The organism is Herbaspirillum rhizosphaerae (assembly GCF_001189965.1).
Taxonomy (GTDB): Bacteria; Pseudomonadota; Gammaproteobacteria; order Burkholderiales; family Burkholderiaceae_D; genus Herbaspirillum; species Herbaspirillum rhizosphaerae.
In genome coordinates, this window is sequence record NZ_LFLU01000019.1 from 1 (window position 1) to 99,338 (window position 99,338).

The window sequence follows — 99,338 nt, forward strand, 5'->3', positions numbered from 1 at the left end:
TGCATGGCCTTGCGAACCGTAGCCGATGATGGTCACGTTCTTGTTCTTGATCAGGGACAGGTCTGCGTCTTTGTCGTAAAAAACTTTCATAATCTTCCTAAATCTTCCTCAATGTCGGAGCGGAGCTCTTCTGTTTTGTAATGGGTATGCCGTCGCTCTGCGTTTCCGCGTCAAGCGACAGCGACTATATGTGCAGCACGGATTTCAATCAAGCGGCAAATCGCGTCGCAGATCAGGCCACGGCGTATGCAGGCATCGCCTGATCGCGCACGTGCGGAATATCCAGCTGACGCAATTTTCGATACAGCGAGGCGCGGCACATTCCCAGTTGCCGCGAGGCGGCGGAAATGTTCCAGCGGCTGCCGACCAGCGCATCGATAACGCGCGTACGCTCGTCCCCGAGCGGGCCGCCGGGTTGGCGAGGAAGGATATCGGCAGCACCGGCTTGTGGCACGATGCTGCGAATGTTGGATCCTGAGTTAGATACTGAGTTGGAGGCTGAAACAGCATTCAGCCCCGCAAAATGAGGGGATGCGGGAAGCGATGTGGAAAACGACTCCATCAGCTCTTCCGGCAAATCGGCGACTTCAATCCGGTCGCCGTTCATGACGGCGCAGCAGTAGCGGACCACGGCGTGCATCTGGCGCAGATTGCCCGGCCACGGATAAGCCAGCATCTGCTGCAAGGCCTGCGGCGCAAGGATGCGCTCGTCAACGTAGTTGCCATCGTCTCGCCCCGGCATTTCGTCGGCGATCATCTGCATGATCAGCTCGCGCCTGTCGGCGCGTGTACGCAGCGACGGCAAGCGCAACACGCCGCCGGCGATGCGGTAATACAAATCTTCGCGGAAGCGGCCCTGCGCCACCAGCGTCTTCAGGTCCTGATGCGTGGCGCAGATCAGATGCACGTCGACCGGCACCGGATGCGCCGCGCCCAGCGGAATCACTTCGCGCTCCGACAGCACGCGCAGCAAACGCGTCTGCAACGAAAACGGCATGTCGCCGATCTCATCGAGGAACAGCGTACCGCCGTCGGCCTGCTGCACCTTGCCTTTCATGCCGCCCGGCAGCGCGCCCGAAAACGCGCCTTTGCAGTAGCCGAACAATTCGCTCTCGGCCAGGCTCTCCGGAATCGATGCGCAGTTCACCGCCACCCAGTTGGCGGCGCGGCGTGCGCTGTAAGCATGCAGCGCGCGCGACAAATATTCCTTCCCGGTGCCGGTTTCGCCGAGGATCAAGATGGGAATGTTCTTGTCGATCAGGCGCTTGCCGCGCGCGACCAGGTCTTGCATCTGCGGATCGCTGCCACAGAGTTCATCGAGTGAGCGATAGCGTGCGCTATTGACATATCTGCGCGCCGTAGCGAGGTCTACCGTGGATGTCGGCATGATTTGTCTCCTGTCTATGAACTGCTTTTTCTTATGTGGCGTCTATCTCGGTTCGTGGCCGGTCGCGCCTTTGAAATTCTCTTCGCCGCGGTCGAGGCGACACAAAATTTCTATGAGCCAGTCGCAAGTAAGCTGACTCTGCGGCAAAGAATAGCCAGCTTATCTGATAACTTCCAATACAATATAGACATACAATTAATACCTTAAAGGTATCAGATGATCGAACTGCGCCACCTCACCTATTTCCGCACCGTAGCAGAAACCCTGCATTTCGGACGCGCCGCCGAGCTGTTGCATATCTCGCAACCGCCCCTCACACGGCAGATTGCGGCGCTGGAGAAGAAGCTCGGCGTGCAATTGTTCGATCGCAGCAAACGCAGCGTGCAGCTGACCGAAGCGGGCAAACATTTCTACCGGGACACTGCTGAAATTTTTCATGCACTGGAGCGCGCCAGGCGCAATGCCGTCAGCACCGGCGCAGGCAAGAGCGGCGCGCTGCTGGTCGGCTTCATGATGTCGACGGCGTATAACATCCTGCCGTCGGTCACGCGCCATTATTCGGCCAATTATCCGGAGGTCGACATGCGCCTGACCGAGCATGTGCCCAACCTGCTGGCGGTGGATATCAAGGAAGGAAAGCGCGACGTCGGCATCATGTATCGCCCCGAGGATTGCAGCGGACTGGACAGCCGCACCATCTTTTCCGAGCCGCTGGTGGCGGTGCTGCCGAAGAATCACCGGCTGGCTTCACGTGAAAAGATTTCAGCCAGAGATCTGGCCGACGATCCCTTCGTCAGCATCCCGCGCGCGATTGCGCCGGTGGTGTACGACCTGATCGTCAATTGCTGCCTGGCCGCCGGCTTCCGCCCGCGCATCAAGCTGGAAGCCAACCTGCAGCAAACCATCGTCAACCTGGTCGGCGAAGGCCTGGGCGTGGCGATGGTGCCGAACTCGATGCAGGCCATGCATCTGGAAACCACGGTCTTCAAACCGCTGACCGATGCGCCGGTAGTGGAAGTCGCGGTGATCTGGAACAAGGACAACCGCAATCCCTGCATCCAGACTTTCGTGGAGACGGCGGAAGAAGTGTGGAGCAATCTGCGGCAGGCCCAGCACAATGCAGCGACGCCTGCCGTCGCTGCAAGAAAACGCAAGATCAGCCGCCCTTGAGCGAACTGAGCACCAGCCGCAGACGTGCAGAATTGCCTAGCCGGCGCGCCAGTTCGGCGCAGGCCGGATCATAGGCGGCAGCCAGCTCCATCAGCGGCAAGGCGTTTTTCGGATCATAGTCGGCGCCAATCTCATGTCCCTTTTCATGATTGTCGGAACGCGCCTTGTCGAACGGCACCCGGCTGCCGGCGAACTCGGCATGCGTCTTCTCTCCGCGGACATACGGCAGCAACCACGCAACGCTGTTGGCGACCGAGGCGCCGTTGGGCGCTTGGCAATGATAGAAATCCTCGCCGTCTTCAGCGAACGCCAGCGCCAGACTCACCAGCGGACGCAGGTCGTAGACGTGATACGACAAGGCATCGCGCTCGATGAAATCGATGCTTTCGCCGCCGGGACGCAGGTTATCGCCGATCTGCGCGCGAAACCCCTGTTTGGCGTAGCCGATCAATTTGGCATCGCCCAAGGCGTAACCGATCAGGCCGACCAGTTTCAGACGATGGCTATGCCAGTTGTTGGTGGCAGTCGGCTTGCCCATGACACGCGACGCGATCTCGGCATTTGCAATGCTGTGCATCCAGACATCAATACGGTCGCGCGTGGCCGCAGGTAAATCGGCGCGAACGATGCGATACCCGAAAATCGCCGGTTCCAGCCCGGTCTCATCGATAGGCTGACCGCTGGGCCGATTGCGTCCGGCCCAGGCGTCGAGGAATTCGCCTGCACGCCCGGCATAGCGGGCGTCGCCGCTCACCTTGTAGGTCACGGCGAGGGCCTGAATCTTGTCCATGTCCTTCAGGCCGGCAGAAGTTTTTTCCTTGATCGCGTCGCCTTGCAGGCGACCGCCGGTGGACAAGGTCGCCACCGGCTGCGGCGGCGCAGCCAAGGCTTCGTCAGCGATGCGCCGTTGTGCTGCCATGGCCTGCCGCACGACGGGATCGCTTTGCATGCCCGAGCGCAATCGCTCCCACTGCGCACTTGTCGGCCACAACGTTTGGGCGGACGCAAACGGCGCCATCAACACGAACAACAAAGCAGATGCAAACAGAGAAAAACGACGGGAGCGGTAGCCAGGCATGCAATCACCAGTCAAAGGAAACGTGACCGGATATTACAACCCGTTCCCTTTGACCGCGCACGGCAAGTTACCTTTCGTCACACCTGCTTCGCGACCGGCGTTTCATCGGGTGAAGCGCTCAAACGCATTTGAGGCTCAGACCGCCGTCGACGATCAGATCCACGCCGGTGACATAACGCGCCGCATCCGAGGCCAGGAACAAGGCCGCATGCGCCACATCCCAGGCATCGCCCATGTGCCCCATCGGGCATTGCTCATGACGCTTGCGGCGCATCTCTTCGATGTCGCCGCCGTAAGAGGCTTTCAACGGCTCGCGGATCATCGGCGTGTCCATCAAGCCCGGCAGCACGCAGTTGGCGCGAATGCCGAGCGGCGCGTATTGCATGGCGATGTTCTTGGTCAGCGCCAGCATCGCCGCCTTGGACGCCGAATAGGCGACGTAAGGAAAGCCCACCCAGCGGATCGCCGCCAGCGACGAGATATTGACGATGGCGCCCTTCTTTTGCTTCTCCATCACCGGCAAGACGTGCTTGCAGGTCATGAAGACGCTGGTCTGGTTGATGGCGATGACGCGGTTCCAGCTCTCTTCGCTGGCTTCGACCGGACCGCCGGTTTCGGCGATGCCTACGTTGTTGTGCAAGACGTCGATGCGGCCGAAATGATCGAGCGCGGCTTGCACCATGGCTTCGATGTCGGATGTTTTGGAAACGTCGGCGGCGACCACTTCGCAGATCCCGCCTTCGCTGCGGATCAGGTCTGCAGTGACCTGCGCCGCTTCCAGATTGCGGTCGACGGCCAGCACGCGCGCACCTTCGCGCGCATACAGCACGGCGGCGGCCTTGCCGTTACCCCAGCCTTCGCCGACCGAACCTGCGCCGCTGACGATGACGGACTTGTCTTCCATTGCGCGTGTCATGGCGATGCTCCGTTCAGATGTCGAGGATGCCGGCGGCCACGAAGCCGCCATCCACCGGCACCACGTGCCCGGTGATGTAAGAAGAATCGTCGGCGGCCAGGAAAGACACGGCAGCAGCGATTTCGTCGGTGCTGCCGTAGCGATGCATGGGCACACCGTCGGTGAAGCTCTTGCGCGTTTCCGGTGAATGCACGGCTTGCGTCAGCGGCGTGTCGACCGGACCCGGCGCGACGCTATTGACGGTGACGCCGGATCCGGCGAGTTCAATCGCCATCTGCTTGGTCAGGCCGATGACCGCTGCTTTCGACGTGCCGTAAGCGGTGCGGCCGGTGCCGGCGCGGATGCCGGAAACGGAAGAGATATTGACGATGCGGCCCCATTTCCTGCGCACCATCATGCGCGCAGCATGCTGGCCGCACAGCATGACGCCGGTGACGTTGATGTTCATCGTCAGCAGCCAGTTGTCGAGCGGGTAGTCGAGGAAGGGAAAGGTCTTGGCGACGCCGGCATTGTTGACCAGCACGTCGCAGCGGCCATAATCTTTTTCGACGTTGGAGAAAGCGGCGGCGATCGACTCCGCCTTGCTGACATCCATCGCCAGCGGCGCAGCCTTGCCGCCGTCGGCGTTGATCTTGTCGGCAGTGGCCTTGGCCGCCTCCAGATTGATGTCCGAGACCAGTACGGTGTAGCCGTCGCGCGCCAGGCGCTGGCAAATTGCGGCGCCGATGCCCATGGCTCCGCCCGTCACGAGCGCCACGCGGGCGCCGCTATCATTTTGGTTCATGTTGTCTCCGTGAGGATGGCGGCTTGCGGAGGAAAGGTGCAAGCCGCCGTTTTTAGATTTTGTTTTTGTTAATCAGTGTTCCAGGAAACCGATGGAAATCCACGGCACCGCAGCCACCACCAGCAGCGCCACCACCAGCGCCGCCAGATAACTCCAGACGCGATTGAAGACCTTGTCCGGCGACACCTTGCCGATCGCGCAGGCGGCATAGAAGCCGACGCCGAACGGCGGTGCAAACAGGCCGATGCCCATCGCCAGGATCACCACCATGGCGTAATGCACGTCATGGATACCGAGTGAACGGGCAACCGGGAACAGCAGCGGCCCGAACAGCACGATTGCCGGAATGCCTTCCAGGATGCTGCCCAGCACGATGAAGATGACAATCGTGATCAGCAGGAAACCCATGCCGCCGCCGGGCACGCCTTGCATCAGCGCCACCAGCTTGGCCGAGAAGCCCGACTGCGTCAGCGCCCACGCCATCGAGGTGGCCATGCCGATGATCAGCAGAATGGCGCCCGACAAGGTCGCCGCTTCCACCAGCATCGGATAGATGCGCTTGAAGTCGAGGTGCTTCATGAAGGCGTGCATGATCAGGCCGACAATGATCGTATAGGCCACGCCGATGGTCGCCACCTCCGTTGCCGTCGCCACACCTTCGATCACCGCCACGCGGATCAGCATCGGCAGGGCCAGTGCGGGAATCGCGGCAATGAAGGTCTTGCCGATCACGCCGATGGTGGCGCGCTTCACATCCGGCATCGGTTCGCGACGCGCGCGGAACCAGCAGATGACGCCGATCGCAATCGTGGCGATCACCGCCGGCATCAGGCCGCCGATGAACAAGGCGGTGATCGATACGCTGCACACCGCGCCGATGGTGATCAGCACCAGGCTGGGCGGAATCGTTTCGGTCATGGCGCCCGAGGACGACAGCAAGGCCACCAGCTCTTCCGGCTTGGAGCCGCGTTTCTTCATTTCCGGGAACAGCGCCGGGGCAATCGCGGCCATGTCGGCGGCTTTGGAACCGGAGATACCCGACACCAGGAACATCGCGCCCAGCAGCACGTATTGCAAGCCGCCGCGTACATGGCCCAGCAGCGCCGCCATGAAGTCGATCAGGGTTCGGGCAAGGCCGCTGATTTCCAGCAGCGAACCGAGCAAGACGAACAAGGGCACCGACAGCAGGATCAGGCTGGACATGCCTTCGTCCATGCGGCTGACCACAATCATCATCGGCGCGCCGGTGGCGATCGTCAGATACGCCATCGTGGCCGTACCGAAGGCAAACGCAATCGGAATCCCGCCTGCCACGCAGACACCGATCAGCAGCACGAAGAACACGATCAGGTTGTAGTTGCCCATCGCCAGCAAGGCCGGCTTGGCGATCCACAGCACAGCGCCGATGACCGCCACGACAGCAACCGCGGACAGCACCTGCTTGATGCTGGAACGGCTGGCCATGCGCGCAATCGCCGCCAGGAACATCAGGATCGCGCCGACCGGCAAGGCCGCCGCACGCAAGCCGTCGGGGATTTCCAATGCAGGCGTGGTGATCGCCATCTGCTCGGACGCATGGTCGACGGCAGGATGGATGATCATCAGCACAAAGATGCAAACGATCAATGCCGCCACGGTTTCCAGCCAGATGCGCCACTTGTCAGAGAGCCGGTTGACGATGGCGGTCAGGCGCATGTGTTCGCCCCGGTCCAGCGCCAGCACCGCACCCAGCATCGACAGCCAGATGAACAGCGTCGAGGCCAGTTCGTCGGACCAGATCAACGGATCGTGCAGCGCGTAGCGGTAGATCACGCCGGCCAGCAGCACCGCGGTTTCCACCACTACCAGTGCGGCCGCAACGGCGGCGACAACGTGCATCACGCCGCGATTGACGCCCGCCAGCAGTCGCGCCAGCGGGTTGCTCGGCGCCGATGCAGAAGGCATTCTCACTTCGGTCATCGCCGCGTCCATTTACGCCAACTTTCCGGTGTATTTCTCCAACAGCGCCCAAGGTTCATCGCCGAACTTCTTGTGCCACTCGGCGTAGAAACCGGCGCTGCGCAGCTTGGCGCGGAAGGCTTCGTTGTCGGTGTCGTTGAAGGCCAGACCCTTGCCCTTCATTTCGGTCGCCAGCGAATCGTTGAGCGCCTTGACGTCGGCGCGCTGCTTCATGCCGGCTTCGTTGACGTTGCGGGTAACGATTTCCTGCAGGTCTTTCGGCAGACGCTCGAAGGACTTCTTGTTGGCGAGGAACCAGAAACCGTCCCACATGTGATTGGTCATCGAGCAGAATTTCTGCACTTCGTACAGCTTGGCGGTCGAGATGATCGCCATCGGGTTTTCCTGGCCTTCGACGATCTTGGTCTGCAGCGCGGAATACACTTCAGCGAAGTTGATGCTGGCCGGCGCCGAATCGAAAGCGCGGAACATCGAGGTCCACAGCGGGCTCGGCGGCACGCGCAGCTTCATGCCCTTGAGGTCTTCCGGCTTGTTGATCGGACGGGTGCTGTTGGTGATCTGGCGGTAGCCGTTGTCCCAGATTTTTTCAAAGGCGAAGACGGTCGACTTGGCGTCGATCTGCTTGCGCACGTGCGCGCCCAGCTCGCCGTCCATCGCGGCCCAGACCTGGTTGTAATCCTTGAAGGCGAAACCGACGCCACTGATCTGCGCAGCCGGCACCAGCGTGCCCAGGATCAACGGCGACAGTGTGAAGAAGTCGACCGCACCCGAGCGCACCTGGCCCAGCGTGTCGGTATCGTTGCCGAGCTGATTGTTCGGATAGACCTGGAAGTCGATACGGCCCTTGGATTCGGTCGCGATCTTGGCGGCCATTTCTTTGGCGCGCAGGTTCATCGGATGGGTCGCCGGCAGGTTGTTGGCGTACTTCAGTGTGAACTCGGCAGCGGCAAATGCCTGGGTCGACATCATGCCGGTGGCAGCGGCGGCCGAGGCAACGGAAACAGTCTTCAAAAAACGACGGCGAGTGATGCTGGCAGTTGGGTTACCCATCTGTTTGTCTCCTGATTTTAGTTTTGGTTAATTTATGTTGCCGATTTATGTTGTCGATACTAGTAACGACTAATTCAGCACTGCTTATGCGTACCAGAGCAATTTGGATGCCAAGTCGTCGATTGTCTCCGCAGACTTGCGCGCCCCTCCCTGAAGTCGGCATTGCAAGCACATTCTCTGCGATAAACGCCTGCTTCGACAAGGGATGTAAGTGCGATATATGGTGTTTATTTTCCTGCGACACCTGTCGCATGCCTTATACAGTTGCCATACACTTGTCATCGGCTCATATGGCAAATTCATCCCGCAGCGCAGCAAATTCAAAGCCGTCCGCGACGTGCTATGTTTACCGCCATCACGGCCCGCAAACCGCGTCATTGCGGGCCAGCCACGCCCGGCCGACACCATAAAAATCAACGCTAGCGAGACAGCGGCGGGCTGAAAAAATCGTGGCATCGTTTTTGCATATTGCTGTTCCAACACACTCTTTTCAGGAACCCAAATGACCGCACCTTCACCCTGCATCACCGGCTGGAACCACTCCCAATTCGGCAAACTCGACGGCATCGATCCGGAGGCGCTGATCGGCCAGGTCGCCAAGGCCGCCATCGAACACGCCGGCCTGACGCCGGAAGACATCGGCTCCATCCATATCGGCACCTTCAACGGCGGCTTCCTGTATCAGGACTTCCCGTCCTCGCTCGTCGTCAACACCCTGCCTGCGCTGCGCTTCAAGCCGGCCGTGCGCGTCGAAAACGCCTGCGCCACCGGTTCCGCGGCCATCCACTCGGGCATGCAATCGATCCTGTCCGGCCAGGCCAAGCATGCGCTGGTGATCGGCTTTGAAAAAATGACCGAGCTGGCCACGCCGCAAGTCGGTGAAGTGCTGCTCAAGTGCTGCTACGCCAAGGAAGAAGCCGGCATCCCCGGCGGCTTTGCCGGCGTGTTCGGCAAGATCGCGCAAGCCTATTTCGAGCGCTACGGCGATCAGTCGGACGCGCTGGCCGCCATTGCCGCCAAGAATCACAAGAACGGCATGAGCAATCCTTACGCCCACATGCGCAAGGATTTCGGCTTCGACTTTTGCCGCAATGTGTCGGAGAAGAATCCTTTCGTCGCCGGTCCGTTGAAGCGCACCGACTGCTCGCTGATCTCGGACGGCGCCGCCGCAATAGTGCTGAGCGCCGCCGATGTCGCCAATACCATGCAACGCGCCGTGACCTTCCGCGCCGCGGTGCACGTCAACGATTTCCTGCCGCTGTCGCGCCGCGACCCGACCCGTTTCGAAGCCGGCACGCTGGCATGGCAACAGGCCTTGAAACAAGCCGACCTGAAACTGCTGGATCTGTCCCTGGTGGAAACCCATGACTGCTTCACGATTGCAGAGTTGCTGGAATACGAAGCCATGGGCCTGGCCGAACCGGGCCAGGGCGCGCGCGCCATCCTCGACGGCGTGACCGCCAAGAACGGCCGCCTGCCGATCAATCCATCCGGCGGACTGAAATCCAAGGGCCATCCGGTCGGCGCCACCGGCGTGTCGATGCACGTGATGGCGGCGATGCAGGCCAGCCATGATGCGGGCGACATGCAGATTCCGAATGCGCGCTATGCGGGCGTGTTCAACATGGGCGGCGCTGCGGTGGCGAATTACGTGAGCATTCTGGAACGCGTGCATTGATCAATCACGTTCCAAAGTATTCATGTCATTCCAGCGAGGGCTGGAATCCGGTGTCGTGACAAACGCAGATGACGATACTGGGTCCCAGCGTTCGCTGGGACGACAGCAATAGATGCAGCAAGCAATACCAGTAGTACAGACCCACATAAAAAATACACACGAGCGAGACGATGTTAACCAAAGTAATGAACCTGGGGCGCCTGCTATCCGACGTCGCCCGCCGCTTTCCCGACGAACCCGGCCTGATCATCGGCGACGGCACGCCGGACGGCAAAGGCGACAAAATCGCCACCTGGAAACAGATCAACGACCGCGTCGACACCCTCGCGCACTCCCTGCAAAAGCTGGGCGTGAGCAAAGGCGACAAGATGCTGGTCCATTCGCGCAACAACCTGCAGATTTTTGAAAGCGCCTGGGCGGCCTTCAAGCTGGGCATGGTCTGGGTGCCGACCAATGTGCGCATCACGCCGCCGGAAGCTGCGTATCTCGGCCAGTCGAGCGGCGCCAGCGTGATGCTGTACGACCGCGGTTTCGCCAACTACGTCGACGCGGTCAAGGAAGTCTCGCCAGCGCTGAAACATATCATCGCGCTGCAAGACCCACGCGCCGGCGAACTCGATTTCGAGACGCTCGCCACTGCGACCGGCGCCCATCAGCCTTTCGATGAAGTCGAGGTCGATTACGACGACCCGCTGTGGTTCTTCTACACCTCCGGCACCACCGGCCATCCCAAAGCCGGCATGCTGTCGCACGGCCAGATGGCTTTCGTCGTGACCAATCACCTCGCCGACCTGCTGCCCGGCCTGACGCACCAGTCGCGCTCGCTGGTGGTGGCGCCGCTGTCGCACGGCGCCGGCATCCACGCCGTGGTCAACACCGCGCGCGGCGCCGCCAGCATCCTGCTGTCGACCGAACGCCTGGTGCCGGAAGAAGCCTGGCAACTGGTGCAGCGCCACCGCGTCGACAACATGTTCACCGTGCCGACCATCGTCAAGATACTGACCGAAGACGAATCGGTCGACCGCTACGACCACAGCTCGCTGAAGCACGTCATCTACGCCGGCGCGCCGATGTACCGCGCCGATCAGGTGTATGCCCTGAAGAAACTCGGCAAGGTGCTGGTGCAGTATTACGGTCTCGGCGAAGTCACCGGCAACATTACCTTCCTGCCGCCGTACATGCACGAAGCGGACGACGCCCATCCGAAAGCGCGCGTCGGCTCCTGCGGCATGCCGCGCACCGGCATGGAAATCGCCATCCTCGACGACAGCTGCAAAAAACTCAAAGCCTTCGAAACCGGCGAAATCTGCGTACGCGGCCCGGCCGTGTTCATGGGCTATCACAACAATCCGGACGCCAACGCCAAAGCCTTCAAGGGCGACTGGTTCCACACCGGTGACCTCGGCCACGTCGACGAAGACGGCTTCCTCTACATCACCGGCCGCTCGTCCGACATGTACATCTCGGGCGGCTCCAACGTCTATCCGCGCGAGATCGAAGAAGCGCTGCTGACGCATCCGTCGGTGTCCGAAGTCGCCGTGCTCGGCGTGCCGGATCCCAAGTGGGGCGAAAGCGGCATCGCCGTCATCGTCGCCAAATCCGGCCAGCAGGCCGACGGCGATGCACTGCTGTCGCATCTGGAGAGTCGCATCGCCAAATACAAATGGCCGCGCCGCTTCGTGTTCTGGGAGACCATGCCAAAATCCGGTTATGGAAAGATTGTCAAAAAGCAGATCAAAAGTTTGCTTGAGGAGAAAGGTGACTATCGCTTATGAAAATTTCCAACAAGTCCGCCGACGGCCATCCGGGCTTTGTCGAGGTACGCAAGTTTCTTCACGCCGGCCAGCAGAGCTACCCGCGCACGCTGGACCTGGAAGCCAATCCGGCGGAAGAATTACGCATCACGCTGCAGCCCGGCACCAAAGTCGGCGAGGCCTTGCGTGAGGTGCTAAAACGCTACGGCCAGCGCGGCGGCGTCGGCCGCATGTGCGGCGGCACTGCGCGCAAGCTGCATTACCATCGCATCGAAAACACCCGCGACGCCAACCGCCCGTATGACTACGGTCCGCCGCATGTACTGGAAGGCGTGATCACCTTCGTCACCGGCGCGATCACGGTCGGCCAGAATCAGGAAGGAAAAATATTATTGCACTGCCACGCCGGTTTTCTCGACGGCGATGGAACGATACACGGCGGGCATTTATTGCTCGACACGGTGGAAGTGGGCGACGATCCGCTCATCATCCGCCTGTGCTTGTTTTCCCAGGGCGCTTTCGTCGTCAACAGCGATGAAGAGACGCTATTCAGTCTATTGCATCCGACACCCATGGAATCATGATGACGACATCGACACTGACAAAAAACACAGAGACACTTACACACGACAACGATATTCAGGTAGAAGAAGGCACACTGGGAAAACTGGTGATGGCCCGCCTCAAACCCAACCAGGACCTCACCGAAAGCGTGGAAGCGCTATGCCGACAATACGGCATGCAAACCGCCATCGTGCGCGGCGCCATCGGCAGCCTCATTGATGCGCATCTGGAATACGCGACGCCGACCGGCTGGCGGGAGATGGAGATCAACGGGCCGGGGGTGGAGATTCTCAATGTCTTTGGCGAGATCGGTTTTGGTGACGGCAAGCCGCATGCGAATCCCTTGCAGGGGGTGGTGGCGGATGTGGAGGGGAAGATTTTTGCGGGGCGTTTTGTGAGGGGGAGCAATCTTTCGTTTATTACGATTGAGATTACTTTGCAGGAGTGGATTCCTAAGCAGGTGCAGCGGGTGATGCATGCTTGAGGTTTGGGGTTGATTCGCTCTGGTGGATCGGTTGGATGGAAGCGGCTCTTTGGGGTCGCTTTTTTATTGGGGCATTTTTTCAATCATCTTTTTTGTGTAGCTTCGATGTTTCTCTCTTCGGACAACCGTGCCGGGGGTAGCCCGGCAGCTACTCACTTTTCTTGCTCCGCCAAGAAAAGTAAGCAAAAGAAGGCGGCCGCGGTTCGTAGCCCCCTTCGGGGGTTCCCGGCGCCAGCAGGCGAAAATCGGGAAGGGAAAACAACTCGCTTCGCTCAGACATTTTTCCCTTCTTTTTCCGATTTTCACCTGCTGACACCGGCTACTCTCAAGCGGACTTCCAGACTAGCTCGCTGCGCATCGCCAGGGGACAGGGGTGTTTTTTACTTCTCCGGCCTCTTTAGCTTTGTCGTTCCAACGAAAGTTGGAACCCAGTGTCGTGACTGAGTTTGAAGATGCGCTGACGCCACTGGGTCCCAGCGTTCGCTGGGACGACGCATTAAAAAGAGAGATGAAGTTTGGACGCCCAAGGAATCTGAAACACGATGCCGCAGGCGAGTACCCCCCTGGCGAGGCGAAGCGAGCCAGTCCGGCAGTTCCGCTTATGAGCTGCCGTTGGTGACATGCACAAATCGGAAAAAGAAGGGAAAAATGTCTGAGCGCAGCGAGTTGTTTTCCCTTCCCGATTTGTGCTTGGCACCAACGGGGACCCCGAAGGGGCTGCGAATCGCGGTCGCCTTTCTTTGCTTACTTTCTTTGGCGAAGCAAAGAAAGTGAGCGGCTGCCGGGCCGCCCCCGGCAACCCAAGGTTGATCGAAGAAAGAAAAGAATCACTGATCCACAGCAAGCAAGTCGGAACAAAACACCAGAAATAAAAAAGCCCCGCAATTGCAGGGCCTTCATTCAATCATCATGCAACCTCAAGCCCTAGCCAACGCCGCATCCAACAACTCAATCCAATGCCTCACCGGCGTATCCGTCCCCGACTGCAAATGCGTCAGACACCCGATATTCCCCGACACAATCATGTCAGGCTGAGTAGCCTGCAAATTATCCAGCTTGTTGTCCCGCAAACGATAAGACAGCTCCGGCTGCAACACCGAATACGTCCCCGCAGACCCGCAGCACAGATGACTGTCGGCACACAGCTTGACGTCGACGCCGGCGCTGCCGAGAATCTGCTCCACCTTCCCGCGTATCTTCTGCCCATGCTGCAAAGTGCAAGGCGGATGATAAGCAACCCGCTTGCCGATCTTGCCCTTGAGCTTGCCAGCCAACTCAGCCTCGAAGTCCGGCAAAATCTCGCTGATATCGCGCGTCAGTTGCGCAATCCGATGCGCCTTGGCAGCATACGCAGCGTCGTGCTGCAGCAAATGACCGTACTCTTTAACGGTGGCGCCGCAACCGGAAGCATTCATCACAATCGCTTCCACCGTAAATCCAGCCGAGCCGTCGACATACGGCCACCACGCATCGACGTTGCGGCGCATGTCGTCGAGACCGCCGTCCTGGTCGTTCAGGTGATAGCGGATCGCGCCGCAGCAACCCGCTTTCGGCGGCACGATCAGTTCGACGCCGAGCGCATCGAGCACGCGCGCGGTGGAACTGTTGATGTTGGGCGACATGGCCGGTTGCACGCAACCGTCGAGCATCAGCATCTTGCGTGCGTGCGTGCGCGTCGGCCATTGTCCGGCCTCCTGTTTCGGCGGCACCTTATTTTGCAGCTTTTGCGGCAACAACGGACGCACCAGCTGGCCTGCCTTCATCGCCGGGTTGAACAACCACTTGTTCGGCAACAACGTCTTCAAAGTCGTACGCACCAAACGTTGCGCGAATGGACGCGGAACCTGATCTTCGACCACCTTGCGGCCGATATCGACCAGGCGGCCGTATTGCACACCGGACGGGCAAGTCGATTCGCAATTGCGGCAGGTCAGGCAACGATCCAGGTGCGATTGAGTGGCGGCAGTGGCCTGCTTGCCTTCCAGCACTTGCTTGATCAGGTAGATGCGGCCGCGCGGGCCGTCGAGTTCGTCGCCCAGCAATTGGTAAGTCGGGCAGGTCGCAGTACAGAATCCGCAGTGCACACAGGAACGCAGGATGGCGTCGGCCTCTTTGCCTTCAGGGGTGTCGCGGATGAAATCGGCCAGATTGGTTTGCATAGGATTTAGAATTCCGGATACATGCGACCGGGATTGAAGATACCGGATGGATCGAAGGAGGCTTTCAGGTTGCGATGAATCTTGGCGACTGCGGGTGCGAGCGGATGAAACACGCCGACGCTCTTGTCGCCGCCGCGATACAGGCTGGCGTGACCGCCTGCTGCAACGGCCGTAGCGCGGATGCTTTCCGCGCTGTTTTCTGCGTTTGTATCGCCGCGATACCAGCGCTGTGCACCGCCCCACTCGATGAGCTGCGTACCGCTGAGCGCCAGAGGCTGGGCCACCGATGGCAAGGAGATGCGCCACAACGGCGCCGCCGTATCAGCAAAGAATGCGTGACTCTGCTCGCGCAGATCGCACCAGAAATCGTCGCCGTTGCTCAGCTCCGTCCCACCCAGTTTTTTCTGCGCAGCGTCGACGGCCGCCTGCGCACCCGACAGACGTATCGTCAACACGCCGTTGACCCAGGCGCTGGCCGACACCGGCAACGGCTGGCCGCCCCATTCGTTGAGCAGACGGATCGCGTTGGCCTCGTCGACTTCGAACACGCGCGTGCTACTGGCAAACGGCTGTGGCAATACCTTGAGCGAAACTTGCAGGATCAGGCCCAGCGTGCCGAGCGAACCGGTCAGCAGGCGCGAGACGTCATAGCCGGCCACGTTCTTCATGACCTGTCCGCCGAAGTGCAGGACTTGTCCTTGCGCATCCATCAAATCGGCGCCCAATACGAAGTCGCGCACAGATCCGCTGAACTGGCGGCCCGGTCCCGACAAACCCGCCGCAACCATGCCGCCGACGGTCGAGGCGCCGCCGAAGCGCGGCGGCTCAAATGCCAGCACTTGATTATTAGCTGCCAGCGCAGCATCGATCTCCGACAGCGGCGTGCCGCAGCGCGCAGTGATCACCAGTTCGGTCGGCTCGTAGTCGATGATGCCGCTGTAGGGGCGCGTGTCGAGCACTTCGCCGCGCAGCGCCTGGCCGTACCAATCCTTGGTGCCGCCGCCGCGGATCTGCAGCGGCGTGGCGCTTGCCGTGGCCGCGACGATGCGTTCTTTGAATGCTTGCAGTGTCTGTTCCATGCGTTAAAACCTTGGCAAATCTGGGAATTTGATCTGACCGCGCTGCACGTGCATCTTGCCGTACTCGGCGCAACGGTGCAGCGACGGGATCGCCTTGTCGGGGTTGAGCAGAAACGCCGGATCGAAGGCGCGCTTGACCTTGAAGAAGGCTTCGCGCTCTTCCGGCGAAAACTGCACGCACATGGAGTTGATCTTTTCGATGCCCACTCCGTGCTCGCCGGTGATGGTGCCGCCGACTTCGACGCACAGTTCCAGGATCTCGGCACCGAACAATTCGGCGCGGTGGAATTCATCCGCCAGATTGGCGTCGAACAGAATCAGCGGATGCAGATTGCCGTCGCCCGCATGGAACACATTGGCGCAGCGCAGGCCGTACTTGCCTTCCATTTTGGCGATACCGAGCAAGACTTCCGCCAGCTTCTTGCGCGGAATGGTGCCGTCCATGCAGTAGTAATCCGGCGAAATACGGCCCGCCGCCGGAAAGGCGTTCTTGCGGCCCGACCAGAAGCGCAGGCGCTCGGCTTCGGATTGCGACACGGCGATGGCGGTGGCGCCGCTGGCGTTGAGCACTTCGCTCATGCGACCGATTTCTTCTTCGACTTCTTCCGTAGTGCCGTCCGATTCGCACAGCAGGATCGCCTCGGCGTCGATGTCGTAGCCGGCCTTGACGAAAGGTTCGACCATGCGCGAGCTGGTCTTGTCCATCATCTCCAGCCCGGCCGGAATGATGCCTGCCGCGATCACATTGGCGACGGCGTTGCCGCCCTTCACCACGTCGTCGAACGAGGCCATGATCACGCGCGCCTGCTGCGGCTTGGGCACCAGCTTGACGGTAACTTCGGTGACGATGCCGAGCATGCCTTCGGAACCGATGAACACCGCCAGCAGATCGAGGCCAGGGGCATCGAGACCGGCATTGCCGAGTTCGACCACGTCGCCTTCGATGGTGACCACGCGCACGCGCAAGACGTTGTGTACGGTCAGGCCGTATTTGAGACAGTGCACGCCGCCGGAGTTTTCGGCGACGTTGCCGCCGATGGAACAGGCGATCTGCGAAGAAGGATCGGGGGCGTAGTACAAACCGTAAGGCGCGGCCGCTTCCGAGATGGCCAGATTGCGCACGCCGGGCTGGACCACCGCGGTCCGCGAATACTTGTCCATGCTGACGATCTTGTTGAACTTGGCGGTCGACACCACCACGCCGTCGGCGATCGGCATCGCGCCGCCCGACAAACCGGTGCCGGCGCCGCGCGGGACGATCTGGACTTTCAGGTCATGACAAGCCTTGAGAATGGCGACAACCTGCGCTTCGTTCTCGGGCAGCACGACCACCATCGGCAACTGGCGATAGGCGGCAAGGCCGTCGCACTCGTAAGGACGGGTGTCTTCTTCGTCGAACAGCACGCAATGCGGCGGCACCGCCGCTTTCAGCGCGGCAACCACCTCGCGCTGGCGGGCAGGAGAAAATAAGGGAGCAACTGGGGCGTTCATGCGTGACCTCGTTTGGCTTTGGGCTGGGACGCGGCGATGACGGGTAGTTTTAGTGTCGGCTTATGGTCGCCGATATTGAATGCTTGTCTCGCTATTGTCTTCGCAATGCCTGAAGTGTAGCGAATTTCGACACCGGATAGCGAAAAGCGTGGTCAGGGCGCACTGAAAAGAATTCACGGCGCTGAATGAATAACTTTCAGGAGGCTCTTCCTTTACCATCGCCACAGCATATATCGCCTCAATTCATGCGTCGATCCCATTTCCGTAGTACCGCCAAGACAACAACAATAAGCGGGTCGATATACATCAGCGCTTTAACATTTCTACAGATATCCCTGACTATCGATCGACGCTCCTGAAAACTCGCGCCAGAAGCCTGGCGGTAAAAAATATACGATTATTTTTTCTTTGGCGTTTAATCTTTTCTGACTTCCTTCTTTTTTCGACTATTCCTGTAGCCACCCTGCCAGCGGCTTTCTACACTGTCGCTCGCCATCGAAAAAAGGGAATAGTTCATGCAAAGCAACGCACCACGCTTGCTCAGCAGCGTCGTCACGCTGCTGATAGCCGGATCCGTCCAGGCACAAACCACAGGCGCCGACATTGCCGCCAGTCAAGAGCAATTACAGCAGGAACGCGATCGTCTGCTGCGTCAGCAACAGGAGCAGACACCCGATGTGCGCTTGCCGGCACCGAGGAAAACGGATGCGTCAGCCCCCTTTCCTGTAGAAGAGTCGCCTTGCTTTCCTATCACTCGCATCAACCTGACGGGTGAAGCCACCGAACGATTCGAGTTTATATTGAGCAGCGTCACAGGAAAAGACGGGGCGCTTGGTCGCTGCCTGGGAACGGAAGGCATCAATACCGTTATCGCTCGCCTGCAGAATTCGCTCATCCTGCACGGCTATACCACTACGCAGGTGCGCGCTGCACCACAAGACCTCAAGACCGGCGAACTGGTTCTGACCATCCTTCCCGGCCACGTGCGCCATATTCGTTTTGCTGCCGACGCCGACCCGCGCGGCACAGCCTGGAATGCCCTGCCGATCAACGAGGGAGAGATCTTCAATTTGCGTGATATCGAACAAGGTTTGGAGAATTTCAAACGCGTACCGACAGCGGAAGCCGACATCCGGATTGCCCCTTCTGAAACGGCGGGTCAACCCGGCGACAGCGATCTGATCATCCACTACCGACAGAATTTTCCATTTCGCCTGAATATCTCGCTGGACGATGGCGGCTCCAAGGCTACCGGAAAATATCAGGCCGGCGGCACGCTGTCTTACGATAACTGGTGGACCCTCAACGATTTGTTTTACGCCAACTGGAATCGCAGCCTCGGGCAGTATGGCAATCAGGGAGTCCACAGTTACACGGTTCATTACTCGATACCCGCCGGCTACTGGACACTAGGCGGCACCCTGTCCGGCAGCCGCTATCACCAGCAAGTCGCCGGTGCCAATCCGGAAAATGCTGTTATTTACAGCGGACAAAGCGAGAATGCAGAACTAAAATTGTCCCGACTGATTTACCGCGACGCCGTCCGCAAGACCACACTTTCTATCAAAGGACTGTTGCGCAGCTCTCGCAATTTCATCGACGACACCGAGGTCGGGCCACAACGTCGCCAGTCCAGCGCCGTGGAAGCAGCCATCAACCATCGCGAATTCATCGGCAACGCCACCGTCGATGCCAGTCTCGCTTATCGACGCACATTTGATAAACAAGGAAAAGAACCAGAATTCATGGTCGACCTGCCGCAACTGGCGACACGCTACGGCCTGTTCCTGGCCGACGCCAATATCAATGCACCGTTCCAACTCTCGGATCAGCGCCTGCGCTATAACGGCACCGTGCGTGCGCAATGGAATCGTGGAGCATTACCGTCCCAAGACCAGTTCGCCATCGGCAGCCGCTACACTGTACGAGGCTTCGACGGCGAACTGATTTTGCAAGCAGAGCGCGGCTGGGTGATGCGCAATGAATTGGCGCTGGCATTGGGCCAGAGTAACCAGGAACTGTATGCTGCCATTGACGCCGGACAGGTCAGCGGCCCCTCGGCGCAGTACTTGATCGGCGAACGCCTGGCAGGTGCAGCGATCGGCTTGCGTGGCGCACTTTGGAAATCTGGCTATGAAGTTTTTATTGCCACTCCGATCAGGAAGCCCGAGGGATTCCGGACGGCAGCGGTTACAGGCGGTTTCAGCATCAATCTTTCATTCTGAAGTCGTTGCCCCCCTTCATTTCCGACACAGTTGCACTATGCGAGTACCGCTGCGAAAAACACCGGAAGACCTGGTCCCTATCAGCGTATTAATGAAGTGATTTTAAAAACTGTCTGATTTCCTGCAGAATCCAGCTTCTTTTGCTGGAACATTTTTGTATGAATTATCAGAAAGAATTTCCATCAGTTCGACAGAACAACCTCGACCGATTTCAATCAATACCGCCTCATAGCTTTTTTCGCTCCCCGGAAGAAACGTAATGGATTTCTGGCATGTGTATCTGCTCATCCCGGATGCATATCCATGGCCAAGCATATGCAACGTAAAGGGTTTATTTGCCGGTATGTATAGTTCGGACGAAACCAGTTTCGCATCGGCAGGAATAGTGTATTCGCGTGAATTGACCGGCATGTTCAAACTTTGATTATTAAGATTGGCAAAGCCTTTTTGCGGCACCACCATGACGCCTGAGCCAGGCTTTCTCCAATCGATACAATCGGATTCTGGTACGGCACGCACCATGCTGGTGGATACAACGCGAATTTTTGCGCGCTCACCCTGCGTTGGCGGTTGATAGGCTCTCGAGAACGAACGCATGTTGGCCATGTTTCCGCATCCTGATAGTGCGATAACAGAGACGAAAATAAAAGGAAGCGAACTGTGATGGAGGAAATTGTTCATAGTAGTAATCTTTAAGAAAAAGTATGTCGTGCTTTTTGATGCTGCTGAATGGAATTATTTTCGTTCACTTAACTTTTCCAACTGGCTTTAGTTGCGGGTAACCTAAATCAACATTTCGACAAACCAAATCATCGGCGCTGGTACATGGGCGCCCCTCGCATGCAGGAATGGAAGGCCAACCTTTTTGTTCACAAATAATTGGGCCAAGCAGATATCGGAATCCTTTTTTCTTCATACACAGACTCCCCTTGGCGTTGGTGTTAAGGGGGACTTTTTCACTGAATCCTGTGTAAGGGTTTTCATAGCCACAATCAAGCAGCGACTTCTTTATCTCATCATCGGAAGAGTCGCGTTTTTCCCAATTTTCGAACATCGGCGGTAAGGGCTGAAATGCTGCCCTGAGATTGCAGCCAAAAAGGAAAATACTCAGCACCGCAACGCAAAAAATATTTACTCTTCTCATGATTTCTTAACCTAATCTAAAACTAAAAATAAAGCTTGATATGTCCCTCCAACAGATCATTTCCAATGATTAACACAAGCATTTTCAATAGAACGTCCATAACAATTATGTGTAGTATTTTTTTGTCCTGTCGCAGCCTTAAACATCTCCATCAGAGTATTGCTCCCCGCTCGGACAATTCCGCCCGTTCCCGGATTGTTCCCGATAAGCCGCCCCACTGGATCGGCCAGATGATTCTGCATCTGCAATCGCATGACGGCCTGCTGTTCGTGCGACATCACTTGACGATTCTGTAAATTGCTCAACAACGCATCTGCCTTGGCGGCGTTGTAGGCAGGGCCATAGAAGTTGATCGTCGTATTGCTCAGACTGCCTTTAGCGTTGTCTTTTCTCGAAAAGGATTCCAGTGCATTGCCAGTTGTCATCGCACCTCGGCTATGGCCGTCAACTTGCAAACCACTCTGACCGTACTGCTGCATCGCATTTAGCGTCTCCTTTGTCGCGTTGGTCAGGCCGGCGAAGTCGTTTTCCAGAAACTTCTGATAGCCGGACACCAGCAATTCAGAAATGAGATTGCTTGCTTGAGGAAAGTGAATCAGGTATTGCGGTCCATTTGCTGTACTGTGCTGATCGGCATATTTCAACGCAGCGTCTTTGTCATTGAAAATACCGTTATTGGCTATATGCACCTTGCCGTCAGCGCCAGGCTTTAGATTCCTCTTTTCTGCCTCGCTCAGTTCCCGCGCCATAGGAAGACCTGTTTTCTCATCAACAATCGTCTTTCCATTTTCATCCTTCAAGACCTCGTACATCCTGGCCTGTGCGATGAACATGGTTCGATACGATTCATCGGTGAACTTGACCGCCTGTTGATACACCGCCTGTTTGATCGCCTGCTCCGCTTGCACCGTGTTCTCCATGGCATGCACGTCCTGTTTCTGTGCGGCCGCATGGGCATTGCCTGTGTCACGGTTGAGACTGGCAACGGTCTGCTCTACACTCTTCCCCGTAACAGCTTGTTGCCTGTCCTGGTCGGTCAGAACTACCGTTCCCTGGCTGACCGCGCTCTTTGTTTTTCCAGAGGAAGAGCCCGAGGCTTCACCGCTATTGAGCAGATTACTGACGATGCCTTTAGCTACACCATATTTGCCTTGAGTAGCCATATCTGAAGACAAGTTAAGACCGCTACTACTGACGTTGGCGTCTGCGTTGTTCCGTATATCCGAAGTCGTCAGTGTTTGCGTGACCAGACTGTTCTTGCCGAGGGAGCTGGCTACGCTGTTGCCTGCAAGGACGGCTCCTTTCAGATCCGTATTGCCATGTACGCGAATATCGAAACCCCCATCCCCTGCCTGAATGCCCGATTGCTCAGTGACGCTGGCGTAGCTGCTGTTGGTGTTGGATCGATTACTATTGAAGCTGCCCGTTGATGCTGCGCCATAGCAGAACGGAGGGATGCACAGAGAAACGCCTGCGCTCATGTTCTCCTGCTTTCCTTCGTAAGTACTCGTATCTTGTAGGCTTTCGATACTGAGGTTACCTTTGCCATTGGCGCCTGCTTCGGCAATTACTTGTTTACCGCGGACAATGGCCCCTTTGATATTGGTATCGCCGCCTGATCGAAGCGTCAATTGATTTGCAGCGTCAATGCCAGTGTTCGTGTAATCAACATCCCGGCCATCTGCACGACCGCGCCCTCCCGAGACCCCGGCATTGATGGTGAATCCGTTTTGCGTGCCGCCCAGCGACAGGCCAATGCCGATACTGGCGCTTGAAGCGCTATTGGTACTGTGCTGTTCTACCGTATTTTTTGCGGCAAGCAGATTGATCGCATGGTCTGCGACGAGTGCGATGTTGCCTCTTGCCTTGACCTGGCTTCCCTGTATGATCAAGTCGCTATTCTCGCCGTCTCCGATGGCGGCAATTTCGATATTTCCTCCGGCATTCACAATAGATTTTTTTGCCGTAACGGCATATCGTTCGCTACGGTTTGCGCTTTGGCTGGTTCCAAGGGAAATAGCAATGCTAATGCCGGCGGCGGAGGCTGGATTTCTGGATACGGCATCAGCTGCATCTGTCGCCGCGAGCGCTGTCGCTCCGGCAGCCAAGGCTTTCATGCGTTTGTCTTTGGTCTTTCCGGCCGCCTGTCGCAGATGCTGAGCGGTTTGCATGGCGGACACCACCGGATTGGTGATTTGCACCGTGACGCCCTGCTGCTTGAATTTGGTTTCCTGCGTGCTCTGCTCAGTGTCAACGCCGGCGCCAATATCGACCTGCTTACCGCTGATGCTGATGTCGCCTTGCGGTGCAATGACGGTGCTGGCGGTCTGGGTGTAATGCTGGCCGGCAGCCAGCGTGACGTTGCCGCTGGTGGCGCCGACGGTCGAGCCTGATGCAGTGGTGGTGGTCCGGGTCTGGTCGGTGCTTTGCATCTTGCTGCCGACGGTGACACCGAGGCCGCCGCCGCTGAACATGCCGGAGGTGGTTTCTTTCTTGTAATGGCTTTCGCTGCTGGTGTCGGTGGCGGCGATGATCTTAACGTCATTGATGGCCGTGACCTGCGTGCCCATGGTCGAGACGACATCGCTGCCGGTGATGGTGGCGTTGTTGCCGGCGGTCAGCACCGTAGTATTGCCGCTGAAGGTGCTGCCGTTTTGTCGGCGATAGCTGCTGGCGTCGTCCGTCTGCGTGGTCTTGCCGCTAAAGATGCCGCTAGAGCTCTTCTGGTGCTCGTCGCGGGCACTGGCCGATTCATTGGCGATGCCGATGTTGAGGTTGTTGCCAGCGAAAGCTGCCAGCGCGGCGGCTGCGATAACTTGCGTGCCTTGGGTACTAAGGTCACGGCCGGCGTTGATGCTGATGTTGTTGCCATTGATTTGGGTGGCAACCTCCTGACTAGTGCTGAACGTAGCGCGATTGACGCCCACTTCTTTGGTGCCGTGTGCGCCATTGGCGTCATCAACGACATTGGGGCCGGTAAGGACTTCAACCAGGTTGGAGGAACCTTTGTCGTCAGCCCAGCGTATTTTCTCGGTGTAGCCTTGCGTCACCGTGCCCAACTTGACATCGCGCACTGCGGAGAGGTTGGCGTTGCCGGTGGCGTTGATCACGGCGGCGTTGGCGATGAAATCGCGTCCGGCGGCCATGGTGAGCGTGTTGCCGATGACGCTGGCCACGCTATCGATGTTGGTCCCGGTGGTGGTGGTGTTGGCCGTCGCCACGCTGGTGCTGTTGTTGTTGATGTCGCGGTTGGCGAGCAAGGTCGCGCTGTTGCTGCCGTCAATCTTGCCACCCAGATTGTTGAGGTCGGTCTGCGCCTGCAATACCGTATCGGTACCGGACACGCGCCCGCCGAAATTGTTGATGTTGTTGCCGGCCAGCACAGCGCTGTTCCTGGCGGCAATCGTGCCGTTGTTGAGGATGTCGCCGGCGGTCTGGTAATTGACGTTGTTGCCGGCAATGAGGGTGCCTTCGCCGGTCACTTGCAGGCGGTTGGCGCGCAGGTAGACCTGCGGCACCAGCACGTCTTGAGTGCTGCCGTCGGCCAGCGTCACGGTTTGTTTGACCAGCCAGACGATGTCGGAAGTAAGCATGGCCATCTGCGTAGCTGTGAGCGCCACACCGAGCTGGTAATGAAAGGTCTGCGCCATTTGCACGCCGGCGTTCATTAGCGCCTGGTATTGCGCTTCGTTGCTGGTGTAGTTGCCTGCGTAGCGTTGGCCGATGGCTTTCTGGATTTGCTGCTGTACCAAGAGCTGCTCGTAGAAGCCGTCGCCGATGCGCTTCATGACTAGATTGGGATTCTGGCTCAGTTGCGTGAGCATGAAGTCGGAGCTGAGCCAGCTACGATAATTGGCAAACTGTGGGTCGGTGGCGATCAGGTAGCGGTTGTTGCCAGGCACGAACAGCGCGCTATTCGGCAAGCTGATGTCGGGATTGCTGGTGCGAACGACTAGGCTGGCGCTGCCAGGAACCGTACTGGGCGTGTTCTTGAGGGTCTTGTCTTGCTGGGCGCCGCTGCCGTTGATGGGCGTGATGTCAAGCACGAAGCTGGTTTGTATCGATTGGCCTTCATACGGGCGGTCGTCGTAGCGGCGGTCGTCGGCACTGAAGCGGTGACTCTTGATGTAGGTGTATTTAGCATCGCCCGTGGTGGTGACAACTTGCGTGCCAGCCATGCCGTTGTTGGTGGGCTTGGTGCCGAGGACGTTGTTGCCGGTATTGTCGCCGCCGGCGATGATCTGGCTGTTGCGGTTGTTGACGGTCTGACTGTTAAAACGCAGGTTGCCGCCGGTAGTGATCATGGCGGGGTCGCTCTTGGTGACTTTGGTGCGTGCGATCTGTTCGGTGCCGTCGTAAATCGTCCATTCGCTGACCATCTGTCCCGAAGGGAGTTGCAGACGGTAGTTGTCTTCGTCACCCATGTCTTTCCAGTCGGTCACTACCTGGCCGCTGTCTTTATTGATCAGTTTGACGCTGTCGGCATCGAGCTTTTCGGTCGCACCGTTCAGGCGATATTGGACGATGCGACGGCCGGTGCTATTCTCGACCGTTGTTTCCAGATGGGCGTTGTTGTTGTTGACGATGTTGTGGCTGATCGTGGCATTGCCGTCGGCGGCAATGGTGGCACTGCTGTTGTTGATAGTGTCGCCCATGCCAACGGCTTGATGGTTGGCATCGAGCGAATTTCCTGTGACCAGATCGCCGACGGAATAGATCAGGGCGTGGTCGCTATTATTGATGGTGGGAACACCCAGGTCCATGCGCGTGCGCGCCGCGATGACCGGTGCCAAGGTGACGCCGTTGACGGTTTCGGGGAGATTGTTGAGCGTGTCGCCGGACAGTGCTACGTGGTCGCCGTAGATACGGCCGGTGCCGATATTGGTGATTGTAGGGCTGTCGATGAAGGTGTCGCTACCGTCGATCAGGCCGCGATTGGTGAAGGTGTGACTGTCAGTGGCACGCAGCAGATTGGTCTGCGCAATAACTTGACCGCCAGTCTGGTTGTCGATCGATTTTGCAGTAGCGGCGAGCGTCTTTCCGGCTAGCAGTTTACCGCTATTGGTGAGTTTGCCGGCAGTGGCGATGGTGGCGTTGCCATCGGCATGGACGATGCCGTTGTTGTTGTAATCGCTATCCAGCTTGATCGACAAATCGCCCAGACTGAGTGCTTTGCCGTCGCCGCTCATGGCGGCACTATCCACGAACAATTGCTTGCCGGCGATGAGTGTGCCACCGGTATTGACGATGGTTTGTGTTTTAGGAGCCGCGGCGGCATGCGCGTCATGCACATCCAGCGTTTGACCAGCGGACAGCGAGCCATTGGTGTTGTCGATGATGCCTGCACCGGCCACCGTCAGATCGGTGTTGGCCCGCACTGCGCCTGCGATGTTATTCACGCTGGCGGCGGAAATCGTTATTGCCTGGCCTTGTATGCCTAGATCAGCGCCGGTCGTGTTGCTGTTGTTGACGCTGGCGGCCGTGACCGTGGTGGCTATTGTCGAGCGAATCAGACCGCCGCTATTGTCGAGTTGACCGGCGCCGAGGACCAGTGCCGTGCTGCCGTCAGCCTGAAACTGGCCGCCCTGATTACTCATGCCGGTGGCCGTCGCGGCAATATGTTTTGTGGCGGTGATGCTGCCCTTGTTTTGCAGCAGGCCATCTACAGTAACCATGACATCGCCTGCACCGACGCCGATGACGCCGGCGTTGTTCATGCCGACACCGTGCTCGGTGCCGACCAGAACAATCATCCCCGAATACATCCCTGCCAGTTTTGCCACGTCAATGGAAAATCGCCCGGGCGCGGCACCCGTGGCGCCAGTGGTCGACGTCACGACGCTATGATCGGCAGAAATCGTATTGACGCCGGTGCTGACCTTGAGCTTGTTGGACCAGATGTTGGCGTTGACTTGCACGGCGCGCGCCATGATGTCGGTGTAGTCAGTCGATCTGGCGTCGAGGCCATTGCCGTCGATGGTGACCATACCGCCGGTGACGCGGTAGGAGTCGAGATTGCCGCCGACGATGCCTGGAAGACCCGTGGTCAGTGTCGCTCTTGATGCATTGATGAAACCGGCATTCCCGACATACAGACCCGCAGGATTGGCAATAATGACTTGTGCGCGATCGCCGGCGACTTCGACATAGCCGCGCAGATAGCTGGGATTGCTGGAGTTGATTTCGTTGACAATGATCTTCGCGGTGCCGACAGCCAACCAGGGATTGCCTTGCACCCAGCCACCTAATTGCGTCAGCGCATTGTTGCGGGCATTGTTGAGGATGACGCCTTTGCTGTCGACGTCGAACTGGCTGTAGACGTTGCGCGAGACGCCTTGGGCGCTCGGTGTCTGGATATTGACCAGCGGCACGCCGTTGCCGGTTTGCAGGACGGTTGGTCGCTGATTGCCCGGGGCATTGCGGTAGGCCACGACCTGGGCATCGACCACGGCGGCGCTGCCAAAAAGTGTGGCGATGCCGACGGTCAGACGGGTAAAGCGCAGCGAGAAGCAGCCCATAAGTGCGGAGGACACCGCAATGAACAAGGCCGCGCCGCCAGAAGAACTATCTTTGCCACGTGTGCCGGCAGTTTCAGCAACGGCGGTATAGTCGTCGGTTTTTTGATTGAAAACGACTCGATAGACCTTCCTATTCATGTCCCCACGCCCGCCAGTAATGGTCAAGCGGGAGACTATAGAAAATCGATCTTACGAAAGATATGGGCTTTTATCGAAAACCAAAATGATCGGAAATAATTTTTCCAAAAATCGGAAGGAATTCTATTTTGTAGAAAAAAGAGGTTTCATGCATTTTATTAATTCTAATTTCATAACTAATACTTATCGTATTTACATTGCTCCTGCTTGAACTGTGCAGCGATGGACTTTTTTCCCAGCAATAGATCTGCCGCGACATCCTTAAATATCGAATGGTATTGGAAGGATGCCGGGCCATCGAAAAGAAACTGCTTTCTTTTCTCTATGAAATGGAGGGTATCGCCGAGTACGGTGAAAGTTCAGATGTTCCTGAATGCGTTCTGCAGCCAATCGATGAATGCATCCACCTCCGGCCGCTCGCGAATCTGCTTCTCGTACACCACGTAATAGGCATGCGGCGGCGTGCGCAGACGGATATCGAACAATTCGACGATTTCGCCGCGGGCCAGCAGTTCTTCGGCGAAATGCTGGCGCGTGAGGCCAACGCCGTAGCCGTGGCGCACCGATTCCAGCAGCAGGCCGAGGTCGTCGACGCGCAGGCCGGTGGACGGCTCCGGCCAGTCTTTCAGGCCGGCGGCTTCGAACCATGGCTGCCAGGGTTCCAGCGCGGAACGCAGCAGGTTGGCATGCTGCAGGTCTTGCGGCGTCTTCAGTGGAGCGATGGTCTTGAGGTAGGCCGGGCTGGCGACGGCGAAGGCCGGTTCTTCAAACAGTTTTTCGGTGACGAAATTGGGATAGTTGCCGGCGCCGAAACGGATCTCGACATCGCTTTCGGACAGGCTCAGGTCGTACAGCGGCACCGACAGATACATCTCGACCGTGATGTCGGGAAAGCGCTGCGTGAACTCGGCAATACGCGGCACCAGCAGGTGGCGGGCGAAGGTCGGCGGCAGCATGATCTTGACCTTGGGCTGCACCGTGGCGTTGCGATGCGGCATCGGGAAATCGGTCAGCGTGCGCAGCGCAGAACGCACCACATCGAGATAGCGGCGACCGAATTCCGACAGGCCGATGGAACGGCCGTCGCGATAAAACAGGCGCTCGCCGACGAAGTCTTCCAGCAGGCGAATCCGGTGCGACAGCGCCGAGGGCGTGATGCAGAGTTCTTCGGCCGCGACGGCGAAGGAGTTGTGACGCGCCGCAGCTTCGAATGCTGAAAGGGCATGGACGGGAGGGAGGCGTGTTGCCATGTCTTGTTTTACCTGCTGTTGTGCTGTTGCGCTGTTGTAATGCGGGACCGCCGTCATGTTCGATGCGCGTCCCGGTGTCCTGCCTGACGATGTTTAAACGACGATACGTCTGATTACCAGCGCACGATCTTGCCGGGGTTCATGATGTTCTTCGGATCGAGCGCGTGCTTGATGGCGCGCATGACATCGATGGCGCCCTCGCCGTGCTCCTGCACGAGGAAGTCCATCTTGTGCAGGCCGACGCCATGCTCGCCGGTGCAAGTGCCGTCCATTTCCAGCGCGCGTGCCACCATGCGTGCGTTGACGCCTTCGGCGCGGGCGATGTCGGCCGGATCGTTGGGATCGACCATCATCTGCACATGGAAATTGCCGTCGCCGACGTGGCCGATGATGGCGTGGATCAGGCCCTGCGATTCGCAATCGGCCTTGGTCTCCAGCACACATTCGGCCAGGCGTGAAATCGGCACGCAGCAGTCGGTGGAAATCGCGCGTGCGCCCGGGCGCAGTTGCAGCAGCGCAAAGTAGGCGTTATGACGTGCGGTCCACAAACGCGTGCGATCTTCCGGACGCGTAGCCCATTCGAAGCCGGTCGCGTTGTTGTCGTTGGCGAGTTCTTGCACCATCTCGGCCTGCTCTTTGACGCCGTTCTCGCTGCCATGGAATTCAAACAGCAGCAAGGGATTCTCGGGCAAGCTCATCTTGTCGTGGGCATTGATGGCCTTGACGCCGTTTTCGTCGAGCAGCTCGACGCGCGCCAGCGGCACGCCGACCTGGATCGCCTGGATCACGGTGTTGACGGCATCGGCCACGCTGGGGAAAGAACAGATGGCGGCGGAGACGGCTTCCGGTTGCGGATAGAGGCGCACGGTGACTTCCGTGATGATGCCGAGCGTGCCTTCGCTGCCGACATAGACGCGGGTCAGATCGTAGCCTGCGGACGATTTCTTGGCGCGGGTGCCGGTCTTGATGATGTTGCCGTCGGCGGTGACCACCGTCAGCGCCAGCGTGTTTTCGCGCATGGTGCCGTAGCGCACGGCGTTGGTGCCGGAAGCGCGGGTCGATGCCATGCCGCCGATGGAAGCGTCGGCGCCCGGATCGATCGGGAAGAACAGACCGCTGTCCTTGATTTCCTGATTCAGCTGTTTGCGCGTGACGCCGGCCTGTACGGTAGCGGTCAGGTCTTCGCCGTTGACGGCCAGCACCTGATTCATCTGCGACAGGTCGATGGTGATGCCGCCTTGCAGCGCCAGCACGTGGCCTTCCAGCGAAGTGCCGGTACCGTACGGGATCACTGGGATTTCATAGCTGCTGCACAGCTTGATGAAGGCGGCGACTTCCTCGGTGGTGTGCGCGAACACGACGGCGTCGGGCAGCATCGGATCGTAGGAGGATTCATCGCGGCCGTGATGCTCGCGCATGGCCTGCGTAGTGGAGAAGCGATTGCCGAACAAGGCCTGCAAGGATGTCAGCAGCGCCTCGGGAACGGGCTTGCGCAGTTTCTGCGCATCAACGATATGGTTCATTGCTTGTCTCTCTGTCTGTTGGAATAGTGACGCAAGGGAATATCCTTCTATGCCGGATTGCAGCAAAACATGCACTAAAACTCCGGCGCAGCGGCCTTCTCTCTCGTCAAAACCTCTATGGGATTTTACTCTCTTGCTGCAGACATATTTTATATTTGTCTGACAACTTGAGCTTTAAACGCCAATTTTTGGCCTATCCTTGAGATTTTTGTTTGCAGAGAAAAGCATGGGCAATCGACTTTCCAAAATCGCGACGCGCACCGGCGACGACGGCAGCACCGGACTCGGCGACGGCAGCCGCACGGCGAAAGATCATCCGCGCATTCACGCACTGGGCGAGGTGGACGAACTCAATTCGCATCTCGGCCTGCTGCTGTGCGAAGACTTGCCGGCGAGCTTGCGCGAGGAATTGCTGGTGATCCAGCATGACTTGTTCGACCTGGGCGGCGAGCTGTGCATTCCCGGTTACAGTCTGATCGCGGACGCCCAGGTTGCGCGGCTGGATGCGCTGCTGGAGAAGTACAACGCCGACCTGCCGCCGCTGAAAGAATTCATCCTGCCCGGCGGCTCACGCGCGGCGGCGCAGATGCACGTGTGCCGCACCGTCTGCCGCCGCGCCGAACGGGCGGTAGTGACGCTGGCGCAAGCAGATGCGGTGAATCCGCAGCCGCGGCAATATCTGAATCGCTTGTCGGATCTGTGCTTCGTGCTGTCGCGTGTGCTCAATCGCTACGCGGGCGGCAGCGACGTACTGTGGCAAAAGGGTCGTACTGAAGACGAAAAGCAGTAATGATATAAATCAAATAAAAAAAGCGGCTGAAGCCGTTTTTTTTACACCGTCATTCAGGTTTCAACCTACTCAGCCGTTGTTGACCACCAGACGCGGCTCATCCTTGCCGAAGCGCTGCACGATCGAAGCAGCAATGCCCGCACTATCCAGGCCGCAAGCAGCCAGCAGTTGCGCGGCGTCGCCGTGATCGATGAAGCGATCCGGCAAACCCAGGTGCAGGATAGGCTTGACGATGCCGGCTTCGGCCAGCGCTTCTGCCACGGCAGCGCCGGCGCCACCCATGATGCAGCCTTCTTCCACCGTCACCAGCGCATCGTGGCCGGCAGCCAGTTGCTTGACCAGTTCGATGTCGAGCGGTTTGATGAAACGCATGTTGGCGACGGTGGCGTTGAGCTTGTCGCCCGCAGCCAGCGCCGGTGCGACCATGGTGCCGAAGGCCAGGATCGCGATCCCCTTGCCTTCGCGGCGCACTTCGCCTTTGCCCAGCGGGATCGTGGTCAAGGTCTTCTCGACCGCGACGCCGGTGCCGGATCCGCGCGGATAACGCACCGAGGCAGGGCCTTTGTAGGCGAAGGCGGTCGACAGCATCTGGCGGCATTCGTTTTCATCCGAGGCAGCCATGACGACCATGTTCGGGATGCAGCGCAGGAAGGCAAGGTCGTAGTTGCCCGCGTGCGTGGCGCCGTCGGCGCCGACCAGGCCGGCGCGGTCCAGCGCAAAGGTGACGTCGAGGTTTTGCAGCGCGACGTCGTGGATCAGTTGATCGTAGGCGCGTTGCAGGAAGGTCGAGTAAATCGCCACCACCGGCTTCAAACCTTCGCAGGCCATACCGGCGGCAAAGGTGACGGCGTGCTGTTCGGCGATGCCGACGTCGTAATAGCGATCAGGGAATTTCTGTTCGAACTTGACCATGCCCGAGCCTTCGCGCATGGCCGGCGTGATGCCGACCAGGGTCTTGTCTTGCGCGGCCATGTCGCACAGCCATTCGCCGAAGACCTGCGTATAGGTCAGCTTGCTGGCCGCGGCAGGCTTGATGCCTTCGGCCGGGTTGAACTTGCCGGGGCCGTGATACAGCACCGGATCGGCTTCGGCCAGCTTGTAACCCTGGCCTTTTTTGGTGACCACGTGCAGGAATTGCGGTCCCTTGAGGTTCTTCAGGTTTTGCAGCGTCGGGATCAGCGAATCGAGGTCGTGGCCGTCGATCGGGCCGATGTAGTTGAAGCCGAATTCCTCGAACATGGTGGCCGGGACGATCATGCCCTTGGCGTGTTCTTCCAGGCGCTTGGCCAGCTCCAGCATCGGCGCCGGCAGCATGGACTTGCCGACGTTCTTGGCCTTGGCGTAGAACTGTCCGGACATCAGGCGCGCCAGGTAGCGATTGAGCGCACCGACCGGCGGCGAAATCGACATGTCGTTGTCGTTGAGGATCACCAGCAGGTTGACGTCTTCGCAGATGCCGGCGTTGTTCATCGCTTCGAAGGCCATGCCGGCGGTCATCGCACCGTCGCCGATGACGGCGATGGCGTGGCGGTCTTCACCCTTGGTCTTGGCGGCCAGCGCCATGCCGAGCGCGGCGGAAATCGAGGTCGAGGAATGCGCCGTGCCGAAGGTGTCGTATTCGCTCTCGGCGCGGCGCGGGAAACCCGAAATGCCGTCGAACTGGCGCAGCGTCGACATCTGGTCGCGGCGGCCGGTGAGGATCTTGTGCGGATAGGTCTGGTGGCCGACATCCCAGACGATGCGGTCTTCCGGCGTGTTGAAGACGTAATGCAGGGCAATCGTCAATTCCACCGTGCCGAGATTGGACGAGAGATGTCCGCCGGTCTTCGACACCGAGTCAAGCACGAAGGCGCGCAGCTCGTCAGCCAATGGCTTCAACTGGGTGCGCGGGAGTTGCCGCAGATCGGCTGGACTGTTTATCGTATTAAGCATGCTGGGTTGATCACCGTTAATTTGCTACTGCGAAGATGGCGTGGACCGGTCATGTTATTTTGCTGCGGTCACTGCTTTCTTCGTACTCTTTGTTCTCTTCTCTTCGCTATCTTTTATGCCTTGCGCTGCACGATCAGGTCGGCCAACTCGTGCAGGCGGCGCGCCTTGTCGCCGAACTGCTCCAGCGCCCGGTGCGCATCGCCGCGCAGCTTTTCCGCCAGCGCCTGCGATTCGTTCAGACCGAGGATCGATACATAGGTCGGCTTGTTGTCGGCGGCATCCTTGCCGGCGGTCTTGCCGAGCGTGGCGGAATCCGCCGTCGCATCGAGAATATCGTCCACCACCTGGAACGCCAGGCCGATGGCGCCGGCGTAGGCCTCCAGCGCAGCCGCTTCCGCCGCCGACAGCAACTTGCCGCTGTAGGCGCCGAGCAAGATCGATGCACGCAACAACGCTCCTGTTTTGAGCCTGTGCATCTGTTCCAGTTCCGCCAGCGACAAGGTCATGCCGACGCTGGCCAGATCGATGGCCTGGCCGCCGCACATACCCGCCGAACCTGCAGCCACGGCCAGCAGATGCACCATCTTCAGCTGACGCGCGGCCTGCTGTTCATCAACCATCTCCGCCAGCACGGCAAACGCCTGCGCCTGCAAGGCGTCGCCCACCAGCAAGGCGGTCGCTTCGTCGTATTTGACGTGGACGGTGGGCTTGCCGCGGCGCAAGGCGTCGTCGTCCATGCAGGGCATGTCGTCATGCACCAGCGAATAGACGTGGATCATTTCGACCGCAGCGGCGGAGCGCGCCAGCAATTGCTCCGGAGCATCGAACAGTTCTCCGGCCGCGTAGACCAGCAGCGGACGCACGCGCTTGCCGCCGTCCAGTGCGGTGTAACGCATGGCCTGGTGCAGGCGGGCCGGCATGTGGGCTTCCGGCGGCAGGTAGGTGTCGAGCGTGGTTTCCATGTCGGCCTGGATATACTGCATCCAGTCTAGGAAGGACGAAGTGGCACCGACTCTGGCGTTCATTCGCGCTCCTCATCGTCGGAGGAGCCGGCCGCCAGCGGCTTGAGCATGTCGCCTTCGAGCACCTTGACCTGGCTGTCGACCTTGTCCAGCTGGGCGGCGCAGAACTTGACCAGTTCGGCGCCGCGCTTGTATGCCGCCACGGATGCTTCCAGCGGCAGTTCGCCCGCTTCCATCTGGACGACCAGTTGCTCCAGCTCTTCCATGGCTTCTTCAAACGAGGCGGGCGAGCTGGCTTTGACAGGATTCTTTGGCATAGTGGCTGATTTCGAATATAGCCCGTTATTTTAGTTCAAACCGCCACAGATAGGCGTCCGAACGCGAACTTGATCGTCATTTACGCGGTCGAACGCCCCAGATAACCCGGTTTTATGGTACTATCCGCGGTTCTGTCCAAAATTTCCTCTTCATATTATTTGAACCCAGGTTTTTGCGGATTCTTTCTCTCTTAGGTTGGTGCAAATTAATTTGGGGGCGGGGATGTCCGATCTTGCTACTTTTGCCAAACTGGCGCGCTCAAACGCGCAATTGCCAGTAGACGTCTATTTTGACGCGGCGCTTTTCAAGCGCGAAATTCACCAATTGTTTCAGAAGGGCCCGCGTTACGCCGGCCATGAATTGATGGTGCCCAATGTCGGCGACTATGCAACGCTGCCATGGGAAAACGAAGGTCGCATGCTGGTGCGCAACGCGCAAGGCATCGATCTGCTTTCCAACGTCTGTCGCCACCGTCAAGCCAAAATGCTGGACGGCCGCGGCAATGCGCGCAATATCGTCTGCCCGCTGCATCGTTGGACCTACGATCTCAAGGGCGACCTGATCGGCGCGCCGCATTTCGGCGAAACGCCGTGCCTGAACCTGTCCAAAACGCCTTTGCAAAACTGGAACGGCCTGCTGTTCGAGAACAACGGCAAGGACGGCGTCGATGTCGCCAAACAACTCCAGCAACTGGGCGTGAGCAAGGACCTGGATTTTTCCGGCTATCTGTTCGATCACGTCGAAGTCCACGAATGCGATTACAACTGGAAGACTTTCATCGAAGTCTATCTGGAGGATTATCACGTCGAGCCTTTCCATCCCGGTCTCGGCAGCTTCGTCAGCTGCGACGACCTGAAATGGGAATTCGGCAAGAACTACAGCGTGCAGACCGTGGGCGTCAATCACGGCCTGGCCAAGTCCGGTTCGCCGACTTACAAGAAGTGGCAGGAGCAGGTGCTGCGCTTCGGCAACGGCCAACCGCCGAAGTATGGCGCGATCTGGCTGACGCTGTATCCGAACATCATGGTCGAGTGGTATCCGCATGTGCTGGTGGTATCGACGCTGTGGCCAAGCGGCCCGCAAAAGACCACCAACGTGGTCGAGTTCTACTATCCGGAAGAAATCGCCCTGTTCGAACGCGAGATGGTCGAAGCCGAACGCGCCGCCTACATGGAGACCTGCGTCGAGGACGACGAGATCGCCCTGCGCATGGATGCCGGTCGGCGTATACTGATGGATCGCGGCACCAGTGAAGTCGGTCCGTACCAGTCGCCGATGGAAGACGGCATGCAGCACTTCCACGAATGGTACCGGTCGCAGATAGCGGTGCAAGAGAACTGAATCCCCTGGAGCAAACATGCAGAAAGCACCGAAGATGCGATGGTCACGATGTAGTCTCACAACATCCGTAACATTGACGACATCGGCAGCTTCAACCGAATTCTGCATCACCTCCGACTAACGCAATATCCGAAGGCAGCGCCGGCACCAGCTCGCGCTGCCTGTTTTTTTGTCATCGTTTTTGAATAGAGTACCGTCATGCAATCCCTCTGGATGCTTGTTGCCTCCTTCCTGTTTTCCATCATGGGCGTCTGCGTCAAGCTGGCCGGCGATCATTACACCACCGCTGAAATCGTGCTCTGCCGCGGCATCGTCGGGGTCTCCTTCATTTACGGCCTGATCAGCATCAAGGGCGGCACGCTGAAGACCCCTTATCCGCGCGACCACATCATCCGCGGCGGCGTCGGCGTGATCTCGCTGTGGCTGTGGTTCTACTCCTTCAGCCTGCTGCCGGTGGCCACCGCCACCACGCTGAACTACATGTCCTCGATCTGGATCGCCGCGATGCTGTTCGGCGTGGCCTGGTGGCAGGGCAAGAAGCGCTTCGAATGGGGCCTGGCCGGCACAGTGCTGCTGAGCTTCATCGGCGTGGCGCTGCTGCTGCGTCCGTCGATCAATCCGGACGAACTGTTCGGCGGCGTAATCGCCTTGTTCTCCGGCGTGCTGTCGGCGCTGGTCTACCTGCAGGTGCGCAAGCTCGGCCTGCTGGGCGAGCCGGAATATCGCGTCGTCTTCTATTTTTCTTTCACCGGCCTGCTGGCCGGGATCGCCGGCAGCATCGCCACCGGCCGCGTGCCGTTCTGGCATGCGCACAGCCTCAAGGGCGTGGCGCTGATCCTGACCATCGGCCTGACTGCCACCATTGCGCAAATCGCCATGACGCGCGCCTATCGTCTCGGCAATACCCTGGTCACGGCCAACCTGCAATACACCGGCATCGTGTTTGCCAGCATCTGGGGTATGCTGATCTGGAAAGACGCGCCGGGCTGGCTGGGTTTTGCCGGCATCGCCATCATTTTGATGAGCGGCATCGTCTCCACGTTCTACAATCAACGCTCGCAACAACCGTCCAAGAATCTGCCGGCGATCGATCCGATCGCCACTGAAGTTTAGGAAAAACCATGACCTACGCTACCCTCATTTCCGCTGCCGAACTCGCCGCCCATGCAGGCGACGACAACCTGCTGATCGTCGACTGCCGCCACGACCTGGCCAATCCCGATGCCGGCCTCGACGCCTATCGCGCCGGCCACATCCCGAACGCGCGCTTTGTCCATCTGGACCAGGTCATGTCCGGCGCCAAGACCGGCAGCGACGGCAAATTCAAAGGCCGCCATCCGCTGCCGGAACGCCAGGATTTCATCGACGCCATGCGCGTCATCGGCGTCAACGCCAACACGCAAGTAGTTGCCTACGATGCACAAGGCGGCATGTATGCGGCGCGCCTGTGGTGGCTGCTGCGCTGGGTCGGCCATGTGCAAGTTGCCGTGCTGGACGGCGGCCTGCCGGCCTGGCAGGCGCAAGGCGGCGCGATCACGACAGATATGCCGGCAGCCACGCGCGGCGACTTGCAGGAACAGTCTTCACTGGTCACCGCCATCGACGTCGCCGGCGTGCTGGACAATCTCAGCAGCAAAGCCATGACCGTGGTGGACGCCCGCGCAGCAGATCGCTATCGCGGCGAGAACGAAACGCTGGACGCCGTCGGCGGCCATATCCCGGGTGCGAAAAACCGTTTCTTCAAGGACAACCTCGCCGCCGACGGCCGCTTCAAGTCGCCGGAAACACTGCGCGCCGAATGGAATGCTGTGATCGACAACCCGCAAACCGCCATCATGCAATGCGGCTCGGGCGTCACCGCCTGCCACAATCTGCTGGCATTGGAAGTCGCCGGCTTGCCGGGGGCGAAACTGTATCCTGGGTCGTGGAGCGAATGGAGTTCGGATTCTTCTCGTCCGGTCGCCACCGGTCCGCAGCCCTGACGGCAACGCAACAATCTACGTCGGCGTCGCTGCCTTTGGCGATGCCGGCAGCCCGGCAACCGGCGCAAGCGCGGCGATAAAAGCCTGCACAAACTGATCGACCATCACCGAAGCGCCGCGCCGATGCATCAGCACCACCGCGGATTGAAAGTCCTCTTCCTTCAGATCGATGAAATGCACGCCGGAGACGGCGATGGCGCGCATGCTGTCTGGCACGATAGCGATGCCGAAGTTGGCGTTGACCAGACTCAGCAGCGAGGCCTTGCGTGAAGTGGCGCGCGCCGGCTTGGGAAAGAAGCCATGCGCAATGCAACGCTCCGCCACCAGATAACTCAGGCCGCCGCGATCGCGATGCGGCGTCGACACGAACAGCTCGTCGCGCAAGGCGGCGATGTCGATGACGCTGTGCTGCGCCAGCGGATGCTGCAAGGACACCGCGACCACCAGCTTTTCCTGAAACAGGGTGACGGTTTCCAGATGCGGATGCTTGCGCAGGATGGGGACGCGGGCCAGGCCGAGATCGGCGCGCCCTTCTTCGATTTCCAGCGCCTGATGTTCCGACGAAGCTTGCGAGATCTCCAGCGTGACGCCGGGAAAACCTTCCAATACCGTATTCAGACACGGCCCCAGCGGCGGCGACAGCGGCACCGAGCTGGAGTGCAGCAGGCGAATCGCGCCGCGCTCGCCCTTGTCGATGTAGCGCGCCTGCGAAATGGCGTGCTCCAGGTCTTCCAGGATCTTGCGGGCCTTGTCGTAGAACTCCTGCCCGGCCGACGTCAGTTCAACCTGCTTGGCGTCGCGCCGCAGCAGCACGACGTCCATGTCCGATTCCAGCTCCTTGATCTGCCGGCTCAGCGCAGACTGGGCAATGTACAGGCGCTCGGAAGCGCGCGTGTAACTGCCGGCGGCGACTATCTCGACAAAATACCTGAGCTGTTTGAATGAAATCATCGTGCCCGCATTGTGAACCGATCCCGCGCCTGCCGCTATGCCGTTTTGAGATAACAGCCGGGCACATTTGATATTGGCGTAGCCGCCGCCGGCGGGACTACAGTAACGGCACGCCATCCCGGCAAGAGCTTAGGAAAAAGACAAGAAAGGGACTATCGTGTTTGAAACATTGCTTGTTACGCTCGGCTTCTTCGGCCTGGTCATCAGCGTGGTCGTCAAGCTGATGTGCCGCCCTGTCAAACCCCGCTCCGGCCACACGGCGAAGCGCTGACCATCGGTAATCAATGTGCGTGCGCGTGGCTGGTCAACACCAGCACGATCGCTACGCCAAGTGCAATCAGGATGACCTGCGGAATGGTTTCGCGCAGCGTCGCGCGGCGTTGCATTTGTGGCATCAGATCGCTGACGGCGATGTAGATGAAACCCGATGAGGCGAACACCAGCACATAAGGAATCCATTCCATGCCGCGCTCCAGCGTGAAGTAGCCCAGCACGCCGCCCAGCACTGCCATCAGGCTGCAGATCAGGTTGTAGACATAGGCGCGGGTGCGCGAGAAGCCGGCATTGAGCAGCACGATGAAGTCGCCGATTTCCTGCGGAATTTCGTGCGCGATGATGGCCAGGCCGGTCACCAGCCCGAGATGCGGATCGGCCAGGAAAGCTGCCGCGATCAGGATGCCGTCGGTGAAATTATGCAGGCCGTCGCCGACCAGGATCATCCAGCCGGCCTTGCCTGCTTCGTGCTTGTCGTGACCGTGATGATGGCCGTGGCCGTCTTCTTCGTGATGATGCGAGTGCCGCAGGATGGACAGTTTTTCCAGCAGGAAAAACGCCAGCAGGCCGCCCAGCAGCACCGCGAACAGCTTGTGCGGCTCGGCCGAGGATTCAAAGGCTTCCGGCAAGGCGTGCAGCAGCGAGGTCGACAGCATGATGCCGACCGACAGGCTGACCAGGCGTTCGACCATCTTCGACAACAGCGCAAACGAGAAAATCGCCGCAGCCGTGATGCTGAACACGCCGGCAATCGTCGTGGCAAGCAGGATGGAAATCAGAGTGGAATTAATTTGATGCCCCAATCGTCAGAGATGGCTGCAGCCTTTGTGGCAGAAGGTGACAGGAAGTGGCAGATTAGACCATAGCTGTTTTTTTTCGGCAAATCGCTCACGCTCCGGGAGCGTCCGCCTGCGGCAGCGCCGCGCCGTCGGGCGGCGACGGAAACAGCAGCTCGGCGATTCCGTCCCCCGATTGTTCGCCTTCGTCGCCGATCAGTTGCCGGATCATTTTCAGCAAGACCTCGTCCTGGTAAGGCTTGCCCAGATATTCGTTGACGCCCAGCTCCATCGCACGCTCGCGGTGCTTGGCAGCGGTCCGCGAGGTGATCATGATGATGGGCAGCGTGGCGGTGCTGTCCATATCGCGGATATTGCGCGTCAGATCGAAACCGTCCATGCGCGGCATTTCAATATCGATCAGCGCGATATCGGGGCGCATGTCTTGCAGTTGGTGCAAGGCGTCGACACCATCGGTCGCCAGCACGACATGGTAGCCCTCGCGCGTGAGAAGGCGCTGCATGACGCGCCTGACCGTCAGGGAATCGTCGACCACCAGGATGGTCTTTTTGCTGCTGTCCCGGTCCGTCGCGGCCGGTTCAAGCTGACGCAGCACTTTTTGATAGCCATGGCGCTGCGCCAGCTGGATCGGATTGAGGATCAGCGCGATGTTGCCGCTGCCCAGCACGGTAGCGCCGACCACGCCGACCATGTGCGCCAGTTGCGGACCGATGTTCTTGGTCACCACTTCGCGGTTGCCGATGATGCGATCCACCAGAATGGCAAGAAAGTCGTGACCGCTCTTGACCACCAGGATCGGCAAAGTCTGCTGCGCCGGCACACCCTTGTCTTCGCCCAGCAAAGCAGGCAGGTAGTGCATGGGCAACTTGCGGCCCTGCCAGTCCAGCGTGCCCTCGCGAAACAGCTCGGCCTGATCGGCCGCTTTCAACTGCAAAACCTGTTCGACCAGCAGCGAGGGAATGCCGTAAGTCTGCGCTCCCAACTCCAGCAGCACCACCTGCGTGACGGCCAGCGACAGAGGCAAGTGAATGATGAAGGTCGCGCCTTTGCCGGCGACGGTATCGATACTGATGCGACCGCCCAGTGAGGCAATCTCGGAACGCACCACGTCCATGCCGACGCCGCGCCCTGCGATCGCCGTCACGTCGGCGCTGGTGGTAAATCCCGGCTGAAAAATGAGACCAGTCAGTTCCGCATCCGACAGTTGCTGAGCGGGATCAATCAGACCGAGGCGCACTGCCTTTTCCTGGATGCGCGCCAGATTGAGTCCCTGGCCGTCGTCGGACAGGCGAATCATGACTTCGTAGCCTTCTTGCCGGACCTCCAGCGACAGATGTCCGACCGCCGGCTTGCCGCTTTGGCGCCGCTGCGCGGCAGTTTCAATGCCGTGCACCGCAGCGTTTCTCAGCAGGTGTTCGAACGGCCCGACCATTTTTTCCAGGATGCTGCGATCCAGCTCGACGGCACTTCCGACAATCTCCAGCTCAAGCTCCTTGCCGGTTTCCTTCGCCATCTGACGCACCAGCCGGTGCAGCCGCTCTTCCACGCCGCGAAACTGCACCATGCGCGCCTGCATCAGTTCCTGCTGCATTTCGCGCGTCAGCCTGGCTTGCTGCGTCAGGCTGTTCTGCGTGTGATCGACGGTCTCCAGCAGGTTCTTTTGCAGAGAAGCGACGTCGTTGACGCTCTCGGCCAGCATCCGCGTCATTTCCTGCAGATGGGTAAAGCGGTCGAACTCCAGCGGGTCGAAATGCTGATTCTGCGGCTGCCGCTGATTGGAAGCGGCAATCTGGATCTCGGCCTGAATTTCCACCTCGCGCAACTGCGTCGTCAGGCGCGCGACGTTGCTGCCCAGGTCGGCCAGATGTTGCCGCAGGACGTTGACTTCCGATTCCAGCCCCGAGCGCGAAATGGAAATCTCACCGGCCTGATTGAGCAGGCTGTCGAGAATGCCGGCGCGAATACGCACCAGCGGCGCAGCGATGATGTTTTTACCGGCATCGGTGTCGGCCGGCGCGGCGGACTCGACGCCCGGTGCGACGATCTGAGGTCCCGGCTTTGCATTGGCATGACTGGATTGCTCGTTCGCCACGGGAGCCGGCGACGGCGGCAACGCTTGCGGCACGGATAGCGGCGCCGGTGTCGGCGCTGTCTCCAGCGCTTCAAACAGGAGCAAGCCGTGATCGTAACGCGCCAGCAAATCGTCGATTTGCGCAGCGGACGGCATTCCTTCGCGCACCATATCGTCGATGCAGGTTTCGAGTTCGTGCATATGCTGTCCGAGACGCATTGCACCCGCCATGCGCGCGCTGCCCTTGATCGTATGCAAGGGACGCAGGAGATATTGAATAATCCCGCGATCGTCCGGCGACTTTTGCAGCTTGTACAAACTTTCGCCGATCTGAGGCAGGAGATCGCGCCCCTCTTCCAGAAAGATTTCCAGCAACTCCTCATCGATCAGATCGATACATGTCTCGGAGCCGCCATCTTCCCGTACTTCAGATTTTCCGGACGTCGCGGATTCCTGGTTCCCTGCCGATGGCGGAGCAACAAGAGCAGCATCCTGATGTTGTCGTCCAGGCGCCGGCGCATCCGTGCTCTGCAACTTCAGGCTGTCCAGCATAGCCTGCAGTTGTTGCTGCAAATCTTCCCGCGCCGGCGGCATCCTGCCGGATGCGAACGCCTGCTGCATGGTTTGCAATTGCCGCACAAGCTGCAGCAGGCTGGCGCACACATCCGCATCAAGCAACCCTGGGAAGCGCTCCAGAAACTGCATCACATCGTCCAACGCCTGCGCCAACACCTGAAGTACCGCAAAGCGTACCGACGCCGAGCTGCTCTTGAGTGAATGCGTCGCCCGCAGCATTTCCGGAGCAATCACGCCGGGCAGGGTACGCTCCCATTGTGCGAGATGCGAATACATCGTGTCCAGCAAGGCCGCCGATTCGTCGCAATAAATCTGGTGCAGGCGGAGCGGGATTTCGACATCGCCCAGACGAATGGTCGGGACGGATAGCAGCGCATCCTGCGCACTCTGCCTGGCGCTCTCCACTGCAGAGACGATCGCATCGGGACGCCGCCCGGATTTGCCTTTCTCGCGAATCTCGTCAACCCACACTGCGACTTCATGCTTCGCATAGTCAAGCAAGGCATAGTCGGCGTCGGTTCCCGGCGCTGCCGCCGTCAACCAGTCGTTCAAGAAACTTTCCATCGCCATGGCGCCATCGCTCATGGCGTTCAATCCGACCATACGGCAACTGCCTTTGAGCGTATGGAACCCGCGCCGCAGGACAATAATATGCGCCATGTCATTGCGCGCATGGCGTGATGCATCCAGGGTCTTGCCCAGCGTGTTCAGGATGTCGTCGGCTTCGGTCAGAAAGATATCGAGCAATTCGAGGTCAAGATCTTCTTCGGCCGGTTCCAGTACAGCGACACTTTCAACGGCGGCCGGCGATATCTGCTCGACCGGCTTCAATTGCATGGCCGGCGCCAGAACGTCGCTATCACTGCCCGGATCATCTTCGTGCCTGGCGCGATATGGCATCACGGAAGTATGCCGCATCAGCGGCAAGGACAGGCTTAACGCGGCAAGGTTACGGATGGCGCGGCTGATCGCTGGAGATTGCCGGGGCGCCGTCTCATCTTCATCTGCGCCGGGGATTTTTTCGATCCGCTGCATATCGGCGCGCAGCAATTCCGCCAGCCCATCCAATTTCACCCGATCGGCAGTGGCGGCAAGGTCGCGAATGATGTCGGCGATATCTGCGTGACGGCGCTCGCCGTTGAAACTGCTCTCGATCAGCGCCTCGGCACGCGTCAACGCGGTCGCCAATTCCGTCAGCGCCGTTTCACGAGGATCCGGAGCAGACGGGGTCATACGCCCGGTGTCAGGCGTGGCGTCACGCCCATGCTGATAGTCCGCCTGCCGCAAATCAGGCAAGGCGTTGGCATGCTTGATGGCCTGTACAACGACGTTCGACACTGGCGCCAGCGCAACAAAGAAGACGCCTTCGCGCAACAAGCGTGCATCGCCTTCGAAGGCGCCGCTCACGAGACGCCGCAATTGCAGGTTGATTTGTCCGAGGAATTTTTTTGCGTATTGATCGACATGGATCTCGCCGTTGGCGAAGAGCGCAACAGCCGCGCTGACGATGCGCCAGAAACCGGAGTGAGATGAAACCGCGGAAGCATTGCTCACTTTGCCCACGATACCGGCCATGTCGCGCAAAAGTCGCGCACCGTCGCCCGCGTCCGATGTGCGCAGGTAGCTCAGCAAGGCCTTCTCAAACCCGGTCCGGCAAGCCGCCAGATCGACTTGCGCCGCAGATGCCGCCTCATCGGCAAACGGAAACCTGAGCTCGCTCTCGCTGACGGCCTGCGGAAAAGCCAGATCGACCGGATGGATTCTTTCCTGCCCTGCGGCCGTCAGCAGCGCTTTGTAGGCGCCGAACAAGCACAGGGGATGCGGCGCCAGGCCGTCATCCAGATCCCTCAGATAGTGCAGCAAGGCTTGACAGGCGTCTCTTGCAGCGCTTCTTGCAACACCTCTTGCAACATCTGCCGCTACCCTTCCCGGACCGCCTTCATGTTGATTATCGAGCACCCGATCGATGGCATTGACGAAAGCGGCCAGCGGCGACTCTCCGGCAAAGATCAAGGCTTTGTAAATTTTTTGCATGACGGCACGCACCCGCCCGACATCTGCCTCCGTCTTTGCATCGTCCAATGCACTGCATGCATCAGCGATCGCTGCAGTCAACCCCGGCGCAAGCAGAATCAGGTTGCCGGGCTCACCATCTGTATCTACAGCGGTCCCCTCCCGACTGCGGGAGTCGGGAGGGATAGCGCCAGGGGACATCGTTACGTTTGGCATTGCGGCGGCGACGTCAGGAAATCGTTACCCGGAAGCGGGACACCGAGTTCTTGAGCAATTCGGCGAGATCATGCAATTCGTTGAACAACGACACCACTTCGTCGCGGCGTTGCTCGATGCTTTCATTCTCACTGAGGATGTTTTGAATGTTCTGCGCCAGACTGTTGACCGATGTCGCCTGATTTCCCGTTGACGAAGAAATATCCTGAATCAGCTCCGCCAGTTGGTTGGACACGCGCCGGATATCCGACAGCGAAGCGCCGGCGGCATCGGACAGCTTGGCGCCTTCGACCACGCCGGCGGTCGATTTTTCCATCGCGGCGACGGCATCGTGCGTGTCGGTCTGAATCATGCGCACCAGCGCGCCGATCTGACGGGTCGCGGCGCTGGAACGTTCCGCCAGGCGCTGCACTTCCTCCGCCACCACTGAAAAGCCGCGTCCCGCCTCCCCTGCGGAAGCTGCCTGGATTGCCGCATTCAGCGCGAGCACATTGGTCTGCTCGGTAATGTCGGAGATCAGTTCCGTGATTTCGCCGATCTCCTGGGAGGATTCCCCCAGGCGTTTGATCCGTTTCGATGTTTCCTGAATCTGTTCGCGGATTTCGTTCATGCCCTTGACGGCATCTTCCACCGCCTTGGCGCCGCGTTCGGCCACCACCACGGAATGCCGCGCGACGTCGGCAGATTTGTTTGCCGATGTCGAGACGTCGGTAATCTGGATCGACATTTCGAGCATGGACTGACCGGTTTCGAGGATTCTGCGCGCCTGGGTCTGGCCTGCGGCGGTCAGTTCCTCGGCATTGCTCCGGACCTGATTGGATGCCGCCGCCACCTGCGAAGCCGTGCGCGTTACCTGGCCGACCAGACCGCGCAAAGCCTCGACGGTGTAGTTGACGGAGTCGGCAATCGCGCCGGTGATGTCTTCCGACACGGTGGTATGCACCGTCAGGTCGCCATCGGCCACTTTTTGCAATTCGTTCATCAGACGCAAGATGGCGACCTGATTGATGGCGTTGGTGCGCATGGCGCGCTCTTCCTGCTGTTGCGCATGCAGCCGTTGCGCTTCCGCTTCCTGGCGCCGCAGCTCGGCTTCTTCGGCATTGCGCCGGCTGCTTTGCAACTGCACCCAGGCAATGCCGATGCCGCAAATCAGCGCAGTCGCCATGGACAACAGCATGATCCAGAACGTCCAGGAACGCGTCTCCTGCGCCAGCCGGTAGTCGTTTTGCAAAACGGTGAGATGCTGTTTCAGCGTCTCGTTCTCGAGGAACACCAACTGTTCGGATTGTTTGGCGGCGATGAAGTTTTGCAGATTGCCGAGAATATTGGCGACCAGCGGCTGATATTCGCCGAATACCTTGCCCAGTTCGTTCAGCTTGTCGCGCACGTCTTTGTCGCGCACCGCGGTCAGGCCGAGAATTTCGCTGCCGTTCAGGAAGCCGTCGATGATGTCGCGAAAGGTGTTGACGTCTTTGCCGAGCAGGAAGGCGGTTTCGGGGTTGACGCCTTCGGAGGTAAGAAATTCGTTGGCGCTGCGCCCCAGCCGCAGCGTCAGCAGCACCAGTTGGCCGGCAGCGGCCACCTCGCGCGGAGAATTGCCGCCTTGCGACTGCAGCATGGAAATCTGTTCGCTCAGATCCAGCAGATTGGGGGAAAGCAAACGCAAGCGCGCCAGCGTGACGCCGAATCCTGTGAGTTCAGGCTGCAGCTTGAGTACGGTAGCGGCCGCTTTGTCGGTGTGGCTCCAGATCTTCTGGACATCGGCCAGCACCACCCGCATGTCCGGCTCGGGCTTGCGGATGGTGTACCCCTGATACTCGCCGCCCAGCATCAGTACGTTCATGCCCTGGTTGAATTCCCGGCGGCTTTCGCTCAACTGAGTGAAGGCTTCCCGATTGCCTTGAATGGCGTTGGGCACCGCCTTGCCTATGCGTTGCGAATGCATGACCAGATCGCTGGTGATATGCGCCTGAAGACTGGCGTGAATGTAGTGTTTGGATCCCAGCCAAAGGAAGAAAAACGTCGAAATCAGCGCGAGAATCAGCAACAGCAGCAAGATACGCGTCTGCGCACGCAAAGAGTGCCTGCCGATAAAAGGCAGGCGCGTGTGCTGATAGCGTTGCATGTATTTTTCTGCCCTGGAACTGACAGTTGTTGTCACACTCGCCCGTTTCTCCGCAGGCGCAGCCGTTTTGTTTTTTGACAACCGCGGCAGCTTGAATGCCATAACTCAGACTCCTGATGACCCGCTCGCCAGCGCCAGCGGGATAGAACTTCACGTTACAGACCGACCTGCAAAAACCGCGCATCGTTGATGACTGCGGCGAGGCTGATCTCTACCCACTCCTGCCGGCTGCGATCGAGATAGCGCTTTCCTTTGATGATTTCCGACACGTCACCGCCATCTTCGTCTTCCTGCGGGCTCATTTCCTGAAGATGGCGCAAACCGAGCACACGCGACACCACGAATCCGGCGGTGCCGGACAATGCCGCAGAGACGACGATCACGCGATTGTCCTTGCTGCGCGCCTGCAGTTCGCCGCCAAAGAAGCGATCCAGATCGACCACGCCGATCAGGTTGCCGCGCACATTGGCAAGACCCAGGTACCAATCTTTGGTCAGCGGCACTTTGGTCACCGGCATGGGATTGACGATTTCGCTTGCTTCACGCAGGTCAAGCAGATAATGGCGCTCTCCGACGACGACGCCGAGCCGGCTGTCGCGCATGCCGATGCCGTCTCGTGCTTCCCCAATACGGTCCAGCAGGCGCGCCTGGAATTCACGCAGGCGACTGCTCTTCCATTGCGCCGGGAGTGAGTTCGCTGCCTCTTCTTGCATCATCGATCCTCTTCTTCCATCTTGCCGGCGACCGCAAGAGCGCTCATTGCACAACGGCTGCGATTTTTACCAGCAGCTCGTCGGCGTCCACCGGTTTGACGATATAGTCGCTCGCGCCCTGGCTCAACGCCCAGATGCGATCCGTCTCCTGCCCCTTGATGCTGCACATGATCACCGGAATGTGTTTCAGATCAGGATCGCGCGCAATCTGCCGCGTAATCTGGAAACCGTTTTTCCCCGGCATGACGATATCCATGAAAATCAACTGCGGCTCGAACAGGCGCATCTTGTTCAGCGCGACATCGCCGTCATCCGCAGTCTCGACTTCGAATCCCTGTTTAATGAGGATATCCGCCAGCAGGTAACGGTCTGTTGGCGAATCGTCGACGACAAGTATTTTCTTTATTTTCATTGAGCCCTTGCTCCATGCTTGAAAAATACGCTGATCAGGACGCAATGGCTGGGCGACGCCCTTTCGCATGGGTATTGACAGCCTCCAGCAGGCCCGCCTGCGAAAATGGCTTGGTCATGAATGCGGTCGCGCCGACCACTGCGGCGCGTGCCCGATCAAACAGACCGTCCTTGGACGACAGCATAATGACCGGAGTTGCATGAAATCTTGCATTTTTTTTAATTAATGCACAAGTCCGGTAACCATCGAGCCTGGGCATCAGAATGTCGCAGAAAATCAGATCCGGGCTATTTTCGGTGATTGCTGCAAGCGCATCGAAGCCGTCCGCAACCAGCATGACATGGTGGCCGGCCTGACGCAAAAACAGATCGGCGGAACGTCGTATGGTGTCGCTGTCGTCGATGACCAGGATAGTGAGAGGGGCTGGCGGTGCAATATCGGGCATTGATGTCCCTCCGGGATAGCACCTGATCAGGGCTGGTTAGCCGACTATAGCAAAATGTACACAAGCTATAAAACGGAACAGGCCTGCCTTCCCCCCTCATTTGGCGGAAAAGCAGGCCTGTCGAAGCAGCAAAAGTCTGCTGCGGATGGATTGCAGGTTTAGAGGGCGACCATCTCGAAATCTTCCTTGCGGGCGCCGCATTCCGGGCAGGTCCAGTTGATCGGCACGTCTTCCCAGCGCGTGCCGGGAGCAATGCCTTCGTCCGGCAGGCCGGCTTCTTCGTCGTAGATCCAACCACAGATCAGGCACATCCAGGTCTTAAATTCTGTTTTGCTATCGCTCACGGCTGACTATCCCTCAAATCAATCAAGTAAAATGGTAAACCAGATATCTTAATCTACTCGTCGTGCAAAACCAAACTTCTCCCTTGATATTAACTTTTGGCGCAGCCGACCCGGTCGGGGCGACGGGCATCCAGGCCGACCTGGCAACCTTCGCCGCCATGGGCTGCCACGGCCTGTCCATCATTACCTCGCTGCTGGTCAGCGATACGGCGCGTATCGAGGACATCCAGATCATCGACGTCGACTGGATGGCCGATCAGGCCCGCGTCATTCTCGAAGACATGCCGGTAGCGGCATTCAAGGTCGGCGCGGTCGGCAGCATCGAGAACATTTCGGCCATCGCCGAGATCGTCTCCGATTATCCCGACATTCCGCTGATTCTGGATCCTTTCATCACCGCCATGCCCGCACAGGACGGCGATGACGACGACAATCTGATCGCCATTCGCGAGCTGCTGATCCCTCAGACCACGCTGCTGCTGGCCTCTGCGGTGGAACTGAACCGCCTGGCGGAAACCTGGCGCGAACCGGTGCCGGGCGACGCCTTGCAGCTGGACGCCACGCGCATCGTAGAAATGGGCTGCGAATATCTCTTCGTCACCGGCATGCCGGGCGAGATTCACGAAGTCGTCAATGCGCTGTTCGACAACACCGGCATCATCCGCCGCGACAGCTGGCAGCGCCTGCCGGGCTCGTTTACCGGCGCCGGCACCACCTTGTCCGCAGCCATCTGCGCCATGCTGGCCAATGGCCTGGAAATTCCCGAGGCGGTCTCCGAAGCCCAGGAATTCACCCTTGCCGCTCTTGCCCATGCGCAACGCCTGGGCATGGGCAAACTGATTCCCGACCGCTACTTCTGGGCGCGCGAATCGGACGAAACCAACTGAACCGACTACTTCACCCACCTTCTCGTATGAACCAGAAAAGCTCCGGCACTACCAACGAATCCCTGTTCGCCCGCGCTCAGCAAACTACACCCGGCGGCGTCAACTCGCCGGTGCGCGCCTTCCGCTCGGTCGGCGGCACGCCGCGCTTCATCACCAAAGCGCAAGGTCCGTATTTCTGGGATGCCGAAGACCGCCGCTATATCGACTACATCGGCTCCTGGGGGCCGGCAATTGTCGGCCACGCCCATCCCAGGGTCGTGCAAGCGGTGCAGGAAGCCGCCGCGCGCGGACTGAGTTTCGGCGCACCGACCGAAGGCGAAATCGAGATGGCGGAGGAAATCTGCAAGCTGGTGCCGTCGATCGAGCAGGTGCGCCTGGTGTCCAGCGGCACCGAAGCCACCATGAGCGCCCTGCGCCTGGCGCGCGGCGCCACCAAACGCGACAAGATCGTCAAATTCGAGGGCTGCTACCACGGTCATGCCGATTCCTTGCTGGTCAAGGCCGGCAGCGGCTTGCTGACGTTCGGCAATCCGACCTCCTCCGGCGTGCCGGAAGATTTCGTCAAGCACACGCTGGTGCTGGATTACAACAACACACAGCAGCTGGAAGACGCGTTCAAGGCCGCCGGCAATGAAATCGCCTGCGTGATCGTCGAGCCGATCGCCGGCAACATGAACTTGGTGCGTGCAACACCGGAATTCCTGCACACCATGCGCCGCCTCTGCACCGAGTACGGCGCCATTCTGATTTTCGACGAAGTCATGTCTGGCTTCCGCGTGGCACTGGGCGGCGCTCAGTCGCTATTTGGCATCACGCCGGATCTGACCGCGCTGGGCAAGGTCATCGGCGGCGGTTTGCCGGTTGCGGCCTTTGGCGGTCGCGCCGACATCATGAAGCACCTGGCGCCGCTGGGCGGCGTGTATCAGGCCGGCACCCTGTCCGGCAACCCGGTGACCGTCGCGGCAGGCCTGACAACGCTGCAGATCGTCCAGGAAGCCGATTTCTACACCAAGCTGAGCACACAGACGCGCAAGCTCGCCGATGGCCTCTGCGAGGCTGCCAGGGCCGCCAACGTGACATTCTCGGCCGATACCGTGGGCGGCATGTTCGGCCTGTACTTCGCACCGGCCGTCCCCGCCAGCTATGCTGAAGTCATGCAGGGCAACAAGGACAAGTTCAACGTGTTCTTCCACGCCATGCTGGATGCGGGCGTCTATCTGGCGCCGTCGGCGTTCGAAGCGGGATTCGTGTCGGCCCAGCATGACGATGCCGTGATTGACGCGACCATCGCCGCTGCGCGCACTGCTTTCGCAACGATCAAATAACGTCGGCAAGTAACGCAGGAAATAAAAAAGGACGCTTAAGCGTCCTTTTTTACGTGAGGAAAAACTGCTGAAACTGTTGTTTCCCGATCAGATGTCCTGGCGAATCAAGCCGAGAACGACGAACCGCAACCGCAAGTGGTCGTTGCGTTCGGGTTCTTGATCACGAATTGCGCGCCTTCCAGATCGTCCTTGTAGTCGATCTCTGCGCCGACCAGGTACTGATAGCTCATCGAGTCGATCAGCAACTGAACGCCGTTCTTGGTCATGGTGGTGTCGTCTTCGTTGACGATTTCATCGAAGGTGAAACCGTACTGGAAGCCCGAGCAACCGCCGCCTTGCACGAATACGCGCAGCTTCAGGTCGGGGTTGCCTTCTTCTTCGATCAATTGCGCAACCTTGGCGGCGGCGCTATCGGAAAAGACCATGGGGGCGGGAAACGAGGTTTCTGTAATTTCTGCAACGGCATTCATATTAAGCTCCTGCTAATCAGCGGACAATGGAGTGATTATAAGGCCTGTGGAGAATTCATGCATCGCCGCCGGCCGAAGCCGCCAGTTTGAGCACCGGCGCCTCTTCGGTCTGACCGTGGCTGAGCTTGCCGGACACCAGCGCGCCGCCGTGCATTTCCAGAGCCTTGTAATAGACATCTCCAGTTATGCGGGCTTTCGGCTGCAATTCAAGTAGCTCGACCGAATGGACGTCGCCGATGATTTCGCCGTTGACGATCAGATGCACGGCGCGAATCTCGCCGACGATCTTGGCGTGCTCGGAAATGACCAGCACGCTTGGCTGCCCTGCTTCGGCGTTGATATTGCCCTTGATATGGCCGTCAATGCGCAGGCCGCCCTTGAAATGGACGTCGCCATGGATACTGGTCGAAATGCCGATCAGGCTGTCGATGGTGCTTTTGGATTTACGTCCCAACATGATTCACCTCACAAATTCACGGATTGCTGAGCTCGCATCTGGCCTCTTTCGAGAACGCGAGCCTGAATCGCCTTGATGGTTGCACCTTCGGGAAGCGTTAACACTCCGTCAACCCGTTGATAATACTTGAATGCGAGCTTATAGCGCGCGAGATCCGTGGCATTTTGCTCGGGGAAGTTGATAGTAACACTTTTGCCGCTCTGCAACACCGTTACGCTGAACTGCAAATTCCCCACGAACTGACGGCCTTTTTCGCCCTGAATGGCGAGCAACTGATACCGCACCTGGTTCGGCGCGACAATCTCGGCTTTCAATCTCTGGATGGTGACGCCATCGGCGCCAACGTTGGTCGGGAGCAAGCTTTGGAAGAAAGAGAGATCTTCCTTCAGCTTAGCATTTTCCGCCTCCAGTGTCTTGATCTGCCCCGCCAGCTGCGCCTGCGCCGAACGCTCGATATTGAGCTGGCTTTCGGCCGCATTGGCCGTCGTCGAAAACTGATCGCGCTCGGCATTGAGCTTCTTGACCTGCTCCGACAGCACCTCCACGTGGTCGCGCATGCCGTCCGGGTTCAAACCCGAAAAATTATTGCGCCCGAGGTCGTAAGCCCACATCGCCATCGCACCGCCGACGGCGATTACCACCACCAGGATCAGCGCGCGCAGCGGCCACGGCATGTGGCGCTTGATGGTCATCTTCGGCGCAGAAATCGACATGCGCCGCACCCATAACTTATATTTCACGGCAAAACCGGGACGTGCATCAGACCGGTGGTTTCTTCCAGTCCGAACATCAGGTTCATGCATTGCACCGCCTGGCCGGACGCACCCTTGACCAGGTTGTCCTGCACCACCAGCACGACCACGGTGTCGCCGTTGTCCGGACGATGCAAGGCAATGCGCAGCATGTTGGAAGCGCGCGTGGTGCGTGTTTCCGGATGCGAACCGAACGGCATGACGTCAACGAAAGGCTCGTTCTTGTAGGCGTCTTCGAACAAGGCCTGCAATGCGGCGTTGTCGATGTCCTTGATCAGGCGCGCATACAGCGTGGAATGCATGCCGCGGATCATCGGCACCAGATGCGGCGTGAACAGCAGACCGACCTTGTCGTCGGTCAGCTTGCCCAACTGCTCCAGCGTTTCCGGCGAATGGCGGTGGCCCGAGACGCCGTAGGCTTTGAAATTGTCCGATGCTTCCGAAAACAGGGTGGCGATCTCGGCCTTGCGGCCGGCGCCCGACACGCCCGATTTGCAGTCGGCGATGAGATGCGATGCATCGATCACGCCGGCCTTCAGCAGCGGCGCATAACCCAGCTGCATGGTGGTCGGATAGCAACCGGGGTTGCCGATCAGGCGCGCCTTCCTGATATTTTCACGATTCAGTTCCGGCAGGCCGTAAGCCGCTTCTTTCAGCAGCTCAGGGCAGCTGTGCGGCATCTTGTACCACTTCTCGAACGCGGCGATGTCTTGCAGGCGGAAGTCCGCCGCCAGATCGATCACCTTGACGCCGGCGGCCAGCAACTCCGGCGCCTGCGCCATGGCAACGCCGTGCGGCGTGGCGAAGAAAACCACGTCGCACTCGGTCAGCCGGGCGTTGTCAGGCGAGGAAAACGCGATATCCACGCGACCGCGCAGCGATGGGTACATGTCAGCGACCGGCATGCCATCTTCTTTGCGCGATGTCACTGCCTGCAATTGCACTTGCGGGTGGGTGGCGAATATGCGCAGCAACTCCACGCCTGTGTATCCTGTGCCGCCGACGATACCTACCTTGATCATGTTTTTTCCTTGCTGAAAGAGCGTGCCCGAGAGCGTTTTATTTTAACAGGAGAATATTTCTGTCACATTACCCCAAACTGCACCGATTCAAAGCGCGAATAAGGCGGAAAAATGACTTTGATACCGAAATGCAACCCGGTCGCATGACCGCGGCAACGAACTGCGACGCGCGATAGCATCTCAGATATCCGTACAAAACAGGCCACAAAATGCAAAAAGCCGCCAGGCTTGTCGCCGGCGGCTTTTCGATGTGCTGAAAAACAGCACGCGTCGTGATTAACGCTTCGAGAATTGCTTTGCGCGACGTGCTTTGCGCAGACCAACCTTCTTACGTTCGACTTCACGTGCATCACGAGTAACGAAACCTGCCTTGGACAGTTCCGGCTTCAGTGTTGCATCGTAGTCGATCAGAGCGCGGGTGATGCCGTGACGAACAGCACCAGCCTGGCCGGATTCACCGCCGCCGTGGACGTTGACCATGATGTCGAAACGTTCGACGTTGTTGGTCAGTTCCAGAGGTTGACGAATCACCATCAGACCGGTTTCGCGCGAAAAATATTCATTCGCTGGCTTGCCGTTGACGACGATCTTGCCCGAGCCGGACTTGATGAAAACGCGAGCCACTGCACTCTTGCGACGGCCGGTTCCGTAATTGTAGTTACCGATCATGTCTATTCCTTAGAGTTCGAGTGCTTTAGGTTGCTGAGCAGCGTGCGGATGGTTGCCATCTGCATAAACCTTCAGCTTCTTGATCATCGCGTAGCCGAGCGGGCCCTTAGGCAGCATGCCCTTGACCGCTTTTTCCAGCGCGCGACCTGGAAAACGCTGTTGCATTTTCAGGAAATTGGTTTCGTAGATGCCGCCTGGGTAGCCGCTGTGACGGTAGTACGTCTTTTCAGTTGCTTTGGTGCCAGTGACACGCAGTTTGCCGGCATTGATCACGACGATGAAATCGCCCGTGTCGACGTGCGGAGTAAATTCTGGTTTGTGCTTGCCGCGCAGTCGGAGTGCCACTTCGCTGGCAACACGTCCGAGGACTTTGTCCGTCGCGTCAATCACGAACCACTCGCGCTTTACCTCATGGGCTTTAGCGGAAAAGGTTTTCATGATGACTTCCTAATGTAATTAAATAAACGCTCAATTTGGCGGTTCTGCGGCTACCGAAACGATACTTTGTGTCGTCATACCGACGCAGACTCTTCCTTGTTGTCTTTCCAGAGCGCACGGAAAGCCGAGAATTATAGCCTTTTCAAGGACTTAGCGTCAAACCCTTTCTTCGCCGCGCCGCGCGCCGCGGGCTTTTCCGCACATTCGTCTATGAAAATATCCGCAAAGGGCAGGATTGCTACGGACAAAAAAAACCCGAAACGATGGTTTCGGGTTTAAATCCACACCAAAGGAGGAGGGTGGAGGAGACTCGGTTTGATTGCGTCGGAAACGTCAATCAGTGAATTCAATATAGCAAACGGAATTGTGCAGCGCAAGATTTAATTTCTCCTATGTGACGCAATTAAAAGTTAAAGGAAAGTAAGTATTTTTGTTGCTGTGCAATATGCATTTTTTTGCCTATTTCATCTCTGCCAATCCCAACGCGATGCCAACCACATTTCCCGAAAAAGCTACAATAGCCGCCTCCCTCTAATTACCCTGCGAGAACGCACATGGAATGCACAGTACGCTGGACCGGTCTTTCCGGCATGACCTTCTTGGCTGAAACCGGCTCGGGCCACGTGGTGGCGATGGATGGCGCCCCGGACGGCGGCGGCCGCAACCTGGCGCCGCGCCCGATGGAAATGGTGCTGCTCGGCACCGGCGGCTGCACGGCTTATGATGTGGTGGTGATTTTGCGCAAAAGCGGCCAGGATATTCGCGGCTGCGAAGTGACACTGAAGTCGGAACGTGCGGAACAGGATCCCAAGGTCTTTACCAAGATCCATTTCCACTTCACGGTGCGCGGCCGCAACCTGAAGACCAACGTTGTCGAACGCGCCATCAAGTTGTCGCATGACAAATATTGTTCGGCATCGATCATGCTGGAGAAAACTGCGGAAATGACACACTCGTTCGAGATCGTGGACGATCTGAGCGATGAAGTGCAGGTTCAGGCGCAACAATAAGCAGCGCCCCTCCCCTTTTCCCTTCTTCGCCACCATCGGCGAAATCGGGGACGCACAGCAAAACAGGGCTTCGCGCCCTGTTCTTTATATCCGGTAAGCCACCGTGGTCATGACTTTGGACATCATTTTCATGACCCCGCGAATCGGCGCCGGCATCTCTGCCGCCCCCAATGCTTTGGCCGCCTCGCCGTGCTCGACTTCGTCCTTGCGCATCTGATCGACAATGGCGCGCGATTTGGCGTCTTGCGGCGGCAATTTTTCCAGATGGCTGATCAGATGCAATTCGACCTGGCGCTCGGTCTCGGCGACAAAGCCGAGATTGCGCGCATCGCCCACGCGCGCGGCAATCGTGCCCAGCACGTAAGAGCCGGCGTACCACAGGGGATTGAGCAGGCTGATGTGTGAGCCGAGCTCACGCAGGCGCTCGGCGGTCCACGCCAGGTGATCTTCTTCTTCGATGCCCGCATGCGCAAACTGCTGCTTCAGCGCCTGCGCCTGGGCAAAGCGGCCCTGGGCATCGTACAAAGCCTGTGCGCACACTTCGCCGACATGATTGACGCGCATCAGGCCCGCGCTGTGCAGCTTTTCGACGTCGCTCATGGCAGCCTCGCCAATCTGCGACGCCGGGTTCGGACGCGATGACGCCACCACGCCGCTGACGACGCGCAAGGCCTTGTCCAGATCAGTGATCAGTCGATCGACGAATTGCATGGATACGGATTCCAGTAAAAATGAATGCCAGGTAAACGCTGAAACAGGCGATACCGCTCAGGCCATTTTCCAATTGATTGTTTCGCCGCCATTCAGCGGCACAACCGTCGCGTCGCCCATCGGCAACTCGGCGGGAATGGTCCAGTTCTCGCGGCGCAAGGTCACCGTACCTTCGTTGCGCGGCAAGTCGTAAAAGGCCGGGCCGTTGAAGCTGGCGAAGGCTTCGAGCTTGTCCAGCGCACCGGCCTGGTCGAAAGCTTGCGCATACAGCTCCAGCGCGTGCAGCGCGGTGTAGCAGCCGGCGCAACCGCAGGCGTGCTCTTTCAAGCCCTTGGCGTGCGGCGCGGAATCCGTACCGAGGAAGAACTTGTCGCTGCCGGAAATCGCTGCGGCCACCAGCGCCTGGCGATGGGTCTCGCGCTTCAGGACAGGCAGGCAGTAGTAATGCGGACGAATACCGCCCTTGAAGATTTCGTTGCGGTTGTACAGCAGGTGATGCGCAGTGATCGTCGCCGCAGTCGGGCCTTCTGAAGCCATGACATAGTCGGCGGCGTCTTTGGTGGTGATGTGTTCGAAGACGACCTTCAGCTCCGGCATATCCTTGCGCAGCGGCGTCATGACGCGGTCGATGAAGACGGCTTCGCGATCGAAGATATCGATCGCCGGATCGGTGACTTCGCCGTGCACCAGGAAAGGCATGCCGACTTCCTGCAAGACTTCCAGCGTCTTGTAGCACTTGCGCAGATCGGTGACGCCGGCATCGGAATTGGTGGTGGCGCCGGCCGGATACAGCTTGACGGCCTTCACGAAGCCGCTCGCCTTGGCCTTGCGGATTTCTTCCGGCGGCGTGTTGTCGGTCAGGTAGAGCACCATCAGCGGCTCGAACTGCACGCCGGCCGGCAGCGCCGCCAGGATGCGGTCGCGGTAGGCGCCGGCCTGCTCGGTGGTTGTGACCGGCGGCTTCAGATTCGGCATGATGATCGCGCGCGCGAATTGATGAGCGGTATGCGGCAATACGCTTGCCAGGGTCGCGCCGTCGCGCAAATGCAAATGCCAGTCGTCCGGACGGGTAATGGTCACTACGTCGCTCATCGCTCTTCTCTTCCTCTGAATTAGTGCTCGTGCCAAGCGCACGAAATCCCGCTATTTTACCGCAAGGGCTGCCGCACCCGAATTGCGGCACCTCAAACACCCGTCTTCAAACGCCATCCAAAAAACAAAAACCGCCGCGGCCTGAACCGGGCGGTTTTCGTTGAACGACTGAGCTTGCCAGAGCAAAATCCGGAGCGCAGACAAGGCGCTCCGCCTCCGGCGGCTTCAGCGTCTTAGTGCGTAATGATCTTGGCCAGGAAGTCGCGCGCGCGTTCCGAGCGTGGCGAACCGAAGAAGTCTTCCTTCTTGCAGTCTTCCACCACCAGACCTTTGTCCATGAAGATGACGCGGTTGGCAACCTTGCGCGCAAAGCCCATTTCGTGGGTCACGACCATCATGGTCATGCCTTCTTGCGCCAGGCCGACCATGACGTCCAGCACTTCATTGATCATTTCAGGGTCGAGCGCCGATGTCGGTTCGTCGAACAGCATCGCGATCGGGTCCATCGACAGCGCGCGGGCAATCGCCACACGTTGCTGCTGGCCGCCGGACAATTGGCCCGGGAATTTGTCTTTTTGTGCGATCAGGCCGACGCGGTCCAGATACTTCAAGCCCTTTTCGGTCGCTTCGTCCACGCTGCGGCCCAGCACCTTGACCTGGCCGATGGTCAGGTTTTCGCGGATCGACAGATGCGGGAACAGTTCAAAGTTCTGGAACACCATGCCGATGCGCGCGCGCAGTTTCGACAGGTTGGTCTTCGGATCGCCGACGGACACGCCGTCAACGGTGATCGTGCCCTTCTGGAACGGCTCCAGGCCGTTGACGGTCTTGATCAGCGTCGACTTGCCCGAACCCGACGGACCGCAGACCACGACCACATCGCCCTTGGCGACGCTGGTGGTGCAATCGGTCAGAACCTGGAAGCTGCCGTACCACTTGCTGACGTTATTGAGTTCAATCATTTATTTCTCCTAATTCCTGAATACGGTATCAGCCGGCCACGCATCTGATAAGCGCTGGCCGGCGGGTGTCGGTTAGCGAATGATGGCGATCTTGTGCTGGAAGCGCTTCACGGTTTGCGACAGCACGAAGCTGAGCACAAAGTAGACCACGGCGACGAACAGGTACATTTCCACCAGACGGCCGTCACGCTGAGCGATCTTGGAGGCGCTGGTCACGAAGTCCGGCACCGAACCCAGCACGTACACCAGCGACACGTCCTGGAACAGCACGATGGTTTGGGTCAGCAGGATCGGCGTCACGTTGCGGAAAGCCTGCGGCAGCACCACGTTGCCCATCATCTGCCAGTAGTTCATGCCGATGGCGTAGCCTGCAAACACCTGGCCGCGCGGGATCGACTGAATGCCTGAACGCATGATTTCGCAGTAGTACGCCGCCTCAAACAAGATGAAGGTAATCAGCGCCGACTGGAACGCGCCGACCTGGATCGGTTCGTTGGCGCCGATCACCCAGGCGCCGATGAACGGCACCAGGAAGTAGAACCAGAAAATCACCAGCACCAGCGGCACCGAGCGGATCAGGTTGACGTAGGTGGTTGCCACGAAAGACAGCGGCTTGTTGCTGGACAAGCGCATCATCGCCAGCAAGGTGCCGAGGATGATGCCGCCGACCATCGCAGTGATGGTCAGCACCAGCGTGAACTTCAGGCCGGTCGTAATCAGGTAGAACCACGAACGCTGAATGATATCGAAGTCGAAATTGGAAAACATAGTTTAATGACCTCCCGTACTGGAGCTGCCGGTCGTGATGTAACCTGGCACGGCGGTAACTTTTTCCAGGATGCGCGCCAGCAGCAGCGCAATAACGGAAATGATGATGTAGATGACGGTGGCGCCGGTGAGCGATTCAAACGTCTGGAACGTGAATTCGCGCATCGAGTAAGTCGCCGCCGTCAGCTCCACCAGGCCGATGGTCAGGGCCACCGAGCTGTTCTTGATGATCGCGGCAAACTCGTTGGTCAGGGCCGGGATGATGATGCGAAAAGCCATCGGCAACAGCACGTAGCGGTAAGTCTGCACAGGCGTCAGGCCCAGTGCGGCGCCGGCCATGCGTTGGCCGCGCGGCAAGGCGTTGATACCGGTGCTCACCTGCACGGCAACCCGCGACGAGGTAAAGAAACCCAGCGCCAGGAAAGCGGTGACGAACGATGCTTCCGGCAAGCTCTTGAGCCAGTCGCCCACGGCGGCAGGCACCAGTTCCGGCATCACGAAGTACCAGAGAAACATCTGGACCAGCAGCGGAATATTGCGGAACAGCTCAACGTAGCCGTTGGCGATGCGGACGGCCCAGGGTTTCTGGGTCGTGCGGATGGTGCCGACGATCGTGCCGAGAACCAGCGCCATGATCCAGGCCAGTACGGCCGTGGCGATGGTCCATTTCAGGCCGATCAGTAATGTATCGATGTAGGGGATGCCATCGGGAGACTGCTCCCAGAATATGCCCCAGTTCCAGTTGTAATGCATAGATGCCCTCGTCTTCTCGTCTCGACTCGTTTGCGATCAGGAATGCCGCATTGCCACGGCACTCCCAGGCGGCCTGCGCCGGTTTACACAGAGGTAAAACACGGTTTTCTGAGCAGGTCTTGCTTTCTTCGCCAACTTAAACAAAACGGGGGACAACTCCCCCGTTTCGTTTTTCATGCTGTACAGCAATCAAATGCTGTACTTCTGACTCACTTCTGAAGCTTATTTCTTCTTCGAAGATTGCTTTTGCGCTTCCGGCACAGCTGCGTAAGCAGATGGTTCGCCGGAATCGGTAGGCTTGGCAAAGACGGCTTGCAGTTGCGGGCTCATCGGCACGTTCAGGTTGACACCCTTTGGCGGGATAGGCGATTGGAACCACTTGGCGTAGATCTTCTTGATGTCGTCGCCCTTGTAGACGTTGATCATCGCATCGTCGACAACCTTCTTGAACGCGGTGTCGCCCAATGGCAGGATCAGGCCGTACGGCTCAACCGACAGCGCTTCGCTGGAAACCACGTAGTCGCCGGGCGCCTTGGAGTTGGCTGCCAGCGAGGACAACAGAATATCGTCCATCACGAACGCGACTGCACGGCCGGTTTCAACCATCAGGAAAGCTTCGGCGTGGTCCTTGGCGGCCAGGATGTTCATACCCAGGTTGCGCTCGGTGTTCAGCGTAGTGATTTGCTTCAGGTTGGAAGTACCGGAGGTCGACACGATGGTCTTGCCCTTCAGGTCGTCCAGCGTCTTCAGGTTGGCGGCTTTCTTCGACAGGAAGCGGTTGGCTGTCACGAACTCGGTCACGGCGAAAGCAACTTGCTTCTGACGTTCCATGTTGTTGGTAGCCGAATCGCAAGAGATGTCGGTTGTGCCGTTGGCGATCAGCGGGATACGGGTTGCCGAAGTCACAGGAACCATCTTCACGTTCAGCGAAGTCAGACCCAGCTTCTTCTGGATCGCTGTTGCCGCCTTCAGGCACAGGTCGATCGAGTAACCTTGGTACGATTGCTTGTCATCGAGGTAGGAGAACGGGATCGAGGCATCGCGCACACCCAGTGTCAGCGTACCGGTTTCTTTGATTTTCTTCAGACGACCGGTGAACTCTTCAGCATGGACCGAGCCCATCAAAACACTTGCCCCAACCAATACCCCTGCTAGCTTTAATAACTTCATGTGACCTCCTGGAAAAATTTTTACGTAGTGTACCAAAAGCCATTCTTCAAAAATAGTCTTCATTCCTGAAAAGAGGCTATTTTGCCTTTAAATTACCTTAGTTTCCTAAAACTTTCCTGCATCGCAGAATGCAGCTCAAAAACCGTTATTTCATGCGGAAATTCCGCCAAATTCATTCATCCGCGACTTTATCCGTCGGGTAGCGCAGCGTATCACGCAGCAGATACCCCATCGGCATATTCATCGCCGGGATCGTGGCGCTGATGGGCTGCATGAACCAGCGGTCATACAGCTTGAAAATTTCGCCCGACCGGACAATCTTCACCATCTGCAAATCCACGTAACGCTTGAACTCCGGATCGCCCTTGCGCATCATGATGCCGTAGGGCTCCAGCGAAAGCGACTCGCCGACCATCGTGTAACGCTCCGGATGCGGCACCGACAGCAGATAGCGCCGCAACAGCACATCTTCCATCACGAAGGCATCCGCCTTGCCCTTTTCCACGCTGTCGAAGGCCTCCTCGTTAAAGGCCACTTCCACGACTTTGATGTCGAGAGAGCGGATTTTGCTGCGCTCTTCAATCTGCTTCACCATCGGCGTGTTGCGCGGCACCACCACCGTCTTGCCACGCAGGTCTTCCCAGCTGTGAATTCCCGAATTGGCCTTCACCAGCATGCGCACTGAAGCGAAGAAATGCGGCACGGTAAAATTGACAATCTTCCGGCGCTCCGCATTGTTCGTCGACGTGCTGCATTCCAGATCCGCCTTGCCCTGATCCAGCGCAATAAAGCGCGTCACCGTATCCACTTCCATGAACTGCACCTGCATCTGCGGCAATTTGAAATCCTTCCGGATTCCTTCTGCGATCCTGCGGCACAGATCGATGGCATAACCCGTCACCTGCTTGTCGTCGCCTACAAACGCAAACGGCATCGTACCGTTCAGGTAAGCGATCACAAATGTGTTGGTGCGCCTGACTTTATCGAACATCCCTTCCGCATGCACCGGTAACGACATGCCGATGCTCAACGCCAGGACCGCCCCCCAACCACACCAGATTTGCCTGACCGATTTCTTCGTCATCTGCGACTCGCATCCCAGCCCTGCGACTGGAGAAATTCATTGAGCAAGTATCATGCCAGAAAATCAAGCAAACAATCCCGCAATCAACGGCATAATTCGCGCCCTGTCCGCTCTTTCGCGCCTTGACGGGACGCGTGTAAGAGCCTGGCTGCCATAGCCGGCGTGCGATTTAAAAAGGGAAGTTTTTGCCGCCATCAGGAAACACTGCAACCGGCGCTGCGCGATTGCATGCGCAGGACAGTCCGCAGCAAGCGCACACGCGCTCGCGCCGACAACGTCTGGTCGTCGGCATGTTTCGAATGTTGGGCGTAGACGTCTCCTCCTTACGCACAAATCAAACGGTCACGGCATGCGCAAAAAATGCGAGGAAAACGCACGCGCGCTTTTCGCATTTTTCGTCAGACCGACGCAGGCAAGCCTGCACCGCCATTTACTTTTTTTCTATTGTCGACGGCAGGGAATATTGATTTTATTTTTCTTCCCTGCCGCCGGTTATTTCAACTGCATATTTCTATCTGCTTGCCGCCGGCCGCATCAAGGATACAAACCGCGCATTTCGCGCGCTTGCAACACGCGTGTACACGCCACGATGAATGCCGCCGTGCGCAAGGACACCTTCTTCTCTTCCGCCAGTTGCCAGACGGCTGCGAAGGCTTCGCGCATGATGCGTGTGAGACGCAGGTTGATCTCGTCTTCGGTCCAGAAGAAGCTTGAGAAATCCTGCACCCATTCAAAGTAGCTGACGGTCACGCCGCCGGCATTGGCGATCACGTCAGGCACGATCAGCACGCCTTTGTCGGTCAGAATATCGTCGGCCGCCGGTGAGGTCGGACCATTCGCGCCTTCGAGAATGATCTTGGCGCGAATCGATGGCGCATTGTTGACCGTGATTTGCTGTTCGAGTGCAGCAGGCACCAGAATGTCGCAATCGGTTGCCCAAAACTGGGCGCGGTCTTTGACTTCATCAGCGCCCGGGAAGCCGGCAACGCTGCCGTGTTGCGCCACATAGGCTTGCAGCGCAGGCACATCGAGACCGCTGTCGCGCACGACTGTCGAGATGTGATCCTGCACCGCGACGACCTTGGCGCCGGCTTCAGCAAACAGACGCGCAGCGATGCCGCCGACGTTGCCGAAACCCTGCACCGCGATGCGTGCATTCTTGATGTCGAGATTGCGTTTTGCAGCGGCTTCGCAACCGACCACAAACACGCCGCGACCGGTCGCTTCGTGGCGGCCGAGACTGCCACCCAGCGAGATCGGCTTGCCGGTGACAACGCCGGAAGCGGTGCTGCCCTGATTCATGGAATAGGTATCCATCATCCAGGCCATGATCTGCGAATCGGTGTTGACGTCCGGCGCCGGAATATCTTTGTTCGGTCCGATGATGATGCCGATTTCGCTGGTGTAGCGGCGTGTCATGCGCTGCAGTTCACCGCGCGACAATGTCTTCGGATCAACCCGGATGCCGCCTTTGGCGCCGCCGTACGGCACGTTCACCGCCGCGTTCTTGACCGTCATCCAGGCCGACAACGCCATCACTTCGGACAGCGTCACATCCTGGTGGAAACGCACGCCGCCCTTGCCGGGACCGCGCGAGGTATTGTGCTGCACGCGATAGCCTTCGAAGTGGGCGATCGTGCCGTCATCGCGCTCAATAGGCACGTCGACGATCAGCATGCGCTTCGGGCGCTTCAGGGTTTCCACCCAGCGCGCCAGCGAGCCGAGGTAGGGGGTAACGCGGTCGATTTGTTCGAGATAATCTCCCCATGGGCCGATGCCATGCGGAGTAAGGTAGGAAGGGACTTCGTGCTGCTTGACTGGTTCGTTCGACATGATGCAATCGCTCCTTGATGTTGCCACGCTTTAGCCATGCTGGCCGAGACTGCTGCAAAATTAATCAAACCGCGAAACTCAGGCTTACGCCATCCTACTCCTTCCGGAGTCGGTGTTGTCGCGCGATATTGCTTAATTTTTCAGCCGCCGGCGAGGAGAAAGCCTCGCCAGGCGTGTGGACGCATCTGCACAGGAAAACCGTGCAAACCAAGAATCCAGGGCACGCCATCGACAGCGACGCCATCGTAGGGCAATGCCATGCACCAACGCTAATGCTTTGTGCGCATGCAACTATGCAATCCATGCATAACCTTGAAAGAGCCCTTGTACTACGCGCCTTTCGGAGGTTTTTTCGCCCGCGCGGCCGCATTCTTGCGGTTCTCTTCCTGTTCCTGGAGGTAATCCCACAGGCGCGCGACCACGACTTTTCCGCTGCGTTGCGGCGTCGGCCGTTCGCGGTACAAACGGATTTCCATTTCGACTTCCCACTCCCCGTGGGCGCCGTCGGCACGCGCCAGTTGCTTGTTGCGCACTTCGCGCGTCACCGAGGATTCCGGCAGGAAAGCGACGCCATGCCCTTCCAACGCCATCATCTTGAGGCTTTCCGACATGTCGGTCTCGTAGTGCTTCTCCAGATGCAGCGGCTTTTTGGCGTCGCCCATGATCAGCTCGACCATGCGACCCAGATAGGCGTTCGGCGTATAGGACAGGAAAGGCAGCGGCGACTTGGAACTGCCGGGCAGTACATAGTCCGGCTTGCCGCCGCGATCGCAACGCGAATACGGGCGCACGCTTTCGCGCCCCATGGTCAGCATGTCGTAACGGCTGGAGTCCAGCTGCACCGGCTGGCGCGGATGGTGATAGCACAGCAGCAGATCGCAGCCGCCTTCGACGATGGTCATCACCGCATCATGGACGTTGAGCGCAATCAGGCGCGTATTGAGCGCGCCGAATCCCGACTCCAGCGAACTCAGCCATTTGGGGAAATACGTCAGCGACAGGGTATGCGGCACCGCGAAGTCGACCGTGGTCTGCTGCGCCGGCCGTTTGCCGCGCAGCATGGCGCGCGTGTTGTTGATCTGGCCGAGCATCTCCACCGCCTGCTCGTAGAACACCTCGCCCGCCGCCGTCAGCCGCGTCGGATACGAGGTGCGGTCGATCAGATCGGAGCCCAGCCAGGCTTCCAGCGACTGGATGCGCCGCGAAAAAGCCGGTTGCGTCACGTGCCGCAATTCGGCAGAGCGACTGAAACTGCGCGTCTCAGCCAGGGAAATAAAATCTTCCAGCCACTTGGTTTCCATTCTTCCTACTCCGCCTCAGGAGAGCATGATGCCGACCATGCTTCGTATAGTTTCAGCTTAAGCCAGTTGCAGCGATGGCGACGGTTCCGATGCGCCTTCGTCCTCGTCGTCATCCTTGGCCTGCTGCCTCGCCCACATCTGCGCATACGCGCCGCCCGACGCCAGCAGCTGCGTGTGCGTGCCGCGCTCGATGATATGACCATGCTCCAGCACCAGAATCTGATGCGCATCGACGATGGTCGACAAGCGATGCGCGATGACCAGCGTGGTGCGATTCTGCGCGATCTCGCTCAGTTGCTCCTGGATCGCCTGTTCCGATTTGGAATCGAGCGCGGAAGTTGCTTCATCGAAAATCAGCACCGCGGGATTCTTCAGCAAGGTGCGCGCAATCGCCACACGCTGCTTTTCGCCGCCGGACAATTTCAGGCCGCGCTCGCCCACCGTCGTCGCATAACCGTCCGGCAGCGACTCGATGAAATCGTGCACGTAGGCGGCCTTGGCGGCGGCGATGATTTCATCCTTGCTGCTGCCGGGCTTGCCGTAGGCGATGTTGTATTCGATGGTGTCGTTGAACAGCACCGTATCCTGCGGCACGATGCCGATGGCCTGGCGCAGCGACCCTTGCGTGACCTTGCGCAGATCCTGACCGTCGATGGTGATGCTGCCGGCGTCGACGTCATAGAAGCGATACAGCAAACGCGACAACGTCGACTTGCCCGATCCGCTATGGCCGACCACCGCCGTCGTGGTGCCGGCGGCAATCTCAAAATCGACGCCGAACAGAATCTGGCGCTTGCTTTCGTAGCTGAAATCGATGTTGGCGAAACGCACTGCCGCACCGGCGGTGACGAGCGGCCTAGCATCGGAGGTATCGGCGATTTCCTTGTTCTGTTCCAGCAGCGAGAACAGGCGCTCCATGTCAGCCAGGCTCTGCTTGATTTCGCGATAGATCACACCGAGGAAATTCAGCGGAATATACAGTTGGATCATGAAGGCATTCACCAGCACCAGATCGCCCAGGCTCATTGTGCCGTTGATCACGCCCTGCGTGGCGCGCCACAGAATCAGCGTGACCGCGATGGCGATGATGGCCGATTGTCCCGAGTTCAGCAAGGACAGCGAGGACTGCGATTTGATCGCCGCCGTTTCATAGCGTTGCAGGCCTTCGTCGTAACGGCGCGCTTCGAAATCTTCATTGCTGAAATACTTGACCGTCTCATAGTTGAGCAACGAATCGATCGCCTTGGAATTGGCGCGCGAATCGAGATCGTTCATCGTGCGGCGGAAGTGCGTGCGCCACTCGGTCACGGTGATCGTGAAGATGATGTACAGCACCAGCGCGCCGCCCGTGATGACGGTGAACCAGATCTCGTAATGCAGCACCAGATACACCATCACCAGCGCGATCTCGATCAGCGTCGGCAAGATGCTGAACAGCGCATACGACACCAGCGTCGACACGCCGCGCGTACCGCGCTCGATGTCGCGCGTCATGCCGCCGGTCTGGCGGTTCAGGTGGAAGCGCAACGACAGCGAATGCAGATGGCGGAATACTTGCAAGGCAATCGTACGCACCGCGCGCTGCGTCACCTTCGCGAACACGAACTCGCGCAGCTCGGTGAAGACCGTGGTCGCCAGTCGCAGCGCGCCGTAAGCCACCAGCAGCGACAGCGGCAACACCAGCAAGGCCTGAGGATTGTTCGGCCCGATCGTCATGCGATCGACCAGTTGCTTGAGCAGCAACGGCACGCCGATATTGGTCAGCTTGGCGCCGACCAGGAAACCCAGCGCCAGCAGCACGCGCCATTTGTAAGTCCAGAGATAAGGCAACAGCGTGCCCAGCGTTTGCCAGTCGCTGTGCGCAGGAACAGAAGCGCCGCGCTCAGCTTGCGGCGCGGAAGAAGGCGGATATCGACGCATGAAAGAATTGACCGAAAAAATTTGTGCTTTTGTTTTACGGGGGAGCCGACGCAGAGGCGACGACTCCTATAAACTAGGGGATTAGGGTCTGTAACAGCCTGCAGGGCTTTACCCTCCCGAACTTCCGCATTATAAGAGTCCGCAGGACTTCACGCTTTTAAAAGGAAAAGTATGACAAGCCAGCATAACACCTCGCTGCCGGTAGGAAAGATGCCGCAACTGCGCGTCATGCCGATGCCGGCGGATGCCAACGTCTACGGCGACGTCTTCGGCGGATGGATCATGGCGCAGGTCGACATCGCCGGCTCCCTGCCCGCCACCAAGCGTGCCAACGGCCGCGTCGCCACCATCGCAGTCAACTCGTTCTTATTCAAACAACCCGTCTTCGTCGGCGATCTGCTGTCGTTTTACGCCGATATCGTCAAAGTCGGCAATACCTCGATTACCGTCAACGTCGAGGTTTACGCCGAGCGCAACCGCCTCCAGACCGAGATCGTCAAGGTGACCGAAGCGACGCTGACCTACGTCGCCACCGACGAACAACGCCAACCGCGCGCCTTGCCGCCGCTGGCGCCGGGCGATAGCGTCTCGATCACCAGCGGCTTGCAGGACCTGGGCGGCGGCTGGTCGGCAGCCTGATGCTGCCATGACATTTTTCTGATTTTTCCGGGACAGGCCTGCCTGCTGCGACCTGTCTTTTCATCCACTGCCAAGACATTTCCATGACCTCCACTTCCGCACGTCCCGATGTCCTCATCGCCGCCAGCCTTCCCCCGCACCTGAGCCAACGCCTGCATGCGCATTTCAATTGCCATGACATCAACACCCTGAGCGAAGCCGAGCTGGCCGCCATTGCGCCGTCCATCCGCGCCATTTCGTCCAAGGGCGAAACCAAGGTAACACGCGACTTCATCGCCCGTTTTCCGGCGCTGGAAGTCATTTCCGTCTTCGGCGTCGGCTATGACGGCGTCGATGCCGTTGCCGCACGCGAACGCGGCATCGAAGTCACCAATACGCCCGACGTGCTGACCGACGACGTCGCCGATTTCGCCATGACGCTGCTGCTGTCCACCGCGCGCCAGGTGGTCCACGCCGACCGCTTCGCCCGCAGCGGCGAATGGAAAAAAGGTCCGCATGCGCTGACCACCAAGGTCACCGGCTCGCGCCTGGGCATCGTCGGCCTGGGTCGCATAGGCAAGGCCATCGCCAAACGCGCAGAAGCCTTCGACATGAGCATCGCGTATCACAACCGCTCGCCGCAAAGCGACGTCGGCTACCGCTATGTTGCCGATCTGAAGACGCTGGCGTCGGAAGTCGATTTCCTCGTGCTGTCGATGCCGGGCGGCGCCGGTACGCGCGCACTGATCAATGCAGACATCCTCGAAGCGCTCGGCCCCAAGGGTTTCCTGATCAACGTCGCGCGCGGCTCGGTGGTCGATGAAGCAGCGCTGATCAAGGCGCTGCAGGAAGGCAAGATCGCCGGCGCCGGTCTCGACGTGTTCGAGAACGAACCGAATGTGCCGGAAGCGCTCGCCAAACTCGACAACGTCACGCTGACGCCGCACATGGCCAGCGGCACCGTGATCACGCGCACCGCGATGGCAGATCTGGCTTTCGACAACCTGCAGGCGCACTTCAGCGGCAAGCCCTTGCTGACGCCGGTGCCGCGTTAAAGAGAATGAGGTCATGAGCACAACCCGACTGATCGCGCTCGACTGGGGCACAACGTCACTGCGCGCCTATCGCCTTGGCGACAACGGCGCCGTGCTCGACAAGCGCGGACTGCCGTGGGGCATCATGAACTTGCCGTCAGTGGATGCAAGCGATGGCGACGGCAGCCGCCACGCCGGTTTCGTCAAGGCATTCGACGAAGCCTGCGGCGACTGGCTGCGCGATACTTCGGGGACGCCCGTCATCGCCGCCGGCATGGTCGGCAGCGCCCAGGGCTGGCGCGAAGCGGCTTATGTCGACATGCCGCTGGCGGTCGCCGAAGTCGGCAAGCAACTGACGCGCGTCGACGTCAGCGGCGGACTGGTATTGCACATCGTTCCCGGCCTGCTGCAACGCGGACATTTGCCCAATGTCATCCGCGGTGAGGAAACACAGGTCGTCGGCATTCTGGAATCGCTGCAAGGCGACGCCGAAGTCCTGATCGGCCTGCCCGGCACACACTCGAAATGGGTACGCGTGCAAGAGCGGCGCATGACGCATTTCGACACCTTCATGACCGGCGAGGTCTACGCCGTACTAAGCCAGCACACCATCCTCGGCCGCACCATGGACCGTGACGGCGAGCCCGACCACGCCGCCTTCGAACGCGGCCTGCGCGTGGCGCAAACGGAGGAAGGACGCGCCGGCGTGTTGTCGACTATCTTCAGCAGCCGCACGCTCGGCCTGGTCGGCGAACTGGGGCCGCGCAGCCAGCCCGATTATCTGTCCGGCCTGCTGATCGGCCACGAAATCGCGGCGCTGAAATCCACGCGGGAAGCCGCCGGCTGCGCGCCCTCCCCGCATATCATCCTGATCGGCGACGACAAGCTATGCGCCCGCTATCAGACCGCCCTGAATCTGTACGGCCTGCATCTGAATGGTATCGACATCGCGGCGCAAGCCACCGAAACCGGCTTGTGGAAAATCGCCCTGCAAGCCGGCCTGCTGAGCTAGATATCAGCATCACTGGAGAAACACCATGTTGAAAGAAGCGCTGAAACAATGCGGGCTGATCGCGATCCTGCGCGGCATCCGTCCCGACGAAGTCGAAAGCATAGGCAAGGTCTTGCATGACGCGGGATTTCGCATCATCGAAGTGCCACTCAACTCACCCGAGCCGTTTGAAAGCATTCGCGTGCTGCGCAATGCCCTGCCCGCCAATTGCATGGTCGGCGCCGGCACCGTGCTGTCGCCGGCGCAAGTGCTTCAGGTCAAGGATGCGGAAGGACAGCTGATCGTCATGCCGCACAGCGATCCCGAAGTGATCCGGGCCGCGACCGCCGCCGGCCTGGCCAGCGCGCCTGGTGTGGCCACGGTGACCGAGGCATTTGCCGCGCTGGCGGCCGGCGCCGACATCCTCAAGATGTTCCCGGCCGAGCAGCTTGGTCCCGCCGTCGTCAAGGCCTGGCGCGCGGTGATTCCGGCCAGCGTCATGCTGGCGCCGGTCGGCGGCATCACGCCTGCCAGCCTCAAGGAATTTGTGGCGGCCGGCGCATCGGCATTCGGTTTGGGCTCGGCGCTGTACAAACCCGGCATGAGCGCAGAACAGGTGAAGCAGAACGCAGAAGCCTTCGTCAGCGCGTGGAAGCAAACCCAGGCCTGATTCGATTGCATCTGACCAGCTTCACGGCCATAAAAAAACGCGACCGGCAAGGTCGCGTTTTTTGTTTGTACTGCTGAAGACACTCAAGCTGAAAATCAGGCTGCCTTCTTTTCCTCTTTTTTCTCGTCACGCAATTCGCGGCGCAAAATCTTTCCGACATTGGTCTTCGGCAGCTCATCGCGAAACTCGATGTACTTGGGTTTCTTGTAGCCGGTGAACTGTTCTTTGCAGTAGGCCATCAACTGCTCGGCCGTCAGCGACTTGTCCTTGCGCACCACGAACAACTTGACCGCTTCGCCGGTATGCTCGTCCGGCACGCCGACGCAGGCGCATTCCAGCACGCCAGCGTGCGCCGCCACCACGCCTTCGATTTCATTCGGATAGACGTTGAAGCCGGACACCAGGATCATGTCCTTCTTGCGGTCGACGATACGAGTGTAACCGCGCTCATCCATGATGCCGATGTCGCCCGACTTGAAGAAGCCGTCCGGCGTCATGACCTTCTCGGTTTCGTCGGGACGGTTCCAGTAACCCTGCATGACCTGCGGGCCGCGGATGGCGATTTCACCTGGCTGGCCGAGCGCGACCGGCTTGCCGTCGTCGTCCAGAATCGCGATGTCGGTCGACGGCAGCGGCAGGCCGATGGTGCCGGTGTATTCGTCGATGGTGCAAGGATTGGCGCTGGCGATCGGCGAGGTTTCGGACAAGCCGTAACCTTCGATGATCGGGCAGCCGGTGATCTTCTTCCACTTGTCCGCCACCGATTTCTGCACCGCCATGCCGCCGCCGACGCAGCAGCGATAGCCGGAGAAATCCAGCTTGGCGAAATCGGGATGATTCAACAGCGCGTTGTACAGCGTATTGACCGCCGGGAAGGTGTTGACCTTGTACTTGCCCAGTTCCTTGATGAAGCCCGGGATGTCGCGTGGATTCGGAATCAGCACATTGAGCGCGCCTTCACGCGTGCCCAGCATATTGCAGACCGTCAGCGCGAAGATGTGATACAGCGGCAGCGCGCAGATGAAGACCAGCTGGTCGAGTTTGGCGCCCTGATTCAGCGCCGGCATCAGCCATTCTTCGGCCTGCAGCACATTGGCCACCAGGTTGCGATGCGTCAGCACCGCACCCTTGGCGACGCCGGTGGTGCCGCCGGTGTATTGCAGGAAAGCGATGTCGTCATGGCCGACATCGACCGGCGCCGGCTTCTTGCCTTCGCCCAGCGCCAGCGCTTTCTTGAAGGTGATCGACTGCGGCAGCGAGAACGGCGGCACCAGCTTCTTGACATGGCGCACCACCAGATTGACGATCGCGCCCTTGAGGCCGCCCAGCAGCTCGCCCATGCTGGCGACGACGACGTGCTTGACGGCGGTATTGGAGATCACCTTGGCCAGCGTGCAGGCGAAGTTTTCCAGCACGAAGATGGCTTCGGCGCCGGAGTCTTTCAACTGATGCTCAAGCTCGCGCGGCGTGTACAGCGGATTGACGTTGACCACGGTATAGCCGGCGCGCAGGATGGCGGCGATGGCGATCGGATATTGCAGCACGTTCGGCATCATGATCGCCACGCGCGCCCCCTTTTTCAGGCCGGTGCTTTGCAGCCATGCGGTCAGCGTGGCGGACAGTTTGTCCAGTTCGCCGTAGGTCAGGTACTTGCCCATGCAGGCATAGGCGTTGCGGTCTGCGTATTTAACAAAGGCCTCGTCGATCAGCTGGACCAGCGAGCGGTAGCGGCTTGGGTCGATGTCGGCTGGGACGCCTGCGGGGTACGATGCAAGCCAGAATTTATCCATATTGTTCCTTTTGTCTCCGATTCAGAGCGGCAGCCCGGCTGTATTCTCAGGACCTGGTTGGATGCCGCAAAAAAAAGCACGGTTGTGTTTTTATTTATTGCAGATGCTATCCACCAATCTCATTAAGGGCAAGTATTTTGAGAAAATTTAAGAAAATTTTCTTGTTTCCCCTGCCAACCGGCCCCATCGGCTGACACCTTGCGCCATCTTTTCCAAACTGGCAACTTTTTCTGCCGATTCATGGCGATTTTCAAAATTAGTCAATTCGGCAATGAAATTCTCGCTGCGCTCTCTGCCCTGCACTGTAGCACCGGAGCAGCATTATTTCGCACCCGCCTGAGCAGATTGCTGTGGCGGCTGCCCTGCCTGCAAACGATCCAGCTGTTCGTCGCGCTGCGGCTTGTCCAGCTTTGCCAGCGTTTTTACCCGTTCGAAGAAATCGGCGAAATCGCGGCTCTGGCGGAACAAGGCCCGAAACGCCGGCACGCGGTCATGATAGGTGCCAACCAGCGCCAGATGCGCGTTCGACAGCGGCATGGCGAACCAGCGGTCGTAGCCGCTGAATCCGCCCCAGCGCACTTTGAGCTGCTGGTACTCGGCGCGCAAGGCATCGAAGATCGCCGCCTTGCGCTGCAGCTTGTCGGCGTCGCCGGCATCGCTTTGGTAGTCAGCGTCCAACTGAGACCGGTATTTCAGCAGGAGTTCCAGAAAGTCTTCCTTGCGCGCAGCGAAGACGCGATAGGCCTGCGCCAGCTTGTCGTCGTGGCGCGCCTGCAACCAGCGGTCGAGGCCAAGCTCTTCCACCGTGGTGGCATAGGATTCATTGAATTGCGAATCGCCTTTGACATAGACCACCTGATGGCCCAGCTCATGGAAGATCAGGCGCGCCAGTTCGCCGTCGGGATAATTGATGAAGGTCGACATGACCGGATCGTTGAACCAGCCCAGCGTCGAATACGCCGGCACGCCCAGCACCTGCACGTCATAACCTTGCTTGACCAACCCGTCGGCATAATCCTGCGCGTCCTGCTGGCTGTAATAGCCGCGATAGTCGACGCAACCGGCAATCGGGAAGCACCACTGCTTCGCCTGCAGGGACAAGGCCGGCGCCGCCACCACGTTCCAGACGACGAAGGGTCGCTGCAGCTGCGCATAATTCTTGTAGCTGCCGTTGTCGGGCAAGGACAATTGCTCCACCGCGAAGCGGCGGATCTCGCGCACGGTCTGCAACTTGGCGCGCAAACGTTCGGAGGTAGCCGGATCGGCCAGCCAGTCGTCGATAGGCTTGGCCTGCGCCAGCAGCGAGAACTGCCCATGCGCCGCCTGTGCGTAATACCCCAGCGAGGAGCAGCCCGCCGCCAGCAGACACGCTGCCGCAGCGCCGGCCATCAAGACGATTTTTGCTACGCGCTTCCTGCGCATGCTTCCACCTGCACCAGCACGTCGTAGAAGGTCGGCGCATTGCCCATGTCGGTCAGGCGCTGGCTGGTCACTTCGTTGGCATTCTTGCCGTCGGCGGAAAATTTCTTCCACCAGATCGACAATCCCACCACCAGGCCGGGACGTGCTTTCGGCGTCACCCGCACCTTGGCCAGCATGCTGCCGCGATCGTTGAAAATGCGCACTGCGCCGCCGTGCACGATGCCGCGCGCGGCAGCGTCGTCGGGATGCATGTCCAGATGCGGCTCGCCCTCGGTGTCGCGCAGACTCTGCACGTTGACGAACGACGAGTTGAGGAAATTGCGCGCCGGCGGCGAGATCATCGCCAGCGGATATTTTTCGGCCAGCGCCGCGTTGCTGGCCACCGATTCATAGGGCGGGATATACGTCGGCAAGGGATCCAGGCCATCGGCCAGCATGCGCGCCGAATAAAACTCGCACTTGCCCGAAGGCGTCGCAAAACCGCCGTCGGCAAACGGCGCGGCCGGCATGTTCAGGCGTTGCCAGCCCTTCTCTTTCAGACGTTCCCAATCGAAATCCGCAGCGCGTTCGTTGCTGCGGTCAAATGCCTGCGCCGCAATCGCATCGTCGCTGTCCTTGAAGCAATCCTCGTCGAAGCCCATGCGTGCCGCCAACAGGCGGAAGATCTCGGTATTCGGCTTGGCTTCACCCAGCGGCGCAATGGCGGCGTTGTTCGCCATCATGTAAATGTGGCCGTAGGTGGCGTGTACGTCGACGTGTTCCAGCTGTGTCGTAGCGGGCAAGAGAATATCGGCGTAATCGGCGGTGTCGGTCTGGAAATGCTCCAGCACGACGGTAAACAAGTCTTCGCGCGCAAACCCCTCCACGACCCTGGCGGACTCAGGGGCGACCGCAACCGGATTGGCGTTATACACGATCACGGCTTCCACGCGTGGCCCGAAATCGGGAGAACTCTCGCGCAGCAAATCGTCGCCGATGGTGCTCATGTTGATGGTGCGCGATGGAACGCCGTGCTGCAGCAGCAAGTCGGGACGCTTCAGGAAGGCGCCGTTCTGCGGAAACGAATCCGAGGTCGATACCTGCAACCCGCCGCCTGCGTGCCGCCATGCGCCTACCAGGGCGGGCAGGCAAGCCACATTGCGCACCGCCATCCCGCCGCCGCGCACGCGCTGCAAGCCATAGTTGGCACGGATCAGCGTGTTCTCGCCGCGCTGTGCGGCGCTGCCGTATTCGCGCGCCAGCTGAAGCACTTCATCGACGCTGATGCCGCAGACTTCCGCGACGCGTTGCGGCGGCCATTCCTGCACGCGCTGTTTGAGCTGATCGAAACCCAGCGTGTGCTGTGCGATGTAATCGGTGTCGAGCATGTTCTCGTTGATCAGCACATGCATCATGCCCAGCGCCAGCGCCGCATCGGTGCCCGGCAACAGCGCGATGTGCTGATGGCATTTGTCGGCGCTCAGCGAACGATAAGGATCGATGGCAATGATCCTGGCGCCGCGGCGCTTGGCTTCTTGCACACGCATCCAGAAATGCAGGTTGGAGGCAATCGGGTTGCCGCCCCAGATGATGATCAGCTTTGCATCTTGCACGTGTTCGGTGTCGGCGCCCATGCGTGCGCCAACCGTATAGCGGTAACCGGTACTTCCGGCGGAAGAACAGATGGTGCGCTCCAGCAGCGAAGCGCCGATGCGATGGAAAAAGCGCATCGACATCGATTCGCTCTGCACCAGGCCCATGGTGCCGGCATAGCTGTACGGCAAAATGGCTTGCGGGTCGCGCGCGGCGACTTGCTTCAGGCGGGCTGCGATGGTGTCGAGCGCTTCGTCCCAGCTGATGCGCTCGAACTTGCCTTCGCCCTTCTTGCCGACGCGTTTCATCGGATGCAGCAGGCGTTCCTTGTGATAGGTGCGTTCGGTATAACGCGACACCTTGGTGCACAGCACGCCGGCCGTGGTCGGATGATCCGGATCGCCGCGCACTTCGGTGGCGATGCCGTCCTTCACGGTCACCAGCAAGGCGCAGGTGTCAGGACAGTCATGCGGGCAGGCGCCGCGGACGATGATGGGATCGGCGCTTGAGGAAGCTGGATTCGGAGCGGAATTCATGACAATTAGGAAACTGAAGGCGGATTGGACGGCAAGATGCTTACTTTATCTTAAAATGCCCCATCTCTTTCAGAAGCTTTCATCATGCAGGCTGCCCAATCCCTTGTTCAGGAAGCTGCTCCCGCCGTCGAGTTCTGGCGCGATCCGGCCTTGCCCTTCTTCGAAGGCCGGCGCGCCGTCGGCAGCGTCAGTTGCTACACGCCGCACACGCATCCGACCTTCTCCATCGGCATCGTCGACGCCGGGACCAGCGTATTCTCGCTGGCGGACCGCGAAACGCCCATCCGGCCGGGCGACGTGGTGTTGATTGCCGCCAACGATGTGCACTCCTGCAATCCGGTGCAGCGGGAAAGCTGGAGCTATCGCATGTTCCACCTCGATCAACAATGGCTGTGCACGCTGCTCGACGAAGCCGGCCTGTCGTCGCGGACGACGCTGGTTTCGCAGGTATTGCGTTCGCCGCGCGCCCGGGTCCTGATGGATGACATCAGCGACGCCATGCGCGATAGCGAAGATGTTTTGCAAAAAGAGAGCGTGCTGGTTGCTGCACTGTGCGAATTGTTTGCCTCGTTTTGCGCGTCCTCATCGGATGCAATGAGCGATGCCGATACGGCAGTGGAAGCTTCCGACCTGCAACCGGCGCACGACCACCTGCAGCACCATTGCTGCGACAAGATAGCGCTCGACACGCTGGCGCAACTGGCCGGCACCGGACGCTATCAGTTGATCCGCCAGTTCCGCCGCCGCTACGGCATGACCCCGCATGCGCTGCAACTCGACATGCGCATCAACCTGGCGCGCGATTTCCTGCGCCGCGGCGAATCTCTGGCCGATGTCGCTTACCGCACCGGCTTTGCCGACCAGAGCCATTTCCATCGCGCCTTCAAGGCGCGCGTCGCCGCCACGCCGGCGCAATACCGGCTCGGCGGCTAGGCGAACAGCGTCGCGGCCACTATCGCCAGCGCAGCGATCAGCAGCAGCACGCCCGCCAGCCATTCGGCGCGCGAGAAATAACGCACAATCCGGGCAGCGACGCGCTCGCTGGATACCGCCAGCACCAGCGCGGCATCCCAGACAAAGACCGCCGCAAACATCCACGCGCCGTATAGCATCTTGATCTCCATCCCGGTTGCGGCGCCGACCATGAGCGTGAACAATCCCAGGTAGAACAAGCCGTTCTTCGGATTCAACCCGCCGGACAGGAAGCCGGCCGCAAAACCTTGGAAGAAGCCGTGATGCGCTTCCATCCCGCGATCGGCATGTTGCCACGCCAACGGCTGCGGGCTGCGGCTGGCGCGGATGAAGGCCCAGCCGATATAGGCCAGGTAGCCGCCGGCCAGCAATTTCATCGCCAGCAACAAGGCCGGACTATGCTGCAGCACACTGAAGCCGGCCAGCGCCATTACGATATACACGCCGTTGGCGCAGGCAATGCCGAGACTGGTGCCGATGCCGTTGCGCCGGCCGTGACGCAAGGCATTGCGCAACAGCAGGAGAAAATCGGGACCGGGACTGACCAGCGCCAGCCAGTGCGCTGTCGCCAGCAGGAGAAATTCATGCAAGACCATGTTGCCGCCGTCCAGGGTTGATCAGAGACGGCGATGCTAGGCGCGATGGCACGATCCGTATTGAACAAAATTGCGCCCTCCCCTCTGTACGCGCGGCGACTTGTTGCGTTACTCTTCATTTCCTCACCGCAACATCAATCCATAACGAAGGAGACGCTTCCCATGACATTTCGCTTCCCCGCCTTGCGCCATATCGCCTGTGCCGCGGCGCTCGCAACCTGCGGCGGCGCCTTTGCCCAGACGCAAACCCTGACGCCGCAGCAGCAGCGTTTCCACGAGATCTACAAAGAACTGGTCGAAATCAACACCACCCATTCGGTCGGCAGCACAACGCAGGCGGCGCAGGCCATGCAGGCGGTGTTGCTCAAGGCCGGGTTCAGCAAGGACGAGATGCAGATCATCGAACCCTTCCCGCGCAAGGGCAACCTGGTGCTGCGCTGGAAAGGCAGCGGCGCGAAACAACAAAAGCAGCCGATGCTGCTGATGGCGCACATCGACGTGGTGGAAGCCAAGCGCGAGGACTGGAAGACCGATCCCTTCAAGCTGCAGGAAAGCGACGGCTATTTCACTGCGCGCGGCTCAATCGACGACAAGGCGATGGCCTCTTCCTTCGTCTCCGTGCTGGCGCAATTAAAACAGGAAGGTTTCCAGCCGACGCGCGACATCATCATGGCGCTGACCGCCGATGAAGAACGCGGCGACGTTGAAAGCAACGGCGCCATGTGGCTGCTGAAGAACAAACCGGAACTGTTGAAAGCCGAGTTCGGCATCAACGAAGGCGGCGGCGGTGAACTGCGCGACGGCAAACCGAATCTGCACCGCGTGCAGATTGCCGAAAAACTCTACACCACTTACGAATTCGAATTGCGCGACGTCGGCGGCCACAGCTCGCTGCCGACCGCCACCAATCCGATCTACGGCATGTCGGAAGCACTGGCGCGCCTCGGCGCTTATCGCTTCCCGGTAATGCTGGCCGACGTCACCAAGACCTATTTCAGCCGCACCGCGCCGTTGATGTCGGGCCAACTGGCGGAAGACATGCGCGCGGTCGGCAACGGCAGCACCGATGCCGCCGTCATCGAGCGCCTGTCGAAGACGCCGCTGTACAACGCGCAGCTGCGCACCACCTGTACCGCCACCATGGTCAACGCCGGCCACGCCGAAAACGCCCTGCCGCAATCGGCCAAGGCCGTGGTCAATTGCCGCATGCTGCCGTTTGACGATCCGGACAACGTCGAGAAACAACTCAAGCAGGTGATCACCAATAACGGCGCCAATGACAAGATCACCATGCGCCAGTTCGCCAAGCCGACGCGCAGCCCGGTGTCGCCGCTGCAGGGAGAGATGTTCTCCACCATTGAGACGCTGACCAAGGAAATGTGGCCCGGCGTGCCGGTGATACCGTTCATGAGCACCGGCGCCACCGACAGCCGCTTTGCGCGCAATGCGGGGATTCCGATGTATGGCGTTTCCGGCCTGTTCTTCGATCCGGCCGATTTGCGTACGCACGGACTGGATGAGCGCGTGGAGATTCCGCGTCTGTACGACAGCCGCGAGTTCATACTGAAACTGGTGAAGAAACTGGCGTCGTGATGTGCTGAAGCATGAAAAAACGCCGGCCTGAGCGCCGGCGTTTTTTATTGCGCGTCGTTGAGATGGCAGGCCGACATATGACCCGGTGCGATCTCTCTGAGCAGCGGTTTCTCTACCGAGCAGCGCGGCATCGCATGCGGACAGCGCGGATGAAAATGGCAACCCGACGGCGGATTGAGCGGCGACGGGATCTCGCCCTTGACCGCAAAGTAGGTCGCCTTGCCCACTTCCAATTTGGGCGCCGACGCCAGCAAAGCCTGCGTGTAGGGATGATTGGCGCCCGCGAAGACGGCATCGGTCGGCGCCGACTCGACGATGCGGCCGAGATACATGATCAGCACGCGATCGGAAATATGCCGCACCACGCCGAGGTCGTGACTGATGAACAGATAGGTCAGGTCAAGCTCATCGCGCAGCTTCATGAACAGATTCAAGACCTGCGCCTGAATCGACACATCAAGCGCCGCCACGGCTTCGTCGCAGACCAGGAATTTCGGCTTCACCGCCAGGGCGCGCGCAATGCCGACCCGCGCTCGCTGCCCGCCGGAAAACTGATGCGGGAAACGGCGCAGCATGTCGCCGCTTAGCCCCACGCGCTGCAAGAGTTCCGCCACATATTCCTGCTGCTGGCGCTTGCCGATGATGCCGTGCACCACCGGCGCTTCGCCGACGATGTCGACCACGCGCAGGCGCGGATTCAGCGACGCATACGGATCCTGAAAGATCATCTGGATGGCCAGCTGCCGCTCGCGCTTTTGCTGCGGCGACAGCTTGTCGAGATCTTCGCCCTGCCACAGCCGCACACCCTCCGTCAGGCTGTGCAAACCGACCACCATGCGTCCCAGCGTCGACTTGCCGCAGCCGGATTCGCCGACCAGGCCGACCACTTCGCCGGCGTTGATGTGCAGGCTGACATCGTCGACAGCGTGTACGACTTCTTCCTTCAAGACGCGGCCGAAGGCTTGCGTAAACAGGTTGGCTGTTTTCGCCGCGCTGTCGAGCGGTTTGACGAAACGTTTGACCACATGCTGTAGTTCCAGCAAGGGCTGCTTATCCGTGTCTGTATGCACGCTTTGTTCTTTCAATGCGTTCAATGTCATGACGCCGCCTCCAGCGGCGCATCCGCCATCGGGTGGAAGCAGCGCAAGGCGCGGCCGTCGACCATGCGCGTCTCCGGCGTCTGCGTGCATTCCGCAGTGGCGTGCGTGCAGCGGTCGCGGAAAGCGCAGCCGGACGGCAGGTTCAGCAGCGACGGCGTGCTGCCGGGAATCTGGCGCAGCGCCTGACCGCGCGGATTGCGCGACGGCGCCGAAGCGATCAGGCCGTAGGTGTAGGGATGGCGCGGCCGGGCCAGCACTTGCGCCACGGCGCCGCTTTCGACGATGCGTCCGGCGTACATGACGCTGACGGTATCGGCCAGTCCGGCGACAACGGACAGGTCATGCGTGATCCAGATCAGCGCCGTGCCGGACTCGCGGCACAGCTTCTGCATCTCGAACAGGATCTGTCCCTGAATGGTGACGTCCAATGCCGTGGTCGGCTCGTCGCAGATGATCAGGTCCGGCTTGTTGAGCAAGGCAATGGCAATCGCCACGCGCTGCCGCATGCCGCCGGAAAACTGATGCGGATAGGCATGCAGGCGCTCATCCGGCGCGGCAATGCCGACCCGCACCAGCGCGTCGCGCGCCAGCGCCAGGGCGGCGTCCTTGCCGATGTCCTGATGCGCCAGCACGGCTTCGATCATTTGCGTATCGATGCGCAGCACCGGGTTCAGGGTCATCATCGGATCCTGGAAAATCATCGCAATGCGATTGCCGCGGATTTCGCGTATCCGGCTTGCCGGCATGGCCCGCAGATCCTCGCCGTTGAGCAGGATGCGACCGCCGACCACTTTTCCCGGCTCATCGATCAGACCCATGATGGAATAACCGGTCATCGACTTGCCCGAACCGGATTCGCCGACCAGGCCCATCACTTGGCCCGGTTCCACGGTGAAAGAAACATCATCGACTGCGCGCGCAATGCCGCCGCGCGAGAAGAAATGCGTCTGCAGGTTTTCTACTTGCAAGGTGGCGGTCATCGTCATTGCCCCTGCAAGCGTGGATTGAGCACGTCGCGCAACTGATCGGCGACCAGATTGATCGCCACCACCGCCGCCAGCAAGGCCACGCCGGGGAAGAAGCTGATCCAGTATTTACCCGACAGCAGGTATTGGAAACCATTGGAAATCAGCAAACCCAGCGACGGCTCCGTCACCGGCAAACCCAGTCCGAGGAAAGACAAGGTCGCCTCCAGCGAAATCGCCGACGCCACCTGCAAGGCGGCAATCACGATCAGCGGCGGCAAACAATTGGGCAGCAGATGGCGAAACATGATGCGCAGCGGAGAGAGGCCGAGCAGGCTGGCGGCTTCGATGTATTCCTTCTTGCGTTCGACCAGCGCCGTGCTTCTGGTGGTGCGCGCGTAGTAGGCCCACTGCACCGTGACCAGCGCGATGATGATCTTGTCGACGCCGCGCCCCGTCAGCGCCAGCAGGATCAGCGCCACCAGAATCGGCGGAAACGCCAGCTGGATGTCGGCCACGCGCATGATCAGCGCTTCGATGCGGCCGCCGGCATAGCCGGCCAGCAAGCCCAGCGACAGACCGATCGCCAGTGCGATCACGGTACTGGTGACGCCGACCATGACCGAAATGCGCAGGCCATAGAGAATCGCCGACAACATGTCGCGCCCCTGATCGTCGGTGCCAAGCAGGAAGGTCATGCCTTCCATCGAGGTCTTGCCCGGCTCCAGGCGCGAATCCATCACGTCGAGATGCTCCAGGTCGTAAGGATTTTGCGGCGAGATAATCGGTGCAAAAATCGCCGCCAGCAACAGCAGCAGCAACAAGATGAAACCGAAGGTTGCGATGCGGCTGCTGAAGAAGCCTTGCAGGAAGCGTGTGAACGGCGTGTCGGCCCGGGTAATCTTGTTGAACATGTCAGCCTTTCGCCTCCGACAGACGCACGCGCGGATCGAGCACCGAGTACAGCACGTCGACGCACAGGTTGATCAGGATGAAGATGACCACGATCAGCGACAGGAAGGCGACGATCACCGGCCGGTCGAGCACGCGGATGGAGTCGATCAGCAGCTTGCCCACGCCCGGCCAGGCGAAGATCGATTCGGTCACGATGGAGAACGCGATGATGGAGCCGAACTGCAGCGCCACCACGGTAACAATCGGAATCAGGATGTTCTTGAGTACGTGCACGCCGACGATGCGACTGTTGCGCAGGCCCTTGGCGCGCGCGAATTTGATGTAGTCCTGCAGCAGCGCCTCTTGCGTGCCGGCGCGCGTGAGGCGGATGATCAGCGCGATGTTGAACAGCGACAGATTCAGCGCCGGCATCAGCAGATGCCTGAGCCCGTCCCAGGTCAGGAAACCCAGCGGAATCCCGAACAGCATGCCTGTCTGCCCGCGTCCGCTGGTCGGCAGCCAGCCCAGCTCGACCGCAAACACCATGATCAGCATCAGCCCGACCCAGAAGGTCGGTAGCGAGAAGCCGAAGATCGACACCGTCATGATGGTTTTGCTGGCGATGCTCTTGGGCCGCAGCCCGGCCCACAAACCCAGCGGCAGACCGATCACGATGGCGATCAGGATGGCCGAGACCGCCAGTTCCAGCGTGGCCGGCAGGCGTTCCAGGATCAGCCCGAGCGCCGGCGTGGCGTAGACGAAGGAGCGTCCCATGTCGCCGGCCAGCGCGTTCTTGATGAAATAGAAGTACTGCACCCACAGCGGCTGATCCAGGCCAAAGGCGGCGATCACGCGTGCCCGCTCGATCTGGTCGGCGTCGGCGCTGATGAGGATGTCGATGGGATTGCCGATGGCGTAGACGCTGACGAAGACCAGCAGCGACATCAGGAGCAGCACGGCGACGCTCTGTACGCAACGGCGGATGATGAAGACGAGCATTGGCTGTTTTGGCTAGGCTATAAAAATGACGGGGGATGGCAATCTGCACACGAAGTTGTGATGGTGCATAAATCATGCCGGATAAGCAACTACATTTATCGCAAGCGCTCAGGCCCAGGGGTAATATAGCCGAGGCGCCAGCAAATGATCGGCGTCCGGGGTATCCTTCCATCATCGAGGAACGCCATTGAACCGGTTCGGTCACCGCCGAACCAGTTGCTGTACATGGCGAAATGACAAGACAGAAAACGCTTCACACAAGATTGACCACAAGGTACGCATCATGAAACTCATCGACCCGATCACCCAATTCCATTCTGAACTGCAAAAAATCCGCCGCGATATCCACGCGCATCCCGAGCTGAGCTATGAAGAGCAGCGCACCTCCGACGTGGTCGCACAGAAGCTGACCGAATGGGGCATCCCGGTAGTGCGCGGCCTCGGCGTCACCGGCGTGGTCGGCATCATCAAGAACGGCAGCAGCACGCGCGCCATCGGCCTGCGCGCCGACATGGACGCGTTGCCGATGCCGGAGCTGAACACCTTCCCGCATGCGTCCAAACACGAAGGCAAGATGCACGCCTGCGGTCATGACGGCCACACCACCATGTTGCTGGGCGCGGCGCATTACCTGTCGCAGCATCGCGATTTCGACGGTACGGTATATGTGATCTTCCAGCCGGCGGAAGAAGGCGGACGCGGCGCCGAGCGCATGATCCAGGACGGCCTGTTTGAAAAATATCCGATGGATGCCGTGTTCGGCATGCACAACTGGCCAGGTATGAAGGCCGGCACCTTCGGCGTGACGCCGGGGCCGATGATGGCGTCCAGCAACGAATTCGAAGTGATCGTCAAAGGCAAGGGTTCGCATGCGGCGCAGCCGCACAAGAGCATCGACCCGGTGATGACGGCGGTGCAGATCGCACAGAGCTGGCAGACCATCGTCTCGCGCAACACCAATCCCAACGATTCAGCCGTGGTATCGATCACGCAGATCCACGCCGGCAGCGCGACCAACGTGATTCCCGACAACGCTACGCTGATCGGCACGGTGCGCACCTTCAGCACGGCAGTGCTGGACATGATCGAGCGCCGCATGAAGGAAATCGCCGAACATACCTGCGCCGCCTTCGACGCCGAAGTCGATTTCACCTTCAACCGCAACTATCCGCCGCTGGTCAATCACGCCAAGGAAACCGCGTTTGCGGTCGAGGTCATGCAAAGCATCGTCGGCGCCGACAACGTGAATGCGACCGTCGAGCCGACCATGGGCGCGGAAGATTTCGCCTTTATGCTGCAACACAAACCCGGCTGCTACGTCTTCATCGGCAATGGCGAAGGCGGCCACCGCGACAGCGGCCACGGCCTGGGTCCGTGCAATCTGCACAATCCAAGCTATGACTTCAACGACGACTTGCTGCCGATCGGGGCAACGTATTGGGTGCGCCTGGCTGAGGCTTTCCTGAAGCCGCAATAGTCCTGCGTCGAAACGGTTGCTCTCTCGGAGCGATGACAAAGGCGAGCTTGCATGCTCGCCTTTTTCTTTAGTGCTGATGCAGGGGATTGCTGCAGCTTGCCGCATGACCGGCGTCATTCCATGCCGACCCGCGGATGATGCTGCAGAAATTCAGACGCTTATAGGCAGGATCTTTCAACGCCAGCACATCGGCGTTGACCGTACCGAAAGTTGACAAGGGCTTGTGCAGCATGCCGCCGGCAAAGGCGTCGATGATGCCTTCCTTGAAATGTTCGCCGCGCGGATGCGCCGCGACGACGAGCTTGCGCTGTTCTTCGCTGAAGTCGTTGTAGGCAAGGCCGAGCACGTCCATTTCCACGCCTGCCGTGACCAGCGCCACCACCGGTTTTTTATGCTCGGGAATGCCCGGCGTGGTGTGCAGCGCGATAGCGTCCCACACCAGCTCGACATCGGATTCGGCGACGCCGTGCTGACGCAGGAAATTGCGCGCGGCGTTGGCGCTGTCGACTTCGAATCTGTCTTGCGGGCTGCTGAATTTTTCGGTCAGCCCCATGTCATGGAACATGGCGCCGATGTAGAGCAGCTCTGGATCGAAGTCGAGTTGCTTGCGTTGTCCGGTGAGTGCACCAAACAGGAAGACGCGGGTGGAATGATGAAACAGCAGATCCGATTCGGTGTCGCGCACTAGCTGGGTCGCTTCGCGCGCCATGGTGCTGTCGGGAATCTTGATGCCGGCAATGGTAGTGGTCATGTTTGCTCTCCTGAGCGATAGTGCGCAAGCTGCAACCGGCTGCGTGACGGTAACCTGAAAACGGTGAAGCCAGTATGGCAGCGGAGCATTGCGAAAACTACCGCCGGGAGCGGTGGAAACCCGCCAATCACAGGCGTTTTACGGCCATCGACCGAGACCGTCTTTGGCGACTTACAGGGTCATGGGGAGCAAGATGAAAACACGACGGCCCATCGGGGCGCCGCCGCGCTTTTTTGACATTGCATCAATGCAGAGACGACAGCTCCGGCGGTAAATCAGTCGGCCAGAATCGCCACCGCCTGCTTGCCGTAGGCAACGATATAACCGCCGTTTTGCTGCTGCCATTCACGCGCGGTCGGTTCGTCGCTGAACCAGTTCTGCCGGAAGTCGCCGAACTGGCCTTGTTCGAAACGGTAGCGATCCAGCATTTCGGCGCCGCAACGGTCGATCTCCTGCTTGCAGGCTTCCCAGCCGGCAAAGCCCAGTTCGCGGCCCAGCATGTGCAGGACGTGCTTGAGCTGCAAGGTATCGCGCACGGCGTAGAGATCGGTGACGCTCAGCTCCGGCATGACGCCGGTATCGATGATCCGGCGCAATACCGGCAGGGCTTTGCTGGGTTGCGCGTCGCGGCCGCTGCGCACCAGGCGGCGCGCGTGACGACGCAGGAATTCACTGTTGCTGCCCGGTTCGGCGGCGACATTGCGGGTAGTGCCAGAGGAGGTAAAAAGAGGATGGGAGGTAGACCACATAACGTTCCTTTCATAGTGCCCGCTCTCGCAACGGTCATGATCAAGGTTGTACGTCAGGGTTTATCCGAAAAGGAAGTACCGCTTCGACATCGACAGGTGCGTCAGCTTTCGCGAGAGCGGGCCTCCTGTCAGGCCCGGCGCTATTCTAGCTCTGATGGGCCGCGCAAGGCAATGCCTGTTCAGAAACTGTTGTTTCAGGCATGATCGGCGAATCAATTACAACAAGGAGAAACTATGAAACTGGTCGCCGATTTCCTGGTAGGACTGATCGCCGTCTTGCATGTCTGGATTCTGGTATTGGAGATGTTCTTGTGGACCAAGCCCTTCGGCCTGAAAACCTTCGGGCAGTCGCGTGAAGCAGCCGAGGCATCCAAAGTGCTGGCGGCCAATCAGGGCTTGTATAACGGCTTTCTGGCTGCCGGTCTGGCGTGGGGACTGATCGGCGGCGACGGCGCGGTCAAACTGTTCTTCGTCGCCTGCGTGCTGGTTGCGGGGATCTACGGCGGCCTGACGGCCAAGCGCTCGATTCTGTATGTGCAGGCATTGCCGGCATTGCTGGCGTTGATTGCGTTGCTGGCGTCCCGCTAGATTACTCAGCGATCACTTCGCCGTCGGCTGCACTTCCGTTCCGGCTTGCGCGGCGACGGTGGCCTGGCGCAGCAGGCGGATATCGCCGTACCAGGCTTCCACTTTTTCTTCCGTATTGTCGGTGTCGGTCAGCACGCCGACGCCGATCAATCGTCCCGGCTGTTCGCCGTAGATCTTCACGTAGTCGTCGACGATATTGCGCTGATAGCTGACCCACTTGCCGACGTTGGCGGCGCCGCTTTCGGCCACCAGCATCTGGATGCGGCCGGTGCGAGTATTGGAAATGACGGTTTCTTTCGGCGCCTTGTTTTCCCAGATATACATCAATGTGGCATAGGGAAACTCATGGCCCGACACCAGCTTGGCGGTATCGAACAGGATGGTATCCATGAAGGACAGTTTGCTCTTGTCGCCGTCGAAAGCCAGCACAATGCGCACCGGCGAATCTTCGGTGTCGCGATGGTAGTTGTCGGCGGTCTTGATCAGGGCTGAGGTCTTCCAGCTCCAGGTCAGCCAGGGTTGCTTGACCGGGTCGATGTTGACTGCATGGCGCAGGCCTGAGGATGCCTTGTCGGCATAGGCGCGCAACACGGTTTTGTCGCCGTCCTTGACCAGGATGTAGTCGGTGGTCTTCTTCTTGCGCATCAGGATCAGCGGTTCCCACTCGTTGGGAAGACCACCCGCCGGATTGGTCGAGAACAGCGCCAGCGCCTGATCAAGACGAATCTGCTTGGCCACCGGGTCGAGGGTCTTTTGCGTGTTGGCGCATGCTGCGAGCAGCGCCACGATACCCGTCAATACGGCCAGACGCAACGAGGAAGGAACTGACTTCATGAGCTTCTTTGCAAGAGGTGAGATGCGATGCGCACGCTGGCCGGGGCTCAGTTTTGCTGACGCAGGATGTTGATGAACATCTTGCCGATCGAGGACAAGGTGGCATTTTTGCGGGTCACGATACCATAGTGCTCGATGCGGGTCTTCAAATGCACGGGCAGGATACACAGCATCTGTTTGGCGGCGAAGAAGTGCGCAATGTCGAGCGGCATCACGGCCACCATGTTCGATTGCGCCAGCAAGGTGACGGTGACGAAAGGCGATGCGGTCTCGATGACGTTGCCGGGCACCTTCAGGCCTTCCAGCTTGAACTCGTGCTCAATCCAGATGCGCATCGGCATATTGCTGGAATACAGAATCCACGACGAACTCATCAGTTCCTGCAGACGCACCTTTTGCGCCGTCGCCAGAGGATGATCGAGGCCGGTGACGATGCACATCGGCTCGCCGCGCAACATTTCGTAGTTGTACAGCTGCGGCTGCGAACTGACCGATGAGCGCCCCACCATCAGATCGATGCGCCCCTGATCCAGCAAGAGCAACTGGCGCGCACTGGTGTCTTCGGTGATTTCGATCGAGACTTCCGGTTGCACTTCGCGCAAGCGCGTCAACGCGCGCGTGACCATAGGCGCAGCGCCCATGATGGTGCCGATCGACAGACGGCCGCCCTGCCCCGTCAGCATGCCTTGCAACTCGTCGCGCAGATTGCTGATGTCGCTCTGGATCAGGCGCGCGTAACGAATCACGCAACGGCCCAGTTCGGTCGCTTCGATCCCGCGCGGCGAACGGTCGAACAAGGTGACGCCGAGGGCGGATTCCATTTCATGCAAGGCCTTGGTCGCCGCCGGCTGGGTCATGTGCATGACTTCCGCGGCCTTGTGCAGGGAGCCCTGCTCATCGAGCGCGGTCAGCAGGGCGACCTGCCTGAAGCGCAGGCGGCTGACGATGGCATTGACCGACGGCAGCACGGACGGCGCATCCTGCGGCGTTTGCGGCAGATGCGGCTTATCCGCGTCATCCTGTCCTTGCAGTTGGTTATCACCCGATGAATTAAGGTCATTAGACATCGTTGGGGAAGCCTCTTATATTCTGATCCAGCAAAACTACAATGCTAACGCATCCATCCCTAATACTCATAAGGATGCGAATAATTTCATCGAGACATTTGCGAAATTAATCTGAGTTTGACCTCAATCGATTGATTTCCTCCTCATGCAGGTGCGCCACGCGGCAATTGCTGCGCCACAGCATCAGATGCATTTTGCAAATTTCTCGCTAAAAAATACGGAGACACCGTGAGACTGATTCAATTCGAAGACCGCCAGGGCGGCCGCAAAGTCGGCATCGTCAATGGCAAAGCCATCAACGTGGTTTCCCAGGTCGGCACCATGCGCGAACTGGCCTTGCTGGCGATTGCCGAAGGCAATTCGCTGGAACGCCAGGCGCAACTGCTCAATAGCAATACCCAGGAAGACTATGCTGCGATCCTGAAGGAAAACCGCATCCTGGCGCCGCTGGACCATGAAGATCCGGCGCATTGCCTGGTGTCGGGCACCGGCCTGACCCATCTGGGCAGCGCAGCGACGCGCGACAAGATGCACCAGAAGCTGGACGACGACGAAAGCGCCATGACCGACACCATGCGCATGTTCAAGTGGGGCCTGGAAGGCGGACGTCCGGGTCGCGGCAAGGTCGGCGCGCAACCGGAGTGGTTCTACAAGGGCGACGGCGACATCGTGGTCAATCCGGGCGCGGCCTTCCCGATGCCGGAGTTTGCCGAAGACGCCGGCGAAGAGCCGGAACTGACCGGCCTGTACATCATCGACAACGACGGCCGGCCGCATCGCCTCGGTTTCGCCATCGGCAACGAATTCTCGGACCACGTGGTCGAGCGCAAGAATTACCTGTACCTGGCGCATTCGAAGCTGCGCTACTGCTCCTTCGGCCCGGAGCTGCTGGTCGGCGACCTGCCTACCAATCTGGTCGGCATGAGCCGCATCCGCCGCGACGGCCGCGTGATTTGGGAAAAGGAATTCCTCTCCGGCCAGGACAACATGTGCCACGCCATCGAGAACCTGGAGTACCACCACTTCAAGTACAACCAGTTCCTGCGTCCGGGCGACATCCATGTGCACTTCTTCGGCACCGCGACCTTGTCGTTCGCCGACGGTGTACGCACCCAACTGGGCGATTGCTTTGAAATCAGCCTGCCCGATTTCGGCGAGCCGCTGGTCAACGGCATTGCACGCGAACAGTCGCGCATCGCCATTGATGGCATCAAAGTACTTTGATTCTCAGATAGCAAGTTTCAGGAATTTTGTTTAGGAATTTTGGTTTAACCCACAGAAAAGCGCCCGCCAAGAGGCGATTGCCGATACGCTCTGCAGACCGGACATCCGATCCGCAGAGTGCATCACCATAATGAACGGTCCTGTGTAGCGGACATTCCCGGTCCGGCGCCAGGCCTCAGCAAGGAGACCCAGCAATGCAACAACACTTCCATCCGACGTGCGTGCCGACACGCGCACAGGCGACATCCAGTATTCCATCCATGCTGCCGCAGCCGTCTGCCGCAACACGATCAGCGCGATAGCGCACAGCAACGCCCGATAGCGGCCGGCATGTTTTAACAATGCGCCGGCGCTGACGACTCAGTTGCTGTCCCGAAGACTTCTGGAGACTTCATGCATTACACCTTTGATTTCATGAGCGTGTTCGTCAACTGGCCCCGTTTGCTCGAAGGCGCCTGGCTGACGGTACAGTTATCCGCGCTTTCCATCGTATTGGGCTTTGTGGTCGGCACGCTCTGCGCCATCGCCTTCAAGAGCAAGAGCTGGCTGCTGCAGGCGCTGGTCAAGACCTATGTCGAGATCATCCGCAATACGCCGCTGCTGGTGCAGGTGTTCCTGGTCTATTTCGGACTGGCGAGCATCGGCCTGAAACTGACTGCAGAAACCTCGGCCGTGATCGCGCTGACCGTCAACGTCGGCGCCTACACGGCGGAGATCATGCGCGCCGGCATCAACTCCATCCATCCCGGCCAGATCGAAGCGGCCGAATGTCTGGGCATGTCGAAGTTCCATGTCTACTGGCATGTGGTGTTGCTGCCTGCAGTCGAACGCGTTTATCCGTCGCTGACCAGCCAGTTCATCCTGCTGATGCTGGCCTCGAGCATCACCTCGCAGATCTCCGCCGAAGAACTGACCGCCACCGCCAATCTGGTGCAGTCGGAAACCTTCCGCAGTTTTGAAGTGTATGTGGTGATCGCCGTCGCCTACCTGGCCTTGTCTTTCCTGTTCCGCGCTGCGTTCTGGCTGGTCGCGAAGACAGCGTTTGTGCGCAAGCGCAAGCTCGGCACCAACCTGTAAGGAAACTAAGGAAACAACGTGACCTCATTTACCTTTTTACATGTCGAATACCTGCTGCAGGCAGCGGTCTGGACCATTGTCCTGTCGCTGGTGGCGTTCGTCTTCGGCGGCGTGGCCGGCTTCGTGATCGCGCTGTGGCGCGTGTCGCCCAATAAGACGCTGCGCGCCGTCGCTAGCTGGTATATCCAGATCGTTCAGGGCATTCCGCTGCTGGTGATTCTGTTCGTGGCTTACTTCGGCCTGGCGATTGCCGGCTTCAAGCTGTCGCCGCTGGTGGCGGCCGGGATTTCGTTTGCGGTGTATTGCGCCGCCTTCCTCGGCGAGATCTGGCGCGGTTGTATCGAAGCGGTGCCGAAAACGCAATGGGAAGCCTCCGAATGCCTGGGCTTCAACCGCTTTGAACAATTGCAGAAAGTGATCCTGCCGCAAGCGTTCAAGATCGCGATCCCGCCGACGGTCGGCTTCATGGTGCAGATCGTCAAGAACACCTCGCTGGCATCAGTGATCGGTTTCGTCGATCTGTCGCGCGCCGGCCAGATCATCAACAACTCGACTTTCCAGCCGTTCACCGTGTTCGGCTGCGTGGCCCTGATTTATTTTTGTCTCTGCTATCCGCTGTCGGCGCTGAGCAAGCACTTTGAAAGGAAATTGAATGTCAGCAATCGTTAGCATCAACAATCTGCACAAGAGCTTCGGCACGAACAAGGTGTTGAACGGCGTGTCGCTGGATGTGCAGAAGGGCCAGATGGTCGCAATCATCGGCCGCAGCGGATCGGGCAAGAGCACCTTGCTGCGTTGCCTGAACGGACTGGAACGCATCGACTCGGGCGATATCAACGTCTGCGGCCATGACATCCATCATCCGGACAAGCTCAACCTGCGCGAGCTGCGCAAGCAGGTCGGTATCGTGTTCCAGAGCTACAACCTGTTCCCGCACGTGACCGTGGAGCGCAACATCACGCTGGCGCTGACGACCATCAAGAAGATGGCGACAGCAGAAGCGAAAAAAATCGCGCACAATGTCCTGACGCTGGTCGGTCTGGAAAACAAGAAGGAAGCCTACCCGGAGCAGCTCTCCGGCGGCCAGGCGCAGCGCGTGGCGATTGCCCGCTCGCTGGCGATGGCGCCGGAACTGATGCTGTTCGACGAAGTGACGTCGGCGCTCGATCCGGAACTGACCGGCGAAGTATTGAAGGTCATGGAAGATTTGTCCAAGCAAGGCATGACCATGGTGCTGGTCACGCACGAAATGGCGTTTGCGCGCAAACTGGCCGATATTCTGGTGTTCATGCATCAAGGAAAAGTCTGGGAAATCGGACCTCCGGACGAGCTGTTCACCAATCCCAAAACCGCTGAGCTGGCGAAGTTTGTCAGCAGCGATTTGTAATCACGGCAATACCCGAAACTTCGGTAACTTCACCTAGCAGTAAAAATCTATACCTCAGGAGACAACATGAAATCATTACTGAACTTCACCAAAAAAGCAGCTGTCGTCATGCTCGGTCTGGCGTGTTTCGCCCAGGTCGTCCACGCCGACACGCTGGCCGACATCAAGGCGCGCAAGAAAGTGCTGATCGCCGTCGATCTCGGCGCGCCGCCGTTCGGCATGACCAACGCCAAGCTGGAACCGCAAGGTTCGGATGTGGAAACAGCGCGCGCGCTGGCCAAGGACCTGGGTGTGGAACTGGAAATCGTGCAAGTCACCGGCCCGAACCGCGTGCCCTTCCTGATGACCGGCAAGGCCGACATGGTGATCGCCACGTTCAGCATCACGCCTGAGCGCGCCAAGGTCATCACCTTCACGCATCCGTACGGCGCTTCGCAATTCGTGGTTGCCGCACCGAAGGGAACCGCAATCAAAGGCTTGCCTGACCTGACCGGCAAACGTATCGCTGTCGTGCGCGGCAACATGCAGGATTCGCTGCTGACGCCGCTGGCGCCGAAGGGTGCGACCATCGTGCGTTTTGACGACGACGCAACCGTGACTGCGGCTGTGGTGTCGGGCCAGGTTGACGGTCTGTGCACGCCGAATGCGCTGGCTGCTGCAATCGCACGCCAGAATCCGACCAAGGGCCTGGAAACCAAGTTTGCGATCAAGGACATTCCTTACGCGATCGGTATCCGCCAAAACGAACCTGAACTGCAAAAATGGCTGAACGCCTGGATCGATACCAACACCAAGAACGGCCGCCTGGGTCAGATCTATCAGCAATGGGTCGGTACACCAATGCCTGACCTGGCGCAGTTTGCAGCGAAGTAAGCAGGAACGCATTACCTGAGCAGCAACACGCATGCCGCGCCGGTGTTTCGGTATCCGGGCACACCGGCCGGTTTGCATGACATTCTCTAGTTGTCGATACTTATCGAGATCATCATGAAACCAATTTCTCCCGTCATCCGATTGAACCCTGTCGATGATGTTGTCATTGCGCGCCGCCAGCTGATCACCGGCACCATTCTCGAAGAAGAGAACGGTCTCCGGGTTGCGGCCCTGATCCCTGCCGGTCACAAGATGGCGACACGCGCCATCGCCGCCGGCCAGCCGATCAAGCGCTATGGACAAATCATCGGCACCGCCAGCCAAGCCATCGAGCCAGGTCAGCACGTGCACACGCACAATCTGGCCATGGCGGAGTTTTCGCGCGAACACTCCTTCGGTGCCGATTTCAAGCCGGTCGATTACGTCGACACACCGGTCACCTTCATGGGCATCAAGCGCCCGGACGGCCGCGTCGCCACGCGCAATTACATCGGCGTGCTGACTTCGGTGAACTGCTCGGCCACTGCCGCGCGCGCGATTGCAGACTACTTCCGCCGCGACATCCACCCGGAAGCGCTGGCGGATTTCCCCAACGTCGACGGTATCGTGGCACTGACCCACGGCCTCGGCTGCGCGGTCGATTCGGAAGGCGAACCGCTGGCGATGCTGCGCCGCACGCTGGCCGGTTACGCCAAGCATCCAAACTTCGCTGCGGTACTGATCGTCGGCCTCGGTTGCGAAACCAACCAGATTTCGGGATTGCTGGAAGCGCACAACCTGAAAGAGAACGAGTACTTCCACACCTTCACGATCCAGAGCACCGGCGGCACCGCCAAGACGGTTGCGCTCGGCATCGAGAAGATCAAGAAGATGCTGCCCAAGGCCAACGACATCAAGCGCGAACCGGTGCCGGCCAGCCATCTGACGCTGGGCCTGCAATGCGGCGGCTCGGACGGTTATTCGGGCATCACCGCCAACCCGGCGCTGGGCGCGGCAGTCGACTTGCTGGTCAAGCACGGCGGCACCGCGATCCTGTCGGAAACGCCGGAAATCTATGGCGCCGAACACTTGCTGACGCGTCGCGCAGTCTCGCCGGAAGTCGGCGAAAAACTGCTGGCGCGCATCGCGTGGTGGGAAGAATATTGCGCCAAGAACGGCGCCGAGATGAACAACAATCCATCGGCAGGCAACAAGGCCGGCGGCCTGACAACTATTCTGGAAAAATCCCTGGGCGCGGTCGCCAAGGGCGGCACGTCGAATCTGGTGGACGTCTACAAGTATGCAGAGACGGTGACGGCCAAGGGCTTTGTCTTCATGGATACCCCGGGCTACGATCCTATCTCTGCAACCGGGCAAGTCGCCGGCGGCGCCAACATGATCTGCTTCACCACCGGTCGCGGCTCTGCCTATGGCTGCGCGCCGTCGCCGTCGCTGAAGCTGGCGACCAACACGGCGCTGTGGCAGCGCCAGGAAGAAGACATGGACATCAACTGCGGCGAGATCGCCGACGGCATGGCCACGCCGCAGGATATCGGCGCGAAGTTCTTCCAGATGATTCTCGATACGGCGTCCGGCAAAAAGACCAAGAGCGAATTGCACGGCTACGGGCAGGATGAATTCGTGCCCTGGCATATCGGCGTCTATACCTGACGGCCTGATCGTTTTTTCTCCTTGCCGTCGCCGGCGTTTGTTTTTGCCGGCGGCGGTTTTTACCTTCGGGGTGTTGCGACATGTTTCAGAGAATTTTCATGAAGTTTTCTCGGAAACATTTCTCAGCATCTCATCCGGGCAGCATCACATTCTTCCCGGTGTTTCATTCTTCGACTGACCTTCATCTGGAGCAGGCATGGCACAAGCATTCACGATTCAGGCGCATCTGCCTGAAGATCATCAACAAGCAACCCTGATCGGCCGCATCTGGCAACCGAACGTCGGACCGGTACTGGTCAAGGTGCAGGCCGACGGCGTGTACGACCTGAGCGCCGTCGCGGCGACATCGAGCCAGTTGCTGGAACTGGACAACCCTGCCGCAGCGGTCGCGCAAGCCAAGGCACCGCGCCTGGCTGCACTGGAAGAGTTGCTGGCCAACGCCGATGCCGGCACGCGCGATACTTCGCGTCCGTGGCTGCTGGCGCCGATTGACCTGCAGGCGGTCAAAGCCAGCGGCGTGACCTTCGTCGCCAGCATGCTGGAGCGCGTGATCGAAGAACAGGCGCGCGGCGACGCCGGCAAGGCGGAGTCGGTACGCAAGGCGATCACCGCTGTCATCGGCGACAATCTGTCGAGCGTGGTGCCGGGTTCCGAAGGCGCCGCCAAGCTCAAGGAAGTGCTGCTGGAACAAGGTGTCTGGTCGCAATACCTGGAAGTCGGCATCGGACCCGACGCCGAAATCTTCACCAAGGCGCAGCCGCTGTCTTCGGTCGGTCTCGGGGATGAAGTCGGCATCCATCCGAAATCGGTCTGGAACAATCCTGAGCCGGAAATCGTCCTGGTCGTCAACAGCCGCGGCGAGACGGTCGGCGCCACGCTGGGCAACGACGTCAACCTGCGCGATTTCGAAGGCCGCAGCGCCCTGCTGCTGGGCAAAGCCAAGGACAACAACGCCTCGTGCGCAGTCGGGCCTTTCATTCGTCTGTTCGATGCAAACTTTTCAATTGACGATGTACGGCGCGCCGAACTTACAATGCGGGTAGACGGTACGGAAGGCTTCACGCTCAAAGGCAGCAGCTCGATGGCCATGATCAGCCGCGATCCGCTGAATCTGGTGGAACATGCGATCGGCCCGAATCACCAGTACCCTGACGGCCTGGTGCTGTTCCTCGGCACGATGTTTGCGCCGACGCAGGATCGTTTCGGTCCGGGCCAGGGCTTCACGCATCAGGTCGCCGATGTCGTGACGATCGCGACGCCGAAACTGGGCGCGCTGGTGAACAAGGTCAACTTTACCGACAAGGTCGCGCCGTGGACATTTGGACTGACGGCGCTGATCAAGAATCTCGCACAACGAAAACTCATTTAAAGGAAATCCCATGTCGCAATCTTCTGGACGCCTGGCCGGCAAGACCGTATTGATCACTGCTGCAGCCCAAGGCATCGGCCGCGCTTCGACCGAGCTGTTCGCCAGGGAAGGCGCGCGCGTCATCGCCACCGACATCAGCAAGCAGCATCTGGATGAGTTGGCCGGTATCGCCGGCGTGGAAACCCGCCTGCTGGACGTGACCGACGACGCCGCCATCAAGCAACTGGTGGCGGACATCGGCGCCGTCGACGTGCTGTTCAACTGCGCAGGCTACGTCGCCGCCGGCAATATCCTCGATTGCGACGACAAGGCCTGGGATTTCTCCTTCAACCTGAACGCCAAGGCGATGTTCCACACCATCCGCGCGGTGCTGCCGGGCATGCTGGCCAAGAAATCGGGCTCCATCGTCAACATCGCTTCGGCCGCATCAAGCGTCAAGGGCGTGGCAAATCGTTTCGCCTACGGCGCCAGCAAGGCGGCTGTGGTCGGTCTGACCAAATCGGTTGCGGCGGATTTCGTCGCCCAGGGCGTGCGTTGCAATGCCATCTGCCCGGGCACCATCGAATCGCCATCGCTGAATCAACGCATCACCACGCAAGCCAAGGAAAGCGGCAAGAGCGAAGCGGAAGTACGCCAGGCGTTTGTGGCGCGCCAACCAATGGGCCGCATCGGCAAGGCAGAGGAAGTGGCGCTGCTGGCGCTGTTCCTGGCTTCGGAAGAATCTGCATTCACCACTGGCGCGATTCACATGATTGACGGCGGCTGGTCCAACTGATCTTCGCGGCGAACCACCTTTACTGCGATGTAGTTTGCTACATCGCTGCGCTGTTTGAGTAAGTGCTTGTCCGGTGTTTTTTGTCGCACATTTTCCTGCGGCCTCTCCGATCGCGATATCGGCGGAGGCCGCAGTGCTTTGGATGTCGTCGACGTATTGTGTCTTGCGTTTTTTCTTTCTCTTTTCATGCTGTTGACGTTGTACCGTTTCCGGCTCAGTGGGCATAATGCTGTTTCTTCTTACGGAATAGCCGCCCATGTCTCCAACTGAAATCCAGGTCGCCTTCGAATCTCCCATGCAACTCGGTGAATGCCCGTTGTGGCACGCCGGCGAAAGCGCTTTGTATTGGATCGACATTCCCGGCAAAGCCGTACATCGTTTGCACATCGCCAGCCATGCTCATCGCTCGTGGCCAATGCAGGAGGAACCGGGTTGTATCGCCATGCACTCCGATGGCGGCCTGGTGGTGGCCTTGCGCAACGGCCTGTTCCGGCTCAATACGGACAGCGGTGAGATGACCCGCTTGCACGACGCGCCTTATGACGAGAGCAAGTTGCGCTTCAACGATGGCCGCTGCGATGCCATGGGACGCTTGTGGACCGGGACGATTTACGAACCGCGCGACCAGCAACTGGGCAGCTTATTTTGCTTCGAGCGCGGCGAACTGCGCGATGCGGCGCATCCGGTGACGACTTCCAACGGCGTCGCGTTCAGCACGGACAAACGCACGATGTTTCATTCGAATACGCCGGCGCATCGCATCGACGCCTACGATTTCGATCTCATCACCGGCAAGACCGGCAACAAACGTTTGTTCAAGCAATTCGACATGGACAAGAGCGCCCCAGGCTATGGAGGTCGTCCGGACGGCGCGGCGGTCGATAGCGAGAATGGCTATTGGTGCGCGATGTTTGAAGGCGGACGCGTGCTGCGACTTTCCGCAAGCGGCGACATTCTGCAGGAAATCAAGGTGCCGGCGCGTTGCCCGACGATGGTTGCATTCGGCGGAGAGGATCTGCGCACGCTCTACATCACGACCGGCAGGAACGGCCGCAGCGAAGCGGAGCTGGAGCAGTATCCACTGTCCGGTTGTGTCTTGTCTGTGCGTGTGGATGTTGCCGGCTTGCCGGAATTTGCCTATCGCAGGTAAGTAATGAGGAGTGCCGGCGTCGCTGATTTTTGGATCCGCCAGCACTCCGGCTTTGCAGCGTCAAGTTTGTGCCGGTTCGCCAGACGCAGAATGCATTGCCTGTTTGCCAATGAAATGACCGCGTTCTGCGACACCGCCAGCAAAGCTGTTCAATTTCAGCGACAATCACGCTCACGCTTGTTCAAGACTTGCTTTCTTTTCTAGTTGTTATGAGAAAATACATGCAAGTGTTTGTGGATCATATCCCTACTCAGCACAACTGATTCTATTTCGATATTCAACAATATTTACTCTAGCGAAAATTCCATGTCGATGAAAAAATTTGCCCTCAAACTCACTGTTGCCGCCATCGCTCTGATCGGTCTGCAAACTGCCAGCTACGCTGTTGATTCAGTTTCCGTCGAAGCCGGCGCCGGCTCCAAAGTCCAGATGCTGCGTCTGGGCGCACAATGGGATTGGAAAAACACAGCCTGGTGGCAATCCAACGGCACCCACATCGGCGGCTACTGGGATCTGACCGTCGCTGAGTGGCATGAAAAGCGTTACAACAACACCGACAGCAGCAAGAACTTCACGGACATCGGCTTTACCCCGGTCTTCCGCTTTCAGCGCGATGACAAGAAGGGTTTCTACGGCGAAGCCGGTATCGGTGTTCACCTGTTCTCTTCGCTGTACAACAACGACACCAAGAAGCTGTCGACCGCATTCCAATTCGGCGACCACCTCGGCACTGGCTACGTGTTTGCCAACGGCCTGGATATCGGCCTGAAACTGCAACACTTCTCGAACGGCGGCATCAAGCAGCCAAACGGCGGCGTGAACTTTGCGATGCTGAAGGCGGCTTACAAGTTCTAATTGCTTGATCAGCCGCTCCTTACGACGGTTGACGAGTTGAAAGAGCCGGTCATCGACCGGCTTTTTTTCGTCTGTATGTTTTAACGATAAAGGTTTGAGCCTGACAATCCAACTGACTTGTGTTTTGCGCCGATCTTTGTTCTGTTCTATTCGTTTGCAAGCCGCGTTCCGACGCGGCTTTTTTGTTGTCTGGACGGAGTGTGGTTGGGTTCAGGCGTGGGGTGGTCGTGAGTGGAGTCTCTGGCTGCTGGTATCGATTGGTGGCTGTTAAAGACAGCTGTGTCCCTCAGAGCGGAGCCAGAAGTCTTCAGAAGGAAGAATGGTGGTGAGATGGTGCCCTGTCACCGGCCAGGTGATGCGGGTTGATACTGGAAGAAGGAATATGCCAAGGGCGGATGTTGCCGATGCGTGCAGCTGAGGAGCTTTGAAGTGGGTGCTTGAGTATGGTCGAGCCGAGTTGTCTGTTCGATGAGTGTAAAACGAACGGGCGGCGCAAATAGCGAACAGAGAACGGCGATCGGACA

General features: G+C 59.3%; 86 protein-coding genes. 31 read left to right on the forward strand and 55 right to left on the reverse strand.

The features are described from left to right. Nucleotides 1–90, reverse strand: a 90-nt coding sequence (locus AKL25_RS24780) for a hypothetical protein (protein ID WP_157050713.1), incomplete at its 3' end; no start/stop codon positions are given. Between the two features lie 142 nt (nt 91–232). Then, on the reverse strand, nt 233–1,387 hold the full coding sequence (locus AKL25_RS20220) for a sigma-54-dependent Fis family transcriptional regulator (protein WP_050479517.1): 1,155 nt from the start codon (nt 1,385–1,387) through the stop codon (nt 233–235). A 216-nt stretch (nt 1,388–1,603) separates the two neighbouring features. Between AKL25_RS20220 and AKL25_RS20225 the strand changes: the two genes are divergently transcribed. Next, on the forward strand, nt 1,604–2,557 hold the full coding sequence (locus AKL25_RS20225) for a LysR family transcriptional regulator (protein ID WP_050479519.1): 954 nt from the start codon (nt 1,604–1,606) through the stop codon (nt 2,555–2,557). On the opposite strand, the gene AKL25_RS20230 is transcribed toward AKL25_RS20225, so the two are convergent. From AKL25_RS20230 to AKL25_RS20250, 5 genes are all read right to left on the reverse strand, one after another. Then, nucleotides 2,544–3,506: an alginate lyase family protein gene (locus AKL25_RS20230; protein WP_205627282.1), complete on the reverse strand. Its 963-nt coding sequence runs from the start codon at nt 3,504–3,506 to the stop codon at nt 2,544–2,546. The two genes, AKL25_RS20225 and AKL25_RS20230, sit on opposite strands and share 14 nt — an antisense overlap. A 247-nt stretch (nt 3,507–3,753) precedes the next feature. Continuing rightward, complete coding sequence (locus AKL25_RS20235; RefSeq protein WP_050479520.1) at nt 3,754–4,551, reverse strand: SDR family NAD(P)-dependent oxidoreductase; 798 nt, start codon at nt 4,549–4,551, stop codon at nt 3,754–3,756. Between the two features lie 13 nt (nt 4,552–4,564). Continuing rightward, entirely contained in the window at nt 4,565–5,335 is a 771-nt protein-coding gene (locus AKL25_RS20240; protein WP_050479521.1) for an SDR family NAD(P)-dependent oxidoreductase, read from the reverse strand. Between the two features lie 72 nt (nt 5,336–5,407). Beyond that, on the reverse strand, nt 5,408–7,294 hold the full coding sequence (locus AKL25_RS20245) for a TRAP transporter large permease (protein ID WP_050479589.1): 1,887 nt from the start codon (nt 7,292–7,294) through the stop codon (nt 5,408–5,410). A gap of 12 nt (nt 7,295–7,306) precedes the next feature. Continuing rightward, nucleotides 7,307–8,344 (reverse strand): TRAP transporter substrate-binding protein, encoded by a 1,038-nt coding sequence (locus tag AKL25_RS20250; protein WP_050479522.1) that lies wholly within the window; start codon nt 8,342–8,344, stop codon nt 7,307–7,309. Between the two features lie 502 nt (nt 8,345–8,846). Between AKL25_RS20250 and AKL25_RS20255 the strand changes: the two genes are divergently transcribed. The 4 genes from AKL25_RS20255 (at nt 8,847) to AKL25_RS20270 (ending at nt 12,824) form a co-directional block, all read left to right on the forward strand. Further along, nucleotides 8,847–10,022, forward strand: coding sequence for an acetyl-CoA acetyltransferase (locus AKL25_RS20255; protein ID WP_050479523.1), 1,176 nt, complete (start codon nt 8,847–8,849; stop codon nt 10,020–10,022). Nucleotides 10,023–10,192: 170 nt separating this feature from the next. Continuing rightward, on the forward strand, nt 10,193–11,797 hold the full coding sequence (locus AKL25_RS20260; RefSeq protein WP_205627283.1) for an acyl-CoA synthetase: 1,605 nt from the start codon (nt 10,193–10,195) through the stop codon (nt 11,795–11,797). Then, entirely contained in the window at nt 11,794–12,360 is a 567-nt protein-coding gene (locus AKL25_RS20265) for a PCC domain-containing protein (protein ID WP_050479526.1), read from the forward strand. The genes AKL25_RS20260 and AKL25_RS20265 overlap by 4 nt, the downstream gene beginning before the upstream one ends. Further along, entirely contained in the window at nt 12,360–12,824 is a 465-nt protein-coding gene (locus AKL25_RS20270) for a PPC domain-containing DNA-binding protein (protein WP_050479527.1), read from the forward strand. The genes AKL25_RS20265 and AKL25_RS20270 overlap by 1 nt, the downstream gene beginning before the upstream one ends. Before the next feature lie 917 nt (nt 12,825–13,741). On the opposite strand, the gene glcF is transcribed toward AKL25_RS20270, so the two are convergent. Genes glcF through AKL25_RS20285 form a run of 3 tightly spaced genes read right to left on the reverse strand, consistent with a single transcriptional unit; the run spans nt 13,742 to nt 17,553 of the window. Further along, complete coding sequence (gene glcF / locus AKL25_RS20275; protein WP_050479529.1) at nt 13,742–14,983, reverse strand: glycolate oxidase subunit GlcF; 1,242 nt, start codon at nt 14,981–14,983, stop codon at nt 13,742–13,744. 5 nt (nt 14,984–14,988) lie between these two features. Beyond that, entirely contained in the window at nt 14,989–16,062 is a 1,074-nt protein-coding gene (glcE, locus tag AKL25_RS20280) for a glycolate oxidase subunit GlcE (protein ID WP_050479530.1), read from the reverse strand. 3 nt (nt 16,063–16,065) lie between these two features. Next, on the reverse strand, nt 16,066–17,553 hold the full coding sequence (locus tag AKL25_RS20285; RefSeq protein WP_050479531.1) for an FAD-linked oxidase C-terminal domain-containing protein: 1,488 nt from the start codon (nt 17,551–17,553) through the stop codon (nt 16,066–16,068). A 515-nt stretch (nt 17,554–18,068) separates the two neighbouring features. On the opposite strand from AKL25_RS20285, the gene AKL25_RS20290 reads away from it, so the two are divergent. Then, nucleotides 18,069–19,778 (forward strand): ShlB/FhaC/HecB family hemolysin secretion/activation protein, encoded by a 1,710-nt coding sequence (locus AKL25_RS20290; protein WP_083444812.1) that lies wholly within the window; start codon nt 18,069–18,071, stop codon nt 19,776–19,778. A 102-nt stretch (nt 19,779–19,880) separates the two neighbouring features. On the opposite strand, the gene AKL25_RS24320 is transcribed toward AKL25_RS20290, so the two are convergent. From AKL25_RS24320 to AKL25_RS20305, 5 genes are all read right to left on the reverse strand, one after another. Next, nucleotides 19,881–20,459: a hypothetical protein gene (locus AKL25_RS24320; protein ID WP_157050714.1), complete on the reverse strand. Its 579-nt coding sequence runs from the start codon at nt 20,457–20,459 to the stop codon at nt 19,881–19,883. 64 nt (nt 20,460–20,523) lie between these two features. Further along, nucleotides 20,524–20,922 carry a hypothetical protein gene (locus tag AKL25_RS24325; protein WP_157050715.1) on the reverse strand — a complete coding sequence of 133 codons (399 nt, stop codon included), beginning with the start codon at nt 20,920–20,922 and terminating at the stop codon, nt 20,524–20,526. Between the two features lie 56 nt (nt 20,923–20,978). Next, complete coding sequence (locus AKL25_RS20295; protein WP_083444813.1) at nt 20,979–27,578, reverse strand: two-partner secretion domain-containing protein; 6,600 nt, start codon at nt 27,576–27,578, stop codon at nt 20,979–20,981. 359 nt (nt 27,579–27,937) lie between these two features. Beyond that, nucleotides 27,938–28,828, reverse strand: a complete 891-nt coding sequence (locus AKL25_RS20300; RefSeq protein ID WP_050479591.1) for a LysR substrate-binding domain-containing protein — start codon at nt 28,826–28,828, stop codon at nt 27,938–27,940. A gap of 113 nt (nt 28,829–28,941) precedes the next feature. Continuing rightward, nucleotides 28,942–30,351 carry an FAD-binding oxidoreductase gene (locus AKL25_RS20305; RefSeq protein WP_050479533.1) on the reverse strand — a complete coding sequence of 470 codons (1,410 nt, stop codon included), beginning with the start codon at nt 30,349–30,351 and terminating at the stop codon, nt 28,942–28,944. A 226-nt stretch (nt 30,352–30,577) separates the two neighbouring features. Here AKL25_RS20305 and AKL25_RS20310 point away from each other — a divergent pair, with 226 nt between their 5' ends. Then, nucleotides 30,578–31,141 (forward strand): cob(I)yrinic acid a,c-diamide adenosyltransferase, encoded by a 564-nt coding sequence (locus AKL25_RS20310; protein WP_050479534.1) that lies wholly within the window; start codon nt 30,578–30,580, stop codon nt 31,139–31,141. Between the two features lie 69 nt (nt 31,142–31,210). Here AKL25_RS20310 and dxs read toward each other — a convergent pair whose 3' ends face one another. From dxs to AKL25_RS20325, 3 genes are all read right to left on the reverse strand, one after another. Further along, entirely contained in the window at nt 31,211–33,073 is a 1,863-nt protein-coding gene (gene dxs, locus AKL25_RS20315) for a 1-deoxy-D-xylulose-5-phosphate synthase (protein ID WP_050479535.1), read from the reverse strand. A 113-nt stretch (nt 33,074–33,186) separates the two neighbouring features. Further along, the gene (locus AKL25_RS20320) at nt 33,187–34,098 is read right to left on the reverse strand and encodes a polyprenyl synthetase family protein (RefSeq protein ID WP_050479536.1); all 912 of its coding nucleotides are present in this window, start codon (nt 34,096–34,098) and stop codon (nt 33,187–33,189) included. Next, nucleotides 34,095–34,352: an exodeoxyribonuclease VII small subunit gene (locus tag AKL25_RS20325; RefSeq protein ID WP_050479537.1), complete on the reverse strand. Its 258-nt coding sequence runs from the start codon at nt 34,350–34,352 to the stop codon at nt 34,095–34,097. Before AKL25_RS20325 ends, AKL25_RS20320 begins: the two co-directional genes overlap by 4 nt. A 223-nt stretch (nt 34,353–34,575) precedes the next feature. Between AKL25_RS20325 and AKL25_RS20330 the strand changes: the two genes are divergently transcribed. The 3 genes from AKL25_RS20330 (at nt 34,576) to AKL25_RS20340 (ending at nt 37,676) form a co-directional block, all read left to right on the forward strand. Then, entirely contained in the window at nt 34,576–35,694 is a 1,119-nt protein-coding gene (locus AKL25_RS20330) for an aromatic ring-hydroxylating oxygenase subunit alpha (RefSeq protein WP_050479538.1), read from the forward strand. A gap of 198 nt (nt 35,695–35,892) precedes the next feature. After that, nucleotides 35,893–36,807, forward strand: a complete 915-nt coding sequence (locus AKL25_RS20335) for a DMT family transporter (RefSeq protein WP_050479539.1) — start codon at nt 35,893–35,895, stop codon at nt 36,805–36,807. An 8-nt stretch (nt 36,808–36,815) separates the two neighbouring features. Continuing rightward, nucleotides 36,816–37,676: a sulfurtransferase gene (locus AKL25_RS20340; protein WP_050479540.1), complete on the forward strand. Its 861-nt coding sequence runs from the start codon at nt 36,816–36,818 to the stop codon at nt 37,674–37,676. A gap of 15 nt (nt 37,677–37,691) precedes the next feature. Here AKL25_RS20340 and AKL25_RS20345 read toward each other — a convergent pair whose 3' ends face one another. The 8 genes from AKL25_RS20345 to AKL25_RS20380 form a co-directional block, all read right to left on the reverse strand. Continuing rightward, on the reverse strand, nt 37,692–38,627 hold the full coding sequence (locus AKL25_RS20345; protein WP_050479541.1) for a LysR family transcriptional regulator: 936 nt from the start codon (nt 38,625–38,627) through the stop codon (nt 37,692–37,694). Nucleotides 38,628–38,908: 281 nt separating this feature from the next. Continuing rightward, nucleotides 38,909–39,703, reverse strand: coding sequence for a ZIP family metal transporter (locus AKL25_RS20350; protein ID WP_083444814.1), 795 nt, complete (start codon nt 39,701–39,703; stop codon nt 38,909–38,911). Nucleotides 39,704–39,788: 85 nt separating this feature from the next. Beyond that, a complete protein-coding gene (locus tag AKL25_RS20355) occupies nt 39,789–44,378 on the reverse strand; it encodes a hybrid sensor histidine kinase/response regulator (RefSeq protein ID WP_167541921.1) in 4,590 nt (1,529 codons plus the stop codon). 208 nt (nt 44,379–44,586) lie between these two features. Further along, nucleotides 44,587–46,800 (reverse strand): methyl-accepting chemotaxis protein, encoded by a 2,214-nt coding sequence (locus AKL25_RS20360; RefSeq protein WP_050479543.1) that lies wholly within the window; start codon nt 46,798–46,800, stop codon nt 44,587–44,589. A gap of 53 nt (nt 46,801–46,853) precedes the next feature. Next, entirely contained in the window at nt 46,854–47,414 is a 561-nt protein-coding gene (locus AKL25_RS20365; RefSeq protein WP_050479544.1) for a chemotaxis protein CheW, read from the reverse strand. Nucleotides 47,415–47,454: 40 nt separating this feature from the next. Then, nucleotides 47,455–47,823: a response regulator transcription factor gene (locus AKL25_RS20370; protein WP_050479545.1), complete on the reverse strand. Its 369-nt coding sequence runs from the start codon at nt 47,821–47,823 to the stop codon at nt 47,455–47,457. Between the two features lie 34 nt (nt 47,824–47,857). Beyond that, nucleotides 47,858–48,268 carry a response regulator gene (locus AKL25_RS20375; protein ID WP_050479546.1) on the reverse strand — a complete coding sequence of 137 codons (411 nt, stop codon included), beginning with the start codon at nt 48,266–48,268 and terminating at the stop codon, nt 47,858–47,860. Between the two features lie 158 nt (nt 48,269–48,426). After that, nucleotides 48,427–48,579 carry a rubredoxin gene (locus AKL25_RS20380; protein ID WP_034299925.1) on the reverse strand — a complete coding sequence of 51 codons (153 nt, stop codon included), beginning with the start codon at nt 48,577–48,579 and terminating at the stop codon, nt 48,427–48,429. A 95-nt stretch (nt 48,580–48,674) separates the two neighbouring features. Here AKL25_RS20380 and thiD point away from each other — a divergent pair, with 95 nt between their 5' ends. Both thiD and hemL read left to right on the forward strand, forming a co-directional pair. Next, on the forward strand, nt 48,675–49,499 hold the full coding sequence (thiD, locus tag AKL25_RS20385; RefSeq protein WP_050479547.1) for a bifunctional hydroxymethylpyrimidine kinase/phosphomethylpyrimidine kinase: 825 nt from the start codon (nt 48,675–48,677) through the stop codon (nt 49,497–49,499). Nucleotides 49,500–49,525: 26 nt separating this feature from the next. After that, nucleotides 49,526–50,824 (forward strand): glutamate-1-semialdehyde 2,1-aminomutase, encoded by a 1,299-nt coding sequence (hemL, locus tag AKL25_RS20390; protein ID WP_050479548.1) that lies wholly within the window; start codon nt 49,526–49,528, stop codon nt 50,822–50,824. Between the two features lie 104 nt (nt 50,825–50,928). Here the strand turns inward: hemL and erpA are convergent, their stop codons facing one another. The 6 genes from erpA to rplM form a co-directional block, all read right to left on the reverse strand. Then, a complete protein-coding gene (gene erpA / locus AKL25_RS20395; protein ID WP_050479549.1) occupies nt 50,929–51,294 on the reverse strand; it encodes an iron-sulfur cluster insertion protein ErpA in 366 nt (121 codons plus the stop codon). A gap of 55 nt (nt 51,295–51,349) precedes the next feature. Next, nucleotides 51,350–51,751 carry a bactofilin family protein gene (locus AKL25_RS20400; RefSeq protein ID WP_016832797.1) on the reverse strand — a complete coding sequence of 134 codons (402 nt, stop codon included), beginning with the start codon at nt 51,749–51,751 and terminating at the stop codon, nt 51,350–51,352. 8 nt (nt 51,752–51,759) lie between these two features. Then, complete coding sequence (locus tag AKL25_RS20405) at nt 51,760–52,464, reverse strand: DUF6776 family protein (protein ID WP_050479550.1); 705 nt, start codon at nt 52,462–52,464, stop codon at nt 51,760–51,762. A gap of 23 nt (nt 52,465–52,487) precedes the next feature. Beyond that, nucleotides 52,488–53,525 carry an N-acetyl-gamma-glutamyl-phosphate reductase gene (gene argC / locus AKL25_RS20410; protein ID WP_050479551.1) on the reverse strand — a complete coding sequence of 346 codons (1,038 nt, stop codon included), beginning with the start codon at nt 53,523–53,525 and terminating at the stop codon, nt 52,488–52,490. Between the two features lie 276 nt (nt 53,526–53,801). After that, nucleotides 53,802–54,194, reverse strand: a complete 393-nt coding sequence (rpsI, locus tag AKL25_RS20415; protein ID WP_034299906.1) for a 30S ribosomal protein S9 — start codon at nt 54,192–54,194, stop codon at nt 53,802–53,804. Between the two features lie 9 nt (nt 54,195–54,203). Then, nucleotides 54,204–54,632, reverse strand: coding sequence for a 50S ribosomal protein L13 (gene rplM / locus AKL25_RS20420; RefSeq protein ID WP_007877931.1), 429 nt, complete (start codon nt 54,630–54,632; stop codon nt 54,204–54,206). 554 nt (nt 54,633–55,186) lie between these two features. On the opposite strand from rplM, the gene AKL25_RS20425 reads away from it, so the two are divergent. Then, a complete protein-coding gene (locus AKL25_RS20425) occupies nt 55,187–55,642 on the forward strand; it encodes an OsmC family protein (RefSeq protein ID WP_050479552.1) in 456 nt (151 codons plus the stop codon). A gap of 84 nt (nt 55,643–55,726) precedes the next feature. On the opposite strand, the gene coq7 is transcribed toward AKL25_RS20425, so the two are convergent. The 10 genes from coq7 to AKL25_RS20475 form a co-directional block, all read right to left on the reverse strand. Beyond that, nucleotides 55,727–56,353, reverse strand: coding sequence for a 2-polyprenyl-3-methyl-6-methoxy-1,4-benzoquinone monooxygenase (gene coq7, locus AKL25_RS20430; protein ID WP_050479553.1), 627 nt, complete (start codon nt 56,351–56,353; stop codon nt 55,727–55,729). A 57-nt stretch (nt 56,354–56,410) separates the two neighbouring features. Next, a complete protein-coding gene (pyrC, locus tag AKL25_RS20435) occupies nt 56,411–57,445 on the reverse strand; it encodes a dihydroorotase (RefSeq protein ID WP_050479554.1) in 1,035 nt (344 codons plus the stop codon). 233 nt (nt 57,446–57,678) lie between these two features. Beyond that, nucleotides 57,679–58,407 (reverse strand): amino acid ABC transporter ATP-binding protein, encoded by a 729-nt coding sequence (locus AKL25_RS20440; protein WP_007877944.1) that lies wholly within the window; start codon nt 58,405–58,407, stop codon nt 57,679–57,681. Between the two features lie 72 nt (nt 58,408–58,479). After that, nucleotides 58,480–59,175: an amino acid ABC transporter permease gene (locus AKL25_RS20445; RefSeq protein ID WP_050479555.1), complete on the reverse strand. Its 696-nt coding sequence runs from the start codon at nt 59,173–59,175 to the stop codon at nt 58,480–58,482. Nucleotides 59,176–59,178: 3 nt separating this feature from the next. Continuing rightward, nucleotides 59,179–59,928 carry an amino acid ABC transporter permease gene (locus tag AKL25_RS20450; protein ID WP_050479556.1) on the reverse strand — a complete coding sequence of 250 codons (750 nt, stop codon included), beginning with the start codon at nt 59,926–59,928 and terminating at the stop codon, nt 59,179–59,181. Between the two features lie 222 nt (nt 59,929–60,150). Further along, a complete protein-coding gene (locus tag AKL25_RS20455) occupies nt 60,151–61,098 on the reverse strand; it encodes an amino acid ABC transporter substrate-binding protein (protein ID WP_007877948.1) in 948 nt (315 codons plus the stop codon). 172 nt (nt 61,099–61,270) lie between these two features. Next, nucleotides 61,271–62,182, reverse strand: coding sequence for an amino acid ABC transporter substrate-binding protein (locus AKL25_RS20460; protein WP_050479557.1), 912 nt, complete (start codon nt 62,180–62,182; stop codon nt 61,271–61,273). Nucleotides 62,183–62,716: 534 nt separating this feature from the next. After that, entirely contained in the window at nt 62,717–64,015 is a 1,299-nt protein-coding gene (locus AKL25_RS20465) for a Glu/Leu/Phe/Val family dehydrogenase (protein WP_050479558.1), read from the reverse strand. Between the two features lie 329 nt (nt 64,016–64,344). Beyond that, entirely contained in the window at nt 64,345–65,316 is a 972-nt protein-coding gene (locus AKL25_RS20470; RefSeq protein ID WP_050479559.1) for a LysR family transcriptional regulator, read from the reverse strand. Nucleotides 65,317–65,373: 57 nt separating this feature from the next. Beyond that, nucleotides 65,374–67,236, reverse strand: a complete 1,863-nt coding sequence (locus tag AKL25_RS20475) for an ABCB family ABC transporter ATP-binding protein/permease (RefSeq protein ID WP_050479560.1) — start codon at nt 67,234–67,236, stop codon at nt 65,374–65,376. A 171-nt stretch (nt 67,237–67,407) separates the two neighbouring features. Between AKL25_RS20475 and AKL25_RS20480 the strand changes: the two genes are divergently transcribed. From AKL25_RS20480 to AKL25_RS20495, 4 genes are all read left to right on the forward strand, one after another. Beyond that, nucleotides 67,408–67,875 (forward strand): acyl-CoA thioesterase, encoded by a 468-nt coding sequence (locus tag AKL25_RS20480; RefSeq protein ID WP_050479561.1) that lies wholly within the window; start codon nt 67,408–67,410, stop codon nt 67,873–67,875. An 83-nt stretch (nt 67,876–67,958) separates the two neighbouring features. Then, on the forward strand, nt 67,959–68,909 hold the full coding sequence (locus AKL25_RS20485) for a 2-hydroxyacid dehydrogenase (RefSeq protein WP_050479562.1): 951 nt from the start codon (nt 67,959–67,961) through the stop codon (nt 68,907–68,909). Between the two features lie 13 nt (nt 68,910–68,922). Next, entirely contained in the window at nt 68,923–69,900 is a 978-nt protein-coding gene (locus AKL25_RS20490) for a 2-dehydro-3-deoxygalactonokinase (RefSeq protein WP_050479563.1), read from the forward strand. Nucleotides 69,901–69,925: 25 nt separating this feature from the next. Further along, complete coding sequence (locus AKL25_RS20495; protein ID WP_050479564.1) at nt 69,926–70,549, forward strand: 2-dehydro-3-deoxy-6-phosphogalactonate aldolase; 624 nt, start codon at nt 69,926–69,928, stop codon at nt 70,547–70,549. A gap of 95 nt (nt 70,550–70,644) precedes the next feature. Here the strand turns inward: AKL25_RS20495 and AKL25_RS20500 are convergent, their stop codons facing one another. The 3 genes from AKL25_RS20500 to AKL25_RS20510 all read right to left on the reverse strand — a co-directional run bounded on the left by AKL25_RS20500 (nt 70,645) and on the right by AKL25_RS20510 (nt 75,869). Further along, nucleotides 70,645–72,339, reverse strand: coding sequence for a long-chain fatty acid--CoA ligase (locus AKL25_RS20500; RefSeq protein ID WP_050479565.1), 1,695 nt, complete (start codon nt 72,337–72,339; stop codon nt 70,645–70,647). 321 nt (nt 72,340–72,660) lie between these two features. Continuing rightward, complete coding sequence (locus tag AKL25_RS20505) at nt 72,661–73,761, reverse strand: aminopeptidase (protein WP_050479566.1); 1,101 nt, start codon at nt 73,759–73,761, stop codon at nt 72,661–72,663. Then, nucleotides 73,743–75,869, reverse strand: coding sequence for a molybdopterin-containing oxidoreductase family protein (locus tag AKL25_RS20510; protein ID WP_050479567.1), 2,127 nt, complete (start codon nt 75,867–75,869; stop codon nt 73,743–73,745). The genes AKL25_RS20505 and AKL25_RS20510 overlap by 19 nt, the downstream gene beginning before the upstream one ends. 84 nt (nt 75,870–75,953) lie before the next feature. On the opposite strand from AKL25_RS20510, the gene AKL25_RS20515 reads away from it, so the two are divergent. Beyond that, entirely contained in the window at nt 75,954–76,802 is an 849-nt protein-coding gene (locus AKL25_RS20515) for an AraC family transcriptional regulator (protein WP_050479568.1), read from the forward strand. On the opposite strand, the gene AKL25_RS20520 is transcribed toward AKL25_RS20515, so the two are convergent. After that, a complete protein-coding gene (locus tag AKL25_RS20520) occupies nt 76,799–77,437 on the reverse strand; it encodes a LysE family translocator (protein ID WP_050479569.1) in 639 nt (212 codons plus the stop codon). The two genes, AKL25_RS20515 and AKL25_RS20520, sit on opposite strands and share 4 nt — an antisense overlap. A 162-nt stretch (nt 77,438–77,599) precedes the next feature. Here AKL25_RS20520 and AKL25_RS20525 point away from each other — a divergent pair, with 162 nt between their 5' ends. Then, entirely contained in the window at nt 77,600–79,030 is a 1,431-nt protein-coding gene (locus AKL25_RS20525; protein ID WP_050479570.1) for a M20/M25/M40 family metallo-hydrolase, read from the forward strand. A gap of 44 nt (nt 79,031–79,074) precedes the next feature. Here the strand turns inward: AKL25_RS20525 and AKL25_RS20530 are convergent, their stop codons facing one another. The 4 genes from AKL25_RS20530 to AKL25_RS20545 are packed head-to-tail and all read right to left on the reverse strand — an operon-like array spanning nt 79,075 to nt 82,988. Then, the gene (locus tag AKL25_RS20530; RefSeq protein WP_050479571.1) at nt 79,075–80,130 is read right to left on the reverse strand and encodes an ABC transporter ATP-binding protein; all 1,056 of its coding nucleotides are present in this window, start codon (nt 80,128–80,130) and stop codon (nt 79,075–79,077) included. Further along, entirely contained in the window at nt 80,127–81,116 is a 990-nt protein-coding gene (locus AKL25_RS20535) for an ABC transporter ATP-binding protein (protein WP_050479572.1), read from the reverse strand. Before AKL25_RS20535 ends, AKL25_RS20530 begins: the two co-directional genes overlap by 4 nt. After that, nucleotides 81,113–82,009, reverse strand: a complete 897-nt coding sequence (locus AKL25_RS20540) for an ABC transporter permease (RefSeq protein ID WP_050479573.1) — start codon at nt 82,007–82,009, stop codon at nt 81,113–81,115. Before AKL25_RS20540 ends, AKL25_RS20535 begins: the two co-directional genes overlap by 4 nt. Nucleotide 82,010: 1 nt before the next feature. Further along, nucleotides 82,011–82,988, reverse strand: a complete 978-nt coding sequence (locus AKL25_RS20545) for an ABC transporter permease (protein WP_050479574.1) — start codon at nt 82,986–82,988, stop codon at nt 82,011–82,013. Between the two features lie 283 nt (nt 82,989–83,271). On the opposite strand from AKL25_RS20545, the gene AKL25_RS20550 reads away from it, so the two are divergent. Beyond that, nucleotides 83,272–84,465, forward strand: a complete 1,194-nt coding sequence (locus tag AKL25_RS20550; protein ID WP_050479575.1) for a M20 aminoacylase family protein — start codon at nt 83,272–83,274, stop codon at nt 84,463–84,465. 67 nt (nt 84,466–84,532) lie between these two features. On the opposite strand, the gene AKL25_RS20555 is transcribed toward AKL25_RS20550, so the two are convergent. Both AKL25_RS20555 and AKL25_RS20560 read right to left on the reverse strand, forming a co-directional pair. Next, nucleotides 84,533–85,216, reverse strand: a complete 684-nt coding sequence (locus tag AKL25_RS20555; protein ID WP_050479576.1) for an HD domain-containing protein — start codon at nt 85,214–85,216, stop codon at nt 84,533–84,535. Nucleotides 85,217–85,491: 275 nt separating this feature from the next. Then, nucleotides 85,492–85,965, reverse strand: a complete 474-nt coding sequence (locus tag AKL25_RS20560; protein WP_050479577.1) for a hypothetical protein — start codon at nt 85,963–85,965, stop codon at nt 85,492–85,494. A gap of 234 nt (nt 85,966–86,199) precedes the next feature. Here AKL25_RS20560 and AKL25_RS20565 point away from each other — a divergent pair, with 234 nt between their 5' ends. Further along, nucleotides 86,200–86,553 carry a DUF1304 domain-containing protein gene (locus tag AKL25_RS20565; protein ID WP_050479578.1) on the forward strand — a complete coding sequence of 118 codons (354 nt, stop codon included), beginning with the start codon at nt 86,200–86,202 and terminating at the stop codon, nt 86,551–86,553. Nucleotides 86,554–86,565: 12 nt separating this feature from the next. Here the strand turns inward: AKL25_RS20565 and AKL25_RS20570 are convergent, their stop codons facing one another. Both AKL25_RS20570 and AKL25_RS20575 read right to left on the reverse strand, forming a co-directional pair. Beyond that, nucleotides 86,566–87,387, reverse strand: a complete 822-nt coding sequence (locus tag AKL25_RS20570; protein WP_050479579.1) for a DUF3047 domain-containing protein — start codon at nt 87,385–87,387, stop codon at nt 86,566–86,568. A gap of 47 nt (nt 87,388–87,434) precedes the next feature. Beyond that, nucleotides 87,435–88,454, reverse strand: coding sequence for a LysR family transcriptional regulator (locus AKL25_RS20575; protein ID WP_083444816.1), 1,020 nt, complete (start codon nt 88,452–88,454; stop codon nt 87,435–87,437). Between the two features lie 228 nt (nt 88,455–88,682). On the opposite strand from AKL25_RS20575, the gene araD1 reads away from it, so the two are divergent. From araD1 to AKL25_RS20625, 10 genes are all read left to right on the forward strand, one after another. Beyond that, the gene (gene araD1 / locus AKL25_RS20580; RefSeq protein WP_050479580.1) at nt 88,683–89,678 is read left to right on the forward strand and encodes an AraD1 family protein; all 996 of its coding nucleotides are present in this window, start codon (nt 88,683–88,685) and stop codon (nt 89,676–89,678) included. Nucleotides 89,679–90,071: 393 nt separating this feature from the next. Continuing rightward, nucleotides 90,072–90,755, forward strand: coding sequence for an amino acid ABC transporter permease (locus AKL25_RS20585; protein ID WP_050479581.1), 684 nt, complete (start codon nt 90,072–90,074; stop codon nt 90,753–90,755). An 18-nt stretch (nt 90,756–90,773) separates the two neighbouring features. Then, nucleotides 90,774–91,424, forward strand: coding sequence for an amino acid ABC transporter permease (locus AKL25_RS20590; RefSeq protein ID WP_050479582.1), 651 nt, complete (start codon nt 90,774–90,776; stop codon nt 91,422–91,424). Beyond that, entirely contained in the window at nt 91,408–92,142 is a 735-nt protein-coding gene (locus AKL25_RS20595; protein WP_007878018.1) for an amino acid ABC transporter ATP-binding protein, read from the forward strand. Before AKL25_RS20590 ends, AKL25_RS20595 begins: the two co-directional genes overlap by 17 nt. A gap of 66 nt (nt 92,143–92,208) precedes the next feature. Next, nucleotides 92,209–93,015 carry a transporter substrate-binding domain-containing protein gene (locus AKL25_RS20600; protein ID WP_050479583.1) on the forward strand — a complete coding sequence of 269 codons (807 nt, stop codon included), beginning with the start codon at nt 92,209–92,211 and terminating at the stop codon, nt 93,013–93,015. A 114-nt stretch (nt 93,016–93,129) separates the two neighbouring features. Beyond that, the gene (locus AKL25_RS20605) at nt 93,130–94,665 is read left to right on the forward strand and encodes a UxaA family hydrolase (protein WP_050479594.1); all 1,536 of its coding nucleotides are present in this window, start codon (nt 93,130–93,132) and stop codon (nt 94,663–94,665) included. A gap of 196 nt (nt 94,666–94,861) precedes the next feature. Continuing rightward, nucleotides 94,862–96,034, forward strand: coding sequence for a fumarylacetoacetate hydrolase family protein (locus AKL25_RS20610; RefSeq protein WP_050479584.1), 1,173 nt, complete (start codon nt 94,862–94,864; stop codon nt 96,032–96,034). A gap of 10 nt (nt 96,035–96,044) precedes the next feature. Then, nucleotides 96,045–96,809, forward strand: coding sequence for an SDR family oxidoreductase (locus tag AKL25_RS20615; RefSeq protein WP_050479585.1), 765 nt, complete (start codon nt 96,045–96,047; stop codon nt 96,807–96,809). Nucleotides 96,810–97,065: 256 nt separating this feature from the next. Further along, nucleotides 97,066–97,959 (forward strand): SMP-30/gluconolactonase/LRE family protein, encoded by an 894-nt coding sequence (locus AKL25_RS20620; RefSeq protein ID WP_050479586.1) that lies wholly within the window; start codon nt 97,066–97,068, stop codon nt 97,957–97,959. Nucleotides 97,960–98,265: 306 nt separating this feature from the next. Continuing rightward, nucleotides 98,266–98,814 carry an acyloxyacyl hydrolase gene (locus AKL25_RS20625; RefSeq protein ID WP_050479587.1) on the forward strand — a complete coding sequence of 183 codons (549 nt, stop codon included), beginning with the start codon at nt 98,266–98,268 and terminating at the stop codon, nt 98,812–98,814. A 307-nt stretch (nt 98,815–99,121) separates the two neighbouring features. On the opposite strand, the gene AKL25_RS24560 is transcribed toward AKL25_RS20625, so the two are convergent. Then, a partial coding sequence (locus AKL25_RS24560) for a hypothetical protein (RefSeq protein ID WP_205627284.1) occupies nt 99,122–99,338 on the reverse strand: 217 nt, incomplete at its 5' end.

Coding starts and splice junctions, on each gene's coding strand:
- AKL25_RS20235 (WP_050479520.1), bottom strand. CDS start 4,551: ATGACACGCGCAATGGAAGACAAGTCCGTCATCGTCAGCGGCGCAGGT.
- AKL25_RS20470 (WP_050479559.1), bottom strand. CDS start 65,316: ATGGAAACCAAGTGGCTGGAAGATTTTATTTCCCTGGCTGAGACGCGC.
- AKL25_RS20485 (WP_050479562.1), top strand. CDS start 67,959: ATGACCTCCACTTCCGCACGTCCCGATGTCCTCATCGCCGCCAGCCTT.
- AKL25_RS20335 (WP_050479539.1), top strand. CDS start 35,893: ATGCAATCCCTCTGGATGCTTGTTGCCTCCTTCCTGTTTTCCATCATG.
- AKL25_RS20555 (WP_050479576.1), bottom strand. CDS start 85,216: ATGACCACTACCATTGCCGGCATCAAGATTCCCGACAGCACCATGGCG.
- AKL25_RS20530 (WP_050479571.1), bottom strand. CDS start 80,130: ATGACATTGAACGCATTGAAAGAACAAAGCGTGCATACAGACACGGAT.
- AKL25_RS20545 (WP_050479574.1), bottom strand. CDS start 82,988: ATGCTCGTCTTCATCATCCGCCGTTGCGTACAGAGCGTCGCCGTGCTG.
- AKL25_RS20270 (WP_050479527.1), top strand. CDS start 12,360: ATGACGACATCGACACTGACAAAAAACACAGAGACACTTACACACGAC.
- AKL25_RS20440 (WP_007877944.1), bottom strand. CDS start 58,407: ATGATTGAACTCAATAACGTCAGCAAGTGGTACGGCAGCTTCCAGGTT.
- AKL25_RS20600 (WP_050479583.1), top strand. CDS start 92,209: ATGAAATCATTACTGAACTTCACCAAAAAAGCAGCTGTCGTCATGCTC.
- AKL25_RS20455 (WP_007877948.1), bottom strand. CDS start 61,098: ATGAAGTTATTAAAGCTAGCAGGGGTATTGGTTGGGGCAAGTGTTTTG.
- AKL25_RS20325 (WP_050479537.1), bottom strand. CDS start 34,352: ATGCCAAAGAATCCTGTCAAAGCCAGCTCGCCCGCCTCGTTTGAAGAA.
- AKL25_RS20495 (WP_050479564.1), top strand. CDS start 69,926: ATGTTGAAAGAAGCGCTGAAACAATGCGGGCTGATCGCGATCCTGCGC.
- AKL25_RS24320 (WP_157050714.1), bottom strand. CDS start 20,459: ATGAACAATTTCCTCCATCACAGTTCGCTTCCTTTTATTTTCGTCTCT.
- AKL25_RS20460 (WP_050479557.1), bottom strand. CDS start 62,182: ATGACGAAGAAATCGGTCAGGCAAATCTGGTGTGGTTGGGGGGCGGTC.
- AKL25_RS20310 (WP_050479534.1), top strand. CDS start 30,578: ATGGGCAATCGACTTTCCAAAATCGCGACGCGCACCGGCGACGACGGC.
- pyrC (WP_050479554.1), bottom strand. CDS start 57,445: ATGAGCGACGTAGTGACCATTACCCGTCCGGACGACTGGCATTTGCAT.
- dxs (WP_050479535.1), bottom strand. CDS start 33,073: ATGCTTAATACGATAAACAGTCCAGCCGATCTGCGGCAACTCCCGCGC.
- AKL25_RS20575 (WP_083444816.1), bottom strand. CDS start 88,454: ATGTCTAATGACCTTAATTCATCGGGTGATAACCAACTGCAAGGACAG.
- erpA (WP_050479549.1), bottom strand. CDS start 51,294: ATGAATGCCGTTGCAGAAATTACAGAAACCTCGTTTCCCGCCCCCATG.
- hemL (WP_050479548.1), top strand. CDS start 49,526: ATGAACCAGAAAAGCTCCGGCACTACCAACGAATCCCTGTTCGCCCGC.
- AKL25_RS20220 (WP_050479517.1), bottom strand. CDS start 1,387: ATGCCGACATCCACGGTAGACCTCGCTACGGCGCGCAGATATGTCAAT.
- AKL25_RS20510 (WP_050479567.1), bottom strand. CDS start 75,869: ATGAATTCCGCTCCGAATCCAGCTTCCTCAAGCGCCGATCCCATCATC.
- AKL25_RS20560 (WP_050479577.1), bottom strand. CDS start 85,965: ATGTGGTCTACCTCCCATCCTCTTTTTACCTCCTCTGGCACTACCCGC.
- AKL25_RS20255 (WP_050479523.1), top strand. CDS start 8,847: ATGACCGCACCTTCACCCTGCATCACCGGCTGGAACCACTCCCAATTC.
- AKL25_RS20375 (WP_050479546.1), bottom strand. CDS start 48,268: ATGCCCGATATTGCACCGCCAGCCCCTCTCACTATCCTGGTCATCGAC.
- glcE (WP_050479530.1), bottom strand. CDS start 16,062: ATGGAACAGACACTGCAAGCATTCAAAGAACGCATCGTCGCGGCCACG.
- AKL25_RS20570 (WP_050479579.1), bottom strand. CDS start 87,387: ATGAAGTCAGTTCCTTCCTCGTTGCGTCTGGCCGTATTGACGGGTATC.
- AKL25_RS20445 (WP_050479555.1), bottom strand. CDS start 59,175: ATGTTTTCCAATTTCGACTTCGATATCATTCAGCGTTCGTGGTTCTAC.
- AKL25_RS20615 (WP_050479585.1), top strand. CDS start 96,045: ATGTCGCAATCTTCTGGACGCCTGGCCGGCAAGACCGTATTGATCACT.
- AKL25_RS20525 (WP_050479570.1), top strand. CDS start 77,600: ATGACATTTCGCTTCCCCGCCTTGCGCCATATCGCCTGTGCCGCGGCG.
- AKL25_RS20535 (WP_050479572.1), bottom strand. CDS start 81,116: ATGACGATGACCGCCACCTTGCAAGTAGAAAACCTGCAGACGCATTTC.
- AKL25_RS20380 (WP_034299925.1), bottom strand. CDS start 48,579: ATGTGCCTGATCTGTGGTTGGATCTACGACGAAGAAGCCGGCCTGCCG.
- rpsI (WP_034299906.1), bottom strand. CDS start 54,194: ATGATCGGTAACTACAATTACGGAACCGGCCGTCGCAAGAGTGCAGTG.
- AKL25_RS20305 (WP_050479533.1), bottom strand. CDS start 30,351: ATGAACCATATCGTTGATGCGCAGAAACTGCGCAAGCCCGTTCCCGAG.
- AKL25_RS20365 (WP_050479544.1), bottom strand. CDS start 47,414: ATGATGCAAGAAGAGGCAGCGAACTCACTCCCGGCGCAATGGAAGAGC.
- AKL25_RS20245 (WP_050479589.1), bottom strand. CDS start 7,294: ATGACCGAAGTGAGAATGCCTTCTGCATCGGCGCCGAGCAACCCGCTG.
- AKL25_RS20340 (WP_050479540.1), top strand. CDS start 36,816: ATGACCTACGCTACCCTCATTTCCGCTGCCGAACTCGCCGCCCATGCA.
- AKL25_RS20465 (WP_050479558.1), bottom strand. CDS start 64,015: ATGTCGAACGAACCAGTCAAGCAGCACGAAGTCCCTTCCTACCTTACT.
- AKL25_RS20225 (WP_050479519.1), top strand. CDS start 1,604: ATGATCGAACTGCGCCACCTCACCTATTTCCGCACCGTAGCAGAAACC.
- AKL25_RS20405 (WP_050479550.1), bottom strand. CDS start 52,464: ATGTCGATTTCTGCGCCGAAGATGACCATCAAGCGCCACATGCCGTGG.
- AKL25_RS20300 (WP_050479591.1), bottom strand. CDS start 28,828: ATGGCAACACGCCTCCCTCCCGTCCATGCCCTTTCAGCATTCGAAGCT.
- AKL25_RS20475 (WP_050479560.1), bottom strand. CDS start 67,236: ATGCGTCGATATCCGCCTTCTTCCGCGCCGCAAGCTGAGCGCGGCGCT.
- AKL25_RS20550 (WP_050479575.1), top strand. CDS start 83,272: ATGAAACTCATCGACCCGATCACCCAATTCCATTCTGAACTGCAAAAA.
- AKL25_RS20265 (WP_050479526.1), top strand. CDS start 11,794: ATGAAAATTTCCAACAAGTCCGCCGACGGCCATCCGGGCTTTGTCGAG.
- AKL25_RS20480 (WP_050479561.1), top strand. CDS start 67,408: ATGACAAGCCAGCATAACACCTCGCTGCCGGTAGGAAAGATGCCGCAA.
- AKL25_RS20285 (WP_050479531.1), bottom strand. CDS start 17,553: ATGAACGCCCCAGTTGCTCCCTTATTTTCTCCTGCCCGCCAGCGCGAG.
- AKL25_RS20250 (WP_050479522.1), bottom strand. CDS start 8,344: ATGGGTAACCCAACTGCCAGCATCACTCGCCGTCGTTTTTTGAAGACT.
- AKL25_RS20625 (WP_050479587.1), top strand. CDS start 98,266: ATGTCGATGAAAAAATTTGCCCTCAAACTCACTGTTGCCGCCATCGCT.
- AKL25_RS20490 (WP_050479563.1), top strand. CDS start 68,923: ATGAGCACAACCCGACTGATCGCGCTCGACTGGGGCACAACGTCACTG.
- AKL25_RS20610 (WP_050479584.1), top strand. CDS start 94,862: ATGGCACAAGCATTCACGATTCAGGCGCATCTGCCTGAAGATCATCAA.
- AKL25_RS20565 (WP_050479578.1), top strand. CDS start 86,200: ATGAAACTGGTCGCCGATTTCCTGGTAGGACTGATCGCCGTCTTGCAT.
- AKL25_RS20450 (WP_050479556.1), bottom strand. CDS start 59,928: ATGCATTACAACTGGAACTGGGGCATATTCTGGGAGCAGTCTCCCGAT.
- AKL25_RS20320 (WP_050479536.1), bottom strand. CDS start 34,098: ATGAACGCCAGAGTCGGTGCCACTTCGTCCTTCCTAGACTGGATGCAG.
- argC (WP_050479551.1), bottom strand. CDS start 53,525: ATGATCAAGGTAGGTATCGTCGGCGGCACAGGATACACAGGCGTGGAG.
- AKL25_RS20260 (WP_205627283.1), top strand. CDS start 10,193: ATGTTAACCAAAGTAATGAACCTGGGGCGCCTGCTATCCGACGTCGCC.
- AKL25_RS20425 (WP_050479552.1), top strand. CDS start 55,187: ATGGAATGCACAGTACGCTGGACCGGTCTTTCCGGCATGACCTTCTTG.
- AKL25_RS20370 (WP_050479545.1), bottom strand. CDS start 47,823: ATGAAAATAAAGAAAATACTTGTCGTCGACGATTCGCCAACAGACCGT.
- AKL25_RS20595 (WP_007878018.1), top strand. CDS start 91,408: ATGTCAGCAATCGTTAGCATCAACAATCTGCACAAGAGCTTCGGCACG.
- AKL25_RS20520 (WP_050479569.1), bottom strand. CDS start 77,437: ATGGTCTTGCATGAATTTCTCCTGCTGGCGACAGCGCACTGGCTGGCG.
- AKL25_RS20400 (WP_016832797.1), bottom strand. CDS start 51,751: ATGTTGGGACGTAAATCCAAAAGCACCATCGACAGCCTGATCGGCATT.
- AKL25_RS24325 (WP_157050715.1), bottom strand. CDS start 20,922: ATGAGAAGAGTAAATATTTTTTGCGTTGCGGTGCTGAGTATTTTCCTT.
- AKL25_RS20345 (WP_050479541.1), bottom strand. CDS start 38,627: ATGATTTCATTCAAACAGCTCAGGTATTTTGTCGAGATAGTCGCCGCC.
- AKL25_RS20295 (WP_083444813.1), bottom strand. CDS start 27,578: ATGAATAGGAAGGTCTATCGAGTCGTTTTCAATCAAAAAACCGACGAC.
- rplM (WP_007877931.1), bottom strand. CDS start 54,632: ATGAAAACCTTTTCCGCTAAAGCCCATGAGGTAAAGCGCGAGTGGTTC.
- AKL25_RS20515 (WP_050479568.1), top strand. CDS start 75,954: ATGCAGGCTGCCCAATCCCTTGTTCAGGAAGCTGCTCCCGCCGTCGAG.
- AKL25_RS20355 (WP_167541921.1), bottom strand. CDS start 44,378: ATGCAAAAAATTTACAAAGCCTTGATCTTTGCCGGAGAGTCGCCGCTG.
- glcF (WP_050479529.1), bottom strand. CDS start 14,983: ATGCAAACCAATCTGGCCGATTTCATCCGCGACACCCCTGAAGGCAAA.
- AKL25_RS20230 (WP_205627282.1), bottom strand. CDS start 3,506: ATGCAAAGCGATCCCGTCGTGCGGCAGGCCATGGCAGCACAACGGCGC.
- AKL25_RS20540 (WP_050479573.1), bottom strand. CDS start 82,009: ATGTTCAACAAGATTACCCGGGCCGACACGCCGTTCACACGCTTCCTG.
- AKL25_RS20505 (WP_050479566.1), bottom strand. CDS start 73,761: ATGCGCAGGAAGCGCGTAGCAAAAATCGTCTTGATGGCCGGCGCTGCG.
- AKL25_RS20330 (WP_050479538.1), top strand. CDS start 34,576: ATGTCCGATCTTGCTACTTTTGCCAAACTGGCGCGCTCAAACGCGCAA.
- AKL25_RS20360 (WP_050479543.1), bottom strand. CDS start 46,800: ATGGCATTCAAGCTGCCGCGGTTGTCAAAAAACAAAACGGCTGCGCCT.
- coq7 (WP_050479553.1), bottom strand. CDS start 56,353: ATGCAATTCGTCGATCGACTGATCACTGATCTGGACAAGGCCTTGCGC.
- AKL25_RS20240 (WP_050479521.1), bottom strand. CDS start 5,335: ATGAACCAAAATGATAGCGGCGCCCGCGTGGCGCTCGTGACGGGCGGA.
- AKL25_RS20500 (WP_050479565.1), bottom strand. CDS start 72,339: ATGGATAAATTCTGGCTTGCATCGTACCCCGCAGGCGTCCCAGCCGAC.
- AKL25_RS20585 (WP_050479581.1), top strand. CDS start 90,072: ATGCATTACACCTTTGATTTCATGAGCGTGTTCGTCAACTGGCCCCGT.
- AKL25_RS20620 (WP_050479586.1), top strand. CDS start 97,066: ATGTCTCCAACTGAAATCCAGGTCGCCTTCGAATCTCCCATGCAACTC.
- AKL25_RS20605 (WP_050479594.1), top strand. CDS start 93,130: ATGAAACCAATTTCTCCCGTCATCCGATTGAACCCTGTCGATGATGTT.
- AKL25_RS20290 (WP_083444812.1), top strand. CDS start 18,069: ATGCAAAGCAACGCACCACGCTTGCTCAGCAGCGTCGTCACGCTGCTG.